We start from the raw sequence: 97,554 nt of genomic DNA, 5'->3' as shown, positions 1-97,554 counted from the left end.
GGACTATATAAAAGCTGACAGCCTTCATTTTTTAAGCATGGAAGGACTTATTAAATCAACAGGTTCTGACAGAGGATTCTGCCTGGCATGTTTGAACGGTGATTATCCAATGGAAGTTCCAAAATTCGATTAGAGGAGATTGTTATGTCTGATAAATTAACATATAAAGATTCCGGTGTAGATATACACGCAGGATATGAAACTGTTAGGCTCATAAAAGATTACGTGAAGAAAACATACACCAAGGGAGTTATGTCTGACATAGGCGGTTTCGGAGGAATGTTCGGCATTGATAAAAATGAATATGAAGAACCGGTGCTTGTTTCAGGAACTGACGGCGTTGGTACAAAGCTAATGATCGCATTCAAGACTGATGTCCATGATACAATTGGAGAAGATGCTGTTGCTATGTGCGTGAACGACGTTATTTGTCAGGGAGCAAAACCATTGTTTTTCCTTGACTATATAGCAACAGGAAAACTGGACCCAAGAAAGGCAGCAGACATTGTAAAAGGTGTTGCAAACGGCTGTATCAAGGCCGGCGCTGCCCTCATCGGAGGAGAAACTGCTGAAATGCCTGGTTTGTACGGTGAAGGCGAATATGATATAGCAGGTTTTTGTGTGGGAATAGTTGACAGGAAAAAAATTATAGATGGATCAAAAATTGTAGAAGGGGATGTGCTCATAGGAATTCCTTCAAGCGGATTCCATTCAAACGGATATTCACTTGTAAGAAAAGTATTCTTCGACCACAAAAACTACAATGCAGATGATTATGTTGAAGAGCTTGGATGCACTCTTGGAGAAGCTCTTTTGACTCCTACAAAAATTTATCCGAAACTCATATTGGAACTTATATCAAAGTTTGAAATAAAGGGAATGTCCAACATAACCGGAGGCGGTTTCTATGAGAATATTCCAAGAATGTTCCCGGAAGGCATAACAGCAGACATTGAAACAAAAAACATAAATGTTCTTCCTGTGTTCAAACTTCTTCAAAGAGAAGGAAATGTTGACATTGATGAAATGTATTCAACATTTAATATGGGAATAGGAATGGTTCTTGCTGTATCAAAAGACACAAAAGATGATGTTATGGAATATTTGAAAAATCAGGGAGAAGAGCCTGTTGTCATAGGTTACACATCAAGAAGGGAAGGCGGACTGAAAATATGCCACAACTAAAAATAGGTGTATTGATATCCGGTTCCGGATCTAATCTTCAGTCTCTCATTGACAATGTTGAAAACGGGCAAATTGACGGAAAAATAACTGTGGTTATTTCTAATAAAATTGATGCCTACGGACTTGAAAGAGCAAGAAAGCACAACATAAAATCAGTGTTTGTAGATCAGAAAAATTATCAGGATTCAGAGATTTACAATGAAGCAGTTATAAAGGAGCTTAAAAGCAACGGAGTCGAGCTTGTTGTTCTTGCCGGATATCTGAAAATTTTATCCCGTAATTTCATAGAAACATACAGAAACAGAATTATCAACATTCATCCATCCCTCATACCGTCATTTTGCGGCAAGGGTTACTATGGGCTTAAGGTACACGAGGCGGCTGTAAACTACGGTGTCAAAATAAGCGGGGCAACAGTTCATTTCGTTGACGAAGAAGCTGATTCCGGTCCCATAATAATTCAGGAGACAGTAAAGGTAGACTTTAAGGACACTCCTGAAAAGCTTCAGAAAAAAGTGCTTAAAATAGAACATAAAATACTGCCACAGGCTGTGAAGCTTTTTTGCGAAGGAAGGCTTGACGTTGTGGGAAGAAAGGTTGAAATAAATTAAGAATTAAGTAATTAAATTAAGAATTAAGAGTTAAGAATGAAGAATTAATAGTCTAAAATTTTAGAGTTTCAGCTGAGCTAACGATGCTCAGCACAGTTACATAATTTACTGATAAAAAGGAGTTGGTTATTAAATGAGAGCTTTAATAAGTGTGTCAGACAAAAATGGAATAGTTGAATTTGCAAAAGAACTTCAGGAACTTGGAGTCCAGATAATTTCAACGGGAGGAACACACAAGACTCTGGAACAAGCAGGGGTTAAAGTTACAGGAATTTCTGAAGTCACTGGTTTTCCGGAATGTCTTGACGGAAGGGTGAAGACATTGCATCCAAACATCCATGCAGGACTTCTTGCAATGCGCTCCAATCCGGAACACATGAAGCAGCTGGAAGAACTTAAAATAGAAACAATCGACATTGTTGTAGTAAATCTGTATCCTTTCAAGGAAACAATTTTAAAAGAAGGCGTAACAAGGGAAGTTGCCATAGAAAACATAGACATAGGCGGACCTACAATGCTTCGCTCTGCTGCCAAAAACTATCAGGATGTGGCAGTTGTGGTTGACCCAAGGGACTACGACCTAGTAATTGATGAACTTAAGGCAGGCAATGGCGTAACTCTTGACACAAAATTTTATCTATGTTCAAAGGTTTTTGCACACACTGCTCACTATGACACATTGATTGCAGCATATATGAAAAGAGAACGTCAAGACAACAATCTTCCTGAAACATTCACCATGACTTTTGAAAAAGTTCAGGAAATGCGCTACGGCGAAAATCCTCATCAGAAGGCTGCCTTCTACAAGGAAGTGGTTAATACTGACGGACTTCTTTCATCAGCTGTGCAGCTTCACGGAAAAGAGCTGTCATTTAACAACATCAATGATACAAATGGAGCTCTTGAGCTTTTAAAAGAATTTGAAGAACCAACTGTTGTTGCCTGCAAACATGCAAATCCATGCGGTGTAGGCACCGGTGAAAATGTTTATGAAGCATATGTTAAGGCATACAATTCGGATCCTACTTCCATTTTTGGAGGAATTGTTGTAATGAACAGGGAGCTGGATGAAAAAACAGCCGAAGAAATCAACAAAATATTTGTTGAAATAGTTGTTGCCCCTTCTTACAGCGAGAAAGCACTTGAAATACTTAAATCTAAGAAAAACATAAGATTGCTTGCAATTGAAAACATAACTACAAAACAAGATGAAAATTCCTATGATCTAAAAAAGGTTGCCGGAGGAATCCTTGTTCAGACAATTGATTCAAAGCTTCTGTCTGGAGAACTTAAGACTGTAACAAAGAAACAGCCTACTGAACAGGAAATGAAAGATCTCATCATGGCATGGAAAATTGTTAAGCACACAAAATCAAATGCCATTACAATAGTTAAAAACGGACAGTCCATAGGCATCGGACCAGGACAGGTCAACCGTATATGGGCATGCAAGCAGGCAATCGAACATGCAGTGGAATTTTTGGGAGAAGACAGCATCAAGGGAGCAACACTTGCTTCAGATGCATACTTTTCCGTTTTCAGACTGCGTAGAAGCAGCTGCAGAGGCAGGTATTACAGCAATAATCCAGCCGGGAGGCTCCATAAGAGACAATGATTCCATAGAAGCATGCGACAATCACAATATGTCAATGCTTTTCACAGACATGAGACATTTTAAACACTAAATAATTTAATTAAGAATGAAGGGTTAAGAGTTAAGAATTAAATGATTGAATTGTGCTTTGCACAATTCATACAATAATTCTTCATTCTTCATTCTTAACTCTTAATTTATATAATGGAGGTTTTTATGAAAATTCTTGTTGTAGGCAGCGGAGCAAGAGAACACACCATATGCTGGAAGCTTAAACAAAGCAAAAGAGTATCAAAGCTTTATTGTGCTCCCGGCAATGCGGGTATAGGGCAGATAGCTGAAATTGCAGACATAAAAGCTGAAAACCTGGAAGAACTAACAAAATTTTCAGCTGACAACAAAATAGATTTAGTTGTTGTGGGACCGGAAGGACCATTGGTCAACGGTCTTGTAGACATGCTTACGGAAAAAGGAATTAAAGCTTTCGGACCGGTAAAAAAAGGAGCAAGGCTTGAAGGAAGCAAGTCATATTCCAAGGACTTCATGAAAAAATACAACATACCAACTGCAAAGTACGAGGTTTTTGAAAATTCTCATCAGGCTCTTGAAGCATTGAAAAACTTTGACGTTCCTGTGGTAGTAAAAGCAGACGGACTTGCCGCAGGCAAGGGAGTTCTTATATGTGAAACAAAACAAGATGCTGAAGAAGCAATTAAAAGCATAATGAATGACAAGCAGTTCGGAGAAGCTGGCGATACTGTTGTAATTGAAGAATTTCTTGACGGAACAGAAACCTCTCTTCTTTGTTTTGTTGACGGCAAAAGAATTGTTCCAATGGAAAGTGCAAGAGATTACAAAAAAGCTTATGACAACGACAAAGGTCTTAACACAGGAGGGATGGGAAACTTTTCTCCAAACCCCATCTACACGGACGAGCTGAACCACTATATACAAAAAAATATAATAGACAGAACACTTCAGGGCTTCCATGGGGAAGACATGGATTTTAAGGGTGTGCTGTTCATAGGTTTGATGATTAAAAACAATCAGGCAAAAGTTCTGGAATACAACACACGCTTTGGAGATCCTGAAACTGAATCTGTTATTCCAAGGCTTAAATCAGATCTTGTTGATATTATGGAAAAGTGTATTGAAGGAAATTTGTCTGCTGATGATTTGCAGTGGAAAAATGAAAAAAGCGTTACAGTAATCCTTGCTTCAGGTGGATATCCTGAAAATTATGAAAAGGGCAAAGAAATAACAGGCCTTGAAGATGTTGACAGTGATATCATAGTTTTCCATGGAGGAACAAAGCTTGTGGGAGGGAAAATCCTAACAGACGGCGGAAGAGTCATGGCTGTCACTGCACTAGGCAATACCCTTGATGAAGCTAGAGAAAAAGTGTATAAAAATATACCTAAAATACATTTTGAAAAAATGGAATACAGGACTGACATAGCAAAATTGTAAAAGAAAATTACTAGAGCTGTAATCATCCTTAGGTTGATTACAAAGTAACTTTTGACGTTGTCATTCTGAGGACGCAGCCGAAGAATCTCATGTTTTCAATTGAAAATGAGATCCTTCACTAACGTTCAGGATGACAGCGTCGAAGTTTCTATAGTCCGAGGATGATTTATCATTCCTTTTTTTTATTTTTAATCATTATGACAGCCTTGGCGAATATATTTATAATATATATTTATTTGGAGGTTGCCATGCGCATACATACGGTTCAAAAGGGTGAGGCATTATGGAAAATTGCCGACTTTTATAAAACTGACATAGAAGATATCATGGAGGCTAACGGTCTGGTCAATCCGGAGATTCTATTGGTTGGACAGCCGCTTTTGATTCCTGAAGACATAAGGGAACACACAGTGATACCGGGGGATACAATATGGAAAATTGCAGAGAGCTATGGTGTTCCCGTTCAGGAGCTTTTATGGGAAAACCGGATAATGACACCTGACACCATATATCCTGGTCTGGTTTTGAAAATTCCTGAAAAAGAAAAGCCGGTAATAGATGTGAATGCATTTACTTATATTTTGGGAGATGATGCCATACCTGTTGTTCAGGGAGCAGGAGATAGTCTTACTTATTTAAGTCCTTTTGCTTATCTCATCAATGAAGACGGAAGTCTTGTAGAAATAGATGATGAACCTGCCATAGGGGAAGCAATAGCCAAAGGAGTTGTTCCCATGATGTCCATTGTTAACTTCACAAGAAATGTCAAGGGAGAAAATATAGCAAAAATAATATTGAACAATCCGGAAATAGTGGAAACTGTACAGAACAACATTTTAAACACCATGAGGGATAAAGGATACAGAGGACTTAATATAGATTTTGAATATGTTTTTCCGGAAGACAGGGAAGCTTACAACAGATTTCTTGAAAGCACCGTAAACAAGCTTCATGAAGAAGGATATTTTGTTTCAACAGCTTTGGCTCCAAAAACAAGCGCAGAACAAAGGGGTCTTTTGTATGAAGCTCACGATTATGCAGAACATGGCAGACTGGCTGATTTTGTTGTGCTCATGACTTATGAGTGGGGTTGGAGAGGTGGTCCTCCACGGGCAATTTCTCCCATAAATGAAATAGAAAAGGTGCTGGATTATGCTGTCACTACAATTCCAAGAGAAAAAATACTAATGGGTTTCCAAATATACGCAAGGGATTGGAAGCTTCCTTTTGTTCAAGGTCAGGAAGCAGAAACAATAAGTGTTGAGGAAGCAATGAACAGAGCATATAGACACATGTCTGAAATCAAATATGATTTTGTAAGCCAGTCACCGTACTTTCGCTACACAGACGATGAAGGAAACGCTCATGAGGTATGGTTTGAAGATGCAAGAAGCGCCCGTGCAAAATTTGATGTTGTGAAGGAATATGGCCTCAGAGGCTTAAGCTACTGGGGACTTGGTTATCCCTTCACTCAAAACTGGGTGCTTCTTGATGATACTTTTGATGTAAGAAAGCTCTAGATTTTTACAGATAGATTTTTTGTGCTCCATTTAGGCAGTCTCATAACGTTGATTATTGGAACCAGGTAAAGAAATACTGCATATGGAATTGCTCCTGCATCAACGGACAATGTTGCAAGGGGCACCGCAATGGCAATGCTCCAGGGAAAAAGCTCGGCTGTTAAAATTACAGTGTTTTCAATGTCTATTGACAGATGCTCTTTAGTCAGACCCTTTTTTTCGTAAATTTTGTTCATGAGCTGTTCTGTAAGCAGTATGGGAAGCGTCTGATTGCAGCAAAATGCGCAAGTGGCAAGGCTTGTGAACAACGTTGTAAGGTATACTCCTATTTTTTCGCTCATTTTTACCAGAAATCCCTGTATGTCGTTAAGCATACCGGTTCCTTCGAAAATACCAGAATAAGAAGAAGCTATAAGAACAATGAATGAAACGCTCACCATGGATAACAGGCCCCCTCCGGATATTATTTTTGACAGTGAGCTTTCCGGATTCAGGTGAAATCCAAACAGCATGGTGCGCAGCAGTTCATAAAGCTTAATTTCCTGCACAGTAAGGCAGATTATAAATGCTGTTATGATGCTTACGAGCATTGATATTTTTACATTCTTTTTCATTATTGCAAGAAAAAATATGACGAGAGCAGGAATTACAGTTACAAAGCTTAAATTGAAATAAGATGCAATTTCATTCAGAAGTTCTGTGTTTTTTGTGTTGAGAGGGTATTTTCCTGACAAAAAAATGTAAAAACCAACTGTCATCACAAAGGGAATCAGCCCAGTAATAAACATGTTTTTAACGTTTGTGTACAAATCTGTGTCTGTGACCACAGCTACAAGATTGGCACTTGAAGAAGTGGGAGAGCACCTGTCTCCAAAAAATGCTCCAGACACAATTGCTCCTGCAGCAGCATATGTGTTAACACCTCCGCTTTTTGCAAGGACTATGAGAACAACCCCAATTGTTCCGCATGTTCCAAAGCTTGTTCCAAGGGCAAAGGAAACCACGCATGTAAGAAGAAATGCAAACAATATGAAAAAGTCAGGATTCATAATTTTTGTTCCGTAGTACACAAAAAATGAAATGGTTCCGGAAGCTCTCCACAATGCGGTTATCATGCCTATAAGAGCGAAAATCGGCATGAGTGAGAGGGCTTTTTTCATTCCCTTAATGTTCATTGCTGCAATGTTTTTAAGGCTGTGGCCTCTTTTGTACGCAACCATAGAAAAAGCAGCCATTCCTATAAGAAGCGGATAAATAGTTGATATACCTTTTGAAATGCTTAAAACAAGTGAAAGGGTAAATATGATAACAGCAATTAAAAAGTCCATGATATTCTCCTATATTTAATATATATATTATATAATCAATTTTGGAAATTACAATATCATATAAAAAAATAAGACTGTCAGTCCAGCATACTGACAGTCTTATTTTACAATTATATTAGGAGATTTCCTGTTATAAGATATTAGCTTATTTTAGGTATTGTCATTCATATGATTATTATAATATTCAGTTGTGAAGAAATTATGTAGAGAGTACATCTTCATAATTTCTTCATTAATCCAGGTTAATATTAAATAAAAAACTATAAGAGGATGTAATTATGGGATGCTGCGGAGGACCAAGACCAGATAAAATTTATTCTTTCAAGGAATATTTCATTACAACTATTGTTATTATTGCCATAGTTTTATTAATTTATTATCTAAAAAAATAATTTTAAAATTTAAATCAAAAAAAATTCAAGAGGTGGATAATGGGTATAAAAAAAGAGAAGATTAAAGTATATGATATGACCTGTTCTTCCTGCGAAGCAAGAGTTGAAAATGCAGCCTTAAAAACGGAAGGCGTACTGAAAGCAAAAGCAAGCTTCACAGAGCAGTATCTGGACATAGAGTATGATGATGAAAAAGTAAAAGTAAAAAAAGTTAAAGAAGAGATACTTAATGCAGGATATTCAACAGAAAAATCAGATCTTAAGTTTTTTGGAATATTAATAATTGCAGCAGCAGTTGCAATGCTTGGATTCAACACAAGCGGATTTAACATGGAAGGATTTCTTCAAAATGCATCATACGGTGTTTTGTTCCTTGCAGGTGTGCTAACATCTATTCACTGCGTAGGAATGTGCGGCGGAATAATGCTTACTCAAAGCATTTCAGCAGAAAGCAGCAATAAGTTTGAAGCCATTAAACCAACACTTTTATATAATTTGGGAAGGGTCATTTCTTACACAATTCTTGGAGCTATAATAGGAGCAGCAGGTTCAGCTTTTTCTCTTTCAATAAAATCTAAAGCAGCTGTGCAGATAATTGCAGGGGTATTTATGATTATGATGGGATTTAATATGGCAGGTTTTGGAATGTTTAGAAAATTTCAGTTGCACATGCCAAAATCTTTTTGTAAGATAAAAAGTAAGCATTCATCTCCATTTGTTGTGGGATTGCTTAACGGACTCATGCCATGTGGACCGCTGCAGACTATGCAGATATTTGCACTGGGTACATCAAGCCCTGTAAAGGGAGCTTTGGCAATGTTTGCATTTTCTTTGGGTACAGTTCCATTGATGCTTGCATTTGGAGGTTTGTCAGGACTTCTGAGCAAGGGATACACAAAGAGGCTTCTAAAAATTAGCGGAGTTCTTGTAATTGTTCTCGGACTGATTATGGGAAACAGAGGATTTGCCATAATTGGAATTTCTCCGGCAAATGTATTTGCCTTTGATAAAGTAGAATCATCCGGCGAAAACACAAATCCAAATGTTGCCAAGGCTGTCATGGAAGATGGTGTACAGGTAATAAGGATGACGGTAAACAACAAAGGATTTGTTCCAAATGCATTTTATGTGCAAAAGGGAATACCTGTAAAATGGATTATTGACGGCAAGGAATTAAACACATGCAACAATGCCATAATAGTTCCTTCCATGGATTTGCAAAAAGTTGTCAAAAGCGGTGAAAACATCATAGAATTCACTCCATCAGATAAGGATATCAGCTTCAGCTGCTGGATGGGAATGATAGGTGGAGTAATAAGGGTTGTGGATAAGCTTGATACAGTTGATACAACAGTTGAAGATCCATCTCTTCCACCACCTGCAGTTTCTCCTGACTGCTGCAAGCGTCCACTGAATGAAGAAGAGCAGGTAGATGTAAGCAAAGAGAGTATCTACGGAGATGATATAACAAAGGTGCCAACGGAAATGCTCATAGGAAAATCTGAAGAAAACAGCCTTAAAATTGAAGGCATTGGTTATGAACTAAAACCACTTATTTCGGTTGTGAAAAGCAATGAAACAATAGAGACTGAATTTAATCTGGATGAATTTGACGATAAGGTTGGAGAGTTTTTAGTGGTTGATGGAAGTACTGGCGAAACAGTTGCTTCATTTGATGGAACATCTGGTTCAGGCAAGGTTAAGTTTACATCTGGTGAAGACGGAATTTATGGTATAATAAAAGACGGAGCCGTACTTGGTGTAATTAAGACAGTTGAGGATCTTGAGAGTGCAGATCTTGAAGAAATAAGAAGCAGCATGATTCTGCAGTAAAATAATTTATATGGAGAGAAAATGAACAGCATTTTAATAATTGAAGATGATGAAAGAGTAGCTGATGTAATAAGAGCATACCTGGAAAGGGAAGGCTACAAAGTGTTTTGGACAGCAAAAGGTATTGACGGTATAGACATTGCCAGAAAAAACAAAATAGAACTGATTATTCTTGACCTTATGCTTCCCGACATGAGTGGGGAAGAAGTGTGCAAAATAATACGACTGGAGTCTGACGTGCACATTTTCATGCTAACGGCAAAGGGAACACTGGACAACAAAATCGAAGGCTTAAACATAGGTGCTGACGAGTACCTTGTTAAACCCTTCAGCCCAAGGGAACTTACTGCCAGGGTCAATTCGCTGTTCAGAAGACTTCACAAGGACACTGGAACATCTGAAGCTGTTTATGACGATAAAAACTTATCAATAAATTATGAAAAACGTACAGTAATGTTAAAAGGAACAGAAGTTTCACTCACACCTAACGAATTTGACATTTTGTACACTCTGGCTGTAAGCAAGGGAAAGGTTATGTCAAGGGAACAGCTCATAGATAAAATTTTTGGCTATGATTTTGACGGATATGACAGAACTGTTGATGTGCACATTAAGAACATAAGAAAGAAAATAGAGGAAGACACAAAAAATCCCAAGTATATAATTACTGTCACAAAGGCAGGTTATAAATTCGGCGGTGATCAAAATGCATTCAATTAGGAGAAAAATAGGAGTATTGCTTACTGTTTCATCAGCAGCAGCAATACTTCTTATTATGATTTTTGTTAATTTAACCATGAACAGCATTTTTGAGGAATACATGCTGGAAGTTCAAAACAAAAGGTATGAAACAATCACAACGTACCTGGAGGAAGAATACGAAAAAGAGGGCCAATGGTCCGAAAATACAGGCATAGAGCTAATGCACAACGCCTACATGAGCAATTACAACCTGACGCTGTACGACAAAGACAACAAGGCAATATGGGGAATGAATCCCAATGATATAAGGAATAAAGTAAACCTGGGACAAATGATGGTTCAGGACCTGGGAGTATACACAACTAAAAAATTCGAACTCCATTATAAAAATGAAGTTGTGGGATATGTTGAAGTGGGACAATACTCGCCTTTGCTGATGACAGAAGAGGATATTCAGTTCAAAGCATCAATCAATAAAAGCATTGTTGCAAGCGGAGCTATGACAGTCATTATAATAACAATACTAAGTTTGTATTTTTCAAAGCAGTTTTCTGCTCCAATCAAGGAAGTAGCAAGCATGTCCGTAAAATTATCAAAGGGTGAATTTGAAGCCAAGACAAATAGCACCAGCGATGTGAAAGAAATTGAAGACTTAAGAAGCAGCGTCAACATTCTGGCTGAAAAGCTGAACAAACAGGATATGCTGAGAAAACGTCTGGTTTCTGATATTTCCCATGAGATACGAACTCCTTTAAACGTCTTGCAGAACAATCTTGAAGCTATGATTGATGGAGTGTTCCCTGTAACTTCAGAAAGACTCTCCGGATTAAATGATGAAATAGTAAGGTTTGGAAAACTCTTGAACAACCTTGACTTGTTGAAGGATTTTGAAGCAGAAAGCATGAAACTAAGTTTTCATGCACTTAAACTTGACCAACTGCTTGAAAATTTAGTAAGTGAACTAATTATGGAAGCTGACAGCAAAAATATAACTCTTTCTTTTTCAAAGGAAAATGAAAAAAGCTACATTGTATCAGGAGATGAAGACAATTTAAAGCAGGTATTCTTCAATCTCATCCACAATGCCATAAAGTTTACTGGAAGCATGGGAGAAGTTTCTATAAATCTATACAGCAGGAACAAAAAAATATATGTTGAAGTTAAAGACAACGGAATGGGAATTTCAAGGGAGGACATTCCGTATATTTTTGAGAGATTTTACAGGGCTGATAAAAGCAGGCACAAAATAGAAGGCAACGGAGTAGGGCTTACAATTGTAAAAAACATTCTTGATCTTCATACAGCTTCCATTGAAGTTATGAGCAATGAAAACAAAGGAACGTTGTTCACAGTTATTTTTGATGACAAAGAAGAATAATATTGATAAATTGAAAAATATGGTTTAAGATTGTGCCATAAGGTACAATATCAAACCATAACAAAGGTTAATATTCCAAAACTATTTAATTCTGGAATGATATTGTTCCATTATTAAATGGTTTTTTTAATTTTTGCTATGAATTGTATTGAATTTTGAACATGAAATGGTTGGCACGATATATGCTATATTAAGATAGGAGACATTATGGAAACTAAAAAAATAAAACTTACAGCTTCTGAAGACAGGCCGCATTTGACATATGAAGCATTAAGCGTTCTTCACAAATATGATGTTGGCTTAATTTGGATGGAAGTGTATGCTTATGTGGCATACATAAAACTCATGCCTGTAGAAGATGATGTATGGGAAAAAATTAAGAATGAGCTCAACATTTTAAAGGGATGGGACAGTCTAGAGGAAATTGAACTGTTTCCTTTCGAGGAAAAAAACACTGAGTTAAAAAAAGTTCTTGATGTAATACCACACGGAGTGACACTGCTGAGCAGGACAGGAGACATTAAGTATGTAAACGATTACGCTGCTGAAAAAATTTTTATGACAGCAGGCAAGGACATAACAGGAGTAAATATACGCAAGTACATGGATTATGACAAACTCATTTCTTTCTTTAATAAAAAGGGAAAGAACGTTATGGCAAAGGACACCATGGAAATAGGAACTCAGTTATATCAAGTTAATTTGCAGCCAATCATCAATGAAGAAAACGTTTTAAGCAGTTATCTTATCTCTTTTTATGAAATGGACAACACAAGTTTCAGCAGATATGACAATCCCATAACATTTGACGACATAGTTGCTGAAAGCAACAAGATGCTCCAAGTAATTAACCAAGGTAAACTTTATTCTAAATCTGACTCGCCGGTCTTAATAACCGGAGAAAGCGGTACAGGAAAAGAACTTTTTGCCAGAGCTATTCACAATGAAAGCAGAAGAAAATCAAAACCTTTTATTGCCATCAACTGTGCAGCCATACCAGATCAGCTTTTGGAAAGCGAGCTGTTTGGATATGAAGGAGGAACATTCACCGGAGGCAGAAAGGAAGGCAAGGCAGGAATATTTGAAATTGCCGGTGGAGGAACAGTATTCCTCGATGAAATAGGCGACATGGCACCGCACCTTCAGGCAAAGCTTTTACGGGTTCTCCAGGAAAAAAAGGTACGAAGGGTTGGAGGAGCAAACGAAGTTAATTTTGACGTAAGGCTGATTTCAGCAACAAATCAAAATATCGATCACATGGTTAAGAACAAGGAATTCAGGCTTGATCTCTTGTTCAGGATAAATATTTTCAACATAAATATTCCTCCTCTCAGGGAAAGAAAAGAAGATTTGCCCATTTTATTTGAGCATTTTGCAGGAATCCATTCAAGAAGGTACCATAAATACATAAAAGGAATTGAGCAGAATGCCATGAGGAAGCTTTTAAATTACAATTGGCCCGGAAATGTAAGAGAATTTCAAAATGTTCTTGAAAGAGCTGCTGCACTTTCAACTTCAGAAGAAATTACTTCAAAGGACATAATGCTGAACTATGACATTGTTCCGGAAGAAGAAACATCAGGTACATCTCTTAAGGACTGCATTGAAAGTCTTGAAAAAAGAAAAAATAACTGAAAGTCTTAAAATGAACAAAAGCATCAGAGAAGCAGCTAAAAACCTTGAAGTAACACATACGTTATTAATCAACAGGATGAAGAAATACAATATCGATAGAAATAATTTATAAATTAGGAGGATTCAAATGAATAAGGAAAAGTTAAGCAAGATGAAATTTTCTACAAGAGCTGTGCATGCAGGCTACAGGAAAAATGAATACGGAGCATTGGCTACACCTATTTATCAGACATCAACCTTTATATTTGACTCAGCAGAGCAGGGAGGAAGAAGATTTGCTTTGGAAGAAGACGGATATATTTATACTCGTCTTGGCAATCCAACAAGCTCACAGGTTGAAGACAAACTGGCAAGTCTTGAAAATGCAGAGGCTGCTGTTGCCATGGGTTCAGGCATGGGAGCCATAACTTCTGTAATCTGGGCTATAGTAAAGGGCGGAGATCACATAGTAGCAGCTAAGACACTGTACGGCTGCACATTTGCATTTTTAAATCACGGTCTTCCTAAATTTGGAATTGAAGTAACATTTGTAGATACTTCTGATCCTGAAAATGTAAGAAAAGCAATGAAAGAAAACACAAAGGTGGTATATCTGGAAAGTCCTGCAAATCCAAACATGCTCATATCAGACATAGAGGAAATTTCAAAAATTGCTCATGAAAAAGAAGGCTGCATGGTTGTTGTTGACAACACATACTGCACACCATACATTCAAAGACCTATTGATCTAGGTGCAGATGTTGTTGTTCATTCTGCAACAAAATATTTAAACGGACACGGAGATGTAATAGCAGGCTTTGCTGCAGGAACTCAGGAATTCATAAACCAGGTTAGATTTGTTGGAATAAAGGATATGACAGGTTCAGTAATAAGCCCATTTGATTCATACCTTATAAATAGAGGAATGAAGACTCTTGAAATCAGAATGGAAAAACACTGCCAGAACGCACAGAAGGTTGCAGAGTTTCTTGAAGATCATCCTGCTGTTGTATCAATTGCTTATCCTGGACTTAAAAGCTTCCCTCAGTATGAACTTGCAAAAAAACAAATGTCACTGCCGGGAGCAATGATTGCATTTGAAGTAAAGGGAGGGCTTGAAGCCGGAAGAATACTGATGAATTCAGTTGAACTTTGTTCGCTTGCTGTAAGCCTTGGAGATACTGAAACATTAATACAGCATCCTGCTTCCATGACACATTCTCCATACACTCCTGAAGAAAGAGCTGCATCCGGAATTTCTGAAGGTCTAGTCAGACTTTCTGTAGGGCTTGAAGATGCAGGGGATATAATTGATGATTTAAAACAGGCTCTTGACAAATTACTGTAAAAAAATTTTTAAACAAATGAATTTTTATTAAGCATTAAAAATAGGCTCACGAGTGGCTTTCAGCTGCCGGAGCCTTTTTGTCATGTTAATAAATCGTCATTTTGATGAATAAGCAACTTAATATAAGTTGACATTTGGCGTATTTCTAGCTAAAATTATATGTGAGTTATCTCCGAGTTTACGGATCTAAAGCTTTTGCCATGAGCCGCAAACCGACAGGGTTTATTTGGAAACGAATGAGCCTCCCATTGGAAAGGAGAATGCCAATGCATTTCTCTTTTCGTATACTATTATATGAAAGGGGTTTTTTTATTTATGAAAAAAACTAAAGCAAAAAACATTTTAGCACTTTTACTTTCATTGATGCTTATATTTTCAATGACAGCATGTGCTAAGACAGAACAACCTAAGACGGAAGAACCGGCAAAGGAAACACCTGCAGAAGAGCCAGCTGAACCTAGAGAATTCATATTGGCTACTACTACAAGCACACAGGATTCAGGACTTTTAGATTATCTGCTGCCAATTTTTAAAGAAAAAACAGGCATAACAGTAAATGTTGTGGCTAAGGGAACAGGTGCTGCTCTGGAGCTTGCCAAAAATGGCGATGCAGATGGAGTACTGGTACATGCCAAAGCACAAGAAGAAGCATTCATTGCTGAAGGTTTTGCTAAAGAAAGATTTGATGTGATGTACAATGACTTCATCATTGTAGGACCAGAATCTGATCCTGCAGGACTTATTGCAAATGCTCCGAATGATCCTATCAAGGCTTTCCAGTTACTGGCTGATACTAAATCAACATTTATTTCCAGAGGAGACGAATCAGGAACTCACACAAAGGAAAAAGGTTACTGGAAAGAACTTAACATCACTCCTGAAGGAGAATGGTATGTTTCTGCCGGAACAGGAATGGGAGCAGTGCTTCAGATGGCTGATGAAAAGCAGGGCTACACTCTTACAGACAGGGCAACTTATCTTTCTATGAAGGACGAACTTGGTCTTGTTATAGTAACAGAAAAGAACGACAAAATGTACAACCAATATGGTGTTATGATGGTAAATCCTGAAAAATATCCTATAAAAGAGGCAGAAGTTCAGGAATTCATAGACTTCTTGCTTTCTGACGAAGGACAGGAACTCATAGCAGGATTCGGCAAGGAAGAATTTGGTGAATCATTGTTTGTACCAAATGCAAAATAACAAAAGGTGAAATAATGTTTGAATTTATGAGAGAATTTTTAACTACATACAATGACATACTGCCTGTAATAGCACTTTCTTTGAAAGTGTCCCTGACTTCAGCCTTCATTGCTTCTGCTCTTGGACTGACCTCAGGCATAGCGGCAGCCCTTCATGAATTCAAATTGAAAAAAACAATCATGAGGGTGGCAAATACCCTCATGAGTCTGCCTCCGGTACTGATAGGTCTTCTTGTTTACATGATGCTGTCAAGAAAAGGTCCTCTTGGAAGCCTTGGGCTGTTGTTTTCACCGTCAGCCATGATTGTTTCGCAGTCACTGCTTGTGTTTCCCATAATATTCGGACTCACGGTATCATCAATTCAGGAAGAAGCAAAGAATATTGAGCTAACATGTTTATCGCTGGGTGCTGACAAAAAAAGCACATTGATTACAATAATCAGCGAATGCAGGTTTAAGCTCTTTTCTGTTATTACTGCAGGCTTCGGAAGAGCCATATCCGAGGTTGGAGCCGTAATGATGGTTGGAGGAAACATCAAGGACAAAACAAGGGTTATGACAACATACATTGCCCTTGAAACAGGCAAGGGAAATTTTGAAGAAGCGGTTATGATTGGTTTTGTGCTTCTTTTAATATCATTTTTGGTTAACTCAATTTTATACAGGATGCAGAGGAGGGAATAATCGTGCATATAAAGATTGAAAATGCAGTTAAAGATTATGGTTTAAGCCGTGTCCTGGACATTGAAAACATTGAGTTCAAAAAAGGAATATATGTAATTTTAGGCTCAAACGGCAGCGGAAAAAGCACCCTCATAAGCTGCGTGGCAGGATTAAATGAATTAAGCCATGGGAACATTTTTTATGACGGAAAAAAATTTGATTCAGCAATTAGAAATTCCATATGCATACAGATTCAAAACCCTTATCTTTTCAGCAAATCTTCCCATGAGAACATTGTAAGCGGACTAAAGTTCAGAAAAACTAGCAGGGAAGAAATTGAAAAAAGATTTAATAAATATAAAAATTATTTTGAAATCGAAGATCTGCTTAACAAGAAGTCATGGTGGCTGTCCGGCGGAGAAAGAGCAAAAATTGCACTTTTAAGGACAGCAGTGCTGGAAACTGAAATAACACTGCTTGATGAACCAACAGCAGCCATGGATATTGAAAGTTCCATGAGAGCTGAAAATCTCATCAAGGATATGGCAAGAGACAACAGGACGGTAATATTGGTCACACACGACGTATATCAGGCAAAAAGAATTGCTAATCATGTCATATTTATGGATAAGGGCAGAATAATAGAAATGGGAAGCAGGGAAGAAGTGCTTAACAATCCTGCAAACAAACTTGTAAAACAAATTTTAAACATATGATCACGGAGGGTATCATGATAAGAACAGGTATTTTAACAATAAGCGACAAAGGCTCAAAAGGTGAAAGAATTGACGGAACAGGACCTGCAATAAGAGAAAAAATTGAAAATGATCAATATAAAGTTGAATATTACAAGGTAATACCCGATGAAATAGATATAATTGCAAAAGAACTTATTTACATGTGTGATGAACTGAATCTTGACTTGGTTCTCACAAACGGAGGAACTGGTTTTTCAAAAAGAGACGTTACTCCTGAAGCAACATTGATGGTTATAAAAAAGCATACTCCTGGCATATGCGAAGCCATGAGACAAATGTCTCTTTCTATAACACCAAAAGCAATGCTTTCAAGGGCAATAGCAGGAATAAGAGACAACACGCTCATAATAAATCTTCCCGGAAGTCCCAGGGGAGCAGTTGAAAATCTGGAATTTGTTCTTCCGGCCCTTCCTCACGGAATTGAAATATTAAACGGCACCGGGGGAGAATGCGCAAGATAGGAGGCAGCTATGGATTTGTTCAATGTTTTGACAATTAAAGATACAAGAGAGTTAATAGATGAAAATTTCAGCCTGGAACTTGAAGGAGAAATGGTTAATCTTCATGAGGCAGCAGGAAGAATATTAAAAAATGATGTAATAGCTCCTGAAAATGTGCCGGATTTCAGACGATCAACCGTAGATGGTTATGCTGTTTTTTCAAGAGATGTGTATGGAGCAAGCGAATCAATGCAGTCCATGCTAGACCTTAAAGGCGAAGTGCTTATGGGTCATGAGGCTCAGGGCAAAATAAGCATTCCCGGACAATGCTACTATGTACCTACAGGCGGAATGCTACCTGAAGGGGCAGATTCCGTCATTATGATAGAATACACGGAAAAGCTTGATGAAACAACAATTCTTGCATCCAAATCAGCTTCTTCGGGAGAAAATACAGTCGATATTGGAGAAGACATAAAAAAAGGCGAAGCAGTTATAAAAAGCGGAACAAAAATTCGCCCCTACGAGGTGGGAGTTTTATCAAGCCTTGGAATAACAAGCGTTGAAGTGATGAAAAGACCAAGGGTTGGAATTATTTCAACGGGTGACGAGGTTGTAAATCCTGAAGAAAAAATCAATCCAGGACAAATAAGGGACATAAACACATATCTTTTGTATTCGCTTCTTGAAGAAAGCGGCTGTACACCCATAAAATACGGACTAATAAGGGATGACTATGATCTCTTAAAAAGTACTGTTGAAAAAGCAGTATCAGAGTGTGACATTGTGCTCATGTCCGGTGGAAGTTCCGTAGGTAAAAAGGATAATACCGTAAATGTAATAAATGACCTTGGAGATGAGGGAGTACTGGTTCACGGAATTTCCGTGAAACCCGGAAAGCCTACAATAATAGGTAAATCTAAAGGTAAAATAATTTTCGGCCTTCCTGGACATCCTCTGGCATGTGCTGTGATTTTTCAGGTGATGGTCAAATATTACATTGAAAAAATTACAAAGCATAATGACAAGGTATATCCGGTATCATGTAAGTTTAAAATCAATTATCACAAGGCAAAAGGCAGAGAAGAATATCTTCCTGTAGACATAGAAGAAAATGAACAAGGGCTTACAGCTGCTCCGGTGTTTGGAAAGTCCGGGCTTATAACTGGTTTTTCAAAAGCGTGGGGATATATAAGAATCGAAAGAAACGAAGAAGGATTAAAAGAAGGCCAGTCAGTTGCTGTGTACAAGTTTTAGGAGGAATTATGCAAAAGGTATATTTGTCAAATTATGAGCTGGAAGAAGCTCTTAACATTTATTTTAACAAAATAGGAAATCTGAACGCCGAAACTGAAATGGTAAAAACGTGGGATGCAAACGGCAGAGTCACAGTAAACGCTGTTTTTGCGAAGATTTCTTCTCCTCACTACAATTCATCGGCAATGGATGGTATAGCTGCAAAAAGTGAAAGAACAGTACTGGCTTCCGACAGAAACCATGTTGTCCTTACAGAAGGCGAAGATTACATTGTTGTTGATACGGGAGATCCCATTCCCAGAGAATTTGACTGCGTGATAATGGTTGAAGACTTAATCAGCGCCGGAGAAAACAAATTTGAAATTTACCAGAGCGCTGTTCCATGGCAGAACATCAGGCCTCTTGGAGAAGACATAGTGGAAAATCAGCTTATTGTTCCTTCAAAACACAAAATAAGACCCGTTGACATAGGTGCCCTTATTGCCGGAGGAATCAATGAAGTTGAAGTGTTCAAAAGACCAAGGGTTGGAATAATACCAACAGGAACTGAGATTGTTGAGCCTGGAACAGAGCTAAAGGTTGGAGACATAATAGATTTCAACTCAAGAACATTTTCTGCCCAGGTAAGCGACTGGGGAGGAATTCCAAAACGTTACGACATTGTTATTGATGATTACGAGAAAATCAAATTGGCAGTTATAAAAGCAAATCAGGAAAATGACATTGTATTAATAAATGCAGGTTCATCTGCAGGAAGAGAAGATTTCACTTCATCTGTCATAAGTGAATTGGGAGATCTTGTAATCCATGGAGTAGCCATAAAACCGGGAAAACCGGTGATGCTTGGTGTAATTCACAACAAGCCTATAATTGGAATACCGGGTTATCCTGTTTCAGCTTACTTTGTAATGGAAGAAATTGCAAAAAAATTAATTTTAAAATATCAGGGCCTTGAAGCTGTAGAGTTAAAGAAAATAGATGCAAGACTGACAAGAAGATGTATGTCATCCTTGAAATATCTTGAATTTGTGAGAGTGAAGCTTGGGTACGTGGGAGGAAGTTATGTGGCCACTCCTTTAACAAGGGGAGCCGGAGCAACTATGTCTTTGGTAAACGCCGACGGTGTTCTTGAAATAGACCAGGACGTGGAAGGAATTGAAGCCGGAACAGCTGTACAGGTTAAACTTCTTAACAATGAAGAAAATATCAAAAACACACTCATTAGTATAGGAAGCCACGACCCTATAATTGATATAGCCTCTGACATACTTCACAGAAGAAACAAAAAATATTTTCTGTCATCTACAAATGTGGGAAGCACAGGCGGTCTTATGGCTTTAAAAACCGGAGAAACACATATTGCACCAACACATCTTTTAGACATGGAAACCGGTGAATACAATTTGTCGTACTTGAAAAAATATCTTCCCGGAAAAGACATATGTCTTGTAAAATGTGTAAACAGAATTCAAGGTTTTATGGTTAAAAAGGGTAATCCGAAAAATATAAACACATTTGAAGATTTAACAAAACAAGATGTTAAATTTGTAAACAGGCAGAGAGGTTCAGGAACAAGGTTGCTTCTGGATTACAATTTAAACAAGCTTGGAATTGATCCTAAAAACATAAACGGATATTTCAGGGAAGAATTCAATCACCTGGCCGTTGCTGCTGCTGTTGAAGCAGGCGATGCAGATGCAGGTCTTGGGGTTTATTCGGCAGCAACAATGATGGGGCTTGACTTCATACCTGTGTGCAACGAAGAATACGACCTGGCCATACCGGAAGAATACATGGATACTGAAATTATAAAAGAATTCATAGAAACAATAAAATCACATGAATTCAAGTCAAAACTGGATGAACTGGGAGGATACGACTACTCAGACACAGGCAGGATAATCTATCAGAGGAGCTGATCATATGCTTGATAAAAAAGGCAGAACAATTGATTATTTAAGAGTTTCATTGACCGACAGGTGCAATTTGCGATGCATTTACTGCATGCCGGAAGAAGGTGTTGACAAGAAATGTCACCAGGACATAATGCGTTTTGAGCAAATTGAAAAAATAATTACAGCATGTGCAGCAATAGGCATAAAAAAAGTGAGATTTACCGGAGGAGAGCCCCTCATATTAAAGGGTATCGATAAACTCATAGCCCATACAGCATCCATGCCTTCAATAAAAGATATTTCTCTTACAACAAACGGAATGCTACTTTCAGATATGGCAGAAGATTTGAAAAAAGCAGGACTGAAAAGGGTTAACATAAGTCTTGATACTTTAAATGCTGATAAATTCAGGGAAGTAACAAGACTTGGAGACATAAGCAAAGTCATGTCTGCCATAGAGAAGTGTATGAGCCTGGACATGGTTCCTGTAAAAATAAACACGGTGCTCATGAAGGGCGTAAATGATGATGAAATAGGGGACTTCATAAATCTAACAAAGGAATATCCAATCCAGATAAGGTTTATTGAGCTTATGCCCATTGGAGAAGGTTACAAATATTTTGACAAGTGCAGCATGAAGGTTGAAGAAATTCTTGAAAGATTTCCGGAGCTGGTACAAATTAAGGATGACAGCAAAGTTGCTTCCGTTTACAAAATGCCGGGAGCCAAAGGTTCCGTAGGGCTCATAAGCCCCATAAGCTGCAAGTTTTGTTCTGAATGCAACAGAATTAGATTAACGTCTGTTGGAACTATTAAACCTTGTTTGCACTCTTCAGAAGAAATCAATCTGCTACCATATGTTGATGACCAGGAAAAACTTATTGAAACTATAACAAGTGCAGTCTACAACAAACCTGAAGAACATCATCTGGAAACAGACAAAAAGAGCCATTCTGAAAAAATGATGTACCAGGTAGGAGGTTAACATGGAACTAACACACATAAACGAGCAAGGCAGAGCAAAAATGGTGGATGTGAGCGAGAAAAAGGAAACGCCAAGAGAAGCTGTTGCATATGCTTGCATCCACATGAAAAGAGAAACCCTAGAAAGAATAAAGGAAGGCACAATTGCAAAGGGAGACGTGCTTTCTGTGGCTCAGGTTGCAGGTATAATGGGAGCAAAGAAAACATCAGACATAATACCAATGTGCCATCCCATAATGATGACTGGATGCGATATAAACTTTTCACTTGATTTTGAAAACAACAAGGTAGAAATTACAGCAACGGCAAGGACTGTAGGGCAGACAGGCATAGAAATGGAATCCCTTTGTGCTGTATCCATAGCCGCTCTTACAATTTATGATATGTGCAAAGCAATAGACAGGGAAATGACAGTATCAGATGTCATGCTTATGAAAAAATCCGGCGGAAAATCCGGAACATTTGAAAGAAATTAATTATTAACGAGGTGGATTATGGCAAAAGTAGTAGCAGTAAATATAAGCGCAACAAAAGGTGTTATTAAAGAACCAATAGAAAAAGGATATTTTGCATTCAATCACGGTCTTGAAGGAGATGCACATGCAGGAGACTGGCACAGACAGGTAAGCCTTCTTTCACAGGAAAGCATAGATAAAATGACTGCATCCGGAGCTGACAATTTAAGTGCAGGCAAATTTGCTGAAAATCTTACAACAGAAGGAATTGTTCTGTATGAACTTCCAATAGGCACAAAGCTTAAAATTGGTGAAACAGAAATGGAAGTAACTCAGATAGGGAAAGAATGTCACAAAGGCTGTGCCATAAGAGAGCTTGTTGGAGACTGCGTAATGCCTAGAGAAGGAATATTTACAAAAGTTCTTGTTCCGGGATGGATTAAGGCCGGAGATGAAATAACAATAATTTAAAATTTTTTTTGATTGCTTAAGTGCATAAATGTCATTAAAATCATCAAACTAATATAGAGGTGATATAATGGCTAAAGCAGGAATGAGAAGGCCGGATCCAAAAGATCCCCATGGAACAGAAAGCAATAAAATAACTCATTTTCCAAAAAACGAGCAGCCGCCGGTCCCTGAATTACAGGGAAAAGCAAAAGCAGGGCATGAAAAAGCCAAGCAGATAATCATCAATAAAATACATCACAAGGAACTTGAATAAAATTATAGGATGATGTATTATTTCGATTTATATGAGAAAAATATATGATGTAAATCAAAATGTCCTATATTGTTAAAGGAGGAGTAATATGAAAGCAATTGTTGACAGAGACGCATGCATCAGCTGCGGTCTTTGCGAATCACTTTGTCCGGATGTTTTTAAGCTAGATGACGAGAATATATCTGTTGTTATAGCAGATCCAGTGCCTTCAGAATTTGAAGCTTGTGCTGAAGAATCTAAAGAATCATGCCCTACAAACGCTATTTTCATTGAATAAAAAATATTTAAAGGACTTTCCATGGGGAAGTCTTTTTTTTGCAGCTCAAAAATAAGTAGAAAGTTGGAAAATATATGCTATAATGTATAAAAAGGCTTAAGGCGGTGAAATCATATGAAGTACATAATTGGAATTGATGCCGGAGGAACTAAGTCTGAACTGATAGCTTATGATTTGGACTTCAGCCCTGTTTATTGTAAGACAGGAGGATTTGGAAACCCTGCAGTAAATTTAGATAAAACAGTAAATAATATAATTTCTTTGATTGATGAATGTGTGACTGACCTTGGCCGTGAAGACTGTGTGTTTATAGCCATAGGTATGGCGGCAGTTGAAACAGGCAACTATGCACAGCTCATAAAAGAGTATATTGAAAGGGCATTTGTTGTTGATGCTGTTGTGCTTAATGATGCTGAGCTTGCCTGTAAGGCATATTTTGGTGAAAAAGACGGCATTCTTGCCATTGCCGGAACCGGCTCCTCATGTTATGTTCAAAAATCCGGAAAAGGACAGATGGTTGGAGGATGGAGCCACATTTTAGGAGATGAAGGCAGCGGGTATCACACAGTAATTGAAGTTTTTAAAAATATAGTAAACAAATACGACAAAGACCTTCCTTTTGATAAATTGAGCAACTCAATGCTTGAGAAAATCGGAGGAACTTCCCGCTCGGACATTATGGATTTCATATACAGCAATGAAAAAAATACAATTGCTTCATTATTTCCTGTGATTGTTGATTTTTCTATGCAGGGGGACAGATATGCTGTGGAGTTGCTTGAAAATGCAGGCAGACACCTGGCTGAACTCACATGCACTGCATACAAAAAAGCAGGTTTCAATGGCAACGTGACAATTGGCTTAAAAGGCGGTATATTTCACAACAGCTGTTTTATAGTATCTTCATACATAAATGAAATTCAAACAAGTTTAAAGGACTTTGAAATTATAGGAGAAGATATATCCGCAACAAGGGGAGCGTGCAGCATATACAAACAAAATTATAATGGAGGAAAAATTGCACCAAAAAATTTACAATGACCCTGATATTTACAGATTAGATATTCCTCTTCCAAACAATCCCTTGAGGAATCTAAACTGTTACATCATAAAAACTAATGAAAAAAATCTAATAATCGATACTGGATTTAACATGCCTGAGTGTTTGGAAGCAATGAAACAAGGTCTGGAAGATTTAGAAATAGACATTGATAAAACAGACATGTTCATTACTCACATGCATTCTGATCACACTGGACTTGTTCCCGACCTAATGAACGAAAATTCAACCATATACATGAGTGAAATTGATTATGAATATGTGAAGATGATACTTGAAAACTTCTGGTCCAAAAGTGATGAAAGTTACCTGATGGAAGGATTTACTGAGGAACAAATTGATTACTTAAAAAACACAAATCCTGCAAAAGTATACAATCCCGGCAGGCTTTTCAGTGTTGTAACTGTAGGAGATCAATCAAAATTCAAAATAGGCAGGTATGAATTCAAATGCATTTCAACACCTGGTCACACACCTGGACACATGTGCCTTTATCTTGAAAAGGAAAAAATATTGTTTTCCGGAGATCACATTCTTTTTGACATTTCACCAAACATAACAAGATGGCCAAATGTAAAGAATTCTCTTGAAGATTATCTGAAAAGTCTGAAAAAGATAAAAAAGTTGGAAATAAATACAACACTTCCGGCACACAGAAAAAATGACATGAATGTGTACGACAGAATCAATAAGCTAATAGAACACCACAATGATAGGCTTAAAGAAACAATTGACATTTTAAGAAAAACTCCAGGCATTAACGCTTATGACATTGCAGGAACAATGAAGTGGTCATTAAAGGGAAAAATGTGGGATGAGGCGCCTCTTCAGCAAAAATGGTTTGCTGTTGGAGAGGTTCTGGCACACCTTGACTACCTGGAAGAAGAAAAAAGGGTGTTTAAAAAATTTGAAGAAGGAAACTACATATATTATGCAAATTAAAAAGGTGCCTGAGCACCTTTTTTTAATCTTCTCCGAACAAGTTTCCAATTCCTATGCTTCCAAGAAGGCTTCCTTCATTCTTTGAGCCTGAGCCTCCTGCCTTTCTGCTGGCAGTAAATATTCTGTCTGCCATTCTGCTGAATGGAAGAGACTGCAGCCATACAGTTCCCGGACCTCTCAGTGTTGCAAGAAATAATCCTTCTCCGCCGAACAATGCGCTTTTAACATTGCCTGCAAACTGAACATCATAATCAACTCCCTGAGTGAATGCTACAAGACAACCTGTATCAAGCTTCAGCATTTCACCTGCTGCAAGTTCCTTCTTGATGATTGTTCCTCCGGCATGAAGAAATGCTAATCCGTCGCCTAAAAGCTTTTGCATGATGAAACCTTCGCCCCCGAAAAAGCCTGCTCCTATTTTCTTTTGGAATGCAATTGTAATTTCAATTCCCTTTGCTGAACAAAGATATGCATCCCTCTGGCATATGAGCTGTCCGCCGTATTCCATCAATTCAACAGGTATTATTTTTCCGGGATAAGGTGCAGCAAAAGCTATTGCTTTTTTAACAGGGCTTGTGTTTGTGAATGTTGAAGTAAAAAGGTTTTCACCTGTAAGAACCTTTTTGCCTGCAGTTGCCAGTATTCCCTTAAAACCCTTTCCTTTGTCCTTGCCGCTTCCGTCACCAAAAACAGTGTCCATTTCAATGCTTTGATCCATGTACATCATGGCTCCTGGTTCAGCTACTATTGTTTCACCGTAGTCAAGACCAATTTCTACAAACTGAACGTCGTCTCCGAAAATCTGATAATCAACTTCATGAGCTTTTTGCATAATTCCCTCCTTTATTTTCCCCTTGAAAATTTATTAACAATAAATATATATTCAGCATAGCAAAAAATATATAAATATGCAATAAATTATTGAACTGGAAGAATAAATTATTTCTTGTATTATAATGTTTATGTTAATATAATATAAAGGCATTGAAAATTTATATTCGTAAAAGGATTAATAAATGGAAAAATTTGAAGAAGTAGAAAGAAGTATCATAAAGAAGTACAGAAAGACAATATGGTCTAAATTTATATCAGGAATAAAGGAATACAATTTAATCAAAGACGGCGATAAGATTGCAGTGTGCATATCCGGTGGCAAGGATTCCATGCTTATGGCAAAATGCATGCAGCAGCTTCAAAAATACAGCGAGATAAAGTTTGAAACTGAATACCTTGTAATGGATCCTGGCTATAACCCGGAAAACAGGCAGCGCATAATCGACAATGCACAACTGTTAAACATTCCCATAAGGATTTTTGATACGCAGATATTTAATATAGTTGAAAACATCGAGCAGACACCATGTTATCTATGTGCAAGAATGAGAAGAGGATATCTGTACAGAAATGCAAAGGAACTTGGTTGCAACAAAATAGCCCTGGGTCATCATTTTGACGATGCCATAGAAACAGTCCTCATGAGCATGTTTTATGCAGCGGAAATCAAGACAATGATGCCAAAGCTTCACAGCACAAATTTTGAAGGTATGGAACTTATAAGACCCATGTACAAAATACATGAGGAAGACATTATCAGCTGGAGAAAACACAACGGTCTTCAGTTTATCCAATGCGCGTGCCGATTTACTGAGCATTGCTCCATTGATGATGAAGGAACATCAAAAAGAGCCGAAATGAAAAATCTCATCAAAAAGATGAAGCTCATAAATCCCAATGTTGACACAAATATATTCAGAAGCATACACTCAGTCAATCTTGACACAATAATAGGATACAAAAAAGACGGAGTACAGTACAGCTTCATGGATGATTACGACAATCCAAATGTAAATATGCACGAAGAATAAACGAAGATATTATCTTCGTTTTTATTTTTGCTGATTACTATAATTAACAATTGACAAAATTGTACATATAATAAAAAAATGCAGTAAAGGAGATTATATGTACAATCCGTTTTATGAAGTTATTATGACAAATATGGCATAAATTTAAATCATGACTTTGTCATGATTTTTTTTGTTTTTTTGCCATATTTTTGACACAAAATGTCTGTATAGTAATTTTAAATTATATGGGAGGAGAAATTATGAAAAAAAAGAATATTAGAATAGTGGTGCAGGTGTTTTTCTTTGCATTGATAGGACTCATATCCATCAATAAAACACTTGCTGAATCAGGAGGCGGCGTTACATTTCTATCTGATGCATCTCTTCACGCCCTGTGTCCTTTTGGAGGAGTAGTAACATTGTACAACTTGTTCACTCTTGGAACATTCATCAAAAAAATACACATGTCAGCAGTGATTTTGATGAGCATTATTTTTATTTTAGCAATTCTATTCGGACCTGTGTTCTGCGGCTGGGTTTGTCCTTTGGGAACTATGGAGGAGTGGATTGGAAAGGCAGGAAGAAAGCTGTTTAAGAACAAGTACAACAACTTTGTACCAAAGAAACTGGACAGAATTTTGCGATACTTGAGATATATTGTTCTTATCTGGGTTGTTTATATGACTTCTATTTCAGGGTATCTTTTATTTGACAAAATTGACCCTTACAATGCATTGTTTTCATTCTGGAGCGAAGAAGCAGCACCTTCGGCCATTATAGTGCTTGTTGTAACGTTAACTTTGTCCCTGTTTGTCGAAAGGCCATGGTGCAAGTATGCCTGTCCTTATGGAGCGCTTCTTGGAATATCCAATAAATTCAGAATATTCAAAATCAAAAGAAATGAAAATACGTGCATCTCATGTAAAAAATGCGACCGCTCATGCCCTATGAACATAGAAGTGTCAGCTGTGGAACAGGTTAACAATCTCCAGTGCATAAGCTGTCTTGAGTGCACCTCTGAAAGAAGCTGCCCCGTAGAAAACACTGTGAACATGCAGAACAACTCTTTCGCACCTGTGGGAAAGGAGAATGAAAATGAAAATTAATATGAAGAATATGGGAATAATAATTATTGTTGTAATATTTACAGGAATATCAGCAACAATTGCAGCAGGAGTATGGACTACTGAATCGGACAAAATTCCGGCTACATACAAGGCAGGAGAATTTGAAGGTGAATACAATCCTGAAGACATAAGAGGTTCCTACACATTCAAGGAAGTATCTGATTTGTTTGAAATTGATCAGGATGTGCTTTACAAAGCATTTGGTCTTGAAAATCTTAACAACGAGGAATTTAAGTCAAAGGACCTGGAAGGACTGTATGCTGAAGCAGAAAATGAAATAGGAAACGGTTCGGTGCAGGTATTTGTAGCATTGTACAAAAATCTCCCCATTGTTTTAGAAGACACATACCTGCCAGAACAGGCAGTTGAAATAATAATGGAAAACAACAAGAATCTCACTGAGGAGCAGATTTTATATCTTAAACAGCACACTGTAATCCTTCCTGAAATGAGTGGAAATACTTTAAATGAAGAAGACATGGAGCAGGCAGAAGAAATAAAAGATGAAACAAACGAGGAAGAAAATTTTGTAAAAGGCACAACTACATTCAAACAGGTTTTGGATGCAGGAATCACAAAACAGCAAATTGAAGAAATAATTGGAAGGGAAATGCCTTCTTCTAATATGGCAATTAAGGATTTTTGCCTGGAGGAAGGGTTGTCATTTTCTGAAGTTAAGACAAAATTAAATGATTTAATAAAATAAGATGCGCCGCATAAAATGCGGCTTTTTTCATGAATCCATAAAAGAATATTGAACAAAATATAATTTGATGATATATTTATTACAGCATGATTATTAGGAGATTTTATGAGAAGATTATTTAAGGAATATACAAAAGACAATGAAATAAATAATGAAGATGCCTTAGACTGGCTCTACATAGGTGATGAGCAAAATTTCAAGAAACAGGTAACAATACGAGACTATTACCGCATAATTCTTGTAGAAAATGCAGGGGAATTATCAGTTGATGATTTAAACAACATGCTCAATGAACTTAAGAATAGGGATGGAATTCTTGATTATGTTGACTCTTATGATGAACTGGCAGAAATAATAAACGCTGAATATAGCCTTGAGCTTGAATTTTATGCAAGTTCTTATTATGAAGACCTGGACCACTTCAAACATGGAAACATTGTTTATGACATGGAAAAAGACTGCTTTGACCTTGCAGAAAATTGGGATGAAATAGTGACTACATATTTGTACAAGGAAGAACATGGATACATTGCTGCCATTCAGGCTGAAATAATAGATGAAAATACTGAAAGCTTTTTTGCAGAAGTACACATCACAGAACTTGATGAAACAGAGGAGTTTGAAGATGAAGAAGACAGTGACAAGGAATTTATAGTTCTTGAAAAAAAGGTTATTGAAACCACAACCGTGAAAAAAATAATGGAAAATAAGTATCTTATAGTTGTATCATCAAAACTTCCAGGACATCTTGACATGGCCGCAACAGCCAGTGAAAAAGAAATGATAGAATATTTGGAAAAAGAATGCATAATTAATATAGAAGGGTACATGGAAAAATTCAATACATTGGAAAAATAATCCTGCAAATGCAGGATTTTTTCAGTTAAATTCCCACTGCAGACATTGCTGTGTTATAATCATAGTTGGTATGGTAATTAAGAAATTTGTAAGATTAGTGCCCGGCTAATTGTAAGTTTAATGAGCTAGAATACAGTAAAGGCTAAGAAAGGAGGATTTCTATGGATAATGCAAGAATACTTGTGGTTGATGATGACAGGGAAATTGCCAGAGCAATTGAGAAAAATCTGAAAATAGAAGGTTATGAAGTGGTCAAGGCATATAATGGACTTGAGGCGCTTGATGCTTTAGTGAACTCAAACATTCAGCTTATTTTGCTTGATGTAATGATGCCTAAGCTTGATGGGCTTTCAACCACAATGAAAATAAGAGAGAGCAAAAATATTCCAATTATAATCATATCTGCAAAATCAGATGACAGCGATAAAATACTGGGGCTTTCCATGGGTGCGGATGATTATATAACAAAACCATTCAATCCAGCGGAACTTGTTGCAAGAGTCAAAAGCCAGCTAAGAAGATATATGCACCTTGGATATATGGATGATGTGCGAAGTTCAAAAACCCAGGTTGGAGGATTGTGTCTTGATACTGATGCAAAGCAGCTTGAAGTTGATGGTGAGACAGTGAGGCTTACAGCAACTGAGTACAAAATACTTGAACTTCTCATGACCAACGCAGGAATGGTTTTTTCTTCAGAAAAAATATATGAGCGTGTGTGGAACGAGCCGGCATATTCTGTTGAAAACACGGTTATGGTACATATAAGGCGCATACGTGAAAAAATAGAAATCAATCCGAAGGAGCCTAACTATTTAAAGGTGGTGTGGGGCATTGGATATAAAATTGAAAAACATTAGCAGAAAAAAATCAACAAAGACAGCAGTATTTATTTTGACGGTTATATTGATAGTTTTAACCGTAGTGCAATTTCAGTTCGTTTCATACAACGACATAATTCCTGAATCGCTGATTATCAGGGAATACAGCCAAAGCGAATATTTCCTTACCCAAGAGGTGAGAAATGCCTGGTATGAAATAAATTCTGTGATGGAAAACAGAGGCGAAGTTCCAAAATCAGCACATTATTACTATTTCATATCAGACGGAGAAAAAACATATTCAAATGTTGAAGGAAAAGATAAAAATTTCTTTAAGCAATTTGATAAGGCGTTTTATTCTTATGAAATGGGCACATGGACAATAGGAGAAAACACTAATCCTGGAGGCATAACAAAATTCTACGTCAGTGATGGATACACTATATACATCTCTTATCCTGACGAATTTATTAATGAAAAACAGCAGGAATGGGAAGAAAGCAGGAATATATTAGTACCATTTGCTGTGAGAGTCGGAGTTGTAGCAGTACTTATTTTAACTTCAATTTATTTTTTTGATGGTTCAAACAGGTAAAAATCAGTTGGATGACGAAATACATTTAACAAAAATAGACAGCATATTCTCAGATGTTTTATTTTCGTTTTTTATACCTCTGGCAGCCTTTTGGATTATCGGCATATCAAACTTATACTATTCGGGCATGAGCCATGTGAGACAAATGTATTCTGCTGTATGGATTGGTATAATTACAGCATTTATTTCAGTAATGTGCGGTATAATCTTATTATCGCTTACAAGAAAAGCAAAGTCCGGAAGGCTTTTTAAGCACACAGTGGTGTACTTGGTGCTTTACAAAATTTATGATTTTTTTAAAAGTTTGTATGACGGGAGAATGTTTGAAAGGTATCCACTTACAAAGTCACTGTTTTACAGGCAGCTGGTTTTCATTACCTCAAGCGCATTTCTTGTTTTCCTTACATTTTTGTTTTTCCTTTTATATGTTCCGTTGTTTTTGATTCCTCCTGTTGTGGAGATTGTCATAATTTACTGGTACATCAAAGGCAACAACAAAACATTTGAAGACATAGACAAAGGATTCAATGAAAGTCTGGGGGAGCAGATGAAAGCTGAGAGGATGAAAATTGCTCTGGTTACAAATGTGTCTCATGATTTGAAAACTCCTCTTACTTCAATTATAAGCTATGTGGATCTTTTGTCCAAGGAGGAAGACTTATCGGAAACAGTGCGTGATTATGTCAATGTTTTGTCTGAAAAATCAAACAGGCTTAAAAACATAGTTTCTGATTTGTTTGACCTTGCCAAAAGCACCAGCGGTGATATTCCGTTGGAGCTGGAAAGCCTTGACATAAAAAAGCTCATTGAACAGACTTTGGCCGACATGGAGGACGAAATAGAAAAATCAAATCTCCAGATAAAAACAAAGCTTCCTGAAAATTCTCTTAACATTTATTCTGACGGCAAGAAGCTGTATCGTGTGTTTCAAAATGTAATAGATAATGCTCTTAAATATGCCTTACCAGGCACCAGAGTGTATGTGGAGCTTGAAGAAATTGACGGAAAAGCAGTTGCCAAAATTAAAAATACTGCAGGCTATGAAATGGATTTTACTGCTGAAGAAATTCTTCAAAGGTTCAGCCGAGGAGATAAATCAAGGACAACAGAAGGAAGCGGCCTTGGACTTTCCATAGCAGAAAGCTTCACAAATGTTTGCGGCGGAAAATTTAAGGTCGAAATAGACGGAGATCTGTTCAAGGTTCAAATAAGTTTCAACCTGGACAAATAATTACATCAATGAAAATGCCTTCAATAGTAATGAAGGCATTTTTCTGTATGTTTGAGATTTCCAGGTGGAACCACTTTAGGATCTACTTATTCAAATATTATCATTTTTTTTTAATTTAAAGAAAACTCATATTCATAAAGTTATGGTGAGATTGATACCATTCCAACATAAATTTAAATGTAAAATCTACGTAAAATAATTACAAAAAATATTTAATTTTTACAGTGACAATGTTTTCATGTAATTATATAATTATTATGGGATATTTAATGAAAAAGTTAATAAACAGCATGTGAAGGGTGGTGGAATATGACTGGTTTCAATGACTTTAACAAGATGTTGGACTTATTTAGCGATGGAATAATAATTACTGATAGCAAAAGTAATTTTATTGTTAACCGGCAATTTAAGAAATTATTCAACCTTGAAAGCGAAGGACCGGATGATGTAAAAAATATTTTAAAAATGTATGGTTTGTCGGGGGTACTTAAAACAGAGGATGTTTCTGTTAAGGAAATTGCTGTAGGGTTGAAAAAAATATCTGTAGAATCTTTCAACCAATGCAATGGTGATGAAAGATATATGTTGACTGTTTTAAAGGAAATCATGGACAATGATGTGGACAGGACTGAAATTGAGGAACTAAGGCAAAGCCTCGGCGTAATGAAAGACATTCTTGACAATGCCTATCAAGGTATTGTGCTTGTCAATGAGGATGCCAAGATTATAAAATGGAACTATGAAAAGCTTTTTGGAATAAAGGAAGAAGATGTTCTCGGCAAATCAGTGGAGGATGTTATTGAAAATACAAGGCTTCACATGGTTGTCAAAACAGGAAATAAAGAATTGTACGACATACAAAGAATTCAGGGCCATGATATGATTGCCAGCAGAACTCCAATCATAAAGGACGGTCATATAATAGGAGCAGTTGGAACCGTGCTGTTCAAAGATGTTAAGGAAGTTAAAGATCTGGCAAGAAAAATCAAGGTTCTGGAAAACACTGTAAACATATACAAAAGTGAAATTGGAAAAATGTATTGTGCCAACTACACGTTTGACCATATAATAGGGCAGAGTCCCAAAATGCTAAAAATCAAGGAAATAGCCATAAAGGCTGCCAACTCTTCTTCGACAATTCTCATTGAAGGTGAAAGCGGAACTGGCAAGGAATATTTTGCCCATGCAATACATGATGCAAGCTTCAGAAGAAAAGCACCATTTGTGCGCATTAACTGTGCTGCAATTCCTCACGAACTATTGGAATCTGAATTGTTCGGTTATGAAGAAGGCTCCTTTACCGGAGCAAAGAAGGAAGGTAAAATTGGGAAGTTTGAACTGGCCAACGGCGGAACAGTCCTTTTGGATGAAATAAGCTCCATGCCATTCAACATGCAGGCAAAATTGCTGAGGGTTCTTGAAGAAAGGGAATTTGAGAGAATTGGCGGTCATACAGCAATAAGGCTGGACATTAAGGTCATAGCGTGCACAAATGAAAAACTAAATCAACTTGTTGAAAAGGGGCTTTTCAGGCACGACTTATATTTCAGACTAAATGTTGTGGAAATTGAAATACCTCCCCTTAAAGAAAGGCTGGAAGACCTTGAGCTTTTATGCGAAGACATATTAAACAGACAACTTCAGTCTGTTGGACTTGAGCCAAAAAAATTAACAGAAAAATCGTTGCTTGCATTAAAACTATACAACTGGCCAGGAAACGTGAGAGAGCTTAGAAATGTTCTGGAAAGGGCAGCAAACATGTCAACAAATGTTTATATTGATTTAAACAATCTGCCGGACCACATAAGCAGTATGATTATGAGTGAGGAAGAAGTTACTGACAAGAAGCAGCTTAAAGACAAGGTTGCAGAAATGGAAATAGACACAATTGTCAATGCCATAAAGATGTCAAACGGCAGCAGGACAGAAGCTGCCAAAAAGCTTGGTATACACCGTACGGCTTTGTACAAAAAATTATCATCCTATGGAATTGACATTAAAGGAATAGTGTAGAACAATTTCTACACTGAAAATATTCGTAGAATTTTTTCTACAGTGAAGTTTTGTTCTGATAAAAGAATAATTTGCTGATTATATTGAAATGGAAAATTATATGTAGACATGTGTCTACATTTTTTTTTTGCTCTCATTTTTAATTTAAATGACCATGATGAAAAACGTTTGAATTTCAACAGATAAATTATTTATTAAAATACAACTCATTTGGCACAATGTTTGCTTTAACAATAGCAGGTAAATTAAATTTAAATATGAACAAAAAGGAGGAAAACATGAAAGAGGTTGTAATTGTAAGTGCAGTGAGAACAGCCATTGGAAGTTTCGGAGGATGCTTCAAAGATGTTCCTGCTGTAAAGCTTGGAGCTGCTGTTGCAAAAGAAGCACTTGGTCGGGTAAACGTTAAACCAGAAATGGTAGACGAAGTAATTTTTGGAAATGTTCTTCAGGCAGGTATTGGACAAAACCTAGCAAGACAAGTTTCCGTGGCGGCAGGCATTCCTTTTGAGGTGCCTTCAATGACAATTAACAAAGTTTGCGGTTCCGGTCTAAAGACTGTTGAACTGGCAGCTCAGGCCATAATGCTTGGTGAAGCGGATATAGTTCTGGCAGGCGGAGCAGAAAACATGAGCATGGCTCCTTACATACTTCCTAAGGCAAGATGGGGATACAGAATGGGGGATGGTTCTGTTGTGGACACAATGGTAAGTGACGGATTAACTGACATTTTCAATAACTATCACATGGGAATAACCGCAGAAAATATAGCAGAACAATGGAACATTACAAGAAAAGACCAGGATGAATTTTCACTTAGAAGCCAGAACAGAGCAGAAAAGGCAATAAAAGAAGGCAGATTCAAGGATGAAATTGTTCCTGTTGAAATTCCTCAAAGAAAAGGTGACCCGATTGTAATAGATACTGATGAATTTCCAAGGTTTGGTGCTACTATAGAAAGTTTTGAAAAATTAAAACCAGCGTTTAAGAAGGATGGCACTGTTACTGCAGGTTCATCTTCAGGCATAAATGACGGAGCTGCTGCAGTCCTTCTCATGTCTAAGGAAAAGGCTGAAGAGCTGGGCATAAAAATTATGGCAACAATTGTTTCCTACGCATCCGCAGGTGTTGATCCAAAAATAATGGGATACGGTCCGGTGCCTGCATCAAGAAAGGCATTAGCAAGGGCAAACATGAACATTGAAGATATTGACCTTGTGGAAGCAAATGAAGCTTTTGCAGCTCAGTCACTGGCAGTTGTAAGAGACCTTCCGCTTGACCCTGAAAAAACAAATGTCAACGGAGGAGCTATTGCCCTGGGACACCCAATTGGATGCTCTGGAACAAGAATTCTTGTTTCACTGATTCATGAAATGATTAAAAGAGATGTAAACACTGGCCTTGCAACACTTTGCATCGGCGGAGGGCAGGGAACTGCATTAATAATAAAAAGATAGGAGGAAAAAATTTGAACAAGCTGATTTCTGTAGAAGAAGCTGTGAACATGATTCAAGACGGAATGACAATAATGGTCGGCGGATTTCTTGGATGCAGAAACCCATATGTATTGGTTGATGCACTGGTTGCCAAGGGAGTAAAAGATATTACGCTCATAGCAAACGACACGTCATTTCCTGAAGTAGGAATAGGAAAACTCATTGTAAACAAGCAGGTTAAAAAATTGATTGCCTCTCACATAGGGACAAACAAGGAAACAGGCAATCAGATGAATTCCGGAGAACTTGAAGTAGAACTTGTTCCTCAGGGAACGCTGGCTGAAAGAATAAGGGCTGCAGGAGCAGGACTGGGTGGAATATTAACGCCTACAGGACTTGGAACTGTTGTGGCAGAAGGAAAGGACATAATCACAGTTGATGGCAGGGAATTTTTGCTGGAAAAACCTCTTAAGGCTGATATAGCATTGATTGTTGGAGCAAAGGTTGATAAAAAGGGCAATGTGAGATACAAGAAGGCAACAAGAAACTTTAATCCATTAATGGCCACAGCAGCTAACATAGTGATTGTTGAAGCAGATGAAATTGTTGAGGTTGGTGAAATTGATCCTGATGACGTAATGACTCCGGGAATTTTCGTAAATTACATAGTGGGAGGTAATGCGTGATGGATGAAAAAGAATATATAGCAAGAAGAGTTGCAAAGGAACTCCATGACGGAGATGTGGTTAATCTTGGAATAGGTCTTCCTACAATGGTGGCAAACTTCATTCCTGAAGACATTGAAATTACACTTCAGTCAGAAAATGGATTTCTCGGAATGGGACCAGCTCCTGAAAAGGGAGATGAAGATCCGTACCTGGTTAATGCGGGTGGCATACACGTTACAATCAATCCCGGCGGAGTGTTTTTTGACAGTGCGGAATCATTCCTCATAATAAGAGGCGGGCATGTAAATGCAACAGTTCTTGGAGCCCTTGAAGTTGATGAAAAAGGAAACCTGGCAAACTGGATGGTTCCGGGCAAAATGGTTCCGGGCATGGGCGGAGCAATGGACCTGGTAACTGGAGCAAAAAAAGTCATTGTTGCTATGAATCACACAGCAAAAGGGAATCACAAAATTTTGAAACAATGCACGCTTCCTTTGACTGCTGTTAATGCTGTTGACCTGATTATAACTGAAATGGGAGTTATGGAAGTTACAGACAAGGGAATTGTTCTGAAGGAAATTAATCGTGAATTCACTGTGGAACAGGTTCAGGCTGCAACAGGTGCTACACTTATAATATCAGAAGACCTAAAACCAATTGAAATGTAATTATGGAGGGAAAAATGTTAGAAAATAAAGTTTGTATAGTTACAGGAGCTGCCAGTGGCATAGGACTTGCCATAGCTGAAACATTTGCAAAGGATGGAGCCAAAGTCATAATGGCTGACATCAATGAAGAAAAACTTAAGGAAGAAGCCGAAAGAATTGGCGGAGATTATTTCAAGACTGATTTAAGCAAAAGAGAAGACTGCAAGGGACTGGTTGATTTTACTGTTGAAAAATATTCAAAAGTTGATGTTCTTGTTAATGTGGCAGGCATTCAGACTGTATGCCCCATAGAAGAATTTCCGGAAGACAAATGGGATTTCATGATGGATTTGATGCTTACAGCTCCATTTTTGCTTACAAAATATGTATGGCCCACTATGAAGCTTCAGGGATGGGGAAGAATATTAAATCTTAATTCAATTCACGGATTGGTTGCTTCAGAATTCAAGGTAGCTTATGTTTCGGCAAAACATGGTCTTGGAGGACTCACAAAGGTAGCAGCATTGGAAGGAGCGAAATACGGCATAACTGTAAATTCAATTTGTCCTTCTTATGTAAGAACTCCGTTAGTTGACAAACAAATTGCAGATCAGGCAAAGACTCACGGAATTCCTGAAGAAAAAGTGATTTCTGACATAATGCTTCAGAAGGCTGCAGTTAAAAAACTTCTTGAACCAAATGACGTAGGTGAAGTGGCAAAATTCCTGTGTTCAGATACAGGTTCTTACATCACCGGAACAATGTTCACAATAGATTGCGGGTGGACCTGCGCTTAAACCAAAGGAGTGCAGCAGTCTAGCTGCACTCCTAAAAAATAAAAAGGAGGATAATATATGTTTGGTATCATTTTAGGATTAGTACTATTGATGTTTTTAGCTTACAGAGGTTATTCAATATTGTGGGTTGCTCCCGTATGTGCTCTTGTTGTTGGACTTACAGGAGGGCTGGATCTTTTGGGAATGTACAAAGATACATACATGACAGGTCTTGCAGGATACGTTAAATCCTGGTTCCCTGTATTCATGCTTGGAGCAATTTTCGGACACTTGATGGATTATACAGGTGCGGCTAAATCCATAGCTCACTGGCTCACTAAGACTCTTGGACCTAAAAGAGCAATTGTAGGCGTCGTTGTAGGGTGCGGAGTACTTACATATGGAGGAATAAGCTTGTTTGTTGTTGTATTTGCTATGTATCCTCTTGCTCTTGAACTTTTCAGGGAAGCAAACATAACAAGAAAACTCATTCCCGGCGCAATAGCACTTGGATCATTTACATTCACAATGACAGCAATCCCAGGAACTCCTCAGATTCAAAACATAATTCCTACAAATTATTACGGAACAACTCCAACAGCAGCTCCAATAATGGGTATTGTGGCAGCAGCTCTCATGTTCATACTTGGAGTTATGTGGCTGCAGTACAGAGAAAGAAAGTTCACGGCTGCAGGAGAAGTGTTTACTGAACCTAAAAACAAGGAAGCTGTGGAAGTGGATTACAACAGCCTGCCAAATCCATTTTTATCATTCCTTCCATTGATTACAGTTATAGTTACAATGAACTTTTTTGACTGGGACATTATTCTTGCATTGTTAAGCGGAATAGTATTGTCCATGTTAATAAGCTTCAACAAATACCAGGGCTTTACAAAATCCATCAGCAACGGTGCAGTTGGCTCAATAACAGCTATATTAAATACAGCTGCAGCAGTTGGCTTCGGTACAGTTGTAAAAGCAGTTCCTGGATTTGCAACATTGACAGGAATACTCCTCAATGTTCCGGGAACTCCTCTTATTTCAGAAGCAATTGCAGTAAACCTTTTGGCAGGAGCTACAGGTTCAGCTTCAGGCGGTATGAGTATAGCTTTGGAAGCACTTGGAGAAAAGTACCTGGCCATAGCCATGGAAACAGGCATAAGCCCTGCAGCATTCCACAGAGTTGCATCCTTGGCATCAGGCGGTCTTGACACACTTCCTCACAACGGAGCAGTGCTCACATTGCTTGCAGTAACTGGAATGACTCATAAAGATTCATATATTGACATATGCATGACCAGTCTGATTCTTCCTGTAGTATCATCCATCCCGGCTATACTTCTGGGAAGTCTTGGAATTTACTAAAAACTGTTAGGAGGGATAATTTGAAACTTGAAGACATAAAAAAAATCGGAGTTGCCGGCGGCGGAACAATGGGCTCAGGAATAGCACAGATATTTGCACAAAACGGCTATGAGGTTGTGGTTACAGACATAGCTGAAAAATATCTGGACAACACAAAAAGAATAATATTGTTGAATCAAAAAACATTGATTGATGAAGGGCTTTTAACTGAAGAAGAAGCACAGACATCTTTAAAGAACATCAGTTATTCCACTGATAAAAACGTGTTTTCTGATGCTGACATGATAGTAGAGGCAATTATAGAAAAAATGGACATCAAGCAGGATTATTGGAAAGAAGTTGAATCAATTGCAAGACATGACTGTATTTTTGCAACCAACACTTCAGGCTTAAGCATTAACGGAATTTGCCAGAAGGTTTCTAACAAAGGAAGATTTATAGGCATGCACTGGTGGAATCCTCCTCATATAATTCCATTGATTGAGCTTGTAAAGGCTGATGAAACAACAGAAGAAACAGTGAACTTATTAAAAGAACTTGTTTCGAAAATTGGAAAAGAGTCTGTGGTTGTTTTAAAGGATGTAAATGGCTTTATAGGAAACAGAATTCAGTTTGCAGTTTACAGAGAAGCATTAAAAATAGTTGAAGATGGCATTGCAACAGTTGAAGATGTGGATAAGGCTATGAAGTATGGACCGGGGTTCAGATATCCGGTGCTTGGACCTTTTGAAACAGCAGATCTTGGAGGGTTGGATACTTTCTATTACATTTCAAGTTATTTGTTCAATGAATTAAGTGATGAAAAAAGGCCGACAAAGCTGCAGCAAAATCTAATGGACAATCAGATGCTGGGTGTTAAATCCGGCAGAGGGTGGTACGATTATTCTGACGGAAAAGGCGAAGAAGCAATGTCTAGAAGAGACAAAAACTTTTACAAGATGCTTAAACATATTCACAAGGAAAAACAAAATTAAGGCTATGTTAATATGCGTTCATAGAGTGACAGCTCATGATACGCAGTAAAAAGAGATTTTGGGGAAGCGGCTCATGTCATGGGCCGCTTCCAGCTCGTTATGCTAGTTTTTGCTTTCACTTTTTTCAGTGCTGGTATTATTGCTCTTTTTCTTAAATATAAATTGGTCTAACATTATGCCCAGTCCAATACCAATAGCTACAAGGAAAAAAGTTGCAGGACCTTGAATTTCTGAGCTTATAAACGGAGCTCCAAAAAAAGCTGTTAATCCCAGAAGCACAGGCAGTATTGCTTTTTTAATCATTTCAGTCACCTCCTTCCGTTAAGATATTTCTTATTGTGGGATAGACAAAAAAATAGACAGCCAAAAGTTAATGGTTATCCATATGAGGGCAGTCAATATTAAGCAATAAAATAAGATAACCACAAATGGCTATCCACCCTGATAGTCTAATCTCATATAAGAACATCATATCCAAAAGGACTTAGATGGCTTACTCCGCACATGCGGTTTTCACCGTATGGCTTTGACCGAACAATATTGAAATTGTTGTTACCATAAGTATACTATTGAAAAATCAAAATGTCAATCGTTTTCTCGGCAAATGTCCCATTCAGTATTTGTTGTCTACAAAATATGTTCAATTTATACAAAAAACCTTCCTGAGAAATTGCTCAAGAAGGTTTTATTCTATACGTTAAATCTGAACAACACTATGTCGCCGTCTTCCATGACATATTCCTTGCCTTCAAGACGCATAAGTCCTTTTTCTTTTGCAGCAAGCATAGATCCGCATTCTACAACATCCTTGTACGATGTTACTTCAGCACGAATAAATCCTCTTTCAATGTCTGAGTGGATTTTTCCGGCTGCCTGTGGAGCTTTAGTTCCCTTAATAATTGTCCATGCCTTTGATTCCATTGGTCCGGTTGTAAAAAAGCTTATGAGTCCCAAAAGGTGGTAGCTTGTTCTTATAAGCTTGTCGAGGCCTGATTCGTTAAGCCCCATTTCCTGAAGAAATTCTTTCTTTTCTTCATCGTCAAGCACTGAAATTTCTTCTTCTATTTTTCCGCAAACTGTAATTACCTCTGAATTGTCCTGTGCTGCATGTTTTTTAACTTCGTCCACATACGCGTTGCCTGTTGGATCATCTAAATATTTTTCGTCCACATTTGCTGCATAAAGAACCGGTTTTGCAGTGATGAGGTTAAATGTCTTAAGAAGTTTTTCTTCTTCATCAGTGTATTCCAAAAATCTTGCCTGCTGTTCATTTTCAAGCGCCTGTACAATTCTTTGAACCAGTTCATATTCAGGAATCAACGACTTGTCATTTTTAACTACCTTTGAGAGTCTTTCAAGTCTTTTGCTCATTACTTCAAGATCTGCAAGAACAAGCTCAAGTTCAATTATTTCTATGTCTCGTTTTGGATCAACAGATGATTCCACATGAATTACATTTTCATCATCAAAGCATCTTACAACGTGTACAACTGCTTCAACTTCTCTTATGTGAGAAAGAAACTTGTTTCCAAGACCTTCTCCCTTGCTTGCTCCTTTTACCAAACCGGCAATGTCAAAAAATTCTATAACTGCAGGAATTGTTTTTCCCGAGTTGCTCATTTTTGTTAAAAATTCCAATCTTTTATCGGGAACTTCCACAACACCTATATTCGGTTCAATTGTACAAAACGGATAATTTGCAGATTCTGCTCCTGCTGAAGTGATTGCATTGAACAATGTACTTTTTCCTACATTTGGAAGTCCTACTATACCTAATTTCATATTATCGTCCTTTCATTTCCATACATTATATATTAAATAATATGTCAAATTATTATATATCATAAGAAATCAAACTTCAACACATTTCTGTTTTAAGGTCCGTTAATAATATTACAGTAGCAATGATAATTTTGCTTTTTATATATTTTTGCAATTTGAAAGAATATATTGTATTTCATTGAATATTATGAAATATACAAGATAAATTATAGGGGGAAGAAGTTAATGAATGATAAACAGATGCAGTCAAATTATATAAGGATTGTCGGCAAAATAAACAGCAATTTGGAATTCAGCCATGAAGTGTTTGGAGAAAAGTTTTACGAATTTTATCTGGAGGTACCAAGGTTAAGCGACACAAAGGATTTGCTGCCTGTTATAATATCTGAGAGAATCATCAATGATATTAATATGGATATTGGCAATTATATAGTAATAGATGGTCAGTTCAGATCCTATAATCGTTATGAAGACACAAGCAACAAGCTTTTACTGAGAGTATTTGTAAGAGACATATTTGTTCCGGATGAAATTGAGCTTGAAGAAATGAAGAAACATCCAAATGAAGTATTCTTAAATGGATTTTTGTGCAAGGAAACTAAATTCAGAACCACCCCTTTCGGAAGGGAAATAACAGACATGCTCATAGCTGTAAACCGTTCCTACAATAAATCTGACTACATTCCTTGCATAGCCTGGGGGAGAAATGCAAGGTACTGCGAAAAATTAGAAGTTGGAGACCATGTGAAGCTCTGGGGAAGAATTCAAAGCAGAAAGTATCAGAAAAAAAGCGACAGTGAATCTTATGAAACAAAGACAGCATATGAGGTGTCTGTTACAAAGCTGGAACACATTAAGACTGAAAATAACAGAAAAAGAGAAGATGAACCTTTCGAGCTGGAATAAAGAGCCGAAAGGTTTCTTTTTTTATGCCCTGACCCCATTTGGACAAAATTGTATTGAAGCTGCCATATTTTAAGAGAAAATCTTAATGTTTATGATTGCTCTATGATAAAAATATTTTTAATTTCAATTATAATGTGATACAATATTACAAACATTAGAAAAGGAATAAAGATATGATATTAGTTTTAGCAGAAAAACCTTCCGTAGGGAAGGATATAGGAAAAGTTCTCAACTGCAGCAAGTCCGGAAACGGATTTGTTGAAGGAAACAAATATATTGTAACATGGGCACTGGGACATCTGGTTACTCTGGCTGATCCTGAAAGCTACAATCAAAAATACACCCGCTGGGAAATGGAAGACCTTCCAATAATTCCAAAGGAAATGAAAACTGAAGTAATCAAAAAAACAAGAGCCCAATATATGACTGTAAAAAACCTTCTTTTAAGAAAAGATGTGACTGAAATTGTAATTGCAACAGATGCAGGAAGAGAAGGGGAGCTTGTTGCAAGGTGGATAATAAACAAGGCAGAGTAAAAAAACCCATGAAAAGGCTTTGGATTTCTTCTGTTACTGACAAGGCAATCCTTGAGGGATTCAGCAAATTAAAAGATGCTTCTTATTATGAAAATCTTTACTCTTCAGCAGTGGCAAGGTCTGAGGCTGACTGGATTGTAGGAATAAACGCTACAAGAGCACTAACTTCAAAGCACAATGCCCAGCTTTCGTGCGGCAGGGTTCAAACACCAACCATAGCAATGATTGCAGCGCTGGAAGATGAAATTAGAAACTTCAAGCCTGATTATTTTTATGGAATTGAAGCATTAGCCAAAGGTGTAAAATTCATATGGCATGATAAAAATAATGATACAAGGTCCTTTAACAGAGAAAAAATTGAGAACACAATAAGCACTTTAAAATCAAAAAGTCTATTGGTTACAAATGTTTCAAGAAATAAATCTTTTACCGTTGCGCCTGCTCTTTATGATCTTACAGAGCTTCAAAGAGATGCAAACAACATTTATGGTTATTCTGCAAAAGAAACATTGTCTGCAATGCAAATCTTGTATGAGCGCCACAAAGTTTTGACGTATCCAAGGACTGATTCAAGATATATTTCAGATGACATTGTGGAAACATTGAAAGACAGGGTAAAGGCCTGCAGTGTGGGACCCTATGCAAAAATAGGCTTTAAAATAAGCTCACAGCCCATAAAGGGGAACAAAAGTTTTGTTAACAACTCAAAGGTTTCTGATCACCACGCCATAATACCAACTGAACAAACCGTATTTTTAGGAAATTTATCAGATAAGGAAAGAAAAATTTACGACCTTGTTGTGAAAAGATTTCTGGCTGTATTGTCAAAACCTTTTGAATTTGAAAAAATAGTTGTGTCAGGTAAAATAGGTTCAGAAGAATTTTCAGCCAAGGGAAGAGTTACATTGTCCATGGGCTGGAAGGAAGTTTACGGCAATTATGAAGACGAAGAAATACTTGATGACATGGGAAGTGATGCATTAAGTGAATTCATTAATGGTAAGGAATTAAACGTATCAAAGATTTCCATGACCACAGGTGAAACGAAGCCTCCTGCAAGATTTACGGAAGCAAGTCTACTGTCTGCCATGGAAAATCCTGTGAAGTTCATGAAAAACGCCGACAAGGATCTTAAAAAAACCATCGGTGAAACCGGAGGACTTGGAACAGTTGCAACAAGAGCAGACATTATTGACAAGCTGTTTAACAGTTTTGTTATTGAAAAAAAAGATAAATTCATATACACCACATCAAAGGGAAGACAGCTTCTTGAATTGTCTCCTGCAGATTTGAAATCTCCTGTATTAACGGCAAAGTGGGAACAAAGATTAAATGAAATTGCTCAGGGACAGCTTAAAAAAGATAATTTTCTTAACGACATGAAGGAATACACACGCATTATAATTAAGGAAATCAAAACAAGCGATAAAAAGTATGTACATGACAATGAAACAAAATCAAAGTGTCCTGACTGCGGCAGCTACCTTCTTGAAGTTAACGGTAAAAAAGGCACAATGCTTGTATGTCAGAACAGGGAATGTGGCTACAAAAAAGGTATTGCACAGACAACAAACGCAAGATGTCCAAACTGTCATAAGAAACTAGAATTAAGAGGTGAAGGGGAAGGCAAGATTTTTGTATGCAAATGCGGATACAGAGAAAAACTGTCAGCCTGGAACAAGAGAAAGGAAACTGAAACAACGGCCATATCAAAAAAAGAAGCTTCAAAATTTTTGTCAAGACAGGATAACAAGAAGGAAGAAAATATCAACACTGCATTAGCTGATGCCTTAGCTAAATTAAAGCTTTAGAATATAAAATTTAAGGAGATACCATGGAATATGTAGTTTTTTTTATGATATTGTTTTTATCGGCAATATTTTTAAAATCAAAAAAGCAAATTGATCAGATAAATAAATTAAACAATCTGCTGTTTATAAAAAAAGACCCGGGAAGCTATGTTAAGGCCCTTGACAGAATATTGGAAAGAAAACAAAGCCCTAAAAACATAATTATCAATGTACTGCAGAAAACAACAGGTTTGTTCTATATGGGTAAATTTGATGAAGTTATAAATATTCTTACAAATGATTTGAAAAATGTGCCTAAAAACTGGGAACCCATTTACAATCAGAATTTGATTTTAAGTTTATATTTTAAGGGTGAAAATCAGAAAGCCCATGAAAATATGAAAAAAGCTAAATCAATGTTTGAAGAGTTTAAAAATAATAATTATTACACTGAAATGATTGAAATTGTATATGCTGTTTCTGATTATTTCAACGGTAAGAAGAACAAAAACTATTTTTCGGAGCTTTGTAAAAATGGAGCAAATGACTATAGAAAAGCCATGGGACATTATTTTCTGGGCCTCATATTCAAATCAGAGAACAACAAGGGTGAATCAGTTGCACAGTTTAATTTAGCAGCTGAATTAGGCAATGGTAGCTTCTTAGAAGAGCTTTCAAGAAAAAATAGTTAATAAGGAGAAAAAAATGTATTTTCCACTGATCATAATTGTTATAATTTTGTATTTTGCATATAAAAGGCATGTGTTGTACAAACAGGCAGAATTTTTTAACAAGCTTCTTTATATTGACAAGAATCCTGAAAGATATGTTGATGAAACTGATGAATTGCTTTTGAAAATGCAATCAGAAAGAGAAAGAAACATAAATCTCATACAAAAGTCAACAGGATTGTTTTACTCCGGGATGTTTGATGAGGCAATAAATATTCTTGAACAAAAAGTTGAAAAAATTCCTTCAAACTGGCAAGCATTATATTATCACAACCTTATATTAAGCTTGTTTTTCTCAGGCAGAACAGATAGAGCCAATGATGTTTTGAATGAAGCAAAGGAAGCAATTGACATTTATCTAAAGAAAAATGTCAATAAGACTTCGGTTGAATTTATATATGCTGTGTATGATTTCTTTAACGGCAGAGGCAAGGATAGAGATGAATATTTCGTCAATATAACCAAAAGCAAAGCAAATGATTACAGAATTGCTCTGAGCCATTACTTTTTAAGCAAAATCTACGAAGAAGAACAAAGAATTGATGAAAGTGAAGAATATATGGATAAGGCTAGAATTTTCGGACAAGGAAGCTTTATTGAGCATTTATAGAGGTGAAAAATGAAAATTATAGAAAAAGACAACATGCTTATCATTGAAGATATAAAGGATTTCAATACAACACATATTTTTGACTGCGGACAGTGCTTCAGGTGGAACAAAGAAGAGGACGGTTCCTATACGGGGGTTGTCTCAGGAAAAGTAATAAATGTGTCACAACTAGGAACAAAAGTTATTTTTGACAATTTAACTTTAGATGATTACCATATTGTCAAAGATTATTTTGACCTTGATACTGACTACGAAAAAATTAAAGAAAAAGTTAGTACAGATGACATAATGAAAAAAGCAATTGATTTCGGCTGTGGCATAAGAATATTAAATCAAGATGAATGGGAAACCATGATATCGTTCATGATTTCTGCCAACAACAGAATTCCAATGATTAAAAAAGTTATAGAAAACTTAAGCTGCAAATTTGGAAATTTTATAACCAGCTACAGGGGAAGAGATTATTATTCTTTTCCAACTCCAGAACAGCTTGCAGAAGCACATGTTGATAAAATCATTGAATGCAAGGCAGGATTTAGGGCTCCAAGAATCAAGGAGGCTGCAGAAAGGTTTCTTAATGAAAGAGACACAATATACGATTTGAAAAATAAAAGTTACCAGGAAGGCCTAGATTATTTGAAGACATATAGCGGAATAGGGGACAAGGTTGCTAACTGCATACTTTTGTTTTCAATGAAGCAGTTTGACACATTTCCGGTTGATGTATGGGTGAGAAGAGTTATGCAGACTTTATATGTGGACAAGGATACAAGCGACAAGGAAATAAGACGCTTTGCAGAAGATAAATTCGGAGATTTTTCAGGCTATGCACAGCAGTATTTGTTCTATTATGCACGTGAATTAAATGTAGGAAAGGATTGACAAATAGCTATTATGTTATTATAATATAAATGTTGTCGGGGTGTAGCGAAGCTTGGTATCGCGCTTGGTTCGGGACCAAGAGGCCGAAGGTTCAAATCCTTTCACTCCGACCATTTTTATACCCTTTTTTAAAGGAGGAAATATGCCTTCAGAAGAAAGAAGAAAAAAAATAGAAAATACATTGAGAAACAACACTGAGCCGGTGAGCGCAACTGCTCTTGCAAAGACTTTTTCCGTAAGCCGTCAAGTCATAGTTGGAGACATTGCTCTCATGCGTGCTGCAGGAATAAAAATATCTGCTACTCCAAGAGGGTATGTCATAAATTCAGAAGCAGAAAAAAGTGACAACAATTACACCATAGCTTGCAGTCATGACGACAAAAATATGGCAGAAGAACTGTATGCAGTGGTTGATAACGGAGGAACAGTGGTAGATGTTACTGTTGAACATCCCGTGTACGGACAAATAGTGGGTGAACTTCGTATTTCTTCTCGCTACGATGTTGATTTGTTCATGGAAAAAATAAAAAGCAACCAGGCTTTGCCCCTAAGCAATCTAACAGGCGGCATTCACCTTCACACCATAAGGTGCAGGGACGAAGAAGCACTAAAAAGAATAAAGGAAGCGCTGAGAAAACAGAGCATTATTTTGGAGTAAGTATTGACAAAACATAAAACATTATTTATAATTGTGTAAACATGTGTCAAGACACCTAACAAGACACATAACATATGTTTTGGAAAGGATATAAAATGAAAAAAACTTCAAATATCTATTCAATGGTTGTATCAGCGCTTCTTTGTGCAATAGGAATAATAATACCAATTATATCCCCAATAAAAATTACTATGGAACCCGCATCATTTACTCTTGCAAGCCATGTGGCGATTTTTATAGCAATGTTTATTTCACCTTCAACAGCAGTATTTGTTTCTGTTGGAACAGCAGTTGGATTCTTGCTTGCAGGTTTTCCCATAGTAATTGTGTTTCGAGCAGCTTCCCACATTATATTTGCAGCAGCAGGGTCGCTCCTTCTTAAGAAATATCACGGTATGCTCAAGTCATTTAAATCTTCACAGCTTTTTTCTCTGGGAATTGGCTTGATACATGGACTTTCTGAAGTAGCGGTTGTTGTTCCATTTTATTTTGGAAACAGCATGAGCTCAGGATACTATGCAAAAGGATTTGTAACAAGTGTAATACTTCTTGTGGGTGTTGGAACGGTTGTCCACAGCATGATTGATTTTTACCTGGCACAGGCAATATGGAAGCCGGTTACCAAGTCAGTAAAGTTTCAAAAAGAAGCTAGTGCCAATTAAGTTGTAATAAAGTATTTATTCCCTCTTATATTTTGAGATGAAAGGATCTCGAAAGAGATCCTTGAAAGTCTCCAGTATGTTAATTAAAAGACTGATTGTTCCCCTTAGCGGAGTTGCGGAGCAACTTTTTTATATGGAAAACAAAGTAAATATGTTGTATAATGAATTAACAAATATTTCAGGAGGAATGTATGGCTGACGAATATATAAACGGCGATGATGAGGCGCTTTTGCTGACAAATTTGGACAATGTTGAAGCAGAAATAATAATTTCGAAACTTAAATCATACGGAATACCTGTGCTTAAAAAAGAAAAGGGTGCAGGAGCACTCATGGAAATCTACACAGGAGTAAATTTTTACGGAATTGATTTGTACGTTCCTGCACATGTTCTTGAAGTTGCAAGGGAACTGCTGGAATCAAGAGATTTAAATGACCATCTTGATGATGAAATTTAAATTTTGAAAAACGCATATTGAAATAAAAATCTGACATAATAATAAAAATCTTTTAAGGAGAAATTTATGACAGATAATAAAATGAAAAGTACGAGCAATAACAAAAAAGAAGACGGAAAATTCCATTCAAAACATATAAAACATGATCCACAGGCTGAAAGTGCAAGAGCTGTATTTGGGCTTAAGGATGACAATTTTCAAAATTTTTATGATTCAAGAGAAAAGAAAAACAAAGAGTAACAAACACCTGTTAAGCTACAGCTTAACAGGTGTGTTTATGTTTATTTATAATAATAAAAAGTTCTAATTTATGTTGAAATATATTGACTAATTGGCCTTATTAGAGTAATATCATTTTACAAATTCAAATCGGGGTAAAAAATGGACGGCAATAAGGTTAGAAAATTAAGAAAGCACAATGAAATGACAATAGATGAACTTGCTGAGAAGTCAGGATTTACTTCAAGTTACATATCTCAGGTGGAAAGAAACCTCATTGAGCCTTCTTTGACTGCTCTTACTAAGATTTGCAGAGTATTTGGAATCTCGCCCTATTATTTTCTGGACGAAACAGTAAGCGTAACTGTTACAAGGAAAGAAGACAGACAAAGACTTATTTATCCGGAAAAGAATCAGGAGCTTGAATTCTTGCTTCCCATAGGAAATGAGCAAAAAAACAGTATGAAATTTTCAATATTCAAAAGCTCTATTGAACCCGGAAAATGGGAAAGTGATAATTTTTTAATAATAGATTCTGATAAATGTGTAATAATAATAAAAGGAAAATTGATAGTTAATTTTGCTGATTACAATGAAATAATCGAAGAAGGCGACAGCATTTACATATGCTCGAACATTCCGCACAAATTGTTCAATCCATCAGAAGAAACAACAGAAATTATGTGCATTGCATCGCCGGGAATATATTAAAGAAAGAGGAGAAAATGGAAAAGAAATTTGAAGAAATCAAAGAAGAATTCATAAATGCCAGTCTGGATGAAAAAATTAAATTATATACTTCTGCTCAAGGGCTTACAGTTGAACAGTTCAAGGAACTGCTTGCATATTTCCCGATCAAGTATCTTGATAAGCTTGAGCAGGCTGTAAACGGAATTTAAAGAAAAACTGTCTTAGGACAGTTTTTTTATTGCAAAACAGTATATAACAAGAAAATGTGGAAATAATTACAAAGAGGTGATTTTATGATTAACGACAAGAACATGAAAAGAATTTTTGTAAAAGAAGCACTGGGAAGCAGAAAATACTTCAGCTACAGGACAGATCTGGTTTTATATAAAATATTATTAAGCATTGTTGTTCTTGCAGTTATGTTTTTCATGACAAGCGACATTTTTTTGTCTGTTCTTTTTTGTGCTGAGGTTTTTCTTATATTTACGCTCATAAATAAAATGAACGTGGAACGCATGAAAAAAGAAGGAAAAAATAAGCTTTTTACAAGAATAAAGAAAGACTACTTCAAAAGAAAACTTTCTGAAATCAATACAGCCGATTTTGAACTTTTCATAGGATATTTACTTGAAAAGGAAGGATGGAGAAATTACATAAAAAAAGGACATCATATGTATCTGGCTGAAAAAGAAGGAATTATTCATTGCATTAAAATATTTAAACTTCTTGAAGAAAATGAAGTTGAAAAAACTGATGTGCGCAGCATGATTGAATTTATGGGCCAAAACGGCATACGAACAGGTTATCTGGCAGTAACGGGCTCCATTAGCCAGGGGGCTGCCGAACTTCTTGAAAAATTCAACCACAAGGTGGACATAAAAATTCTTGATATTGATGAACTTTATGATAGAGTCGAAAAACAAAATATGCTTCCTGAAGATGAAAGATTTATGGATCAAATATGCAACGAAAAGAAAATTGCAGAAAAAGAAGAAGTGAAAAATAATGTTTTTGACAGTAAAAAAACAATTCTTTATCTGGCTGCAACAGTGTTTTTTTATTTTTCGTCAAAACTCATTCCAAACAGCATAGTTTCAAGATACATATTTTATTATTTTGTAATTTTGTCTTTGCTGAACATATTTTATAGAATTGTTCCGGGTGATAAAGAGGTAAAAAAAGTTAAATAATCAATATAATTAAAAATTATGAAATTTAGAGTTGATATTATTTCTTCAGTATATTATAATTTTTCTAGAAAAATTAAATTAACGGAGGAAAAACATGAGTTTTCAAGTAACAGTGGGTTTATCAAACAAACATGTTCATTTAAGCAAAGAACATATAAATATACTATTCGGTGAAGGACATGAACTGACACCTATCAAAGATTTAAGCCAGCCTGGGCAATTTGCATGTGATGAAAAAGTTGACCTGGTAGGTCCTAAAAGAACAATTAAAGGTGTGAGAATATTAGGACCTGCAAGAAAAGAAACACAGGTTGAAATTTCATTGTCAGATGGATTTACACTTGGATTGAAAGAAGTTCCTGTAAGAGATTCAGGAAAGACTGAAGGTACACCGGGAGTTAAGCTTGTTGGACCATGCGGAGAAGTTGAGCTTGAAAAAGGTGTTATAGCAGCTTCAAGACACATCCACATGCACACATCTGATGCAGCAAAATACGGTCTTAAAGACAAAGACATAGTCCAGGTTAAAGTAGGCGGACCAAGAGGTTTAACTTTTGACAACGTGCTTATAAGAGTTCATGACGAATATGCTTTAGACATGCACCTTGATGTAGAAGAAGGAAACGCAGCAGGACTTGTAAACGGAGATACTGTTGAAGTAATAATGTAATACATAAAACGGAAGATACAGTCTTCCGTTTATTTTTTTATTGTTCCAATAATAAGTAGCCTCCATATTTATATTGTTTTAATTAATGTTTTAATGGTATAATTAAATTATAAAAAAATTATCGGAGGATACATGGATTTTTTACCAATTAATATAGATGATATGAAGAAAAGAGGGTGGAATCAGTGCGATTTCATCTTTGTTACAGGAGATGCTTATGTTGACCATTCATCCTTTGGTTCGGCAATATTGTCGAGGCTTCTTGAGCGATACGGTTATAAAGTGGGAATAATAGCGCAGCCGGACTGGAAGAACATTGAGTCTTTCAAAGTTCTTGGAGAACCGAGACTTGGATTTCTGGTGAATTCCGGAAATATAGATTCAATGGTCAATCATTACACAACATTCAGAAAAAAAAGAAACACGGATGCCTATTCTCCCGGAGGAAAACCAAACTTGAGGCCTGACAGGGCTGTTACGGTTTACTCAAACAAAATAAGGGAAGCATACAAGCATATTCCTATTATAATAGGTGGAATTGAAGCGTCATTAAGAAGGCTTAATCATTACGATTATTGGAGCGACAGCATAAAAAGAAGCGTCTTACTTGATTCCGGAGCAGATATACTTGTTTATGGAATGGGAGAAAAATCTCTCATTCAAATAGCTGAAGCCCTTGATTCAGGAATTCCTGCTGGAGAAATTACATTCATAAATGGAACCGTATACAAGACAAAGGACAGAGAACGACCATTTGAACCTCTTTTTCTGCCTACATTTGATGAGGTGTCATCTTCAAAGGAAAAATATGCCGAAAGTTTTAAAATTCAATATGAAAATACTGATGCCATATCAGGCAAAACTCTTGTGGAACAATATGGTACGGTATATGTGGTTCAAAACCCTCCAATGGAAACTCTAACCATGGATGAGCTTGATGATGTATATGACCTGGAATACATGATGGATTGCCATCCCATTTACAAAAAAGACGGCGGAATACCTGCTCTAAAAGAAATCAAATTCAGTATAACAAGCGTAAGAGGGTGTTTCGGAGGATGTAATTTCTGCGCTCTTAATTTTCATCAGGGAAGAATCGTCCAGGCAAGAAGTCATGATTCAATACTCAAAGAAGTGGAAACAATGAAAAATGACAAGGAATTCAAGGGTTACATTCATGATGTGGGAGGACCTACAGCCAACTTTAGAATTAAGGCCTGCAAAAAGCAGGAAAAGTTGGGAGCATGCAAGGACAGGGAGTGTATGACACCTGTTAAATGCAAGAATCTTCAGGTTGACCACAGCGATTATGTCAATCTGCTTCGAAAAATCCGAAAAGTTGAAGGAATAAAAAAAGTTTTCGTAAGATCTGGCATAAGATATGACTATGCAATATATGATAATAGTGATGAGTTCATGGATGAACTTTGCAAGTACCATGTGAGCGGGCAATTAAGAACAGCTCCTGAACATGTTTCTGATTCGGTTTTGAAGCTCATGGGCAAACCTTCAATTTCCACGTACAACAAATTTGTTAAAAAATTCAACGACACCAGCAAGAAAATAAACAAGGAACAGTATATAGTTCCGTACTTTATTTCTTCACATCCGGGCTCAACTCTTAAAGATGCCATAGAACTTGCCGAATATATAAGAGATATGGGTCATATTCCGGAACAGGTGCAGGATTTTTATCCAACGCCAGGAACAATGTCAACATGTATGTACTACACTGGTATAAATCCTTTGACTAAAGAAAAAGTGCATGTTCCTAAAGATAAAGAAGAAAGACGGATGCAGCGTGCCCTATTGCAATACAACAAAAAGGAAAATTACGACATTGTGCTAAAGGCTCTTATGAAGGAAAACAGGTACGATCTAATAGGTTATGGACCTAAGGCCTTAATAAAACCGCGAAAAAATTAAGAAAACATTGGAAATATTTAAGTGTTTTTTAATAATTAGTTTATTGCAAATTTCTTTGCATTAAGTTAATATTATAATATGAACAATTAATGTAAATCAAAAGCATTTTAAAAGATAATTAATAATTTATATAAATCAAGGGGTATAAATGAACAGAAAAAAAAGACTTAGAAAAAAAAGGCTCAGAGCTTCTTTGCTGGGTTTGATAGTTATAATAGGAATAACAGCAGCTTCATTTGCAGTGAGAGGATTGGGAAGTGAAAATAAAAACAACGAAGAAAAACCTTCGACAGAACAGCCGCCTCAAGAAGAACCTATAAAAGAAGAACCCAAAACGGACGTTATTCCGGACATTACAATAAATATAAAAGCAACAGGTGACATTATGTTTCATCCGTCACAAATTGACGGAGCATATGATGCAGCAACAAAGACATACGATTTTCACAACAGCTTCAAAGCAGTAAAAGACATATTAAGCGATGCAGATTTAGCAATAGCAAACTTTGAAGGAACAACTGCAGGAAATGAAACGTACAGTTACCAGGGCTATCCATTGTTCAATGCTCCTGACGAAGTTCTTGATGCAATAAAGGATGCAGGATTTGATGTTTTGTCCACTGCTAACAACCACAGCCTCGACACAAGAAAAGCAGGCCTCATAAGAACAGTACAGCAAATACAATCAAGAGGCATGGACAGCATAGGTACTTATGTGGAGAAACCAGCAACAAGAGTGCTCATAAAAGATGTTCAAGGTATAAAAATTGCATTCCTCTCTTATACGGAAATGTTAAACGGCCTTGATTCTGTAATGTCACCACAAGATTTGGATACATTGATCAACATTATTGATGAAACAAAAATGAAAGAAGACATTGCATATGCAAAACAGCAAAAAGCTGATGTAATAATTGCAGTTCTACATTGGGGAAATGAATATGCAAGGGTGCAGACAGCAACTCAGGAAGCAGTTGCAGACATGCTGTTTACAGAAGGTGCAGACATAATACTTGGAAGTCATCCTCACGTTATACAACCGGCCAAGACATTGGAGTATGACGGAAAGACAAAATTTGTGGCATATTCCATGGGTAATTTTTTATCAAATCAAAGAGTTGAAACTCTTGTTCCCTACGGAATGAGCGAAGAAATTTCAAAATACACGGAAGACGGCGTTGTTATTGATATTGAAATAGAAAAAAAAGGCGAAACAGGAGAAGTTTCTATTAAAAAGATAGAATATATCCCTCTATGGGTTTATAAGGGAAAGACTGCTGATGGCGGAACAGAACATGTGGTATATCCAATAATGGAATATATTGAAAGCAGTGAAGTAGATGCAAATTCAAAGACAAGAATGAACAGGTCCTACAGTGATACAATGGCGCAAATGAAAGCAGAGTAACAAATAGGTGAGAATTAAATTGGGGAAGTGGTGGCATGGAACAGATAAAATTAATTATTTCAAATATCGGACTAAACAGCATAGTGGACATAGGTCTTGTTTACTATGTGCTGTATCACGGATACTTACTCATTCGTGACATGAGAGCTAAACAGCTGGTGAAAGGAATTGTGCTTTTGGTTGCATTGATTCCAATATCGCAGATATTTCAGCTTCATATGGTTAAATACATTCTGGACCACACATTTCAGGTTGGCGTGATTGCACTGGTTGTGGTTTTCCAGCCAGAAATAAGAAAAGCACTGGAGTATCTGGGAAGAACATCATTTACTCTTTCAAGCTATGAAAAAAATGCTCAAACTTCTGAACAGGTAATAAAAGAAATTGTTTCTGCAACATCTTCACTGGCAAGGCAGAAAATCGGAGCATTGATGATATTTGAGCAGAAAATAGGTCTCACAGACATTACTGACAGCGGAACAAAACTTAATGCAAACATATCAAGCGGACTATTAATAAACATATTCATACCGAACACTCCTCTTCATGACGGAGCAGTGGTTATCAAGGATTATACCATTAGAGCAGCAGGATGTTTCCTTCCGCTTACAGAAAACAATTTATTGAGCAAGGACATAGGTACAAGACACAGGGCAGCCATAGGCATGACGGAAAAATCCGATGCCATTGCACTTATTGTTTCAGAGGAAACAGGATATATTTCATATGCTGTGGAGGGAAGGCTTTATAGAAACATTCAAATAGAAGAGCTGCAGGATTTGTTAGCCGGTATTTATACTGAAAGCGACAAGGGAAATTTAATTGATAAATGGAGAAACCGAAATGAAGATAAAAAACGATAAATTAGTCATCCAAGTTACTTGTCTAGTAGTTTCTGTAATCCTATGGATTATAATAATGGTTGAAACTAGCCCTCTGCTTAACAATACCTACACAAATATTCCTGTTACAATTAAAAATCTATCTGCACTTGAAAATTCAAACCTTGTTATGATGAACACAGACAAGGACAACCTGACTGTAAGCGTAAAGGTTGAAGGTTATGGCGAACAGCTTAATAACATAAAAAAGGGCGACTTTACGGCATATATAGATGTATACGGCTTCGGGGAAGGAATAACTAATGCCAAGGTGGAAATTTCAGGGCCAAACGGTGTTGAAATAGTAAATACTTACCCTTCTCAGATAGCATGCAACATAGAAAGAATTATATCAAGAGTCATGGATGTAACAGTTCAGTATGAAGGAAACCAGGCTGATGGTTACTACAAGTCACTGCCTCTTTCAAATCCATCGTCAGTGAAGATAACAGGACCAAGAAGCGTAGTGAATTCAGCAAATCATGCTATTGCTACTGTCAACATTGAAGGCGTTAAAAATGACCTTATAAAGACCGTACCAGTAAGAATTTATGACGGAACCGACACGGAAATATTCATGTCTTCACCGGTTGGCAATGTGGAAGTTACAGTTCCGGTGTATCCTACAAAATATGTGAACCTGGTTCCAACGGTAACAGGAAATCCTGAAGCAGGTTACCAGCTTGTGGATGTAACGGTTAATCCTGAGAAAGTAAGGATAGCTGCAAGACAGGACATTCTTGATACAATCAAGGAGCTCTCTTTGGCAGAACTTGATATTTCTGGAGCATATAACAATATACTTTCATCAAAGGACATATTGAACACCGATGGGCTCATACTCATGGACCTTACCACAACACCTGTTGTGAATGCAGTAATTGAGGAAGTAGTAGAAAAAGAATTTGTTTACAAGACATCAGACATACAGTTTGTAAATCTGAAGGAAGGAAGTAATGCATCACCTGCAAACACAGATCAGGATATCATTGTTAAGGTTGTTGGCACTTCAACTATTGTAAATTCTTTGAAAAAAAGTGATTTAATATTGTCTTCAGACATGACTGAAGCTGTTGTCGGAAACATAACAGTCAATGTAGAATGCGTTACTGATATAAAATTAAACAGTATATCTCTCAGTCAGAATACAGTTGATGTAACTGTTACTGCACCTGTCTCAGCAACAGATGCTGCAGATGAAGAGTAAATAAAGAGGATAATATGGGAAAACCAGATATTGAAATAAACAGCTTGGATTATCAGGGAATGTTACAGGCTGTTTTTCTGGCAACACAGGATGCAATCAGTGTTGTAAATGAAAAAGGCGTGCACATACTTGTAAATCCGGCATATACCAAAATTACGGGACTTGAGTATGATGATGTTCTTGGGAAAAATGCCCTTTATGACATTGAGGAAGGAGAAAGCCTCCACATGAAGGTTCTTTCTACTAAAAAACCTGTTGAGAACACAAAGTTGAAAATCAGACCAAGCGGAAAAACAGTTGTTGCCCAGGCCGCCCCCATAATCGTAAACGGAGTTATGAAGGGCAGTGTTGCTGTTCTTCATGACATGTCAGGAATTAAAGATCTTACAGACAAGCTTGAAGAAGCAAGAAAAAAAATTAAGAGCATTGACATACAAGTACAAGCCTGAAGACATAATAGGACAATCTGCTTCTATTAAAGAAGTAAAAAACATGATTGAAAAAGCTGCCAAGGTTCCTGCCACGGTTTTATTAAGAGGAGAGAGCGGAACAGGAAAAGAACTTTTTGCTAATTCCATTCATGCACAAAGCAGCAGAAAATACAATAATTTTATCAGGGTTAACTGCGCTGCTCTTTCTGATTCGCTTCTAGAAAGTGAGTTGTTCGGATATGAGGAAGGATCTTTTACGGGAGCACTAAAGGGAGGAAGAAAAGGGCTTTTTGAAGAAGCAGACAAGGGTACAATATTTCTTGATGAAATATCAGAAATAAGCATGAACACGCAGGCTAAGCTGCTGAGGGTTCTGCAGGAAAAGGAAATAATGAGGGTTGGAAGCAACAAGACAATTTCCGTGGATGTGCGAGTAATTGCTGCTACAAATGCAGACTTAATAAAATCTGTGGAGGAAGGGAAATTCAGGGAAGATCTGTTTTACAGGCTTAGCATATTGCCGATTTTTATTCCGCCTTTAAGAGAAAGAAAAGAAGACATCCCCCTTCTTGTGAAAAGTTTCATAGTAAAGTTTAACGACGAATATGGAAGAAACATTGTGGACATATCTGAAGAGGCGCTAAATATTCTGATGAGCCATGACTGGCCAGGCAACGTAAGAGAGCTTGAAAATGTCATAGGAAGATCCATAATAAACATGAACATCAATGAAAAGATGATACAGGCTGTTCATCTGCCTCATTTATATTCAAATAGAAAAACCCAGACAATGAACTGTGTTGTGTACAAAGATGAGGAATTGACAAGTTTAAACAATGTTCTGGAAAAGGCAGAAGCAGAATATATAAGAAATGCATATTTAAAACTTAACAAAAACAAAACTGAAACTGCAAGACTTCTCGGAATTTCCATTAGAAGCCTTTACTACAAAATGGATAAGTACGGAATAGAATAGTTGTGCAAAAAATTGCAAATACTACTGCTGTGCAAAAAAATGCACGCAAAAATTTGCAAATCAAAAAAATATTAGAAACTTATAAAATATATAAAATAATTTAAAAAGTTAGATGTTGAATTTTCAATGTTTAACTTTTTATTTTATTTTGTCGAAAAAAGTTGGCACAATAATTGCTTATATATTTAGTTGAGGTGAGACAGTGAAAAAGTTTGAAGATATATTAGTTTCAGCTAAGAACAAAGGCCTTAAAAAAATAGCTGTTGCATTTGCCCAGGACGAAGATGTGTTAAAGGCAATAAAAGCAGCTGTGAATGCGGGTATATGCGTTCCTATATTAGTTGGAGACAAAGAAAAAATTGAAGAAATATCAAAAGAAATTGAATTTGTCTTAGATGACATTGAAATTATTGACGAAAAAGACGGCAACCTGGCTGCCAGAAAAGCCGTGGAACTTGTCAGCAGCGGTAAAGCTGATGTTGTAATGAAAGGTCTTATTGACACATCTATAATTTTAAAAGCCGTTCTTGACAAGGAAATTGGACTTAGAACAGGAAATACACTTAGCCATGCTGCTGTGTTCGCAATTGAAAAATATCACAAACTCCTGTTAATTACTGATGCAGCCATGAATATTGCACCGGATGCAGAAGAAAAAAGACAGATACTTGAAAACTCATTGAGAGTGACCCGCTCTTTGGGAATAGAAAACCCAAAAGTAGCAGTTGTTTGTGCCAAGGAAAAAGTAAGTTCAAAGATGCAGGCAACAGTTGATGCTCAAGAACTTGTACAGATGCAAAAAGACGGCAAAATAACAGGTTGCATAGTTGAAGGCCCTTTTGGACTTGACAATGCTATTTCTAAAGAAGCAGCAGAGCTAAAGGGAGTCCATGGTGCAGTTGCCGGAGATGCTGATATATTGCTTATGCCTAACATTGAAGCAGGAAATGTGTTGTACAAGGCTTTGACATATTTTTCCGACTCAGAAAATGCAGGAATTATTTTGGGTGCAAAAGCACCAATAGTACTTACATCCAGAGCCGATTCAGACGTTGCCAAGTTAAATTCAATAGCTTTGGCAGTTTTGTGCTCATAATATAAGGAGATAACATGAAACAATTAATAATCAATCCAGGTTCAACATCAACAAAAATTGCTGTTTTCGAAGATGAAAGCCTGGTGTTTGAAAAAACTTTAAGACACTCAAATGAAGAACTAAGCCCATATCACAATGTGGCTGACCAGTTTGAATTCAGAAAACAGCTTATACTTGAAGCGTTGAAAGAAAATGACATCAAGGTTGAATCATTAAATGCAGTTGTGGGCCGCGGAGGACTGTTGATGCCTATAGAAGGAGGAACATACGCTGTAAATGACAGACTAATTGAAGATTTGAAAACAAACGTAAAAGGTGAGCATGCTTCAAACCTTGGCGGACTAATTGCCCGCAGCATAGCTGATGAAGTAAACATCCCATCATTCATAGTTGACCCGGTTGTAGTTGACGAATTGGATGATGTGGCAAGAATAAGCGGTCATCCACTGTTTGAAAGAATAAGTATTTGGCACGCATTAAATCAAAAAGCAGTTGCAAGAAGAGCTGCTAAAGAAAAATTCAACAAGGATTACAATGAAATGAATTTTGTTGTTGTTCACTTAGGCGGAGGAATTTCCGTGGGAGCACACAAAAAAGGAAGAGTAATTGACGTTAATAACGCACTGAACGGTGAAGGACCATTTTCACCTGAAAGATCAGGATCTCTTCCAGCTGATGAACTTGTAAGACTTTGCTTTTCAGGCAAGTACACTGAAGCTGAAATTAAGAAAATGATTGTTGGCAAGGGCGGCATAACTGCTTACCTTGGAACAAACAATGCAAAAGAAGTAAGCGAAAGAGCACAATCTGGCGATGAAAAAGCAAAATTGATCTACAGCGCAATGGCATACCAGGTAGCAAAGGCTGTTGGTGAATACGCAGTAGTTCTTGATGGTGAAGTTGATGCAATCCTTATTACAGGAGGCATTGCTTATGATAAAAACTTTGTTCAAATGATAGAAAATAAGGTTAAGTTTATTGCAGATGTAATAGCTTATCCTGGAGAAGATGAACTTTTAGCCTTAGCTCAGGGTGGTCTCAGAGTGTTAAACAACACTGAGGCAGCAAAGGAATACAAATAATGAGCACAGGCTTGAAAGGAGGGGCAAATATGCATGACAAGAGGTTGGTTATTGTAATTGGACATTACGGCAGCGGAAAAACAGAATTTTCAGTAAACTACGCCGTAAAACTTAAGGAGCATTATGATAATGTCAGCATTGCTGACTTGGATATTGTTAATCCTTATTTCAGGTCTAGGGAAAAAAGAGAATTTTTCGAAAAAATCGGCATCAAGGTATATGACAGCAGCATAAGAAATACAGCTGTTGACATTCCTGCCCTGCCTGCTGAAATGACCGGTGTTATCATGAACCAAAATGAGAAATCAGTCATAGATGTAGGAGGAGATCCTGTGGGAGCAAGAGTTCTTGCAAGATATGCAGAGCAAATCAAAAACGTTGAATACGACATGTTTTATGTTATTAACGGCAATCGTCCAGAAACAAGGACAGCTGAAGATACAGTGAAACTTTTGAGACTGATAGAACAAACATCAGGCTTGAAGGTTACAGGACTTATAAACAACACACATCTGCTTAAGGATACAACTGTTGAAGATGTAGAGTTTGGTCACGAGCTCACAAAGAAAGTATCCTGGGAAACAGATATACCAATACGATATGAAGCTGCTTTAAAAGAGACAGCTTTAAAAATTACAAATAAAGAAATATTAGAAAAAATTTTCCCCATAAATCTATATATGCGGGAAGATTGGATGAGTTAGAATGGAGGTTCAGTATGGCAAAAGGAAAGGTAACATTTAATGATGATGCATGCAAAGGATGCGAATTGTGTGTAACTGTTTGTCCAAAACAAATTATAAAATTAAACAAAGAAAAAATAAACAGCAAAGGATACAGCCCTGCTCATGTAATAAACATTGAAGAATGTATTGCATGCGGAAATTGCGCAATTATGTGTCCAGATTCAGTAATAACAGTAGAAAGATTATAATATCGGAGGTAGATTATGTCTAAAGTATTGATGAAAGGTAATGAAGCTGTTGGAGCAGCAGCTATAAAAGCAGGCTGCAGATATTTTTTTGGATATCCAATAACTCCTTCAAGTGAAATTCCAGAATATATGTCAAAAGCATTACCGGAAGTAGGAGGAGTATTCCTGCAGGCAGAAAGTGAAGTTGCAGCAATAAACATGGTATATGGAGCAGGTGGAGCAGGAGCAAGAGTTATGACTGGTTCGTCAAGCCCTGGAATATCTTTGAAGCAAGAAGGCATTACATATGCTGCAGGTGCTGAAATTCCATGTGTTATTGTTAACATGATGAGAGGCGGCCCTGGTCTTGGAAGTATTCAACCTGGACAGGCTGATTATTATCAGTCAACAAGAGGCGGCGGAAACGGTGATTACAGAACACTTTGTTATGCACCAGCAAGCATTCAGGAAACTGTTGATTATGTTATGCTTGCTTTTGACAAGGCTGATGAATACAGAAACCCAGTTCTTATTTGTGCAGACGGTATGATTGGACAAATGATGGAAGCAGTTGAGTTCAAAGAAAACTTAAACAAAAACTTGCCTGCAAAAGACTGGGCTACAACAGGAACAAAAGGAAAAAGAGAAAAAAATATTGTTAACTCATTGTTCCTGGAAGCAGAATTATGCGAAGATCACAACATAAGACTTGAAAAGAAATATAAATTAATGGAAGAAAATGAAGTTCTTTACGAATCATTCGGATTGGAAGATGCTGATGTAGTGTGCGTAGCATACGGAACAACTTCAAGAATAGTAAAAACAGCTATAAAATTAGCTGCGGCAAAAGGTATAAAGGTTGGAATAATCAGACCTATTACATTATGGCCATACCCATATGCAATTTATAAAGACATCAATCCAAACTGTAAGGGAATTCTTGGAGTTGAAATGAGCCAGGGACAAATAATGGATGACATTAAAATAGGAATCGAAGGAAGAATGCCTGTATATTTCCACGGAAGAACCGGAGGAATGGTTCCTACACCTGCAGGAATATTGGCTGAAATTGAAAAAATCGCAGGAGGTACTAAATAATGACAATGGTATACGAAAAATCAAAAGGCTTGACAGATGTTCCTTTTCATTACTGCCCAGGATGTACACACGGAGTAATCCACAAACTTGTAGCTGAAACTTTGGTGGAACTTGGAGTATTGGAAGATGCAATAGGAGTTGCTCCTGTTGGATGTTCAGTTCTTGCATATAAATATTTTAACTGCGACATGCAGGAAGCTGCTCACGGAAGAGCTCCGGCTGTTGCAACAGGTATAAAAAGAGTTCATCCTGAAAATGTAGTGTTCACATATCAGGGAGACGGAGACTTAGCTTCCATAGGAACTGCTGAAATAGTTCATGCAGCTCACAGAGGAGAAAAATTCACTACAATATTCGTAAACAACGCAATATATGGAATGACAGGCGGCCAGATGGCTCCTACAACATTAATAGGACAGAAAACTACTACTTCTCCACTGGGAAGAACAGTAGAGCACAGCGGAATGCCAATCCGTATGTCTGAAATGCTTGCTACAATTGACGGAGCAAAGTTTGTTGAAAGAGTATCTGTTGACACTCCTGCAAACATCAGAAAAGCAAAAAAAGCAATAAAAAGAGCTTTTGAATGCCAGATACAAGGCAAGGGATTTGCAATAGTTGAAGTGTTGTCCACATGTCCTACAAACTGGGGTTATACTCCTGTCAAAGCATTGGGATGGCTTCAGGAAAATATGATACCATATTATCCTTTAGGAAATTTCAGAGATTTTGAGGAGGACAAATAAATGGAAGAAAAAGTAATAATGGCCGGATTTGGCGGTCAAGGTATAATGGCTATAGGAAAGCTTCTGGCATATGCAGGAATGCTTGAAGACAAACAGGTTTCATGGCTTCCATCTTATGGTCCTGAAATGAGAGGCGGTACTGCAAACTGTGCAGTAATAGTTTCTGATGAAGCAGTAGGTTCTCCGCTTATTTCAAAAGACGGAACTGCAGCCATAGTAATGAATCTCCCTTCTCTATCAAAGTTTGAAAATGAACTTGTTCCAGGTGGAAAACTTATAATCAACAAATCATTGATTGATGTTGAACCAAAGAGAAAAGATATTGAAGTTTACTACGTATCAGCAAATGAACTTGCAGCTGAACTTGGAAACCCAAAAGTAGCTAACATGATTATGCTTGGTGCTTATGTAGAACTTACAAAAATAGTTGAAATAGATTCAGTTCTCCATGCATTCCTTAAAGTTTTCGGAGAAAACAAAACTCATCTTGTTCCTTTAAACAAAGACGCTTTGTTAAAAGGTGCTGAAGCAGTTAAGGTTAGAGCTTAATAATGGGCTGCCAAATGAAAATTTGGCAGCTTTTATTTATTAGGCGTTTCATGCTTTTAAGCTGTGATTTTTTAGCCTTGAATTATTTTGTAATATGTTATATTGTATATTAAGATGAGGAAATGATATGAAAAATATAATTGCTGATATTGCAAAAAAAATCGGAATAGATGTCATTGGGTTCACAGATGTTGTAGATTACAGCTATTTGCAGGAATTATTAGTTTCAAGAAAAAACAATGGGTTGAACAGTGAATTTGAAGAACAGAATATTAAAAAAAGACTTGATTCAAGGAACATTTTGCACGGATGCAAAAGCATCATTGCAATTGCTGTGCCTTATGCAGAGGGATATAAAAAATCTCAAGCCCCAAACAAGGGGCTTTTAAGCGTTGTGTCATATAAAGAGGACTATCACAAAACTGTTAAAAAACTCCTTGAAAATCTTGCTTTTGAAATGAAAAACTATTTTAGTTTTGAATATGCAGCCTGTGTTGACACTACACCTCTGGTTGATAGAGAAATATGCAAAAACGCAGGTATTGGACATTATGGAAAAAATAATCTATTAATAAATGAAAATTATGGTTCATTTATAAGTCTTGGTTACTTGCTAACGGATCTTGAAATAAAGTGTGTTAACAGCCAGTCTGTTGACATATGCAATGACTGTACCATATGCATTAAAAGTTGTCCAAACAACGCAATATTAAAAGGCGGAACAATAGATGCTACCAGGTGTATATCGGGACTCACACAGACTAAAAAATACATTCCTTTAGATTACAGAAAGAATATGAAAAATCAAATTTATGGATGTGATGTGTGCCAGTTGGTTTGTCCGAAAAACAGAAAAATTCTGGAGAAAAAAACAAATGAGGATTACAAAAGTCTGGAGCTTAACCTTGAAGAACTGCTTAAAATTTCAAATGCAGAATTTGAACAAAAGTACGGCAACATGTCAGGCAGCTGGAGAGGAAAAAATGTGTGGAAAAGAAATGCACTGATTTCCATTGCCAATCTAAAGCTTGTTTCATTGTTTGAGGATGTTGAAAATGAACTTGATAATCCTTCAGACATGATTAAAATTTATGCTTATTGGACATTGATGGAGCTTGACAGTAAAAAAGCATCAGGTATTTTGCATAAGAGATATGATTATGAAAATGATATAATTAAATGTGAGATTTTAAAATTGCTGGAGGATTATCATGACAGTGGGAACATGTGAAATTGAAATTTTAATTTATGAATCATATTCATTAAAAGAAAAAAGGCATGTGCTTAAAAGCATAATAGAAAGGATAAAGTCAAGATTTAATGTTTCCGTGGCTGAAGTTGATTTCAATGACATATGGAATAAGTCAGTTATAGGTATTGCAGCGGTTTCGAACAGCAAAAATATCTGTGATTCAGCCATAACAAAAGTGATTGATTTTATTGACAATGATGAAAGAGTTGAAATAATTAATTTTGTTAAGGAGATTTATTGATGACGAAAACAGAAAAGATTTACGAACTTTTGAAGGATACTTATCCTGATGCAAAGTGCGGCCTTGACTATACAACTCCATTTCAGCTTCTTGTTTCAACCATGCTCAGCGCTCAGGCAACGGACAAAAGCGTAAACAAAGTAACAGAAGAATTGTACATGCAATATCCGGATCTTGATAGTTTTCTTAAATTATCTCAAGATGAATTAGAAGAAAAGATAAGAAAAATAGGATTGTACAAAAATAAGGCAAAAAATATTTATCTTATGTGCAGGGAACTTAAGTGTAAGTATAATGGAGAAGTTCCACAAAATATGGAAGATTTGATGAAGCTTCCAGGAGTTGGAAGAAAGACGGCATCTGTTGTTTTAGTAGAAGCATTCCATATTCCGGCCTTTCCGGTGGACACCCATGTTTTCAGAATTTCAAGACGTCTTGGACTTTCTAAAGGCACCACTGCTGACAAGGTATCTGATGATATGATGAAAAGATTTCCAAAATACAAGTGGCATCTGCTGCATCACCTGCTCATAACTCATGGGCGAGCTACGTGTACTGCAAAAAATCCAAAGTGTACTGACTGCAGTGTTCGAGATCTTTGCGATTATTATAAGAAAGTGCACATAAAGAGTTTAAACAATTTGTAATATATGGAAAAAATAATTCCTTTATTATATCGTCAAACAATGATATAATTACTGAGCGTTCAACATTATATTCAATTTAGGAGAGAAAAATGTCATTAAACATAGTATTATTTGAACCTGAAATTCCGCAGAATACAGGCAACATTGCCAGGACATGCGCAGCAACAGGTTCAAACTTGCATTTGATTAAGCCTCTTGGATTTTCCCTAGCGGACAAGTATTTGAAGAGAGCCGGCCTTGACTATTGGAATTTGGTTAACATAACTATTTATGAAAATTTTGAAGATTTCCTGTCCAGTGTGAAAGGTAGGGATGTATTCATTGCAACAACCAAGGAAAGCAGATTTTACACTGATGTTACTTATACAGATGATTGTTTCATAATGTTTGGTAAAGAAACAGCAGGGCTGCCTGATTGTATTCATCAGGAATATAAAAACAGCAGAATTAAAATACCCATGATTGACAATGTCGATGCAAGAAGTTTAAATCTTGCAAATTCAGTAAATATAGTAATGTACGAAGCTTTGCGTCAGTTGGGCTTCAATAACTTGGTGTAGGAGGAAATATGGATATAGCAATCAGTTTAATAGGTGGACTTGGTCTGTTTTTATTTGGAATGAACTACATGGGTGACGGCCTTCAAAAAGCAGCAGGCAGCAAAATGAAGGACATATTGGCTGCACTGACTAAAAACAAGCTCATGGGAGTGCTTGTGGGTACTCTTGTTACAGGAGTTATACAAAGCAGCAGTGCCACAACCGTAATGGTAGTTGGTTTTGTAAATGCAGGATTGATGAATTTGCATCAAGCTGTTGGAATAATAATGGGAGCCAATATAGGAACAACAATTACAGCATTTTTAGTTTCATTGAATATAACAAAGCTTGCAACATTTATGGCAGGAATAGGTGTAATATTATATCTTTCAGCAAAAAAGAAAAAAGTTAAGAACATAGCAGAAGTAATAATCGGTTTTGGTATATTGTTTATAGGAATGGATATTATGAAAGATGCCATGGGGCCTCTTGAGACAAACCCGGCTTTTACAGGTTTGATGACAAAGTTCAGCAATCCTTTTATTGGAATACTTGTAGGTTTTGTAATGACAGCTATACTTCAGTCAAGCAGTGCAACAACAGGTATATTGATTGCGGTTGCAGCTACGGGTGTTATTTCATTCGAATCAGCATACCCCATAGTTTTTGGACAGAACATAGGAACATGCGTTACAGCACTTCTTGCAAGCATAGGAGCAAACAAGACTGCAAAAAGAGCAGCCGTAATACATCTTTTATTCAATGTATCAGGTACGCTTTTGTTCATGATTTTCATGAAAGCGCCGGTTGAGTGGCTGGTACTTAAAATTGTTCCTGCGAATGTTCCTCAGCAAATTGCGGCAGGACACATATTTTTTAATATTATTAATGTTGTTATCATGTTTCCATTTTCCAGTCTTCTTGTTAAAGCTTCAGAACTTCTTGTTAAGACCGATGGTGAAGATTCAGAACATGCAACAAAATATATTGACGAGAGACTTCTTGTTACTCCTTCAATAGCGTTGGTTCAAGCTGCAAAGGAAGTGCTTCACCTTGGAAACATAGCATATGAACAGTTTGATACAGCTGTTACAGCTTTCTTTAATAATGACGAGGAACTTGTATACAAGGTCTTTGAACTGGAAAAGAAAGTAAATGAAGTGAGCAAGGAAGCTCTGGAATATCTTGTTAAGCTTGATAAGGAATCTATGACAGATGCTGAAAAGGATAAATTGGTTGTGCTCATGAACAGCATTAACGACATAGAACGTGTTGGTGACCATGCAGACAATGTAGGAGAGTTTGTTCTTTATAAAATAGAAAACAAGGTTAATTTTTCAGAACAGGCAGTAGAAGAAATCAGAGCTATGTTCGAAGATACAATGGCAGTTTTCAAGGCAGCCCTTCTGGCATTAAAAACAATAAATTGTGATGATTGTGACAAAGTTTCGGAAATAGACTCAAGAATCGATAAAGCGTATAAAACTCTAAGGAAAAATCACATTGAGAGGTTAAATAACTACATTTGCGAGCCAAGTGCGGGAATAATATTTTTGGATATAATCGGAAACCTTGAAAGAATTGGAGATCACTCTTCAAATATTGCAGAATCAATAGTTGAGGTCATTTCCGGTAAGGATGAAAAAAAATAATAAATATTACTTGATTTATTAAATATAATTATATATAATAAATCTAAGTGAATAATTGAATGACGTTTGCGGGAGAGACTGTTATGTTATTAACAGCGCCGAAGGAGTAAGTAAATTAATATTAGCCATATTATTGATGATGATCTCAGGCAGAAGGACCGTAAGCTGACAAAACTCTGAAAAGCGCAGGCACCGAAGGGGCAACTCGTAAGGGGAAACTCTCAGGTTATAAAACAGAGCAGAAGGCATAATATTTTTTACATGCTTTCTGCTTTTTTTAATTTTAAATTTTAAAAACAATCTGTGAAATAACGTTTATTTTTATTATTAGTGCACAAAATACATACGATTAGTTTCTTATAAAAAAAGTATAAGTAAATAACAGGTGGGAATAATGATTATTACAAACAATGAAAAGGTTTATGACAAGTACAAGGATAAAATAAAAATCATATTTGTTCAAGGCGGTTTCAAGGATGTATTGGTTAAAACCAGGGACAAGATTCACGAGGGTCATGAGCTTCTGACACATCCTCTGTCCAGCAGTGTAAAACCAAATGAAACGCCATTTAAATCTGTTATGATTTCCGACGATAAGAGAAGCTTGAATTTAGATTCGCTGTACATAATAGAAAATTCAATAATGACCTATGATAATTTCAGCAAACACAAATTTGGCATGATGACGGATCAGATAACAGAAGATTTTAAATTAATTGATTTAACAGTGCTTGAAAGCGCGTTAAATATATAAACACGAGCAAAAATTTATGGAGGTGAACGGTTTGAAGTTAGAATTAGGCTACATTTTTATTAAGGATATTCAGTTTGCTGAAAAATCCAAAGTAGAAAACGGCACATTGTATGTTAACAAAGAAGAAGTTAAAGCGATAATTCTAGAAGATCAGAATTTCAAGTCAGCTGATGTTGAGCTTGCAAAACCAGGAGAAAGCGTTCGTATAATGCCTGTTAAAGATGTTATTGAACCGAGAGTAAAGGTTGAAGGACCTGGAGGAATATTCCCAGGCATGGTAAGCAAAGTTGAAACTGTTGGTTCAGGCAAAACAAACGTTTTAAAGGGTGCTGCTGTTATAACAACAGGTAAGATCGTTGGTTTCCAGGAAGGTATTATCGATATGACTGGTCCTGGAGCTGAGTACACACCATTTTCACAAACAAATAATTTAGTATTGGTTTGCGAACCAATCGAATCACTGAAACAGCATGAACATGAAAAAGCTTTAAGATTTGCAGGATACAAAGTAGCTATGTATCTTGGAGAACTTGCTAAGAACATGACTCCTGATCAGGTTGATACATTTGAAACTCCTACACTGGTAGAAGGAATTAAAATGTATCCTGAATTGCCAAGAGTTGCTTATGTATGCATGCTTCAAAGCCAGGGCTTGATGCATGACACATATGTATATGGCGTTGATGCTAAACAGACTATATCTACATTGATTTATCCTACAGAAATGATGGACGGCGCTATAGTAAGCGGTAACTGCGTATCTGCATGCGATAAAAACACTACTTATCACCACTTGAACAATCCTGTTGTTCATGACTTATTTGCTGAGCATGGAAAAACATTGAACTTTGTTGGTGTTATAATCACAAATGAAAATGTATACCTTGCAGACAAAGAAAGATCATCAAACTGGAGTGCTAAGCTTGCTGAATATCTTGGAGTAGATGGTGTTATAGTATCAGAAGAAGGTTTCGGAAACCCTGACACTGACCTTATAATGAACTGCAAGAAAATTGAAAACAAAGGCATTAAGACTGTTCTTATTACAGATGAGTATGCAGGAAGAGACGGCACATCACAATCTCTTGCAGATGCTGACGTAAGAGCAAATGCAGTTGTAACAGGCGGAAATGCCAATGAGGTAATTGAACTTCCACCTATGGACAAAATAATTGGCCACGTTGAAGTTGCTGATGTAATTGCCGGTGGTTTTGACGGCAGTCTCCATGCTGACGGAAGCATAACTGCTGAGTTGCAGGTTATTACAGGAGCTACAAATGAAATGGGCTTCAACAAATTGAGTGCGAGATAGGAAGGAGGAGATAATTATGCTAAAAGTTGTTCATTATATAAACCAATTCTTTGCCAATGTAGGCGGAGAAGAAATGGCTCACATTCCAGCTGAATTAAGAGAAGGCAATGTAGGACCTGGATTAGCTTTCCAGCAGGCATTCGGAGATGAAGCACAAATTGTTGCTACAATTGTGTGTGGAGACTCTTATTTCAACGAAAACATGGAAGAAGCACAAAAAACTATCATAAACATGGTTAAAGAATTACAACCAGATTTATTTATTGCAGGTCCGGCATTTAATGCAGGAAGATATGGCGTTGCATGCGGTACTATTGCAAAAGCAGTGAAGGATCAATTGAACATTCCGGTTCTTACAGGAATGTACAAAGAAAATCCTGGAGCTGACATGTTCAAAACAAGTCTGTATGTTGTTTCCACAAAGAATTCAGCAGCAGGCATGCGTGATGCAGTTAAGAAAATGGCTCCTCTTGCATTAAAGCTTGCAAAAGGTGAAAAAATAGGAGCTTCTTCTGAAGAAGGCTACATGCCAAACGGAATCAGAAAGAACTTCTTTGATACTGAAAGAGGATCAAAAAGAGCAGTTAAGATGCTGTTAAGCAAATTAGCAGACAAAGAATTCGAAACAGAATTCCCAATGCCTGACTTTGACAGAGTAGCACCTAATCCTGCTGTAAAAGACATAACAAAAGCTAAAATCGCTTTGGTTACTTCCGGCGGTATTGTTCCTAAAGGAAACCCTGATCACATTGAATCATCAAGTGCTTCAAAATATGGAAAATACGACATTGATGGTGTAATGGATTTAACAGAAGCAACATATGAAACTGCTCACGGCGGATATGACCCTGTTTATGCAAATTTAGATCCTGACAGAGTACTTCCTGTTGACATTCTTAGAGAATTTGAAAAACAAGGTAAAATCGGAAGTCTGCACAGATATTTCTATACTACAGTTGGTAACGGTACAGCTGTTAAGAGTGCAAAAGCTTTTGCTGCAAAATTCGCACAGGAACTGAAAGCTGACGGAGTTGATGCAGTTATACTGACATCAACCTGAGGTACCTGCACTCGTTGCGGCGCAACGATGGTAAAAGAAATAGAAAGAGCAGGAATTCCTGTTGTACATATGTGCACAATAGTTCCTATATCTTTGACAGTTGGAGCTAACAGAATAGTTCCTACTATAGCAATTCCTCACCCACTGGGAAATCCTTCACTGACTCTTGAAGAAGAAAGAGACATCAGAAGAAACTTAGTAGGAAGAGCATTAAGAGCATTAGAAACTGAAGTTACAGAGCAAACAGTATTTGAAAAGTAAAGATGCCCTAACCCCATTTTTCAGACGTTTTTCTGAAAAATGGCGGTAGGTCATTCGCGTCGATTATGATTTACCCAATTTCTTCGACCGTTAGTGAGAAAGAAATTGTTGGTAATTCAAACGCAATGAGTTCCATATTTGCATGAGCGAAAGCGAATAAACAAATATGTGAACGAAACTGCGCTTCCCAAATTATGAGAGCGATAGAGAGCAAATAATTTGGTGAATGAGACTGCGAGACATCCCAAATCTTCGATTTGGTGATGGTCGCTTATCCTGAGCAAAGCGAAGGATCTCGTCTTTGAAATGTGAGATGATCCAAATAGGTTGAATCCTTAAGCGACTGCAAAGGATCTCGAAAAATATTGTTTCAAAAATGATAGTTTTTAGGCAGTGTTTTTTGGGTATCATAATCTGTGTCCCGTACTGGCGACAGATTAGTAAATATTTTAGTTCGCGGCAGCAATTGCCGCGAACAAATATAATTATTGAATATTGCGTGCAATTTTCAATAATTATATATCATATTTTTTATTAAATATGATATCAGTGACTATAGGAAAGAGGTGTAAAATGGGCAAAGTATATGATGTTATAATAATCGGCGCAGGACCGGCTGGCTTGTCAGCGGGACTTTATGCTGGAAGAGCAAGACTTAGTACTTTGATTATTGAAAAAGAAAAAGATGGAGGACAAATAGTTCTTACATCTGAAGTTGAAAATTACCCTGGATGCTTGGAAGGCGAATCAGGACCGACATTGGTAGACCGTATGGCTGAACAGGCAAAGCATTTTGGAGCTGAAAAAGTATATGATGAAATAGTTGAAGTAAAACTCGAAGGTAAGGAAAAGGTACTGGTAGGCAAAAAAGGCGAGTATGTAGGCAAGACGGTTATAATTGCCGGCGGAGCTACATCAAAACTAATCGGTTGCCCAGGAGAAAAAACCTTCACAGGTAAGGGAGTTTCATACTGTGCCACATGTGACGGAGCTTTCTTTGAAGACTTTGAAGTGTTTGTAGTTGGCGGCGGAGATACTGCTGTTGAAGAAGCAATGTATTTGACCAAGTTTGCAAGAAAAGTATCCATCATTCACAGAAGAGATGAATTAAGAGCAGCCAAGTCAATAAGAGAAAAAGCTATGGCTAATCCTAAAATGAATTTCATATGGGATTCTGTTGTTAAGGAAATCAAAGGTGACGGAATTGTAAACTCCATGGTATTGGAAAATATTAAAACAGGAGAAGTTACAGAAGTAGTAGCAGATGAAGATGACGGAACATTCGGAATTTTTGTATTCATTGGTTATGAACCTAAGACTAAACTGTATGAAGGTATTTTAAATATCGATAAGGGTTACATAGTGACTGATGAAAATATGAAGACAAATATTGAAGGTGTTTACGCAGCCGGAGATATTAGAGTTAAAAGTCTGAGACAAGTGGTAACTGCAGCAGCAGATGGTGCCATTGCAGCTGTTCAGGCAGAAAAATATATAGAAACTTTATAGGAGGCTTTCATGTTAGTACTGGATAAAACAAATTTTGATGAAGAAGTTCTTCAGGGACAAGGATACATACTGGTTGATTTCTTCGGAGACGGTTGTGCACCATGCGAAGCTTTGATGCCGCATGTAATGGAATTGTCAGAAAAATACGGCGACAAGCTAAAATTTACAAAATTAAACACTACAAAGGCAAGAAGAGTTGCCATTGGACAAAAAGTATTGGGTTTGCCTGTCATTGCAATGTATAAAGATGGAGAAAAAGTGGAAGAACTTATTAAAGAAGATGCCACTCCTGAAAATATAGAAGCAATGATTCAAAAATATATATAGTATGGTGACACACCTTTAGTATAGAGATAGTCTTTGGAGTAAAAGGAATGTCCCCATATAATAGGTCAAACATAAAAAATAACAAAGGAGGAATTAAAATGAGCTTATTGAATGGTAAGAAAGTTATTATAATAGGCGACAGGGATGGAATACCAGGGCCGGCAATTGAAGAATGTGTTAAAACTGCCGGAGCTGAAGTTGTATTTTCATCAACTGAATGCTTCGTCTGAACTTCCGCAGGCGCAATGGATTTGGAAAATCAAAAAAGGGTTAAAGAATTTGCTGAAAAGTACGGTGCTGAAAATTTAGTAGTAGTGCTTGGAGCAGCTGAAGGTGAAGCAGCAGGTCTTGCTGCAGAAACTGTAACAAACGGAGACCCTACATTTGCCGGTCCATTGACAGGAGTTCAGTTAGGACTCAGTGTATTTCATGTATGTGAACCAGAAATTAAAAACGAAGTTGACGAATCAGTTTATGACGAACAAATAAGCATGATGGAAATGGTATTGGATGTTGATGACATCATCAGCGAAATGACTCCTATCAGAGAAGATTTTTGCAAATATCTGTAGTCGATTATATTTGATTTGTTAATTTCTATTATATAGAATATTAATTTATCATGAAAATTTGCTTCGCAGAAATGCGAAGCAAATTTTAAACTTTTTACACATAATTTGAAGTATAAAGTCTAGGGTTTAAATTCCTAGTTAAACTTTATACCTTGTATTTTAAATTTAAAAAATTGCGGAGGTAATATATGAACAGTGTAATCAGAGGTGCAAGTTACATTCTTGCGTTTGCGCCTGATATGGTAATTCATAACGGAACTACCCAGACAACAGAAAGAACAGTAAATCCCAATTCAGAATATTTAAAACAAATAAAAGACCATTTGAGAACTTTTGAACAGGTTGTAAAATACCTGCCTAACCAGACATATATAGGAAATATTCATCCCGAAGAGCTTGCAAAATATGAACAGCCTTGGAATGACAAGGAAGCTGAAGGTTTTGGAAGATTCGGAAAATACGGCGAAATCATGCCCCAAGATGAGTTCATAGTACTCATGCAGATGTGCGATGTGTTTGACCTTGTTAAGCTTGAAAAAAACTTCCTTGAAACAACGAAAGAAAAACTTGGCACACACCCATTGTTTGATGAAAGTCTCATGAACAGAATAAGCGAAGGTGAAGATGCTCAAGTTGTTAAAAAATATGTTGATGAAGAACATGCTGAACCTTTGTACAACAACGGTGAATTAATCGGCTGTGTAAAAAGAGCCCATGACATTGACACTAACCTAAGCGCACACGTAATGCTTGAAAACCTTGTTTCAAAGGCTTCTAACGTTTTGTCATTATTAAATCTTGTTGCAAAAAACAATATTAACAAGGAAGAAATTGACTACGTCATCGACTGCTGCGAAGAAGCATGCGGAGATATGAACCAAAGAGGCGGCGGAAACTTTGCAAAGGCTTGTGCTGAAGTAGCAGGATTTGTTAATGCCACTGGTTCAGACACAAGAGGTTTCTGTGCAGGACCTACACATGCACTCATTGAAGCTGCTGCATTGGTAAAGGCGGGAGTTTATAAAAATGTTGTAGTATCAGCTGGCGGATGTACTGCAAAACTTGGAATGAACGGCAAGGATCACATAAAGAAGGGTCTTCCTATTCTTGAAGACGTTCTTGGAGGATTTGCTGTATTGGTAAGTGAAAATGATGGTATCAGTCCAGAAATAAATCTTGACCTTATTGGAAGACACACAGTTGGAACAGGATCTTCACCACAAGCTGTTATCACATCACTGGTTTCTTCTCTAGATAAGGCTGGAATGAAAATAACAGATGTTGATAAATATTCTGTTGAAATGCAAAATCCAGATGTTACTAAACCTGCCGGAGCAGGAGATGTTCCATTGGCAAACTACAAAATGATAGGTGCTCTTGCAGTTAAAAGGGGAGACATAGAAAAGAAGGATCTCCAGGACTTTACTGAAAAGCATGGTATGATAGGCTGGGCACCAACACAGGGACACATTCCATCAGGAGTGCCATATATCGGATTCTGCAGACAGGACATTCTTGACGGCAAAATCAAAAATGCCATGATAGTAGGAAAGGGAAGTTTGTTCCTTGGAAGAATGACAAACCTGTTTGATGGAGTATCATTTATCGTTGAAGCAAACAAAGGCAAGGAAGAAGAAAAATCCGCTGTTTCTGAGGACAAAGTAAAAGAATTGATAGCTCAGGCGCTCAAAAATTTTGCTTCAAATCTGCTGGCAGAATAGGAGGACATATGTCTGAAAAACAAGTAAACCAAATAATCGGCAAGGTGTTCAACCAGCTGGCTGATACATTAATAAGCGGCGAATATGGACAGAAACCACGCGTTGCTGTTACTGCCATGGGAAGCGAGCACGGCGAACAAACTATATTTCAAGCTGCAGCAAAGGCTGCTAAAGGCGGCATTGATGCAACAGTCATAGGAAGTATGACAATTGAAGGAGTAACAACTGCTTTTGTTGAAAATGAAGATCAAGCCCATAAAAAAATGGAAGAGCTTCTTGACAAAGGTGAAATAGATGCATGCGTAACAATGCATTACCCATTTCCAATTGGAGTTTCAACAGTGGGAAGGATTGTAACACCTGGAAAAGGAAAGGAAATGTTCATTGCAACAACAACAGGAACTTCTTCTACAGATAAAGTTGAAGGAATGGTTAAGAACGCCATTTATGGTATAATAACTGCCAAAGCATGCGGCATTAAGAATCCTACTGTTGGTATTTTAAATGTTGATGGTGCAAGACAAACTGAAATAGCTCTGACAAAATTAAAAGAACAGGGATATGACATAAATTTTGCAGCTTCTCAAAGAGCAGACGGCGGTGCTGTCATGAGAGGTAATGACCTTCTCATGGGTTCAGCTGATGTTATGGTAATGGATTCTTTAACAGGAAACCTCATGATTAAAATATTTTCTTCTTACACAACTGGCGGAAACTATGAGTCACTAGGCTACGGATACGGTCCTGGAATCGGTGAAGGCTTTGACAAGCTCATACTTATAATATCAAGAGCTTCAGGCGCTCCATTAGTTGAAGGAGCCATGAAGTTTGCCGGAGAACTGGTAAAAGGAAATTTAAAAGCCATTGCAAAAGAAGAATTTGAAAAGGCACACAAAGCAAATCTTACTGAAATACTGAAAGGAACTAAAACAGTAAAAAAATCTTCTGAGGACGAAGTGAAAGCTCCAAAGAAAGAAGTTGTGACTTCCCAGATTTCAGGAATTGAAATAATGGACCTTGAAGATGCTGTAAAGCTTCTGTGGAAAAACAATGTTTATGCAGAAAGCGGAATGGGCTGCACAGGACCAATAATTCTTGTAAATGAAGCAAACACTGAAACTGCCATTAAAGTTCTTCAGGACAATGAGTTCATAGCAAAAGAAAAAACCTGCTGCTAAAACAAATTTAGGGTAGGACTACTGTCCCACTGAAGATAACAAAATTATTGAATTAATAACACGGGCGGACACGAGGTCCGCCCCTACAATTACATTTGTCAATAGTCCGAGATTCTTTAGAATCTCGTTTTTTAATTTTTAAAGCTGTGAATTGGTGCCGGAATTCTGCCGCCTCTTGCTATAAAGTCATCACTAGAAAAACTGCTTACCTTCATTATGGGAGCCCTTCCTAAAAGTCCTCCGAATTCAGCTGTATCTCCTAATGTTTTTCCGTAAACAGGAATTAGTCTCACTGCTGTTGATTTTTGGTTTATAACGCCTATAGCGCATTCATCAGCAATAATTGCTGAAATAGTGCTTGCTTTTGTGTCTCCGGGTATGGCAATCATGTCAAGGCCTACAGAACAAACACATGTCATAGCTTCAAGCTTTTCGATGTTTAAGGAACCTCTGTTAACAGCTTCAATCATTCCTTCATCCTCGCTTACAGGTATAAATGCTCCGCTTAATCCCCCTACATTTGAAGAAGCCATGATGCCGCCTTTTTTAACCGCATCGTTTAATAATGCCAGAGCAGCTGTGGTTCCATGGGCACCGCAAGCTTCAAGTCCTATTTCTTCTAATATTCTTGCTACGCTGTCACCGACTTCCGGAGTGGGTGCAAGGGATAAGTCCATTATGCCGAAAGGAATATCCATTCTCCTTGAAATTTCCTTTGCCACAACTTCACCGGCTCTTGTAATCTTAAATGCAGTCTTTTTGATTGTCTCGCATACGGTTGTGAAATCCTGACCTCTTACTTGTTCCAAAGCATTTTTTACAACTCCGGGACCGCTAACTCCAACGCTAAGGCATGTTTCTGATTCTCCGGTGCCGTGGAATGCTCCTGCCATGAAAGGATTGTCTTCAACAGCATTGGCAAACACAACTAATTTTGCACATCCAATGCTGTCTTTGTTTCTTGTAAGATACGCTGCTTCTTTTATAACTTCACCCATGATTCTTACAGCATCCATGTTAATGCCTGCCTTTGTGGTTGCAACATTAACTGAAGCACAAACCTTGTTTGTTACAGCAAGAGCCTGAGGAATTGAACGGATAAGTATTTCATCGCCTTTGGTAAATCCTTTGTGAACAAGGGCTGAAAAGCCTCCCAAAAAGTTTACTCCTGCCACATCAGCAGCCTTGTCCAAAATTTCAGCATACTTGATATAGTCAACATCATTGCATGCACCTGCTATTATGGATATTGGAGTGACTGAAATTCTTTTATTTATTATTGGTATTCCGAATTCTTTTTCTGTTGCTTCGACAGTTTCTACAAAGTGCTCGGATAACCTTGCTATTTTATCGTATATTTTAATCCTTGATTTTTCACCGTCTGAATCAGCACAGTCAAGAAGTGAAATACCCATAGTTATTGTTCTTATGTCAAATTTGAGCTCATCAACCATTTTGACTGTTTCCAGTATGTTATTAGATTTAATCATTCGTCTACACCTCGTACATTTTGTCAAAAATATCTTCCCGTTGAATTTTGATTTCCATATTGATTTCTTTGGCTTTTTTGTCTAATTCCTGCTGAAGTGTTGTAAAATCAGTTGTAATGCCATCAAGGTCCACAAGCATTATCATTGTGAAGTAATCTCTCATTACTGTCTGGTTAATATCAAGGATATTTGCGTTGTAGCTTGCTAAAAGTGTTGAAACATGTGCTATTATTCCAACGCGGTCCTTTCCGATTATTGTTAGTATGCCTTTCATGTTATCCTCCGTTTATAATGTTAGTATGTATGCAGCCTTTAAGGAAAATGGTGTTATATAAAATACAGAGAGACGCCAGTCTCTCTGTACAACAAAAACACATATGTGCTTTCTTTCAGCTCTGTTCTTTTACCTGAGAGTTTCATTGATATCAACTTTCCCCTTCGGTGCTCTTAAAGAGTCTCTCCAGAGTTATGTCCGCTGACGGTCGACTGCCTTCCGCCAGTTTCATCCAAAATATTTTATTAGGGGTTAGTATATACCGTCTTGTTTTAAAAATCAAGCATAATATTTAAATTTATAAAATTTTCTTTTTTTAACAAAATACTTTGGCATTTTCGATAGTTTTTTGATATAATAAAATAATGACAACATTTACTCGTTTTTATTGTTAATATTGATAAAGCAGTACAAAATAATATCATGTTGAAAATATAATAAATTTTGTTATAATATATGGTAGCAAGGAGTGATATTATGAAAATGGGCTTTGAATTGAATCTGTCTCAGACTCAAAAGCTTATCATGACACCTGAATTAAGACAGGCTATACAAATTTTGCAATTTAATAATGTTGAATTAATGGAGTTTATATACAAACAGCTTGAGGTTAATCCTTTTCTCGAATCAGTTGACAATAAAGTCCAGGAATCATCATCAGATGAAAGTGCTGAATATGAAAAATCTGATTTTGATAAATCTGACAACAAAGATGAAATCGATTGGAAGGAAATTACAGAAAAGTATGATGACCTAAGCTACAAGGCTTATGAAAAAACTGCAGATTCTGATGAAAAGCAAACATTTGAAAGCTACACTTCCAAAAAAATGTCTCTTAAGGACCATCTCATGGTTCAATTAGGAGTTTCCGTAAAAACTAATAAGGAAAAAAGAATAGGCGAATTTATTATTGAATCACTTGATAACAAGGGCTACTTAGGTTGTTCAATTCAAGATATAAGTCTTTTGTTGAATGAAGATGTGGTTGAAGTGGAAAGAGTTTTAAGACTTATACAAACTTTTGACCCTGTGGGAGTTGGAGCAAGAAATTTAAGTGAATGCCTTATGATTCAACTTAAGGAAAAGGGAATTCAAGATAAGAATGCATATATCATAGCAGAACAATATCTTGAAGAAATTGCTACCAACAAAATTCAAAAAATAGCAAAAGATCTTCGTATTACAGTTTCAAGGGTACAAAGCATTTGCGATATAATCAAGATGCTTGAGCCAAAGCCATCTAGAGGATTCATAGTAGACAGCGACAACATAAGATATATTGTTCCTGATGTGACTATTGAAAAAATAAACGGTGAATATATAATTATAGTAAACGACAACAACCTGCCTGTTCTAACTATAAGCGGCTATTATCAGAATATGATAAAAAATCTTGATGACAAAGAAGCAAACAAGTTCCTGAGCGACAAACTGAATTCATCTATGTGGCTTATAAAGAGTATAGAGCAAAGAAGAATGACACTGTACAAGGTTGTTGAATCCATACTCAAGTTTCAGAGAAAATTCTTTGACGAAGGTAAGACTGCATTGAAGCCTTTGGTTCTCAAGGATGTTGCTGAAGACATAGGCGTACATGAGTCAACTGTCAGCAGGGCTACAAACGGAAAATACGTACAAACTCCTATAGGGTTGTTTGAACTTAAGTACTTTTTTGCAAGCAGCTTAAGCGAAAGCGATGGCGAAGGAATTTCATCCACCAGCGTGAAGTCTCAGATTCAAAAATTAATTAATGAAGAAAACACACAAAAGCCGTTAAGTGATCAAAAAATAGCTGAAATGCTCAGCTCTGAAGGAATCAACATATCAAGAAGGACTGTAGCAAAATACAGGGATGAAATGAGGATACCATCTTCATCAATGAGAAGAAGGTTCTAATTAATTAAGAATTAAGAATTAAGAATTAAGAATTAAGAATTAAGAATTTAAAATCTAAATCAGTAAAGAATATTCAAAGACACGTTGGATATTCTTTTTTATTGCACATAATAAAATAAGGAATTTCATGAAAAATTACTGGTTTATTTTTGCTTTTTTTGCTGTACAGCATCATGATGCTGTGATATAATCAAAATATAAATGTGACACTATTAATAAATAGTATAACACATATCTCAAATCATGTCTGATTACCAATCAAAAATAATATTCCAAAATTTAAAAATACTATTGCAATATAATATAAATATGGTAGAATAAACCTAGGGACGTAAAACGAACAACAGGGACATTAAATATCCCGGAGGGATGTATGGAAAACAATAAAATTCTGGAAATTCAAAACAAAATAGTTCCTGAAACTGTTGAATTGTTTATGAAAAGATACGAGATACTAAAGGTTATAAGTTCTATGCAACCCATTGGAAGGAGATCCCTTTCTGTGAAACTTGGCATAACTGAAAGAACCATGCGTACGGAAATAGATAAACTTAAGGAAATGAACCTCATTGACATCAAATCGGCAGGAGTTGAACTCACAAAAGATGGAATTGATGTGCTTTCGGAAATTCACGGCAGCTTTTATTACATAAAAAACTTATCAGATTTGGAATTAAAGCTTATGGAAAAGCTAAAGCTAAAGAAGGTTGCAGTTGTTTCCGGGGATGCTGAAAAAGACAGTTTTGTTTTCAACGACCTTGGAAAAAAGGCAGCTGAAATTGTTCTGGAACTCATTAAAAATGACACTGTGCTTGGAATCACTGGGGGCACAACAATGGCTTGTGTTGTGAGGCAAATGAAAAGAAAAAAAGGAATAAAAAATCTTTTAGTGTTGCCTGCAAGAGGAGGATTAAGCGAGGAGCTTGAAATTCAAGCTAATACAATTGCTGCAAATCTGGCTGAAAAAATTGATGCTCCATACAAGCTGCTGCACATACCAGACAATCTTGATGAAACAGAACTCGGCGTACTTAAGAACAATAAACTGATAAACGATGTTTTGCAGGATATAAAAAGGATTAATCTTCTTGTGTTCGGTCTTGGAAATGCAAAGGAAATGGCTGCTAGAAGAAAAGCAAACAAAGATGTTCTCGACAAAATAGTCAAGGATAATCTTACAGCAGAAGCATTCGGGTATTTCTTTGACAAAGAAGGAAATGTAAAAATGCAAACAAATTCAGTGGGAATATCACTGGATAATTTTAAGGAAATTAAAAATTCAATAGGAGTTGCTGCAGGCAAGTCTAAAGCTGAAGCAATTTATGCAATATCAAAATTCAATAATAATTTTATCCTTGTTACAGACGAAGCTGCTGCAAGAAGGATATTAGAATTATAAATTTAATAATTATAATATTATGATATAAAATTATAGGAGGATAACATGGTTAGAGTAGCAATTAATGGTTTTGGAAGAATAGGAAGATTGGCTTTGAGGCTTATGGCACAAGATGAAGAATTTCAGGTTGTTGCAATCAACACAAATTCTGATGCTGAAACACTGGCATACTTGCTGAAATATGATACAGCTCACGGAAATTTCATGACTGATAAAATTACTTACAATGGCGATGTTTTGATTGTAAACGGCAAGGAAATTGCAACATCAAGAGTAAAAGAGCCTGAAAATTGCAATTGGAAAGAGCTTGACATTGACTTGGTTATCGACTGCACAGGAAAATTCAATGAAAGAGAAAAAGCGGAAGCTCACATAAAAGCAGGAGCTAAGAAAGTTCTTCTTTCTGCACCTGCAAAAGGAGATGTGAAGACTGTTGTTTACAACGTAAACCACAATATTCTTGATGGAACAGAAACAGTAATTTCAGCAGCATCTTGCACAACAAACTGCCTGGCACCTTTGGCAAAAGTTTTAAATGATGAATTCGGAATAGTAAAAGGACTTATGACTACTGTTCATGCATATACAAATGATCAGAACATTCATGACAACTCCCACAAGAGTGGTATAAAATCAAGAAGAGGCCGTGCTGCAGCCGCAAACATAGTTCCTGCATCAACTGGAGCGGCTAAGACAGTAGGTGTTGTACTTCCTGAACTGAAAGGGAAACTTGATGGAATAGCTCTTCGTGTTCCTACAATTACAGGTTCTGTAGTGGACCTTACTGTAGAACTTTCAAGAAACACAACAGTTGAAGAAATAAACGCTGCTGTTAAGAAAGCTGCAAATGAAACTCTTGCTTACACAGAAGATCCTATTGTTTCAAGCGATGTTATAGGAAGCAGCTATGCATGCATATTTGATGCTTTGTCAACACAAATCATGGAAGTTGACGGAAAGCAGATGGTTAAACTTATTGCGTGGTATGACAATGAAATGTCATTTACATCACAGTTAGTAAGAGTTGTAAAATACTGGGGTTCAATGAAATAGATAATAAGAACAATTGAGAGCAACTATTCATAAACTTTATGAGTAGTTGCTATTGCTCATGTTGTTTAGGAGGAAATTATGAATAAGAAAACATTGAAAGACATAGATGTGCAGGGCAAAAAAGTTCTTGTTAGATGTGATTTCAACGTTCCATTGGATAAGGAAGGAAATATTACTGATGATATAAGAATCACAAGCTCCATGCCAACCATAGATTATCTGTTGGAAAACAATGCAGCAGTAATTTTGATGTCGCACCTTGGAAGACCAAAAGGACAGCCTTCAAAGGAATTTTCACTGCTTCCTGTTGCAAAACGGTTAAGCGAAATATTAGGTAAGAACGTTTTGTTTGAAGACTGCGACACAGTAGTTGATGACAAAGTAAAAGAAGATGCAAAAAAGCTTCAGCCAGGAGATGTAATGCTTCTTCAAAATACCAGATTCAGAAAAGAAGAAGAAAAGAACGCAGGTGATTTTGCTCGTGACCTGGCCTCTCTTGGAGATATGTTTGTAAATGATGCCTTTGGAACAGCTCACAGAGCTCATTCGTCAAATGTTGGAATATGTAGCTACCTTCCTTCGGCAGTTGGTATTTTGGTTGAACGCGAAATTGATATAATGGGTTCAGCACTTGAAAATCCTAAAAGACCGCTTACTGCAATTTTAGGAGGAGCAAAGGTTTCAGACAAAATTGCAGTTATTGAAAATTTACTTAACATTGCAGACAATATTTTAATAGGCGGAGGAATGATGTATACATTCCTTAAGGCTGAAGGATTCAATACGGGCTCATCACTTCTTGAGGAAGACAAGGTTGATCTTGCCATGGAACTCATTAAAAAATCCAAAGAAAAAAATGTGCGTTTGATCCTTCCGAAAGATACTGTTGTTGCAAAAGAATTTAAAAATAATACGGAATTTTTCCAGGCTGATTCAGATAAAATACCAAATGATTTCATGGGGCTGGACATAGGCGAAAAAACAATCGCGGATTTTGAAAATATAATCAAACAGTCAAGGACAATAATATGGAACGGACCTCTTGGGGTTTTTGAAATGGAGAACTTTGCAAAAGGAACAAATTCTGTTGCAAAAGCCATTGCTGATAACAAAGAAGCAGTTTCTATAATTGGCGGCGGAGACAGTGCTGCAGCAGTTGAAAAAATAGGTCTTGCTGACAAAATAACTCATATATCCACTGGCGGAGGAGCTTCACTGGAATTTCTGGAAGGAAAAATTCTGCCGGGCATTGATGCAGTTAACGACAAATAAAGGAGTATATGATGAGAAAAATTTTAATAGCAGGCAACTGGAAAATGAACAATGATGTTGAGGCAAGTGTAAAGCTTGTGGAAAGTCTTAAATCATTGTCCAAATACTTTGATAGCAATGTAGATATCTTAGTATGTCCTGCGTTTACTTCTCTTTATTCAGTAAAAGAAGCTTTGAAGGGAACAAACATTAATATCGGTGCTCAGAACATGCACTTTGAAGACAAGGGTGCATATACTGGCGAAGTATCTCCTGTGATGCTTAAAAACATGGGAATTGAATATGTTATTATAGGACATTCTGAAAGAAGACAATATTTCAATGAAACAGATGAAACTGTAAATAAAAAGCTTAAAGCTGCATTAAAACATAACATAAGACCAATACTTTGTGTAGGCGAAACATTGGAGCAGAGAGAATGCGGCGTGGAAAAGGAAACTGTAAAAAATCAAATTACAAATGACTTTGCCGGTATAGACAAATGTGAAGCAGAAAATATTGTTGTTGCATATGAACCAATATGGGCCATAGGAACCGGAAAGACTGCCAGCAGCGCTCAGGCCAATGAAATGGCTTCATTTATCAGAATGTGTGTAAAAAACATTTATGATTTGGAATTATCTGAAAAAATAATAATTCAGTACGGCGGAAGCGTAAATAAAGACAATGCCAGTGAAATCCTAAGCCAGTCAGATATTGACGGAGCTTTAGTAGGCGGTGCAAGTCTTAAAGCTGAATCTTTTTTAGATATAATTAATTATGCAAAATAAGGAAGGTCGTAGTATGAATAAAGTAACAGCATTGATTATCCTAGACGGATGGGGATTGGGAACAGATTATGAAGGAAATGCAATTAAAAGAGCAAAGACTCCTAATTTTGATGTATTAATGAGAAAATATCCTAATACTGTACTGTCCGCCAGCGGTTATGACGTAGGTCTTCCAAAAGGTCAAATGGGAAATTCTGAAGTAGGGCATTTAAACATCGGAGCAGGAAGAATAGTTTATCAGGATCTTACAAGGATTACAAAGTCAATTGAAGATGGTGAATTTGAAACAAATGAAGCATTGTTAAACGCCATTGATCGCGCGAAGAAGAACAATTCAACTCTTCATTTAATAGGACTGTTGTCAGACGGCGGAGTACACAGCCATAACAGTCATTTGTACAGCCTCATTGAACTTGCCAAGAAAAATGACTTAAATGATGTAGAAATTCACTGTATCACTGACGGACGGGATGTAAGTCCAACAAGCAGCCCAAATTACATAAAAGAACTCAATAAAAAAATAAACAGCATAGGAACAGGCCACATAGCTTCTATAATGGGCAGATACTATGCCATGGACAGAAACAAGCAGTGGGACAGAGTTGAAATTGCATATAACACGCTTGTGAATGGAACCGGCGAAAGATTTGCTGATCCTTTAGAAGCAGTGAAGGATTCTTATTTGAGCGGAGTAACAGATGAGTTTATAAAACCTCTTCTTGTTGAAAAGGAAGATGGCACTATTGCTTCTATTAAAGACAATGATGCTGTAATATTCTACAACTTCAGACCAGACAGGGCAAGACAGCTTACAAGAGCATTTGTTGACGAAGAGTTCAGCTATTTTGACAGAAAAAAAGTTAATGTGAAATTTGTATGCATGACTCAGTATGACAAGACCATAGAGAATGTTGAAGTGGCATATAAGCCTCATTTTGTTCAAAATACACTTGGAGAATATTTAAGCAGTCTTGGACTGAAGCAATTAAGAGCTGCAGAAACCGAAAAGTATGCACATGTGACTTATTTTTTCAACGGTGAAATAGAAGAACCATTCAAGCATGAAGTAAGAAAACTGATTCCTTCTCCTGATGTGGCAACATATGACCTGAAACCTGAAATGAGCGCCTATGAGCTTAAGGACATGATAATTGAAGAACTTGAAAAGGATATGTACCAGGTTATGATAATTAACTTTGCCAATCCGGACATGGTTGGACACACAGGAGACATTGAAGCAGCAATTAAGGCAGTTGAAACAGTTGACAAATGTCTTGGAGAAATAGTGAACTTTATTATCAGGACAGATGGAATTGCACTAATTTGCGCTGATCACGGCAACTGTGAGGAAATGACTGACCCGAGCACTCATGCTAAGCTTACAGCCCATTCAACAAACAAGGTTCCATTCATAGTTGTTAACAACAACAGAAAGTTCAAACTGAACGAAGGAATTTTGGCTGACATAGCTCCAACCATGCTGGAACTCATGGGGTTGGAAAAGCCTGTTGAAATGACTGGGCATAGTTTAATAGAAAAATAAAAACGGAGGAAATTTAAATGACAATAATATCAGATGTATATGCAAGAGAAATATTGGATTCAAGAGCCAATCCTACAATAGAAGTGGAAGTTTGGACTGAATCAGGCGGATATGGAAGAGCAGGAGTTCCTTCAGGAGCATCAACAGGAGCTTTTGAAGCAGTGGAATTAAGAGACGGGGACAAGTCAAGATATCTTGGAAAAGGAGTTTTGACAGCCGTAGACAATGTAAATAACATAATAGCTCCTGAACTTATAGGAAGAGATTCTGTTGATCAGCTATCAATCGACAAGCTTCTCTTAGCTCTTGACGGAACGCCAAACAAAGGAAAATTGGGTGCAAATGCAATACTTGGAGTATCTATGGCTGTAGCAAAGGCTGCTGCTGACACTTTGGGACTTGAACTTTACCAGTACCTGGGAGGAGTAAACAGCAAAACTCTTCCTGTTCCTATGATGAACATATTAAATGGAGGACAGCACGCTGACAACAATGTTGACATTCAGGAGTTCATGGTAATGCCTGTTGGCGCATGCTGCTTCAAGGAAGCGCTGAGAATGGGAGCTGAAGTTTTCCACAGCCTGAAGAGCGTTTTAAAATCTAAGGGACTGAACACTTCAGTTGGAGATGAAGGAGGATTCGCTCCAAATCTTACATCAAATGAAGAAGCATTGGCAACAATTGTTGAAGCAATAGAAAAAGCCGGATATGTTCCTGGAAAAGACATCATGCTTGCAATAGATGTTGCTGCAACAGATCTTTACAATCCTGAAACAAAAATATACACTCTTGAAGGCGAAGGAAGAAAGTTCACTCAGGAAGAAATGGTTGATTTCTATGTTGATCTTGTAAACAGGTATCCAATCATATCCATCGAAGACGGTATGAATGAAGAAGACTGGGAGGGCTGGAAGATTCTTACTGATAAACTTGGTGGAAGAATTCAGATCGTAGGAGACGATTTGTTTGTCACAAACACAGAAAGACTTAAGAAGGGAATCGACCTTAAGGTTGCAAACTCAATATTAATAAAATTAAATCAAATAGGTACAATAACAGAAACTCTTGATGCAATTGAAATGGCAAAAAGAGCAGGATATACAGCTGTTGTTTCACACCGTTCAGGAGAAACAGACGATGCAACAATTGCAGATCTTGTAATTGCTGTAAACGCAGGACAGATTAAAACAGGTGCTCCTTCAAGAATTGACCGTGTGGCTAAATACAATCAGCTTTTAAGACTAGAAGATATACTTGGAGACACTGCTCAGTACAAAGGTTTGGAAGTTTTCTACAATATAAAAAAATAATTTATATAATAACAATTTGTGGGAAAGTTCGGGCTTAGCCTAAATTCTTTCCCATAATTTTTAATTATTATTGAAAAAATGTTGATTTAAGATATTATTAATGTTATAATTCTACTGTTATTTAAGAGAAGACAGTAACAGGAGGTGTGTATAGTGGAAATAGTAGTAAGAATATTTTTGATACTAGCAAGTTTAATATTAATAGCAAGTATTTTACTGCAATCAGGTAAATCAGCAGGTTTGTCTGGAGAAATTGCCGGAGGCGCTGAATCTATCTGGGGTAGAAACAAAGGCAGAAGCTTTGAAGGAAAACTTGAAAAAGCTACAACAATTTCAGCAATTATTTTCGTTATTGCTTCATTAATTTTAGTAGCAATTCAGTAATATTTTGTAATTTTTTGGTAATAATATTTATAAATTCTATTTAGAATTTAAAATGTTGTATAACAGTGACCGGCACAAAAGTGTCGTGCACTTTTGTGTGCATAAGAAAACGATACATATTTGTGGCTTATCACTAAATAATAAGCAATATTGTTGTGTAAATTCTTATGAAAAATTTATTTAAACTACGGAGGAAAGAAACAAATGGGTACTTTAATAATAGCCCCTATAGTTGGGGTTTTGGCTTTGCTTTTTGCTTTTTATAAAGCATCAGGCATCAATAAGGTTGATCCTGGTACAGACAGAATGAAAGAAATTTCTTCATTCATTCATGAAGGTGCAATGGCGTTCCTTGCAAGAGAATACAAATCAGTTGGACTTTTTGCTATTATTTTGTTCGTTATTCTTGGACTCGGAATCGGCTGGACAACTGCATTAGCATATGCAGTAGGATCAGGATTTTCTATATTAGCAGGATATTTCGGAATGACAGTTGCTACTAAAGCAAATGTAAGAACAGCTAATGCTGCTAGAACTTCAGGAATGAACAAAGCACTTGATGTTGCATTCTCAGGCGGTTCAGTAATGGGTATGGTTGTTGTTGGTCTTGGACTTTTAGGAACAGGCATATTCTGGCTGATATTCAAAGATGCTAGTATTATAACAGGATTCAGTCTTGGTGCTTCTTCAGTAGCATTGTTTGCTCGTGTTGGCGGCGGTATCTACACTAAAGCAGCAGACGTTGGAGCGGACCTTGTTGGTAAAGTAGAAGCAGGTATACCTGAAGATGACCCAAGAAACCCGGCAGTTATAGCAGACAACGTTGGTGACAATGTTGGTGACGTTGCTGGTATGGGAGCTGACTTGTTTGAATCATATGTTGGAGCAATTGTATCATCAATTACATTGGGAGTTATTGCTTACGAAGGCGGAAACGGTGTTATGTTCCCTCTTTTGATTTCAGCAGTAGGTATATTGGCTTCAATAATAGGAACATTGTTTGTAAGAGGAAAAGAAGGATCTAACCCACAAAAAGCTTTAAACATGGGTACATATATGAGCTCATTGGTAGTTGTTGTTGCAGCATTCTTCCTGAGCCAGTCTATACTTGGAAGCTTACAGCCATTTGGATCAATCGTATTCGGTTTGGCAGTTGGTTTAATTATTGCAAAAATTACTGAAATCTACACTTCAGGTGATTATAAATATGTACAGGAAATTGCTGATCAGTCTGAAACTGGAGCAGCAACAACAATCATCAGCGGTTTGTCAGTTGGTATGAGATCAACTGGATACCCTATAGTTGTTTTGGCTGTTGGTATAATCGGAGCTTATTACATAGCTGGTTATACACCAGATGGACTTAACGCAGTTAAAGGATTGTATGGTATAGCTCTTGCAGCTGTAGGTATGCTTTCTACAACAGGTATGACAGTTGCAGTTGATGCTTACGGACCAATAGCAGATAATGCCGGCGGAATTGCAGAAATGTGCGAATTGCCTCATGAAGTAAGAGAAATCACTGATAAGCTTGACTCAGTTGGAAATACAACAGCAGCAATCGGTAAAGGATTTGCAATCGGTTCAGCAGCTTTAACAGCTTTGGCACTGTTTGCATCTTATACTCAGGCTGTTGGAATCACTTCAATCAGTTTGACAGAACCAACAGTTATAGCTGGCTTGTTCATAGGCGGTATGCTTCCATTCCTGTTCTCAGCTATTACAATGAGCGCAGTTGGTAAAGCAGCATTCTCAATGATTGAAGAAGTAAGAAGACAGTTCAAAGAAATGCCTGGTATTATGGAAGGAAAAGATAAGCCAGATTACAGAAGATGTGTTGATATTTCTACAGCAGCAGCTTTAAGAGAAATGATTGTACCAGGTCTTTTGGCAGTAGTAGTTCCATTGCTTGTTGGATTCCTTTTAGGAACTGAAGCTTTAGGAGGATTACAAGCAGGAGCACTTGTATCAGGTGTTCTTATGGCAATCATGATGTCAAATGCAGGCGGAGCTTGGGACAATGCAAAAAAATACATTGAATCAGGAACTCACGGCGGAAAAGGAAGCGCAGCTCACAAGGCAGCAGTTGTTGGAGATACAGTTGGAGACCCATTCAAAGATACTTCAGGACCTTCAATAAACATCCTTATAAAGCTTATGACAGTTGTTTCACTGGTATTCGGACCAATGCTTGCACAGTACGGCGGAATATTGATGAAATTATTCCAATAAAAATAAATTAGAATTCTTAAAGGCTTCTCTCATGAGAAGTCTTTTTTCTTGCAGTATTATGGAATAGTATGGTATAATCATTTTTGAAAATTTACATATAATGATAATAGGATATTTTATTAATAACCAAAGATGAATAATTAATTGAATGATTAAGTATAAAAATATATTCATAACAATACCATGGAATGTTATACTTGATTAAAATGTGATAAGTTATTCTACATAAGAAAATAATTTGAAGTTTTATTATTATTTAGTAACAAAGAGAGGATATAATGCATATTGATGTAGATGGACTTAAAATAAATTACATAATTGAAGGCGCCGGAAGAGACGTGCTGCTTCTTCACGGCTGGGGCGGAAGTATTCAGACCATGATGCCAATATTTAATATATTAAAAGATAAATGCAGAGTTGTGGCATTGGATCTTCCAGGCTTTGGTGAAAGCGATGTGCCGGAGAGACCGTGGAATTCATACGATTATTCTGAGTGCATTAAAAAATTTATTGATAAAATCGGACTTAAGAGTATAATATTGTTTGGACATTCTCACGGGGGCAGAATTTCAATTATTTTGTCGGGACAATACAACATGGTAAAAAAGCTTGTTCTCATTGACAGTGCAGGATTGATTCCCAAAAGAAGCACAAAATATTATTTCAAGGTGTATTCTTTCAAACTTTTTAAAAAATTATACACAACTTTTTCATTTGGAAAAACAAAAGAAGAAAAACTTGAAAAATTTTATGAAAAATATGGATCAACAGATTATAAAGAATCTCACGGAATCATGCGCCAGACTATGGTGAAGGTGGTAAATGACAATTTAGAGTCTTTGATTCCAAAAATCAAAAATCCTACACTTCTTATATGGGGTGAAAATGACCAGGATACTCCATTGTACATGGGCAAAATCATGGAAGAAAAAATCCCTGACAGCGGACTTGTTGTTTTAAAAGGAGCTGGACATTATTCGTACATTGATTGCTATGACCAGTTTAAGGCAGTCATTAATTCTTTTTTGAAAGATGATTTCATAAGATAGGAGAGAGAAAATGCAGTCATTAATTTTATTGTTTACAGCTTGTTGGTTTTTATTGTGTGCTTTAAAACTGAAATTTTCACTACATATGGTTCAAATTGAAGGTTATGATTTAAATAAGTACATAGAGTGGATGAGCAGCCACAAAGACAAAATATATACAACAAAGGATAAAGCATATGCCTTGATTTCTGCAGTGAACGGGGTATTTTTTGTCATAGCTTCCATTAAAGGCGAAAGCAATCTTTATTCATATTCCATTGCAAGTTCCATTTTCACATCCTTGTTTTTGTACTTGGGAAACAAGACCAAGTATGAATCTAAAAAGCCACTTGTTTTTACTTCAAGGGCAAAAAGGCTGTATGCAATTTCCCTTGCGCTTGTGGCAGCTGATTATTTGATAGTCTTGCTGCTTGTAAAATTATTTCTTAAGGATGTATCTGATTATTTTCCGCTTTGGGCAGGCATGCTTTCAGTTGTTTATTATTTTTGTTCTTATTACATGGCAGGTGCAATTTACATTGCTAATCCCATAGAAAAAAATATAAATCAAAAATACTACACTGTTGCCTCAAACAAAATAAAAAATATGAAAAATGTGAAGTCCATAGGAATAACAGGAAGCTATGGGAAAACAAGCACGAAATTTTTTACTGCAACAATTTTGAGCGAAAAATATAAAGTTTTGAACACTCCTGAAAGCTACAACACTCCAATGGGAATTAGTAAAATTATAAACAATGATTTGGATGAAAATTTTGATATTTTTATAGCTGAGCTTGGAGCCACAAAAATAGGAGACATTGATGAAGTTGCAAAACTCACAAATCCAGAAATAGGCATAATAACTTCCATAGGGCCATGCCATCTTGAAACATTCAAGTCCATTGACAACATAATGAGAACAAAGTACGAACTCATTGAAAATCTGCCTGATGATGGTGTTGCAATATTTAACTATGACAATGAATATGTAAAGAAACTTGCAGACAAGACGTTTAAGGAAAAAATTCTCTATGGAATTGAAAATATTGAAGATACTGACGTGTTTGCAACTGACATCAAAGTGAGCAGCAAGGGAAGCACATTTTCACTTTGTATAAACGGTCTTGGAACAATTGAATGTGAAACAAGGCTTTTAGGAGCCCACAACATACATAACATACTTGCAGGAGCAGCAATTGCAAAGGTCATGGGACTCACACTTCAAGAAATCAAAATGGGAATATCAAAAATTGAAAGTGTGGAACACAGACTTCAGCTCATAGATCCCGGAACTGGTGTAATAGTAATAGATGATGCATTCAACTCAAATCCTGACGGAGCCAAGGCAGCTTTGGATGTGCTGGATTCATTCAAGGACAACAGAAAGATAATAGTTACTCCCGGAATGGTTGAGCTTGGTGAAATAGAAGAAAAAGAAAACGAGAAGTTCGGTGAAAATATAGCAAAAGTATGCGACATAGCAATTCTTGTTGGAAAGAAAAGAACAACTCCTATTTACAACGGATTAAAAAGAAAGACATTCAATGAAGATAATTTGTATGTTGTTAATTCATTGGATGAAGCAAGCGAACTTATGAAGACACTGACTAAGGTCGGTGACGTTGTGTTGTTTGAAAATGATTTACCCGACACATACAATGAAAAATAATGGAGGTATTATGAAAAAATCTATTGGAATTATAATCGGCGGAAAATCTGTTGAGCATGAGGTATCAATTATATCCGGTCTGCAGGTTTTAGACAACATTGATAAAGACATTTATGAACCTATGATAATTTACATCCAAAAGGATGGGAAGTGGTATATTGGCAAGAGCCTCCATGATATAAACAATTACAAGGCTAAGAAATTTGAAGGAGCATACGAGGTGCTTCCAGGTTTTAAGGATGGAAAACTAGTTTTATATCCACATCCGGAACTTAAACAGGGATTGTTTGGCAAGAAGTATGAAACCGCTGAGGTTGAAGTTGTATTTCCTGCAGTTCATGGAACTAATGTTGAAGATGGAGCTCTCCACGGAATGTTTCAAATGAACAACGTTGCATGTGCATTTGGTTCTGTTTTAAGTTCATCTGTGGGAATGGATAAAGTTGTAATGAAGCAGGTGTTCCAAAGCAACAATCTTCCTGTAGTAGACTACACATGGTTCTACAGAAGCAGCTACGAAGGCGAAAAGGAAGAAATTATAGAAAGAATTGAAAAAATAGGATATCCGTTGATTGTAAAACCTGCCAATTTAGGCTCAAGCATTGGAATAAGCAAGGCTAAAAACAAGGAAGAGCTTTTGGTTTCAATTGAAGTGGCCATGGCTTATGACAGAAAAATAATAGTTGAAAAATGTATTGAAAATGTAAGAGAGATTAACTGTGCAGTAATGGGATACGAAAATGACCTGACAGCGTCTCTTTGCGAAGAACCTGTGGGATGGAAGGAATTCCTTACATATGAAGACAAATATGTTAACAAGAAAAAAGATGCTTCTGAGTCAAAGAGAAGAATTCCTGCGGATATACCTGATGATATTACGGAATCTATTAAAAAGTATGCTAAAGAGTCATTTAAATCAGTGGATTGCTGCGGAAACGCAAGAATAGATTTCCTCTATGATGGCAATAATATTTATGTCAATGAAATAAATACCATTCCTGGTTCCATAGCATTTTATTTGTGGGAAGGTATGGGTATTAATTTTACTGAATTAATCACTAAAATAATCGAGTTTGCTGAAGTACAAAAGGATCAAAGAAAAATTAACATTGTTTCCTATGACATTGATTTGTTGAACAAGATGGGCGGAGGCAGCAAACACAAGTAGGTTACAATACCTGGGAGAAATATATGAACATTAAAGAAAAAATATTATTATTCATGAAAGATGAAGCTTACAAACCTTTGACGATTAATGAGCTCATGCAGGCTCTTGAAATTGAACAAAGTATGAAAAAGGAAATTCTTAAAATCTTAAATGAGCTGGAAAACGAAGGGAAAATCATATTTACAAGGACGGAAAGATACGGTATTCCTGAAAAAATGAATCTTGTTATTGGAACATTGGAAGGTCATCAGAAAGGTTATGCTTTTTTAAGGCCTGACGACAAGGAAATCAATGACATATTCATCTCCCCTGTGGACATGAACGGTGCCATGCACGGAGACAAGGTAATAGTGCGTCCAATGAAAATATCCGAAGAAGTGAAAAGCCCCGAAGGAAAAGTAATTAGAATAATTGAAAGGGCTAATACATTTGTTATAGGAACATTTCAAAAAAGCAAGCACTTTGGATTTGTTGTGCCTGACGATAAAAGAATCGCCACTGATATTTTCGTTCCACAGGAATATATCAACAACGCAAAATCAAACAGCAAGGTAACCGTAAAAATAACAGAATGGCCTGAAAAGAGAAAGAATCCTGAAGGAAGAATTGTTGAAGTAATTGGAGATATCGAAGACACCAAGACCCATATTGAAGCAGTGCTTCTTGCAAAAAAAGTAAGACAGTTTTTCCCTGAAGATGTCATTAAGGAAGCAATAAAGGTATCAGCTGAAGGAATACACGAACAGGAGTATAAGAGAAGGAAGGATTTAAGAGAACTTCCTATCATTACAATTGACGGTGAAGATGCAAAAGATCTGGATGATGCTGTTTATGCAGAAAAAATAAATGACAATGAATATAAATTAAGCGTTCATATAGCAGATGTAACCCATTATGTGAAAGAAGACAGAAAACTAGACAAGGAAGCTCTAAAGCGTGCAACAAGCATATACATAAGCGACAGAGTTATTCCAATGCTTCCTAAGGAACTTTCAAACGGAGTGTGCAGCTTGAATCCAAATGAAGATAAGCTGACATTGTCTGTTGATATGACAATAACTGCTGACGGTAAGGTTACTGACTATACAATATTTGAAAGCATAATAAGAAACCACTACCGCATGACATATACGGATGTTTCAAATATCCTGGAATTTCCCGATGAAAACCAGGAACTTCTTGATAAATACAAGGAAATCCTGCCAATGCTCAAAGTTATGGAAGAATTAAGCCTGCTTTTGAGACGAAAAAGGGAAGTAAGAGGAGCCATAGATTTTGAGTTTCCTGAAACAAAAATAATAACCGATGTAAAAGGAAAGGCAATAGATGTTACAAAGTATGAAAGAAGAGTATCAAATAAAATAATCGAAGAATTTATGCTTGTTTGTAATGAAACTGTTGCAGAACACTACTACTGGCTGAACATGCCTTTTGTTTACAGAATACATGAGGACCCTGAAGATGAAAAAATGTATGAGTTTTCAAAATTCATACACAACCTTGGATACACGCTCAAGGGTAACAATGACGTCCACCCAAGGGAACTTCAGCAGCTTCTTTTAAAAATTAAAGGAACAAAAGAAGAAACCCTCATAAACAACATGATGCTTCGTTCCTTGAGAAAGGCAATTTATTCACCTGAAAGCTCCACACACTTTGGTCTGGCTGCTCAGTACTACTGCCATTTCACATCACCAATAAGAAGATACCCTGACCTGCAGATACACCGCATCATAAAAGGTCAGATAAACGGCAAATTTTCAGAAGCAGCACTTAACAAGCTGGCTGAAAGAACGGCTGCAGTTGCAGAACAGTCTTCAAAAATGGAGAGAATTGCAGATGAAATCGAAAGAGACACAGACAAAATAAAAATTGCCGAATTCATGTCCGATAAAATCGGAGAAGAATATGAAGGAGTGATTTCCGGTGTAACAAGCTTCGGAATATTTGTGGAACTTGAAAACACCGTTGAAGGCCTTGTGCATATATCAAATATGGTAGATGACTACTATGTTTATGACAATGAAAAGAAGGAACTCTTCGGACAGGGAAGCAGAAAAGTGTTTAAAATAGGTGATGCAGTAAGAGTAAGACTGGAAAAAGTAAGCATTGCAAGAGCTGAAATAGATTTTGTTTTGATCTGATATTGCAATTGGAAAATTTAAACATAATAATATTAAGTTAAATAAAATAAAATTTAAGTTTTGTTTAAGCAAAAATCTCTAGAATATAACTAGAGATTTTT

General features: G+C 36.8%; 94 protein-coding genes, 1 tRNA gene, 2 pseudogenes and 3 riboswitches. Of the genes and pseudogenes, 91 read left to right on the top strand and 6 right to left on the bottom strand.

Annotated elements, in window-relative coordinates; translation table 11 throughout:
• Positions 1-144: 144 nt before the first annotated feature.
• The 5 genes and pseudogenes from purM (at position 145) to BN358_RS03030 (ending at position 6,380) form a co-directional block, all read left to right on the top strand.
• Positions 145-1,185 carry a phosphoribosylformylglycinamidine cyclo-ligase gene (gene purM / locus BN358_RS03050; RefSeq protein ID WP_019227860.1) on the top strand — a complete coding sequence of 347 codons (1,041 nt, stop codon included), beginning with the start codon at positions 145-147 and terminating at the stop codon, positions 1,183-1,185.
• A complete protein-coding gene (gene purN, locus BN358_RS03045) occupies positions 1,173-1,796 on the top strand; it encodes a phosphoribosylglycinamide formyltransferase (RefSeq protein WP_019227859.1) in 624 nt (207 codons plus the stop codon). Before purM ends, purN begins: the two co-directional genes overlap by 13 nt.
• Before the next feature lie 133 nt (positions 1,797-1,929).
• A pseudogene (purH, locus tag BN358_RS03040) lies at positions 1,930-3,481 on the top strand (bifunctional phosphoribosylaminoimidazolecarboxamide formyltransferase/IMP cyclohydrolase).
• A gap of 125 nt (positions 3,482-3,606) precedes the next feature.
• Positions 3,607-4,860, top strand: a complete 1,254-nt coding sequence (gene purD, locus BN358_RS03035) for a phosphoribosylamine--glycine ligase (protein WP_019227858.1) — start codon at positions 3,607-3,609, stop codon at positions 4,858-4,860.
• A 248-nt stretch (positions 4,861-5,108) separates the two neighbouring features.
• Complete coding sequence (locus BN358_RS03030) at positions 5,109-6,380, top strand: LysM peptidoglycan-binding domain-containing protein (RefSeq protein WP_019227857.1); 1,272 nt, start codon at positions 5,109-5,111, stop codon at positions 6,378-6,380.
• Here BN358_RS03030 and BN358_RS03025 read toward each other — a convergent pair.
• Positions 6,377-7,708 (bottom strand): Na+/H+ antiporter NhaC family protein, encoded by a 1,332-nt coding sequence (locus BN358_RS03025; protein ID WP_019227856.1) that lies wholly within the window; start codon positions 7,706-7,708, stop codon positions 6,377-6,379. The genes BN358_RS03030 and BN358_RS03025 overlap by 4 nt on opposite strands.
• A gap of 431 nt (positions 7,709-8,139) precedes the next feature.
• Here BN358_RS03025 and BN358_RS03020 point away from each other — a divergent pair, with 431 nt between their 5' ends.
• From BN358_RS03020 to BN358_RS02935, 19 genes are all read left to right on the top strand, one after another.
• Positions 8,140-9,933 (top strand): sulfite exporter TauE/SafE family protein, encoded by a 1,794-nt coding sequence (locus BN358_RS03020; protein WP_019227854.1) that lies wholly within the window; start codon positions 8,140-8,142, stop codon positions 9,931-9,933.
• A gap of 21 nt (positions 9,934-9,954) precedes the next feature.
• Positions 9,955-10,653, top strand: coding sequence for a response regulator transcription factor (locus BN358_RS03015; protein ID WP_019227853.1), 699 nt, complete (start codon positions 9,955-9,957; stop codon positions 10,651-10,653).
• On the top strand, positions 10,640-12,013 hold the full coding sequence (locus BN358_RS03010; RefSeq protein ID WP_019227852.1) for a HAMP domain-containing sensor histidine kinase: 1,374 nt from the start codon (positions 10,640-10,642) through the stop codon (positions 12,011-12,013). Before BN358_RS03015 ends, BN358_RS03010 begins: the two co-directional genes overlap by 14 nt.
• A 207-nt stretch (positions 12,014-12,220) precedes the next feature.
• Positions 12,221-13,648: a sigma-54-dependent Fis family transcriptional regulator gene (locus BN358_RS03005; RefSeq protein WP_019227851.1), complete on the top strand. Its 1,428-nt coding sequence runs from the start codon at positions 12,221-12,223 to the stop codon at positions 13,646-13,648.
• On the top strand, positions 13,566-13,760 hold the full coding sequence (locus tag BN358_RS28555; RefSeq protein WP_368730805.1) for a hypothetical protein: 195 nt from the start codon (positions 13,566-13,568) through the stop codon (positions 13,758-13,760). Before BN358_RS03005 ends, BN358_RS28555 begins: the two co-directional genes overlap by 83 nt.
• Positions 13,761-13,775: 15 nt before the next feature.
• On the top strand, positions 13,776-14,975 hold the full coding sequence (gene megL, locus BN358_RS03000; RefSeq protein WP_019227850.1) for a methionine gamma-lyase: 1,200 nt from the start codon (positions 13,776-13,778) through the stop codon (positions 14,973-14,975).
• A 158-nt stretch (positions 14,976-15,133) separates the two neighbouring features.
• Positions 15,134-15,250, top strand: a riboswitch (molybdenum cofactor riboswitch).
• A gap of 40 nt (positions 15,251-15,290) precedes the next feature.
• Positions 15,291-16,178 carry a substrate-binding domain-containing protein gene (locus BN358_RS02995; RefSeq protein WP_040581942.1) on the top strand — a complete coding sequence of 296 codons (888 nt, stop codon included), beginning with the start codon at positions 15,291-15,293 and terminating at the stop codon, positions 16,176-16,178.
• A gap of 14 nt (positions 16,179-16,192) precedes the next feature.
• Positions 16,193-16,861, top strand: coding sequence for an ABC transporter permease (locus BN358_RS02990; RefSeq protein ID WP_019227848.1), 669 nt, complete (start codon positions 16,193-16,195; stop codon positions 16,859-16,861).
• Positions 16,862-16,863: 2 nt separating this feature from the next.
• Entirely contained in the window at positions 16,864-17,556 is a 693-nt protein-coding gene (locus tag BN358_RS02985; protein ID WP_019227847.1) for an ATP-binding cassette domain-containing protein, read from the top strand.
• A 14-nt stretch (positions 17,557-17,570) separates the two neighbouring features.
• Positions 17,571-18,059, top strand: a complete 489-nt coding sequence (locus BN358_RS02980; RefSeq protein WP_019227846.1) for a molybdenum cofactor biosynthesis protein B — start codon at positions 17,571-17,573, stop codon at positions 18,057-18,059.
• 9 nt (positions 18,060-18,068) lie between these two features.
• Positions 18,069-19,295, top strand: a complete 1,227-nt coding sequence (gene glp / locus BN358_RS02975; RefSeq protein ID WP_019227845.1) for a gephyrin-like molybdotransferase Glp — start codon at positions 18,069-18,071, stop codon at positions 19,293-19,295.
• A 5-nt stretch (positions 19,296-19,300) separates the two neighbouring features.
• On the top strand, positions 19,301-21,214 hold the full coding sequence (locus tag BN358_RS02970) for a molybdopterin biosynthesis protein (protein WP_040581939.1): 1,914 nt from the start codon (positions 19,301-19,303) through the stop codon (positions 21,212-21,214).
• A 4-nt stretch (positions 21,215-21,218) separates the two neighbouring features.
• Positions 21,219-22,175, top strand: coding sequence for a GTP 3',8-cyclase MoaA (gene moaA, locus BN358_RS02965; RefSeq protein WP_019227843.1), 957 nt, complete (start codon positions 21,219-21,221; stop codon positions 22,173-22,175).
• A gap of 1 nt (position 22,176) precedes the next feature.
• Entirely contained in the window at positions 22,177-22,650 is a 474-nt protein-coding gene (gene moaC / locus BN358_RS02960) for a cyclic pyranopterin monophosphate synthase MoaC (protein WP_019227842.1), read from the top strand.
• Positions 22,651-22,668: 18 nt separating this feature from the next.
• Entirely contained in the window at positions 22,669-23,100 is a 432-nt protein-coding gene (locus BN358_RS02955) for an MOSC domain-containing protein (RefSeq protein WP_019227841.1), read from the top strand.
• A 67-nt stretch (positions 23,101-23,167) separates the two neighbouring features.
• On the top strand, positions 23,168-23,353 hold the full coding sequence (locus BN358_RS02950) for a hypothetical protein (protein ID WP_019227840.1): 186 nt from the start codon (positions 23,168-23,170) through the stop codon (positions 23,351-23,353).
• An 88-nt stretch (positions 23,354-23,441) separates the two neighbouring features.
• Positions 23,442-23,630, top strand: coding sequence for a ferredoxin (locus BN358_RS02945; RefSeq protein WP_019227839.1), 189 nt, complete (start codon positions 23,442-23,444; stop codon positions 23,628-23,630).
• Positions 23,631-23,744: 114 nt separating this feature from the next.
• Entirely contained in the window at positions 23,745-24,671 is a 927-nt protein-coding gene (locus BN358_RS02940) for a BadF/BadG/BcrA/BcrD ATPase family protein (protein WP_019227838.1), read from the top strand.
• Positions 24,649-25,632 (top strand): MBL fold metallo-hydrolase, encoded by a 984-nt coding sequence (locus BN358_RS02935; RefSeq protein WP_019227837.1) that lies wholly within the window; start codon positions 24,649-24,651, stop codon positions 25,630-25,632. Before BN358_RS02940 ends, BN358_RS02935 begins: the two co-directional genes overlap by 23 nt.
• A gap of 22 nt (positions 25,633-25,654) precedes the next feature.
• Here the strand turns inward: BN358_RS02935 and BN358_RS02930 are convergent, their stop codons facing one another.
• Complete coding sequence (locus BN358_RS02930; protein WP_019227836.1) at positions 25,655-26,464, bottom strand: TIGR00266 family protein; 810 nt, start codon at positions 26,462-26,464, stop codon at positions 25,655-25,657.
• Positions 26,465-26,648: 184 nt separating this feature from the next.
• Between BN358_RS02930 and BN358_RS02925 the strand changes: the two genes are divergently transcribed.
• From BN358_RS02925 to BN358_RS02860, 14 genes are all read left to right on the top strand, one after another.
• A complete protein-coding gene (locus BN358_RS02925) occupies positions 26,649-27,497 on the top strand; it encodes an ATP-binding protein (RefSeq protein ID WP_019227835.1) in 849 nt (282 codons plus the stop codon).
• A 242-nt stretch (positions 27,498-27,739) separates the two neighbouring features.
• Positions 27,740-28,585 carry a 4Fe-4S binding protein gene (locus tag BN358_RS02920; RefSeq protein WP_019227834.1) on the top strand — a complete coding sequence of 282 codons (846 nt, stop codon included), beginning with the start codon at positions 27,740-27,742 and terminating at the stop codon, positions 28,583-28,585.
• Entirely contained in the window at positions 28,575-29,312 is a 738-nt protein-coding gene (locus BN358_RS02915; protein WP_019227833.1) for a hypothetical protein, read from the top strand. The genes BN358_RS02920 and BN358_RS02915 overlap by 11 nt, the downstream gene beginning before the upstream one ends.
• A gap of 105 nt (positions 29,313-29,417) precedes the next feature.
• Positions 29,418-30,170: a hypothetical protein gene (locus BN358_RS02910; protein WP_019227832.1), complete on the top strand. Its 753-nt coding sequence runs from the start codon at positions 29,418-29,420 to the stop codon at positions 30,168-30,170.
• A gap of 161 nt (positions 30,171-30,331) precedes the next feature.
• On the top strand, positions 30,332-31,030 hold the full coding sequence (locus tag BN358_RS02905; RefSeq protein WP_019227831.1) for a response regulator transcription factor: 699 nt from the start codon (positions 30,332-30,334) through the stop codon (positions 31,028-31,030).
• Positions 31,005-31,586 carry a hypothetical protein gene (locus tag BN358_RS02900; RefSeq protein ID WP_019227830.1) on the top strand — a complete coding sequence of 194 codons (582 nt, stop codon included), beginning with the start codon at positions 31,005-31,007 and terminating at the stop codon, positions 31,584-31,586. Before BN358_RS02905 ends, BN358_RS02900 begins: the two co-directional genes overlap by 26 nt.
• A 7-nt stretch (positions 31,587-31,593) precedes the next feature.
• The gene (locus BN358_RS22190; RefSeq protein WP_198018336.1) at positions 31,594-32,817 is read left to right on the top strand and encodes a sensor histidine kinase KdpD; all 1,224 of its coding nucleotides are present in this window, start codon (positions 31,594-31,596) and stop codon (positions 32,815-32,817) included.
• A 309-nt stretch (positions 32,818-33,126) separates the two neighbouring features.
• Positions 33,127-34,830 (top strand): sigma-54-dependent Fis family transcriptional regulator, encoded by a 1,704-nt coding sequence (locus BN358_RS02890; RefSeq protein WP_019227828.1) that lies wholly within the window; start codon positions 33,127-33,129, stop codon positions 34,828-34,830.
• Between the two features lie 278 nt (positions 34,831-35,108).
• Positions 35,109-36,287, top strand: coding sequence for an acetyl-CoA C-acetyltransferase (locus BN358_RS02885; RefSeq protein WP_019227827.1), 1,179 nt, complete (start codon positions 35,109-35,111; stop codon positions 36,285-36,287).
• 11 nt (positions 36,288-36,298) lie between these two features.
• Positions 36,299-36,952 (top strand): CoA transferase subunit A, encoded by a 654-nt coding sequence (locus tag BN358_RS02880; RefSeq protein WP_019227826.1) that lies wholly within the window; start codon positions 36,299-36,301, stop codon positions 36,950-36,952.
• The gene (locus BN358_RS02875; RefSeq protein ID WP_019227825.1) at positions 36,952-37,602 is read left to right on the top strand and encodes a 3-oxoacid CoA-transferase subunit B; all 651 of its coding nucleotides are present in this window, start codon (positions 36,952-36,954) and stop codon (positions 37,600-37,602) included. Before BN358_RS02880 ends, BN358_RS02875 begins: the two co-directional genes overlap by 1 nt.
• Before the next feature lie 14 nt (positions 37,603-37,616).
• Complete coding sequence (locus BN358_RS02870) at positions 37,617-38,378, top strand: 3-hydroxybutyrate dehydrogenase (protein ID WP_019227824.1); 762 nt, start codon at positions 37,617-37,619, stop codon at positions 38,376-38,378.
• Between the two features lie 57 nt (positions 38,379-38,435).
• Positions 38,436-39,722, top strand: coding sequence for a GntP family permease (locus BN358_RS02865; RefSeq protein WP_019227823.1), 1,287 nt, complete (start codon positions 38,436-38,438; stop codon positions 39,720-39,722).
• Positions 39,723-39,742: 20 nt separating this feature from the next.
• On the top strand, positions 39,743-40,696 hold the full coding sequence (locus tag BN358_RS02860) for a 3-hydroxyacyl-CoA dehydrogenase family protein (protein ID WP_019227822.1): 954 nt from the start codon (positions 39,743-39,745) through the stop codon (positions 40,694-40,696).
• 102 nt (positions 40,697-40,798) lie between these two features.
• On the opposite strand, the gene BN358_RS02855 is transcribed toward BN358_RS02860, so the two are convergent.
• Both BN358_RS02855 and ychF read right to left on the bottom strand, forming a co-directional pair.
• Positions 40,799-40,999 carry a hypothetical protein gene (locus BN358_RS02855; RefSeq protein ID WP_019227821.1) on the bottom strand — a complete coding sequence of 67 codons (201 nt, stop codon included), beginning with the start codon at positions 40,997-40,999 and terminating at the stop codon, positions 40,799-40,801.
• A 387-nt stretch (positions 41,000-41,386) separates the two neighbouring features.
• Positions 41,387-42,478: a redox-regulated ATPase YchF gene (gene ychF, locus BN358_RS02850; protein WP_019227820.1), complete on the bottom strand. Its 1,092-nt coding sequence runs from the start codon at positions 42,476-42,478 to the stop codon at positions 41,387-41,389.
• Positions 42,479-42,703: 225 nt separating this feature from the next.
• On the opposite strand from ychF, the gene BN358_RS02845 reads away from it, so the two are divergent.
• The 40 genes and pseudogenes from BN358_RS02845 (at position 42,704) to grdD (ending at position 77,818) form a co-directional block, all read left to right on the top strand.
• Entirely contained in the window at positions 42,704-43,384 is a 681-nt protein-coding gene (locus BN358_RS02845) for a single-stranded DNA-binding protein (RefSeq protein WP_019227819.1), read from the top strand.
• Between the two features lie 173 nt (positions 43,385-43,557).
• Positions 43,558-45,731, top strand: a pseudogene (locus BN358_RS02840) (DNA topoisomerase III).
• A 23-nt stretch (positions 45,732-45,754) separates the two neighbouring features.
• The gene (locus BN358_RS02835) at positions 45,755-46,402 is read left to right on the top strand and encodes a hypothetical protein (RefSeq protein WP_019227817.1); all 648 of its coding nucleotides are present in this window, start codon (positions 45,755-45,757) and stop codon (positions 46,400-46,402) included.
• A gap of 13 nt (positions 46,403-46,415) precedes the next feature.
• Positions 46,416-47,051, top strand: a complete 636-nt coding sequence (locus BN358_RS02830; RefSeq protein WP_019227816.1) for a M48 family metallopeptidase — start codon at positions 46,416-46,418, stop codon at positions 47,049-47,051.
• A 9-nt stretch (positions 47,052-47,060) separates the two neighbouring features.
• Positions 47,061-47,933, top strand: a complete 873-nt coding sequence (locus BN358_RS02825; protein WP_019227815.1) for a DNA-3-methyladenine glycosylase — start codon at positions 47,061-47,063, stop codon at positions 47,931-47,933.
• A 36-nt stretch (positions 47,934-47,969) separates the two neighbouring features.
• Positions 47,970-48,046, top strand: a tRNA-Pro gene (locus tag BN358_RS02820).
• Between the two features lie 29 nt (positions 48,047-48,075).
• Complete coding sequence (locus tag BN358_RS02815; protein WP_019227814.1) at positions 48,076-48,591, top strand: transcription repressor NadR; 516 nt, start codon at positions 48,076-48,078, stop codon at positions 48,589-48,591.
• 95 nt (positions 48,592-48,686) lie between these two features.
• Positions 48,687-49,253, top strand: a complete 567-nt coding sequence (locus BN358_RS02810) for a hypothetical protein (RefSeq protein WP_019227813.1) — start codon at positions 48,687-48,689, stop codon at positions 49,251-49,253.
• Between the two features lie 191 nt (positions 49,254-49,444).
• On the top strand, positions 49,445-49,711 hold the full coding sequence (locus tag BN358_RS02805) for a DUF2007 domain-containing protein (RefSeq protein WP_019227811.1): 267 nt from the start codon (positions 49,445-49,447) through the stop codon (positions 49,709-49,711).
• A 66-nt stretch (positions 49,712-49,777) separates the two neighbouring features.
• Entirely contained in the window at positions 49,778-49,951 is a 174-nt protein-coding gene (locus BN358_RS25945) for a CPC_1213 family protein (protein ID WP_019227810.1), read from the top strand.
• A 141-nt stretch (positions 49,952-50,092) separates the two neighbouring features.
• Positions 50,093-50,641 carry an XRE family transcriptional regulator gene (locus tag BN358_RS02800; protein ID WP_019227809.1) on the top strand — a complete coding sequence of 183 codons (549 nt, stop codon included), beginning with the start codon at positions 50,093-50,095 and terminating at the stop codon, positions 50,639-50,641.
• A 14-nt stretch (positions 50,642-50,655) separates the two neighbouring features.
• Positions 50,656-50,829, top strand: coding sequence for a hypothetical protein (locus BN358_RS25940; protein ID WP_019227808.1), 174 nt, complete (start codon positions 50,656-50,658; stop codon positions 50,827-50,829).
• Between the two features lie 84 nt (positions 50,830-50,913).
• Positions 50,914-51,810 carry a restriction endonuclease gene (locus BN358_RS02795; RefSeq protein WP_019227807.1) on the top strand — a complete coding sequence of 299 codons (897 nt, stop codon included), beginning with the start codon at positions 50,914-50,916 and terminating at the stop codon, positions 51,808-51,810.
• Between the two features lie 94 nt (positions 51,811-51,904).
• Positions 51,905-52,480: a phosphate propanoyltransferase gene (pduL, locus tag BN358_RS02790; protein ID WP_019227806.1), complete on the top strand. Its 576-nt coding sequence runs from the start codon at positions 51,905-51,907 to the stop codon at positions 52,478-52,480.
• Positions 52,481-52,612: 132 nt separating this feature from the next.
• Positions 52,613-54,406, top strand: coding sequence for a YgiQ family radical SAM protein (locus BN358_RS02785; RefSeq protein ID WP_019227805.1), 1,794 nt, complete (start codon positions 52,613-52,615; stop codon positions 54,404-54,406).
• A 148-nt stretch (positions 54,407-54,554) separates the two neighbouring features.
• Positions 54,555-55,814: a CapA family protein gene (locus BN358_RS02780; protein WP_019227804.1), complete on the top strand. Its 1,260-nt coding sequence runs from the start codon at positions 54,555-54,557 to the stop codon at positions 55,812-55,814.
• 35 nt (positions 55,815-55,849) lie between these two features.
• Complete coding sequence (gene cdaA, locus BN358_RS02775; protein ID WP_019227803.1) at positions 55,850-56,677, top strand: diadenylate cyclase CdaA; 828 nt, start codon at positions 55,850-55,852, stop codon at positions 56,675-56,677.
• The gene (locus BN358_RS02770) at positions 56,658-57,902 is read left to right on the top strand and encodes a YbbR-like domain-containing protein (protein ID WP_019227802.1); all 1,245 of its coding nucleotides are present in this window, start codon (positions 56,658-56,660) and stop codon (positions 57,900-57,902) included. Before cdaA ends, BN358_RS02770 begins: the two co-directional genes overlap by 20 nt.
• Positions 57,903-57,916: 14 nt before the next feature.
• Complete coding sequence (locus BN358_RS27385) at positions 57,917-58,351, top strand: PAS domain S-box protein (RefSeq protein WP_019227801.1); 435 nt, start codon at positions 57,917-57,919, stop codon at positions 58,349-58,351.
• A complete protein-coding gene (locus BN358_RS02765) occupies positions 58,299-59,309 on the top strand; it encodes a sigma-54-dependent Fis family transcriptional regulator (RefSeq protein ID WP_019227800.1) in 1,011 nt (336 codons plus the stop codon). Before BN358_RS27385 ends, BN358_RS02765 begins: the two co-directional genes overlap by 53 nt.
• A 202-nt stretch (positions 59,310-59,511) precedes the next feature.
• Positions 59,512-60,405: a phosphate butyryltransferase gene (ptb, locus tag BN358_RS02760; RefSeq protein WP_019227799.1), complete on the top strand. Its 894-nt coding sequence runs from the start codon at positions 59,512-59,514 to the stop codon at positions 60,403-60,405.
• A 14-nt stretch (positions 60,406-60,419) separates the two neighbouring features.
• Positions 60,420-61,487 carry a butyrate kinase gene (gene buk / locus BN358_RS02755; protein WP_019227798.1) on the top strand — a complete coding sequence of 356 codons (1,068 nt, stop codon included), beginning with the start codon at positions 60,420-60,422 and terminating at the stop codon, positions 61,485-61,487.
• A 29-nt stretch (positions 61,488-61,516) separates the two neighbouring features.
• Entirely contained in the window at positions 61,517-62,191 is a 675-nt protein-coding gene (locus BN358_RS02750; RefSeq protein ID WP_040581934.1) for a hypothetical protein, read from the top strand.
• Positions 62,192-62,205: 14 nt separating this feature from the next.
• A complete protein-coding gene (locus tag BN358_RS02745; RefSeq protein WP_019227796.1) occupies positions 62,206-62,421 on the top strand; it encodes a ferredoxin family protein in 216 nt (71 codons plus the stop codon).
• A 15-nt stretch (positions 62,422-62,436) separates the two neighbouring features.
• Complete coding sequence (locus BN358_RS02740) at positions 62,437-63,498, top strand: 3-methyl-2-oxobutanoate dehydrogenase subunit VorB (protein ID WP_019227795.1); 1,062 nt, start codon at positions 62,437-62,439, stop codon at positions 63,496-63,498.
• Positions 63,498-64,244 (top strand): thiamine pyrophosphate-dependent enzyme, encoded by a 747-nt coding sequence (locus tag BN358_RS02735; protein ID WP_019227794.1) that lies wholly within the window; start codon positions 63,498-63,500, stop codon positions 64,242-64,244. The genes BN358_RS02740 and BN358_RS02735 overlap by 1 nt, the downstream gene beginning before the upstream one ends.
• Positions 64,245-64,793 (top strand): 2-oxoacid:acceptor oxidoreductase family protein, encoded by a 549-nt coding sequence (locus BN358_RS02730; RefSeq protein ID WP_019227793.1) that lies wholly within the window; start codon positions 64,245-64,247, stop codon positions 64,791-64,793.
• A gap of 127 nt (positions 64,794-64,920) precedes the next feature.
• A complete protein-coding gene (queG, locus tag BN358_RS02725) occupies positions 64,921-66,024 on the top strand; it encodes a tRNA epoxyqueuosine(34) reductase QueG (protein ID WP_019227792.1) in 1,104 nt (367 codons plus the stop codon).
• On the top strand, positions 66,005-66,286 hold the full coding sequence (locus tag BN358_RS02720; protein WP_019227791.1) for a DUF503 domain-containing protein: 282 nt from the start codon (positions 66,005-66,007) through the stop codon (positions 66,284-66,286). Before queG ends, BN358_RS02720 begins: the two co-directional genes overlap by 20 nt.
• Positions 66,283-66,933: an endonuclease III gene (gene nth, locus BN358_RS02715; RefSeq protein ID WP_157593224.1), complete on the top strand. Its 651-nt coding sequence runs from the start codon at positions 66,283-66,285 to the stop codon at positions 66,931-66,933. Before BN358_RS02720 ends, nth begins: the two co-directional genes overlap by 4 nt.
• An 89-nt stretch (positions 66,934-67,022) precedes the next feature.
• Positions 67,023-67,493: a tRNA (uridine(34)/cytosine(34)/5-carboxymethylaminomethyluridine(34)-2'-O)-methyltransferase TrmL gene (trmL, locus tag BN358_RS02710; protein WP_019227789.1), complete on the top strand. Its 471-nt coding sequence runs from the start codon at positions 67,023-67,025 to the stop codon at positions 67,491-67,493.
• Positions 67,494-67,501: 8 nt separating this feature from the next.
• The gene (locus tag BN358_RS02705) at positions 67,502-69,124 is read left to right on the top strand and encodes a Na/Pi cotransporter family protein (RefSeq protein WP_019227788.1); all 1,623 of its coding nucleotides are present in this window, start codon (positions 67,502-67,504) and stop codon (positions 69,122-69,124) included.
• 59 nt (positions 69,125-69,183) lie between these two features.
• Positions 69,184-69,295: riboswitch (glycine riboswitch) on the top strand.
• Positions 69,296-69,518: 223 nt separating this feature from the next.
• A complete protein-coding gene (locus tag BN358_RS02700) occupies positions 69,519-69,878 on the top strand; it encodes a GrdX family protein (protein WP_019227787.1) in 360 nt (119 codons plus the stop codon).
• Between the two features lie 31 nt (positions 69,879-69,909).
• On the top strand, positions 69,910-71,190 hold the full coding sequence (locus BN358_RS02695; protein WP_019227786.1) for a glycine/sarcosine/betaine reductase component B subunit: 1,281 nt from the start codon (positions 69,910-69,912) through the stop codon (positions 71,188-71,190).
• Between the two features lie 10 nt (positions 71,191-71,200).
• On the top strand, positions 71,201-72,511 hold the full coding sequence (gene grdB, locus BN358_RS02690) for a glycine reductase complex selenoprotein B (RefSeq protein WP_157593230.1): 1,311 nt from the start codon (positions 71,201-71,203) through the stop codon (positions 72,509-72,511).
• 573 nt (positions 72,512-73,084) lie between these two features.
• Positions 73,085-74,020 (top strand): thioredoxin-disulfide reductase, encoded by a 936-nt coding sequence (gene trxB, locus BN358_RS02680; protein WP_019227783.1) that lies wholly within the window; start codon positions 73,085-73,087, stop codon positions 74,018-74,020.
• A gap of 9 nt (positions 74,021-74,029) precedes the next feature.
• Complete coding sequence (locus BN358_RS02675) at positions 74,030-74,347, top strand: co-chaperone YbbN (RefSeq protein ID WP_019227782.1); 318 nt, start codon at positions 74,030-74,032, stop codon at positions 74,345-74,347.
• 98 nt (positions 74,348-74,445) lie between these two features.
• The gene (gene grdA / locus BN358_RS02665; RefSeq protein WP_083851485.1) at positions 74,446-74,919 is read left to right on the top strand and encodes a glycine/sarcosine/betaine reductase complex selenoprotein A; all 474 of its coding nucleotides are present in this window, start codon (positions 74,446-74,448) and stop codon (positions 74,917-74,919) included.
• Between the two features lie 188 nt (positions 74,920-75,107).
• A complete protein-coding gene (gene grdC, locus BN358_RS02660) occupies positions 75,108-76,640 on the top strand; it encodes a glycine/sarcosine/betaine reductase complex component C subunit beta (protein ID WP_019227779.1) in 1,533 nt (510 codons plus the stop codon).
• Positions 76,641-76,648: 8 nt separating this feature from the next.
• Positions 76,649-77,818, top strand: a complete 1,170-nt coding sequence (grdD, locus tag BN358_RS02655; RefSeq protein ID WP_019227778.1) for a glycine/sarcosine/betaine reductase complex component C subunit alpha — start codon at positions 76,649-76,651, stop codon at positions 77,816-77,818.
• Between the two features lie 131 nt (positions 77,819-77,949).
• Here grdD and BN358_RS02650 read toward each other — a convergent pair whose 3' ends face one another.
• Positions 77,950-79,308, bottom strand: a complete 1,359-nt coding sequence (locus tag BN358_RS02650) for a PFL family protein (RefSeq protein WP_019227777.1) — start codon at positions 79,306-79,308, stop codon at positions 77,950-77,952.
• A gap of 4 nt (positions 79,309-79,312) precedes the next feature.
• Positions 79,313-79,582: an ACT domain-containing protein gene (locus tag BN358_RS02645; protein ID WP_019227776.1), complete on the bottom strand. Its 270-nt coding sequence runs from the start codon at positions 79,580-79,582 to the stop codon at positions 79,313-79,315.
• A 111-nt stretch (positions 79,583-79,693) separates the two neighbouring features.
• Positions 79,694-79,782: riboswitch (glycine riboswitch) on the bottom strand.
• Positions 79,783-80,059: 277 nt separating this feature from the next.
• On the opposite strand from BN358_RS02645, the gene rpoN reads away from it, so the two are divergent.
• The 13 genes from rpoN to rnr all read left to right on the top strand — a co-directional run bounded on the left by rpoN (position 80,060) and on the right by rnr (position 97,453).
• Entirely contained in the window at positions 80,060-81,478 is a 1,419-nt protein-coding gene (rpoN, locus tag BN358_RS02640; RefSeq protein ID WP_019227775.1) for an RNA polymerase factor sigma-54, read from the top strand.
• Between the two features lie 373 nt (positions 81,479-81,851).
• Positions 81,852-82,877, top strand: coding sequence for a sugar-binding transcriptional regulator (locus tag BN358_RS02635; protein ID WP_019227774.1), 1,026 nt, complete (start codon positions 81,852-81,854; stop codon positions 82,875-82,877).
• A gap of 45 nt (positions 82,878-82,922) precedes the next feature.
• A complete protein-coding gene (gene gap, locus BN358_RS02630) occupies positions 82,923-83,930 on the top strand; it encodes a type I glyceraldehyde-3-phosphate dehydrogenase (protein WP_019227773.1) in 1,008 nt (335 codons plus the stop codon).
• A gap of 78 nt (positions 83,931-84,008) precedes the next feature.
• Positions 84,009-85,202 (top strand): phosphoglycerate kinase, encoded by a 1,194-nt coding sequence (pgk, locus tag BN358_RS02625; protein ID WP_019227772.1) that lies wholly within the window; start codon positions 84,009-84,011, stop codon positions 85,200-85,202.
• Positions 85,203-85,213: 11 nt separating this feature from the next.
• Complete coding sequence (gene tpiA / locus BN358_RS02620) at positions 85,214-85,972, top strand: triose-phosphate isomerase (RefSeq protein ID WP_019227771.1); 759 nt, start codon at positions 85,214-85,216, stop codon at positions 85,970-85,972.
• 13 nt (positions 85,973-85,985) lie between these two features.
• Positions 85,986-87,515, top strand: coding sequence for a 2,3-bisphosphoglycerate-independent phosphoglycerate mutase (gene gpmI / locus BN358_RS02615; protein ID WP_019227770.1), 1,530 nt, complete (start codon positions 85,986-85,988; stop codon positions 87,513-87,515).
• 17 nt (positions 87,516-87,532) lie between these two features.
• A complete protein-coding gene (eno, locus tag BN358_RS02610; protein ID WP_019227769.1) occupies positions 87,533-88,825 on the top strand; it encodes a phosphopyruvate hydratase in 1,293 nt (430 codons plus the stop codon).
• Positions 88,826-88,975: 150 nt separating this feature from the next.
• Positions 88,976-89,209 carry a preprotein translocase subunit SecG gene (gene secG, locus BN358_RS02605; RefSeq protein WP_040581933.1) on the top strand — a complete coding sequence of 78 codons (234 nt, stop codon included), beginning with the start codon at positions 88,976-88,978 and terminating at the stop codon, positions 89,207-89,209.
• A 204-nt stretch (positions 89,210-89,413) separates the two neighbouring features.
• The gene (locus BN358_RS02600) at positions 89,414-91,441 is read left to right on the top strand and encodes a sodium-translocating pyrophosphatase (RefSeq protein ID WP_019227767.1); all 2,028 of its coding nucleotides are present in this window, start codon (positions 89,414-89,416) and stop codon (positions 91,439-91,441) included.
• Between the two features lie 278 nt (positions 91,442-91,719).
• A complete protein-coding gene (locus BN358_RS02595; RefSeq protein WP_019227766.1) occupies positions 91,720-92,490 on the top strand; it encodes an alpha/beta fold hydrolase in 771 nt (256 codons plus the stop codon).
• Positions 92,491-92,500: 10 nt separating this feature from the next.
• The gene (murF, locus tag BN358_RS02590; protein WP_019227765.1) at positions 92,501-94,141 is read left to right on the top strand and encodes a UDP-N-acetylmuramoyl-tripeptide--D-alanyl-D-alanine ligase; all 1,641 of its coding nucleotides are present in this window, start codon (positions 92,501-92,503) and stop codon (positions 94,139-94,141) included.
• 10 nt (positions 94,142-94,151) lie between these two features.
• On the top strand, positions 94,152-95,309 hold the full coding sequence (locus tag BN358_RS02585; RefSeq protein ID WP_019227764.1) for a D-alanine--D-alanine ligase family protein: 1,158 nt from the start codon (positions 94,152-94,154) through the stop codon (positions 95,307-95,309).
• Positions 95,310-95,332: 23 nt separating this feature from the next.
• Positions 95,333-97,453 (top strand): ribonuclease R, encoded by a 2,121-nt coding sequence (rnr, locus tag BN358_RS02580; protein ID WP_019227763.1) that lies wholly within the window; start codon positions 95,333-95,335, stop codon positions 97,451-97,453.
• Positions 97,454-97,554: the final 101 nt, after the last annotated feature.

Source organism: Sedimentibacter sp. B4 (assembly GCF_000309315.1).
Taxonomy (GTDB): domain Bacteria; phylum Bacillota; class Clostridia; order Tissierellales; family Sedimentibacteraceae; genus Sedimentibacter; species Sedimentibacter saalensis.
The sequence above is the reverse complement of the archived record's forward strand: the minus strand, read 5'-3'. Positions and strand labels throughout refer to the sequence as shown.

What these genes read in the sequence shown, in the direction of transcription:
- purM (WP_019227860.1), top strand. Translation starts at nt 145, where the DNA reads ATGTCTGATAAATTAACATATAAAGATTCCGGTGTAGATATACACGCA.
- purN (WP_019227859.1), top strand. Translation starts at nt 1,173, where the DNA reads ATGCCACAACTAAAAATAGGTGTATTGATATCCGGTTCCGGATCTAAT.
- purD (WP_019227858.1), top strand. Translation starts at nt 3,607, where the DNA reads ATGAAAATTCTTGTTGTAGGCAGCGGAGCAAGAGAACACACCATATGC.
- BN358_RS03030 (WP_019227857.1), top strand. Translation starts at nt 5,109, where the DNA reads ATGCGCATACATACGGTTCAAAAGGGTGAGGCATTATGGAAAATTGCC.
- BN358_RS03025 (WP_019227856.1), bottom strand. Translation starts at nt 7,708, where the DNA reads ATGGACTTTTTAATTGCTGTTATCATATTTACCCTTTCACTTGTTTTA.
- BN358_RS03020 (WP_019227854.1), top strand. Translation starts at nt 8,140, where the DNA reads ATGGGTATAAAAAAAGAGAAGATTAAAGTATATGATATGACCTGTTCT.
- BN358_RS03015 (WP_019227853.1), top strand. Translation starts at nt 9,955, where the DNA reads ATGAACAGCATTTTAATAATTGAAGATGATGAAAGAGTAGCTGATGTA.
- BN358_RS03010 (WP_019227852.1), top strand. Translation starts at nt 10,640, where the DNA reads ATGCATTCAATTAGGAGAAAAATAGGAGTATTGCTTACTGTTTCATCA.
- BN358_RS03005 (WP_019227851.1), top strand. Translation starts at nt 12,221, where the DNA reads ATGGAAACTAAAAAAATAAAACTTACAGCTTCTGAAGACAGGCCGCAT.
- BN358_RS28555 (WP_368730805.1), top strand. Translation starts at nt 13,566, where the DNA reads ATGACATTGTTCCGGAAGAAGAAACATCAGGTACATCTCTTAAGGACT.
- megL (WP_019227850.1), top strand. Translation starts at nt 13,776, where the DNA reads ATGAATAAGGAAAAGTTAAGCAAGATGAAATTTTCTACAAGAGCTGTG.
- BN358_RS02995 (WP_040581942.1), top strand. Translation starts at nt 15,291, where the DNA reads ATGAAAAAAACTAAAGCAAAAAACATTTTAGCACTTTTACTTTCATTG.
- BN358_RS02990 (WP_019227848.1), top strand. Translation starts at nt 16,193, where the DNA reads ATGTTTGAATTTATGAGAGAATTTTTAACTACATACAATGACATACTG.
- BN358_RS02980 (WP_019227846.1), top strand. Translation starts at nt 17,571, where the DNA reads ATGATAAGAACAGGTATTTTAACAATAAGCGACAAAGGCTCAAAAGGT.
- glp (WP_019227845.1), top strand. Translation starts at nt 18,069, where the DNA reads ATGGATTTGTTCAATGTTTTGACAATTAAAGATACAAGAGAGTTAATA.
- moaA (WP_019227843.1), top strand. Translation starts at nt 21,219, where the DNA reads ATGCTTGATAAAAAAGGCAGAACAATTGATTATTTAAGAGTTTCATTG.
- moaC (WP_019227842.1), top strand. Translation starts at nt 22,177, where the DNA reads ATGGAACTAACACACATAAACGAGCAAGGCAGAGCAAAAATGGTGGAT.
- BN358_RS02955 (WP_019227841.1), top strand. Translation starts at nt 22,669, where the DNA reads ATGGCAAAAGTAGTAGCAGTAAATATAAGCGCAACAAAAGGTGTTATT.
- BN358_RS02950 (WP_019227840.1), top strand. Translation starts at nt 23,168, where the DNA reads ATGGCTAAAGCAGGAATGAGAAGGCCGGATCCAAAAGATCCCCATGGA.
- BN358_RS02945 (WP_019227839.1), top strand. Translation starts at nt 23,442, where the DNA reads ATGAAAGCAATTGTTGACAGAGACGCATGCATCAGCTGCGGTCTTTGC.
- BN358_RS02940 (WP_019227838.1), top strand. Translation starts at nt 23,745, where the DNA reads ATGAAGTACATAATTGGAATTGATGCCGGAGGAACTAAGTCTGAACTG.
- BN358_RS02930 (WP_019227836.1), bottom strand. Translation starts at nt 26,464, where the DNA reads ATGCAAAAAGCTCATGAAGTTGATTATCAGATTTTCGGAGACGACGTT.
- BN358_RS02925 (WP_019227835.1), top strand. Translation starts at nt 26,649, where the DNA reads ATGGAAAAATTTGAAGAAGTAGAAAGAAGTATCATAAAGAAGTACAGA.
- BN358_RS02920 (WP_019227834.1), top strand. Translation starts at nt 27,740, where the DNA reads ATGAAAAAAAAGAATATTAGAATAGTGGTGCAGGTGTTTTTCTTTGCA.
- BN358_RS02915 (WP_019227833.1), top strand. Translation starts at nt 28,575, where the DNA reads ATGAAAATTAATATGAAGAATATGGGAATAATAATTATTGTTGTAATA.
- BN358_RS02910 (WP_019227832.1), top strand. Translation starts at nt 29,418, where the DNA reads ATGAGAAGATTATTTAAGGAATATACAAAAGACAATGAAATAAATAAT.
- BN358_RS02905 (WP_019227831.1), top strand. Translation starts at nt 30,332, where the DNA reads ATGGATAATGCAAGAATACTTGTGGTTGATGATGACAGGGAAATTGCC.
- BN358_RS02890 (WP_019227828.1), top strand. Translation starts at nt 33,127, where the DNA reads ATGACTGGTTTCAATGACTTTAACAAGATGTTGGACTTATTTAGCGAT.
- BN358_RS02885 (WP_019227827.1), top strand. Translation starts at nt 35,109, where the DNA reads ATGAAAGAGGTTGTAATTGTAAGTGCAGTGAGAACAGCCATTGGAAGT.
- BN358_RS02875 (WP_019227825.1), top strand. Translation starts at nt 36,952, where the DNA reads ATGGATGAAAAAGAATATATAGCAAGAAGAGTTGCAAAGGAACTCCAT.
- BN358_RS02870 (WP_019227824.1), top strand. Translation starts at nt 37,617, where the DNA reads ATGTTAGAAAATAAAGTTTGTATAGTTACAGGAGCTGCCAGTGGCATA.
- BN358_RS02865 (WP_019227823.1), top strand. Translation starts at nt 38,436, where the DNA reads ATGTTTGGTATCATTTTAGGATTAGTACTATTGATGTTTTTAGCTTAC.
- BN358_RS02855 (WP_019227821.1), bottom strand. Translation starts at nt 40,999, where the DNA reads ATGATTAAAAAAGCAATACTGCCTGTGCTTCTGGGATTAACAGCTTTT.
- ychF (WP_019227820.1), bottom strand. Translation starts at nt 42,478, where the DNA reads ATGAAATTAGGTATAGTAGGACTTCCAAATGTAGGAAAAAGTACATTG.
- BN358_RS02845 (WP_019227819.1), top strand. Translation starts at nt 42,704, where the DNA reads ATGAATGATAAACAGATGCAGTCAAATTATATAAGGATTGTCGGCAAA.
- BN358_RS02835 (WP_019227817.1), top strand. Translation starts at nt 45,755, where the DNA reads ATGGAATATGTAGTTTTTTTTATGATATTGTTTTTATCGGCAATATTT.
- BN358_RS02830 (WP_019227816.1), top strand. Translation starts at nt 46,416, where the DNA reads ATGTATTTTCCACTGATCATAATTGTTATAATTTTGTATTTTGCATAT.
- BN358_RS02825 (WP_019227815.1), top strand. Translation starts at nt 47,061, where the DNA reads ATGAAAATTATAGAAAAAGACAACATGCTTATCATTGAAGATATAAAG.
- BN358_RS02815 (WP_019227814.1), top strand. Translation starts at nt 48,076, where the DNA reads ATGCCTTCAGAAGAAAGAAGAAAAAAAATAGAAAATACATTGAGAAAC.
- BN358_RS02810 (WP_019227813.1), top strand. Translation starts at nt 48,687, where the DNA reads ATGAAAAAAACTTCAAATATCTATTCAATGGTTGTATCAGCGCTTCTT.
- BN358_RS02805 (WP_019227811.1), top strand. Translation starts at nt 49,445, where the DNA reads ATGGCTGACGAATATATAAACGGCGATGATGAGGCGCTTTTGCTGACA.
- BN358_RS25945 (WP_019227810.1), top strand. Translation starts at nt 49,778, where the DNA reads ATGACAGATAATAAAATGAAAAGTACGAGCAATAACAAAAAAGAAGAC.
- BN358_RS02800 (WP_019227809.1), top strand. Translation starts at nt 50,093, where the DNA reads ATGGACGGCAATAAGGTTAGAAAATTAAGAAAGCACAATGAAATGACA.
- BN358_RS25940 (WP_019227808.1), top strand. Translation starts at nt 50,656, where the DNA reads ATGGAAAAGAAATTTGAAGAAATCAAAGAAGAATTCATAAATGCCAGT.
- BN358_RS02795 (WP_019227807.1), top strand. Translation starts at nt 50,914, where the DNA reads ATGATTAACGACAAGAACATGAAAAGAATTTTTGTAAAAGAAGCACTG.
- pduL (WP_019227806.1), top strand. Translation starts at nt 51,905, where the DNA reads ATGAGTTTTCAAGTAACAGTGGGTTTATCAAACAAACATGTTCATTTA.
- BN358_RS02785 (WP_019227805.1), top strand. Translation starts at nt 52,613, where the DNA reads ATGGATTTTTTACCAATTAATATAGATGATATGAAGAAAAGAGGGTGG.
- BN358_RS02780 (WP_019227804.1), top strand. Translation starts at nt 54,555, where the DNA reads ATGAACAGAAAAAAAAGACTTAGAAAAAAAAGGCTCAGAGCTTCTTTG.
- cdaA (WP_019227803.1), top strand. Translation starts at nt 55,850, where the DNA reads ATGGAACAGATAAAATTAATTATTTCAAATATCGGACTAAACAGCATA.
- BN358_RS02770 (WP_019227802.1), top strand. Translation starts at nt 56,658, where the DNA reads ATGAAGATAAAAAACGATAAATTAGTCATCCAAGTTACTTGTCTAGTA.
- BN358_RS27385 (WP_019227801.1), top strand. Translation starts at nt 57,917, where the DNA reads ATGGGAAAACCAGATATTGAAATAAACAGCTTGGATTATCAGGGAATG.
- buk (WP_019227798.1), top strand. Translation starts at nt 60,420, where the DNA reads ATGAAACAATTAATAATCAATCCAGGTTCAACATCAACAAAAATTGCT.
- BN358_RS02750 (WP_040581934.1), top strand. Translation starts at nt 61,517, where the DNA reads ATGCATGACAAGAGGTTGGTTATTGTAATTGGACATTACGGCAGCGGA.
- BN358_RS02745 (WP_019227796.1), top strand. Translation starts at nt 62,206, where the DNA reads ATGGCAAAAGGAAAGGTAACATTTAATGATGATGCATGCAAAGGATGC.
- BN358_RS02740 (WP_019227795.1), top strand. Translation starts at nt 62,437, where the DNA reads ATGTCTAAAGTATTGATGAAAGGTAATGAAGCTGTTGGAGCAGCAGCT.
- BN358_RS02735 (WP_019227794.1), top strand. Translation starts at nt 63,498, where the DNA reads ATGACAATGGTATACGAAAAATCAAAAGGCTTGACAGATGTTCCTTTT.
- BN358_RS02730 (WP_019227793.1), top strand. Translation starts at nt 64,245, where the DNA reads ATGGAAGAAAAAGTAATAATGGCCGGATTTGGCGGTCAAGGTATAATG.
- queG (WP_019227792.1), top strand. Translation starts at nt 64,921, where the DNA reads ATGAAAAATATAATTGCTGATATTGCAAAAAAAATCGGAATAGATGTC.
- BN358_RS02720 (WP_019227791.1), top strand. Translation starts at nt 66,005, where the DNA reads ATGACAGTGGGAACATGTGAAATTGAAATTTTAATTTATGAATCATAT.
- trmL (WP_019227789.1), top strand. Translation starts at nt 67,023, where the DNA reads ATGTCATTAAACATAGTATTATTTGAACCTGAAATTCCGCAGAATACA.
- BN358_RS02705 (WP_019227788.1), top strand. Translation starts at nt 67,502, where the DNA reads ATGGATATAGCAATCAGTTTAATAGGTGGACTTGGTCTGTTTTTATTT.
- BN358_RS02700 (WP_019227787.1), top strand. Translation starts at nt 69,519, where the DNA reads ATGATTATTACAAACAATGAAAAGGTTTATGACAAGTACAAGGATAAA.
- trxB (WP_019227783.1), top strand. Translation starts at nt 73,085, where the DNA reads ATGGGCAAAGTATATGATGTTATAATAATCGGCGCAGGACCGGCTGGC.
- BN358_RS02675 (WP_019227782.1), top strand. Translation starts at nt 74,030, where the DNA reads ATGTTAGTACTGGATAAAACAAATTTTGATGAAGAAGTTCTTCAGGGA.
- grdC (WP_019227779.1), top strand. Translation starts at nt 75,108, where the DNA reads ATGAACAGTGTAATCAGAGGTGCAAGTTACATTCTTGCGTTTGCGCCT.
- grdD (WP_019227778.1), top strand. Translation starts at nt 76,649, where the DNA reads ATGTCTGAAAAACAAGTAAACCAAATAATCGGCAAGGTGTTCAACCAG.
- BN358_RS02650 (WP_019227777.1), bottom strand. Translation starts at nt 79,308, where the DNA reads ATGATTAAATCTAATAACATACTGGAAACAGTCAAAATGGTTGATGAG.
- BN358_RS02645 (WP_019227776.1), bottom strand. Translation starts at nt 79,582, where the DNA reads ATGAAAGGCATACTAACAATAATCGGAAAGGACCGCGTTGGAATAATA.
- rpoN (WP_019227775.1), top strand. Translation starts at nt 80,060, where the DNA reads ATGAAAATGGGCTTTGAATTGAATCTGTCTCAGACTCAAAAGCTTATC.
- BN358_RS02635 (WP_019227774.1), top strand. Translation starts at nt 81,852, where the DNA reads ATGGAAAACAATAAAATTCTGGAAATTCAAAACAAAATAGTTCCTGAA.
- gap (WP_019227773.1), top strand. Translation starts at nt 82,923, where the DNA reads ATGGTTAGAGTAGCAATTAATGGTTTTGGAAGAATAGGAAGATTGGCT.
- pgk (WP_019227772.1), top strand. Translation starts at nt 84,009, where the DNA reads ATGAATAAGAAAACATTGAAAGACATAGATGTGCAGGGCAAAAAAGTT.
- tpiA (WP_019227771.1), top strand. Translation starts at nt 85,214, where the DNA reads ATGAGAAAAATTTTAATAGCAGGCAACTGGAAAATGAACAATGATGTT.
- gpmI (WP_019227770.1), top strand. Translation starts at nt 85,986, where the DNA reads ATGAATAAAGTAACAGCATTGATTATCCTAGACGGATGGGGATTGGGA.
- eno (WP_019227769.1), top strand. Translation starts at nt 87,533, where the DNA reads ATGACAATAATATCAGATGTATATGCAAGAGAAATATTGGATTCAAGA.
- BN358_RS02600 (WP_019227767.1), top strand. Translation starts at nt 89,414, where the DNA reads ATGGGTACTTTAATAATAGCCCCTATAGTTGGGGTTTTGGCTTTGCTT.
- BN358_RS02595 (WP_019227766.1), top strand. Translation starts at nt 91,720, where the DNA reads ATGCATATTGATGTAGATGGACTTAAAATAAATTACATAATTGAAGGC.
- murF (WP_019227765.1), top strand. Translation starts at nt 92,501, where the DNA reads ATGCAGTCATTAATTTTATTGTTTACAGCTTGTTGGTTTTTATTGTGT.
- BN358_RS02585 (WP_019227764.1), top strand. Translation starts at nt 94,152, where the DNA reads ATGAAAAAATCTATTGGAATTATAATCGGCGGAAAATCTGTTGAGCAT.
- rnr (WP_019227763.1), top strand. Translation starts at nt 95,333, where the DNA reads ATGAACATTAAAGAAAAAATATTATTATTCATGAAAGATGAAGCTTAC.